The sequence below is a fragment of the Kineococcus sp. R86509 genome (assembly GCF_042466365.1).
Lineage (GTDB): Bacteria > Actinomycetota > Actinomycetes > Actinomycetales > Kineococcaceae > Kineococcus.
This window is the reverse complement of record NZ_JAXHCE010000001.1, coordinates 975,646-1,090,988: the sequence shown is the minus strand read 5'-3', so window position 1 is coordinate 1,090,988 and position 115,343 is coordinate 975,646. Positions and strand designations below refer to the sequence as shown.

94 protein-coding genes, 2 tRNA genes, 1 pseudogene and 2 riboswitches (2 of these 99 only partly in view) are annotated in these 115,343 nt (G+C 72.1%); of the genes and pseudogenes, 59 read left to right on the top strand and 38 right to left on the bottom strand.

The window, feature by feature from the left end; all coding sequences use genetic code 11:
* Window positions 1–495 carry the start of a phosphoenolpyruvate carboxykinase (GTP) gene (locus SJY07_RS05135; RefSeq protein WP_380162180.1) on the bottom strand. The gene continues 1,338 nt to the left of window position 1, outside the view, so 495 of the gene's 1,833 nt are visible here — the first part of the coding sequence; its start codon is at window positions 493–495; its stop codon lies off the left edge, out of view.
* Between the two features lie 169 nt (window positions 496–664).
* On the opposite strand from SJY07_RS05135, the gene SJY07_RS05130 reads away from it, so the two are divergent.
* From SJY07_RS05130 to egtD, 5 genes are all read left to right on the top strand, one after another.
* Window positions 665–2,179 (top strand): helix-turn-helix domain-containing protein, encoded by a 1,515-nt coding sequence (locus SJY07_RS05130; protein ID WP_380157450.1) that lies wholly within the window; start codon window positions 665–667, stop codon window positions 2,177–2,179.
* A gap of 369 nt (window positions 2,180–2,548) precedes the next feature.
* The gene (locus SJY07_RS05125) at window positions 2,549–3,802 is read left to right on the top strand and encodes a glutamate-cysteine ligase family protein (protein ID WP_380157448.1); all 1,254 of its coding nucleotides are present in this window, start codon (window positions 2,549–2,551) and stop codon (window positions 3,800–3,802) included.
* Window positions 3,799–5,106, top strand: coding sequence for an ergothioneine biosynthesis protein EgtB (gene egtB / locus SJY07_RS05120; protein WP_380157446.1), 1,308 nt, complete (start codon window positions 3,799–3,801; stop codon window positions 5,104–5,106). Before SJY07_RS05125 ends, egtB begins: the two co-directional genes overlap by 4 nt.
* Window positions 5,107–5,829, top strand: a complete 723-nt coding sequence (gene egtC / locus SJY07_RS05115) for an ergothioneine biosynthesis protein EgtC (protein WP_328295323.1) — start codon at window positions 5,107–5,109, stop codon at window positions 5,827–5,829.
* Window positions 5,826–6,812 (top strand): L-histidine N(alpha)-methyltransferase, encoded by a 987-nt coding sequence (egtD, locus tag SJY07_RS05110; protein WP_380157443.1) that lies wholly within the window; start codon window positions 5,826–5,828, stop codon window positions 6,810–6,812. Before egtC ends, egtD begins: the two co-directional genes overlap by 4 nt.
* 2 nt (window positions 6,813–6,814) lie before the next feature.
* Here the strand turns inward: egtD and SJY07_RS05105 are convergent, their stop codons facing one another.
* Window positions 6,815–7,426, bottom strand: coding sequence for a malonic semialdehyde reductase (locus SJY07_RS05105; RefSeq protein ID WP_328295325.1), 612 nt, complete (start codon window positions 7,424–7,426; stop codon window positions 6,815–6,817).
* A gap of 93 nt (window positions 7,427–7,519) precedes the next feature.
* Here SJY07_RS05105 and SJY07_RS05100 point away from each other — a divergent pair, with 93 nt between their 5' ends.
* Window positions 7,520–7,888: a helix-turn-helix domain-containing protein gene (locus tag SJY07_RS05100; RefSeq protein WP_328295326.1), complete on the top strand. Its 369-nt coding sequence runs from the start codon at window positions 7,520–7,522 to the stop codon at window positions 7,886–7,888.
* 7 nt (window positions 7,889–7,895) lie between these two features.
* On the opposite strand, the gene SJY07_RS05095 is transcribed toward SJY07_RS05100, so the two are convergent.
* From SJY07_RS05095 to SJY07_RS05080, 4 genes are all read right to left on the bottom strand, one after another.
* Entirely contained in the window at window positions 7,896–8,306 is a 411-nt protein-coding gene (locus tag SJY07_RS05095; protein WP_380162178.1) for a globin, read from the bottom strand.
* A 35-nt stretch (window positions 8,307–8,341) separates the two neighbouring features.
* Window positions 8,342–9,907 carry an SDR family oxidoreductase gene (locus tag SJY07_RS05090; RefSeq protein WP_328295328.1) on the bottom strand — a complete coding sequence of 522 codons (1,566 nt, stop codon included), beginning with the start codon at window positions 9,905–9,907 and terminating at the stop codon, window positions 8,342–8,344.
* 53 nt (window positions 9,908–9,960) lie between these two features.
* A complete protein-coding gene (locus SJY07_RS05085) occupies window positions 9,961–11,034 on the bottom strand; it encodes a mechanosensitive ion channel family protein (RefSeq protein WP_380157440.1) in 1,074 nt (357 codons plus the stop codon).
* A gap of 62 nt (window positions 11,035–11,096) precedes the next feature.
* On the bottom strand, window positions 11,097–13,238 hold the full coding sequence (locus tag SJY07_RS05080) for a prolyl oligopeptidase family serine peptidase (RefSeq protein WP_328295330.1): 2,142 nt from the start codon (window positions 13,236–13,238) through the stop codon (window positions 11,097–11,099).
* Between the two features lie 131 nt (window positions 13,239–13,369).
* Between SJY07_RS05080 and malQ the strand changes: the two genes are divergently transcribed.
* Window positions 13,370–15,523: a 4-alpha-glucanotransferase gene (malQ, locus tag SJY07_RS05075; RefSeq protein WP_328295331.1), complete on the top strand. Its 2,154-nt coding sequence runs from the start codon at window positions 13,370–13,372 to the stop codon at window positions 15,521–15,523.
* 98 nt (window positions 15,524–15,621) lie between these two features.
* Here the strand turns inward: malQ and pepN are convergent, their stop codons facing one another.
* Window positions 15,622–18,177: an aminopeptidase N gene (pepN, locus tag SJY07_RS05070; protein WP_380157437.1), complete on the bottom strand. Its 2,556-nt coding sequence runs from the start codon at window positions 18,175–18,177 to the stop codon at window positions 15,622–15,624.
* A 137-nt stretch (window positions 18,178–18,314) separates the two neighbouring features.
* On the opposite strand from pepN, the gene SJY07_RS05065 reads away from it, so the two are divergent.
* Window positions 18,315–18,953 carry a DsbA family protein gene (locus tag SJY07_RS05065; RefSeq protein ID WP_328295333.1) on the top strand — a complete coding sequence of 213 codons (639 nt, stop codon included), beginning with the start codon at window positions 18,315–18,317 and terminating at the stop codon, window positions 18,951–18,953.
* 3 nt (window positions 18,954–18,956) lie between these two features.
* On the opposite strand, the gene SJY07_RS05060 is transcribed toward SJY07_RS05065, so the two are convergent.
* Window positions 18,957–19,634, bottom strand: coding sequence for a DUF429 domain-containing protein (locus SJY07_RS05060; RefSeq protein ID WP_380157434.1), 678 nt, complete (start codon window positions 19,632–19,634; stop codon window positions 18,957–18,959).
* A 36-nt stretch (window positions 19,635–19,670) separates the two neighbouring features.
* On the opposite strand from SJY07_RS05060, the gene SJY07_RS05055 reads away from it, so the two are divergent.
* From SJY07_RS05055 to SJY07_RS05045, 3 genes are read left to right on the top strand one after another with little or no spacing between them, the layout of a single operon-like run.
* Window positions 19,671–20,159 (top strand): ribose-5-phosphate isomerase, encoded by a 489-nt coding sequence (locus tag SJY07_RS05055; protein ID WP_380157433.1) that lies wholly within the window; start codon window positions 19,671–19,673, stop codon window positions 20,157–20,159.
* A complete protein-coding gene (locus tag SJY07_RS05050; RefSeq protein ID WP_380157431.1) occupies window positions 20,159–20,983 on the top strand; it encodes an Fpg/Nei family DNA glycosylase in 825 nt (274 codons plus the stop codon). Before SJY07_RS05055 ends, SJY07_RS05050 begins: the two co-directional genes overlap by 1 nt.
* 27 nt (window positions 20,984–21,010) lie before the next feature.
* Window positions 21,011–22,135, top strand: coding sequence for a PP2C family protein-serine/threonine phosphatase (locus SJY07_RS05045; RefSeq protein ID WP_380157429.1), 1,125 nt, complete (start codon window positions 21,011–21,013; stop codon window positions 22,133–22,135).
* On the opposite strand, the gene SJY07_RS05040 is transcribed toward SJY07_RS05045, so the two are convergent.
* Window positions 22,132–23,352 carry a glycerate kinase gene (locus SJY07_RS05040; RefSeq protein ID WP_380157427.1) on the bottom strand — a complete coding sequence of 407 codons (1,221 nt, stop codon included), beginning with the start codon at window positions 23,350–23,352 and terminating at the stop codon, window positions 22,132–22,134. The two genes, SJY07_RS05045 and SJY07_RS05040, sit on opposite strands and share 4 nt — an antisense overlap.
* 75 nt (window positions 23,353–23,427) lie before the next feature.
* A tRNA-Gly gene (locus SJY07_RS05035) sits at window positions 23,428–23,501 on the bottom strand.
* A 111-nt stretch (window positions 23,502–23,612) separates the two neighbouring features.
* Here SJY07_RS05035 and SJY07_RS05030 point away from each other — a divergent pair.
* From SJY07_RS05030 to clpX, 5 genes are all read left to right on the top strand, one after another.
* Window positions 23,613–23,686 (top strand) — tRNA-Pro (locus tag SJY07_RS05030).
* 155 nt (window positions 23,687–23,841) lie between these two features.
* On the top strand, window positions 23,842–25,248 hold the full coding sequence (tig, locus tag SJY07_RS05025) for a trigger factor (RefSeq protein ID WP_328295339.1): 1,407 nt from the start codon (window positions 23,842–23,844) through the stop codon (window positions 25,246–25,248).
* A gap of 189 nt (window positions 25,249–25,437) precedes the next feature.
* Window positions 25,438–26,079 (top strand): ATP-dependent Clp protease proteolytic subunit, encoded by a 642-nt coding sequence (locus SJY07_RS05020; protein WP_380157425.1) that lies wholly within the window; start codon window positions 25,438–25,440, stop codon window positions 26,077–26,079.
* Window positions 26,072–26,749 carry an ATP-dependent Clp protease proteolytic subunit gene (locus tag SJY07_RS05015; protein ID WP_380157423.1) on the top strand — a complete coding sequence of 226 codons (678 nt, stop codon included), beginning with the start codon at window positions 26,072–26,074 and terminating at the stop codon, window positions 26,747–26,749. Before SJY07_RS05020 ends, SJY07_RS05015 begins: the two co-directional genes overlap by 8 nt.
* Before the next feature lie 202 nt (window positions 26,750–26,951).
* Entirely contained in the window at window positions 26,952–28,244 is a 1,293-nt protein-coding gene (gene clpX / locus SJY07_RS05010; protein WP_328295340.1) for an ATP-dependent Clp protease ATP-binding subunit ClpX, read from the top strand.
* 105 nt (window positions 28,245–28,349) lie between these two features.
* Here clpX and SJY07_RS05005 read toward each other — a convergent pair whose 3' ends face one another.
* The 4 genes from SJY07_RS05005 to SJY07_RS04990 form a co-directional block, all read right to left on the bottom strand.
* Window positions 28,350–29,213, bottom strand: a complete 864-nt coding sequence (locus SJY07_RS05005) for a YceI family protein (RefSeq protein WP_380157420.1) — start codon at window positions 29,211–29,213, stop codon at window positions 28,350–28,352.
* Complete coding sequence (locus SJY07_RS05000; protein ID WP_380157418.1) at window positions 29,210–31,849, bottom strand: MFS transporter; 2,640 nt, start codon at window positions 31,847–31,849, stop codon at window positions 29,210–29,212. The genes SJY07_RS05005 and SJY07_RS05000 overlap by 4 nt, the downstream gene beginning before the upstream one ends.
* The gene (locus tag SJY07_RS04995) at window positions 31,846–32,346 is read right to left on the bottom strand and encodes a MarR family winged helix-turn-helix transcriptional regulator (protein ID WP_380157416.1); all 501 of its coding nucleotides are present in this window, start codon (window positions 32,344–32,346) and stop codon (window positions 31,846–31,848) included. Before SJY07_RS04995 ends, SJY07_RS05000 begins: the two co-directional genes overlap by 4 nt.
* A 103-nt stretch (window positions 32,347–32,449) precedes the next feature.
* Entirely contained in the window at window positions 32,450–32,878 is a 429-nt protein-coding gene (locus SJY07_RS04990; protein ID WP_380157414.1) for a MarR family winged helix-turn-helix transcriptional regulator, read from the bottom strand.
* Window positions 32,879–33,015: 137 nt separating this feature from the next.
* On the opposite strand from SJY07_RS04990, the gene SJY07_RS04985 reads away from it, so the two are divergent.
* Together SJY07_RS04985 and SJY07_RS04980 are read left to right on the top strand one after the other, a co-directional pair.
* A complete protein-coding gene (locus tag SJY07_RS04985; protein ID WP_380157412.1) occupies window positions 33,016–33,588 on the top strand; it encodes a PadR family transcriptional regulator in 573 nt (190 codons plus the stop codon).
* Complete coding sequence (locus SJY07_RS04980) at window positions 33,585–34,670, top strand: inositol-3-phosphate synthase (protein ID WP_380162176.1); 1,086 nt, start codon at window positions 33,585–33,587, stop codon at window positions 34,668–34,670. The genes SJY07_RS04985 and SJY07_RS04980 overlap by 4 nt, the downstream gene beginning before the upstream one ends.
* 53 nt (window positions 34,671–34,723) lie before the next feature.
* On the opposite strand, the gene valS is transcribed toward SJY07_RS04980, so the two are convergent.
* Entirely contained in the window at window positions 34,724–37,354 is a 2,631-nt protein-coding gene (gene valS, locus SJY07_RS04975) for a valine--tRNA ligase (protein ID WP_380157410.1), read from the bottom strand.
* 95 nt (window positions 37,355–37,449) lie between these two features.
* On the opposite strand from valS, the gene SJY07_RS04970 reads away from it, so the two are divergent.
* Genes SJY07_RS04970 through SJY07_RS04960 form a run of 3 tightly spaced genes read left to right on the top strand, consistent with a single transcriptional unit; the run spans window position 37,450 to window position 41,664 of the window.
* Entirely contained in the window at window positions 37,450–38,925 is a 1,476-nt protein-coding gene (locus SJY07_RS04970; RefSeq protein WP_380157408.1) for a GGDEF domain-containing protein, read from the top strand.
* Window positions 38,926–38,977: 52 nt separating this feature from the next.
* Window positions 38,978–40,498: a long-chain fatty acid--CoA ligase gene (locus tag SJY07_RS04965; RefSeq protein ID WP_380157407.1), complete on the top strand. Its 1,521-nt coding sequence runs from the start codon at window positions 38,978–38,980 to the stop codon at window positions 40,496–40,498.
* Complete coding sequence (locus SJY07_RS04960) at window positions 40,495–41,664, top strand: acyl-CoA dehydrogenase family protein (protein WP_328295350.1); 1,170 nt, start codon at window positions 40,495–40,497, stop codon at window positions 41,662–41,664. Before SJY07_RS04965 ends, SJY07_RS04960 begins: the two co-directional genes overlap by 4 nt.
* A 6-nt stretch (window positions 41,665–41,670) precedes the next feature.
* Here the strand turns inward: SJY07_RS04960 and SJY07_RS04955 are convergent, their stop codons facing one another.
* Complete coding sequence (locus SJY07_RS04955) at window positions 41,671–43,635, bottom strand: methyl-accepting chemotaxis protein (protein WP_380157405.1); 1,965 nt, start codon at window positions 43,633–43,635, stop codon at window positions 41,671–41,673.
* Window positions 43,636–43,831: 196 nt separating this feature from the next.
* Between SJY07_RS04955 and SJY07_RS04950 the strand changes: the two genes are divergently transcribed.
* Complete coding sequence (locus SJY07_RS04950) at window positions 43,832–44,593, top strand: SDR family NAD(P)-dependent oxidoreductase (RefSeq protein WP_380157403.1); 762 nt, start codon at window positions 43,832–43,834, stop codon at window positions 44,591–44,593.
* On the opposite strand, the gene SJY07_RS04945 is transcribed toward SJY07_RS04950, so the two are convergent.
* Genes SJY07_RS04945 through SJY07_RS04930 form a run of 4 tightly spaced genes read right to left on the bottom strand, consistent with a single transcriptional unit; the run spans window position 44,590 to window position 49,336 of the window.
* Window positions 44,590–45,300: a GntR family transcriptional regulator gene (locus tag SJY07_RS04945; RefSeq protein ID WP_380157401.1), complete on the bottom strand. Its 711-nt coding sequence runs from the start codon at window positions 45,298–45,300 to the stop codon at window positions 44,590–44,592. The genes SJY07_RS04950 and SJY07_RS04945 overlap by 4 nt on opposite strands.
* 34 nt (window positions 45,301–45,334) lie before the next feature.
* Window positions 45,335–47,392, bottom strand: a complete 2,058-nt coding sequence (locus SJY07_RS04940; RefSeq protein WP_380157399.1) for a 3-hydroxyacyl-CoA dehydrogenase NAD-binding domain-containing protein — start codon at window positions 47,390–47,392, stop codon at window positions 45,335–45,337.
* Window positions 47,392–48,615, bottom strand: coding sequence for a thiolase family protein (locus SJY07_RS04935; protein WP_380157397.1), 1,224 nt, complete (start codon window positions 48,613–48,615; stop codon window positions 47,392–47,394). The genes SJY07_RS04940 and SJY07_RS04935 overlap by 1 nt, the downstream gene beginning before the upstream one ends.
* A 52-nt stretch (window positions 48,616–48,667) precedes the next feature.
* Window positions 48,668–49,336, bottom strand: a complete 669-nt coding sequence (locus SJY07_RS04930; protein WP_380157395.1) for a TetR/AcrR family transcriptional regulator — start codon at window positions 49,334–49,336, stop codon at window positions 48,668–48,670.
* A 176-nt stretch (window positions 49,337–49,512) separates the two neighbouring features.
* Between SJY07_RS04930 and SJY07_RS04925 the strand changes: the two genes are divergently transcribed.
* Both SJY07_RS04925 and lepB read left to right on the top strand, forming a co-directional pair.
* Window positions 49,513–51,012, top strand: a complete 1,500-nt coding sequence (locus SJY07_RS04925) for an MFS transporter (RefSeq protein ID WP_380162174.1) — start codon at window positions 49,513–49,515, stop codon at window positions 51,010–51,012.
* 85 nt (window positions 51,013–51,097) lie between these two features.
* Window positions 51,098–51,829, top strand: a complete 732-nt coding sequence (gene lepB / locus SJY07_RS04920) for a signal peptidase I (RefSeq protein ID WP_328295358.1) — start codon at window positions 51,098–51,100, stop codon at window positions 51,827–51,829.
* 6 nt (window positions 51,830–51,835) lie between these two features.
* Here the strand turns inward: lepB and SJY07_RS04915 are convergent, their stop codons facing one another.
* Window positions 51,836–52,282 carry a RidA family protein gene (locus SJY07_RS04915; RefSeq protein ID WP_380157393.1) on the bottom strand — a complete coding sequence of 149 codons (447 nt, stop codon included), beginning with the start codon at window positions 52,280–52,282 and terminating at the stop codon, window positions 51,836–51,838.
* Between the two features lie 6 nt (window positions 52,283–52,288).
* Here SJY07_RS04915 and SJY07_RS04910 point away from each other — a divergent pair, with 6 nt between their 5' ends.
* Window positions 52,289–52,708: a Dabb family protein gene (locus SJY07_RS04910; RefSeq protein ID WP_380157391.1), complete on the top strand. Its 420-nt coding sequence runs from the start codon at window positions 52,289–52,291 to the stop codon at window positions 52,706–52,708.
* A gap of 64 nt (window positions 52,709–52,772) precedes the next feature.
* Here the strand turns inward: SJY07_RS04910 and SJY07_RS04905 are convergent, their stop codons facing one another.
* On the bottom strand, window positions 52,773–54,266 hold the full coding sequence (locus SJY07_RS04905) for a glycosyltransferase family 2 protein (RefSeq protein WP_328295361.1): 1,494 nt from the start codon (window positions 54,264–54,266) through the stop codon (window positions 52,773–52,775).
* 540 nt (window positions 54,267–54,806) lie between these two features.
* Between SJY07_RS04905 and ileS the strand changes: the two genes are divergently transcribed.
* Genes ileS through SJY07_RS04890 form a run of 3 tightly spaced genes read left to right on the top strand, consistent with a single transcriptional unit; the run spans window position 54,807 to window position 59,940 of the window.
* Window positions 54,807–58,013: an isoleucine--tRNA ligase gene (gene ileS, locus SJY07_RS04900; RefSeq protein ID WP_380162172.1), complete on the top strand. Its 3,207-nt coding sequence runs from the start codon at window positions 54,807–54,809 to the stop codon at window positions 58,011–58,013.
* A complete protein-coding gene (locus SJY07_RS04895; protein WP_380157388.1) occupies window positions 58,013–59,578 on the top strand; it encodes a bifunctional folylpolyglutamate synthase/dihydrofolate synthase in 1,566 nt (521 codons plus the stop codon). The genes ileS and SJY07_RS04895 overlap by 1 nt, the downstream gene beginning before the upstream one ends.
* Entirely contained in the window at window positions 59,575–59,940 is a 366-nt protein-coding gene (locus tag SJY07_RS04890) for a DUF4233 domain-containing protein (protein WP_380157386.1), read from the top strand. The genes SJY07_RS04895 and SJY07_RS04890 overlap by 4 nt, the downstream gene beginning before the upstream one ends.
* Before the next feature lie 73 nt (window positions 59,941–60,013).
* Here the strand turns inward: SJY07_RS04890 and SJY07_RS04885 are convergent, their stop codons facing one another.
* Both SJY07_RS04885 and SJY07_RS04880 read right to left on the bottom strand, forming a co-directional pair.
* Window positions 60,014–61,465 (bottom strand): sugar porter family MFS transporter, encoded by a 1,452-nt coding sequence (locus SJY07_RS04885; protein WP_328295365.1) that lies wholly within the window; start codon window positions 61,463–61,465, stop codon window positions 60,014–60,016.
* 94 nt (window positions 61,466–61,559) lie between these two features.
* Entirely contained in the window at window positions 61,560–61,814 is a 255-nt protein-coding gene (locus SJY07_RS04880; protein WP_380157384.1) for a hypothetical protein, read from the bottom strand.
* 92 nt (window positions 61,815–61,906) lie between these two features.
* On the opposite strand from SJY07_RS04880, the gene SJY07_RS04875 reads away from it, so the two are divergent.
* Window positions 61,907–62,314 carry a VOC family protein gene (locus SJY07_RS04875; protein WP_380157382.1) on the top strand — a complete coding sequence of 136 codons (408 nt, stop codon included), beginning with the start codon at window positions 61,907–61,909 and terminating at the stop codon, window positions 62,312–62,314.
* Here the strand turns inward: SJY07_RS04875 and SJY07_RS04870 are convergent.
* Both SJY07_RS04870 and SJY07_RS04865 read right to left on the bottom strand, forming a co-directional pair.
* Window positions 62,254–62,988: pseudogene (locus SJY07_RS04870) on the bottom strand (helix-turn-helix domain-containing protein). The gene SJY07_RS04875 and the pseudogene SJY07_RS04870 sit on opposite strands and share 61 nt — an antisense overlap.
* A gap of 9 nt (window positions 62,989–62,997) precedes the next feature.
* Window positions 62,998–63,726, bottom strand: coding sequence for a glycosyltransferase (locus SJY07_RS04865; RefSeq protein WP_380162170.1), 729 nt, complete (start codon window positions 63,724–63,726; stop codon window positions 62,998–63,000).
* Between the two features lie 81 nt (window positions 63,727–63,807).
* Here SJY07_RS04865 and ndk point away from each other — a divergent pair, with 81 nt between their 5' ends.
* Entirely contained in the window at window positions 63,808–64,242 is a 435-nt protein-coding gene (gene ndk, locus SJY07_RS04860) for a nucleoside-diphosphate kinase (RefSeq protein ID WP_380157380.1), read from the top strand.
* An 80-nt stretch (window positions 64,243–64,322) separates the two neighbouring features.
* The gene (locus tag SJY07_RS04855) at window positions 64,323–64,742 is read left to right on the top strand and encodes a VOC family protein (RefSeq protein ID WP_380157378.1); all 420 of its coding nucleotides are present in this window, start codon (window positions 64,323–64,325) and stop codon (window positions 64,740–64,742) included.
* A gap of 58 nt (window positions 64,743–64,800) precedes the next feature.
* Here SJY07_RS04855 and acs read toward each other — a convergent pair whose 3' ends face one another.
* Window positions 64,801–66,765, bottom strand: coding sequence for an acetate--CoA ligase (gene acs / locus SJY07_RS04850; RefSeq protein ID WP_380157376.1), 1,965 nt, complete (start codon window positions 66,763–66,765; stop codon window positions 64,801–64,803).
* 300 nt (window positions 66,766–67,065) lie between these two features.
* Here acs and SJY07_RS04845 point away from each other — a divergent pair, with 300 nt between their 5' ends.
* From SJY07_RS04845 to SJY07_RS04795, 11 genes are all read left to right on the top strand, one after another.
* Complete coding sequence (locus SJY07_RS04845) at window positions 67,066–68,175, top strand: LLM class flavin-dependent oxidoreductase (RefSeq protein ID WP_380157374.1); 1,110 nt, start codon at window positions 67,066–67,068, stop codon at window positions 68,173–68,175.
* Window positions 68,172–69,551 carry an NtaA/DmoA family FMN-dependent monooxygenase gene (locus SJY07_RS04840; RefSeq protein WP_328295374.1) on the top strand — a complete coding sequence of 460 codons (1,380 nt, stop codon included), beginning with the start codon at window positions 68,172–68,174 and terminating at the stop codon, window positions 69,549–69,551. The genes SJY07_RS04845 and SJY07_RS04840 overlap by 4 nt, the downstream gene beginning before the upstream one ends.
* A 10-nt stretch (window positions 69,552–69,561) precedes the next feature.
* The gene (locus SJY07_RS04835; protein WP_380157372.1) at window positions 69,562–70,356 is read left to right on the top strand and encodes a DUF1684 domain-containing protein; all 795 of its coding nucleotides are present in this window, start codon (window positions 69,562–69,564) and stop codon (window positions 70,354–70,356) included.
* Window positions 70,353–71,684, top strand: coding sequence for a SufS family cysteine desulfurase (locus SJY07_RS04830; protein ID WP_380157370.1), 1,332 nt, complete (start codon window positions 70,353–70,355; stop codon window positions 71,682–71,684). The genes SJY07_RS04835 and SJY07_RS04830 overlap by 4 nt, the downstream gene beginning before the upstream one ends.
* Before the next feature lie 4 nt (window positions 71,685–71,688).
* Complete coding sequence (gene sufU / locus SJY07_RS04825; protein WP_380162168.1) at window positions 71,689–72,129, top strand: Fe-S cluster assembly sulfur transfer protein SufU; 441 nt, start codon at window positions 71,689–71,691, stop codon at window positions 72,127–72,129.
* 47 nt (window positions 72,130–72,176) lie between these two features.
* Complete coding sequence (locus SJY07_RS04820; RefSeq protein WP_328295378.1) at window positions 72,177–72,671, top strand: GNAT family N-acetyltransferase; 495 nt, start codon at window positions 72,177–72,179, stop codon at window positions 72,669–72,671.
* A 79-nt stretch (window positions 72,672–72,750) separates the two neighbouring features.
* Window positions 72,751–74,577 (top strand): beta-galactosidase family protein, encoded by a 1,827-nt coding sequence (locus SJY07_RS04815; protein ID WP_380157368.1) that lies wholly within the window; start codon window positions 72,751–72,753, stop codon window positions 74,575–74,577.
* Window positions 74,578–74,642: 65 nt separating this feature from the next.
* Window positions 74,643–74,741, top strand: a riboswitch (SAM riboswitch).
* A gap of 6 nt (window positions 74,742–74,747) precedes the next feature.
* Window positions 74,748–75,155 carry a rhodanese-like domain-containing protein gene (locus tag SJY07_RS04810; protein WP_328295380.1) on the top strand — a complete coding sequence of 136 codons (408 nt, stop codon included), beginning with the start codon at window positions 74,748–74,750 and terminating at the stop codon, window positions 75,153–75,155.
* Window positions 75,119–76,345, top strand: a complete 1,227-nt coding sequence (locus SJY07_RS04805) for an O-succinylhomoserine sulfhydrylase (protein ID WP_380157366.1) — start codon at window positions 75,119–75,121, stop codon at window positions 76,343–76,345. Before SJY07_RS04810 ends, SJY07_RS04805 begins: the two co-directional genes overlap by 37 nt.
* A gap of 13 nt (window positions 76,346–76,358) precedes the next feature.
* Window positions 76,359–77,579, top strand: coding sequence for a cobalamin-independent methionine synthase II family protein (locus tag SJY07_RS04800; protein WP_328295382.1), 1,221 nt, complete (start codon window positions 76,359–76,361; stop codon window positions 77,577–77,579).
* Window positions 77,545–78,399, top strand: coding sequence for a methyltransferase domain-containing protein (locus tag SJY07_RS04795; protein WP_328295383.1), 855 nt, complete (start codon window positions 77,545–77,547; stop codon window positions 78,397–78,399). The genes SJY07_RS04800 and SJY07_RS04795 overlap by 35 nt, the downstream gene beginning before the upstream one ends.
* On the opposite strand, the gene SJY07_RS04790 is transcribed toward SJY07_RS04795, so the two are convergent.
* Both SJY07_RS04790 and SJY07_RS04785 read right to left on the bottom strand, forming a co-directional pair.
* On the bottom strand, window positions 78,335–80,278 hold the full coding sequence (locus tag SJY07_RS04790) for an FAD/NAD(P)-binding protein (protein ID WP_380157363.1): 1,944 nt from the start codon (window positions 80,276–80,278) through the stop codon (window positions 78,335–78,337). The genes SJY07_RS04795 and SJY07_RS04790 overlap by 65 nt on opposite strands.
* A 202-nt stretch (window positions 80,279–80,480) precedes the next feature.
* Window positions 80,481–81,656 (bottom strand): ROK family transcriptional regulator, encoded by a 1,176-nt coding sequence (locus SJY07_RS04785; RefSeq protein WP_328295385.1) that lies wholly within the window; start codon window positions 81,654–81,656, stop codon window positions 80,481–80,483.
* Window positions 81,657–81,810: 154 nt separating this feature from the next.
* Between SJY07_RS04785 and SJY07_RS04780 the strand changes: the two genes are divergently transcribed.
* Window positions 81,811–84,012 carry an alpha-galactosidase gene (locus SJY07_RS04780; protein ID WP_380157361.1) on the top strand — a complete coding sequence of 734 codons (2,202 nt, stop codon included), beginning with the start codon at window positions 81,811–81,813 and terminating at the stop codon, window positions 84,010–84,012.
* 15 nt (window positions 84,013–84,027) lie between these two features.
* Here SJY07_RS04780 and SJY07_RS04775 read toward each other — a convergent pair whose 3' ends face one another.
* Entirely contained in the window at window positions 84,028–84,876 is an 849-nt protein-coding gene (locus SJY07_RS04775; protein ID WP_380157359.1) for a DeoR/GlpR family DNA-binding transcription regulator, read from the bottom strand.
* Window positions 84,877–85,096: 220 nt separating this feature from the next.
* Between SJY07_RS04775 and SJY07_RS04770 the strand changes: the two genes are divergently transcribed.
* The 4 genes from SJY07_RS04770 to SJY07_RS04755 are packed head-to-tail and all read left to right on the top strand — an operon-like array spanning window position 85,097 to window position 91,212.
* A complete protein-coding gene (locus SJY07_RS04770; RefSeq protein ID WP_328295388.1) occupies window positions 85,097–86,440 on the top strand; it encodes an ABC transporter substrate-binding protein in 1,344 nt (447 codons plus the stop codon).
* 10 nt (window positions 86,441–86,450) lie between these two features.
* Complete coding sequence (locus tag SJY07_RS04765) at window positions 86,451–87,416, top strand: sugar ABC transporter permease (RefSeq protein WP_328295389.1); 966 nt, start codon at window positions 86,451–86,453, stop codon at window positions 87,414–87,416.
* Window positions 87,413–88,327: a carbohydrate ABC transporter permease gene (locus SJY07_RS04760; protein WP_380157356.1), complete on the top strand. Its 915-nt coding sequence runs from the start codon at window positions 87,413–87,415 to the stop codon at window positions 88,325–88,327. Before SJY07_RS04765 ends, SJY07_RS04760 begins: the two co-directional genes overlap by 4 nt.
* Entirely contained in the window at window positions 88,324–91,212 is a 2,889-nt protein-coding gene (locus tag SJY07_RS04755) for a glycoside hydrolase family 2 TIM barrel-domain containing protein (RefSeq protein WP_380157354.1), read from the top strand. Before SJY07_RS04760 ends, SJY07_RS04755 begins: the two co-directional genes overlap by 4 nt.
* A gap of 21 nt (window positions 91,213–91,233) precedes the next feature.
* Here the strand turns inward: SJY07_RS04755 and SJY07_RS04750 are convergent, their stop codons facing one another.
* Window positions 91,234–92,403: an ROK family protein gene (locus tag SJY07_RS04750; protein WP_380157353.1), complete on the bottom strand. Its 1,170-nt coding sequence runs from the start codon at window positions 92,401–92,403 to the stop codon at window positions 91,234–91,236.
* A 259-nt stretch (window positions 92,404–92,662) separates the two neighbouring features.
* Here SJY07_RS04750 and SJY07_RS04745 point away from each other — a divergent pair, with 259 nt between their 5' ends.
* From SJY07_RS04745 to SJY07_RS04735, 3 genes are read left to right on the top strand one after another with little or no spacing between them, the layout of a single operon-like run.
* Window positions 92,663–93,613, top strand: a complete 951-nt coding sequence (locus SJY07_RS04745) for a carbohydrate ABC transporter permease (protein WP_380157352.1) — start codon at window positions 92,663–92,665, stop codon at window positions 93,611–93,613.
* A gap of 34 nt (window positions 93,614–93,647) precedes the next feature.
* The gene (locus SJY07_RS04740; RefSeq protein ID WP_380157351.1) at window positions 93,648–94,589 is read left to right on the top strand and encodes a carbohydrate ABC transporter permease; all 942 of its coding nucleotides are present in this window, start codon (window positions 93,648–93,650) and stop codon (window positions 94,587–94,589) included.
* Window positions 94,590–94,597: 8 nt separating this feature from the next.
* Complete coding sequence (locus SJY07_RS04735; RefSeq protein ID WP_380157350.1) at window positions 94,598–95,962, top strand: ABC transporter substrate-binding protein; 1,365 nt, start codon at window positions 94,598–94,600, stop codon at window positions 95,960–95,962.
* Here the strand turns inward: SJY07_RS04735 and SJY07_RS04730 are convergent.
* Complete coding sequence (locus SJY07_RS04730; protein WP_380157348.1) at window positions 95,940–96,776, bottom strand: helix-turn-helix domain-containing protein; 837 nt, start codon at window positions 96,774–96,776, stop codon at window positions 95,940–95,942. The two genes, SJY07_RS04735 and SJY07_RS04730, sit on opposite strands and share 23 nt — an antisense overlap.
* Before the next feature lie 84 nt (window positions 96,777–96,860).
* Between SJY07_RS04730 and SJY07_RS04725 the strand changes: the two genes are divergently transcribed.
* Both SJY07_RS04725 and SJY07_RS04720 read left to right on the top strand, forming a co-directional pair.
* On the top strand, window positions 96,861–98,240 hold the full coding sequence (locus SJY07_RS04725) for an alpha-glucosidase/alpha-galactosidase (RefSeq protein WP_380157346.1): 1,380 nt from the start codon (window positions 96,861–96,863) through the stop codon (window positions 98,238–98,240).
* Between the two features lie 11 nt (window positions 98,241–98,251).
* The gene (locus SJY07_RS04720) at window positions 98,252–99,496 is read left to right on the top strand and encodes an alpha-galactosidase (RefSeq protein WP_380162166.1); all 1,245 of its coding nucleotides are present in this window, start codon (window positions 98,252–98,254) and stop codon (window positions 99,494–99,496) included.
* A gap of 90 nt (window positions 99,497–99,586) precedes the next feature.
* Here SJY07_RS04720 and SJY07_RS04715 read toward each other — a convergent pair whose 3' ends face one another.
* From SJY07_RS04715 to SJY07_RS04695, 5 genes are all read right to left on the bottom strand, one after another.
* Window positions 99,587–100,750 carry an acyl-CoA dehydrogenase family protein gene (locus SJY07_RS04715; RefSeq protein WP_380157344.1) on the bottom strand — a complete coding sequence of 388 codons (1,164 nt, stop codon included), beginning with the start codon at window positions 100,748–100,750 and terminating at the stop codon, window positions 99,587–99,589.
* A 103-nt stretch (window positions 100,751–100,853) separates the two neighbouring features.
* Window positions 100,854–102,200, bottom strand: a complete 1,347-nt coding sequence (locus SJY07_RS04710) for an LLM class flavin-dependent oxidoreductase (protein ID WP_380162164.1) — start codon at window positions 102,198–102,200, stop codon at window positions 100,854–100,856.
* Between the two features lie 56 nt (window positions 102,201–102,256).
* Window positions 102,257–103,075 carry a carbohydrate ABC transporter permease gene (locus tag SJY07_RS04705; RefSeq protein ID WP_328295398.1) on the bottom strand — a complete coding sequence of 273 codons (819 nt, stop codon included), beginning with the start codon at window positions 103,073–103,075 and terminating at the stop codon, window positions 102,257–102,259.
* Window positions 103,072–104,034 carry a carbohydrate ABC transporter permease gene (locus tag SJY07_RS04700; protein WP_380157342.1) on the bottom strand — a complete coding sequence of 321 codons (963 nt, stop codon included), beginning with the start codon at window positions 104,032–104,034 and terminating at the stop codon, window positions 103,072–103,074. The genes SJY07_RS04705 and SJY07_RS04700 overlap by 4 nt, the downstream gene beginning before the upstream one ends.
* Window positions 104,031–105,407 (bottom strand): ABC transporter substrate-binding protein, encoded by a 1,377-nt coding sequence (locus SJY07_RS04695; protein ID WP_380157340.1) that lies wholly within the window; start codon window positions 105,405–105,407, stop codon window positions 104,031–104,033. The genes SJY07_RS04700 and SJY07_RS04695 overlap by 4 nt, the downstream gene beginning before the upstream one ends.
* A gap of 230 nt (window positions 105,408–105,637) precedes the next feature.
* A riboswitch (SAM riboswitch) is annotated at window positions 105,638–105,726 on the bottom strand.
* Window positions 105,727–106,108: 382 nt separating this feature from the next.
* Here SJY07_RS04695 and SJY07_RS04690 point away from each other — a divergent pair.
* The 7 genes from SJY07_RS04690 (at window position 106,109) to SJY07_RS04660 (ending at window position 114,562) form a co-directional block, all read left to right on the top strand.
* A complete protein-coding gene (locus SJY07_RS04690; protein ID WP_380157338.1) occupies window positions 106,109–109,183 on the top strand; it encodes an Rne/Rng family ribonuclease in 3,075 nt (1,024 codons plus the stop codon).
* A 148-nt stretch (window positions 109,184–109,331) separates the two neighbouring features.
* The gene (gene rplU, locus SJY07_RS04685; protein WP_380157337.1) at window positions 109,332–109,643 is read left to right on the top strand and encodes a 50S ribosomal protein L21; all 312 of its coding nucleotides are present in this window, start codon (window positions 109,332–109,334) and stop codon (window positions 109,641–109,643) included.
* 8 nt (window positions 109,644–109,651) lie between these two features.
* The gene (gene rpmA / locus SJY07_RS04680; RefSeq protein WP_328295402.1) at window positions 109,652–109,909 is read left to right on the top strand and encodes a 50S ribosomal protein L27; all 258 of its coding nucleotides are present in this window, start codon (window positions 109,652–109,654) and stop codon (window positions 109,907–109,909) included.
* Window positions 109,910–110,068: 159 nt separating this feature from the next.
* Window positions 110,069–111,610, top strand: coding sequence for a GTPase ObgE (gene obgE, locus SJY07_RS04675; RefSeq protein ID WP_380157335.1), 1,542 nt, complete (start codon window positions 110,069–110,071; stop codon window positions 111,608–111,610).
* Complete coding sequence (gene proB / locus SJY07_RS04670) at window positions 111,607–112,755, top strand: glutamate 5-kinase (protein WP_380157333.1); 1,149 nt, start codon at window positions 111,607–111,609, stop codon at window positions 112,753–112,755. Before obgE ends, proB begins: the two co-directional genes overlap by 4 nt.
* Before the next feature lie 43 nt (window positions 112,756–112,798).
* A complete protein-coding gene (locus SJY07_RS04665; protein ID WP_328295405.1) occupies window positions 112,799–113,200 on the top strand; it encodes a hypothetical protein in 402 nt (133 codons plus the stop codon).
* 63 nt (window positions 113,201–113,263) lie between these two features.
* The gene (locus SJY07_RS04660; RefSeq protein WP_380157331.1) at window positions 113,264–114,562 is read left to right on the top strand and encodes a glutamate-5-semialdehyde dehydrogenase; all 1,299 of its coding nucleotides are present in this window, start codon (window positions 113,264–113,266) and stop codon (window positions 114,560–114,562) included.
* On the opposite strand, the gene SJY07_RS04655 is transcribed toward SJY07_RS04660, so the two are convergent.
* On the bottom strand, window positions 114,547–115,343 hold the 3' portion of the coding sequence (locus tag SJY07_RS04655; RefSeq protein WP_380157329.1) for a glycosyltransferase family 2 protein. Its footprint extends 190 nt past the window's final position; the window shows 797 of its 987 coding nt (coding positions 191–987); its start codon lies beyond the right edge, outside the window; it ends in the stop codon at window positions 114,547–114,549. The two genes, SJY07_RS04660 and SJY07_RS04655, sit on opposite strands and share 16 nt — an antisense overlap.

Sequence of the window (115,343 nt, the reverse complement as noted above, 5' to 3'; positions counted from 1 at the left end):
GGTGATGGCGGCCAGGGCGGGCGACCCCATCCGCGTCATGGTGCGCATGCTGACGACGACGTAGGGGGAGTCCGTCACCTGGATCCCGAGCTGCGAGATCGGGCCACCGACGGGGCCCATCGAGAACGGGACGACGTACATCGTGCGGCCGCGCATCGACCCGCTGAACACCCCGGCGAGTTCCTCGCGCAGCGCCTCCGGCTCGCGCCAGTTGTTCGTCGGCCCCGCGTCCTCGCGACGGTGCGAGGCGATGAACGTGCGGCTCTCGACCCGGGCGACGTCCGAGGGGGCGGAGCGGGCCAGGAAGCTGCCCGGACGCAGGTCCGGGTTCAGCGGGACCAGGGTGCCGGCGGTGACCATCTGCGCGGTGAGGCGGTCGAACTCGGCCTGCGACCCGTCGCACCAGACGACCTCGTCGGGCTGGGTGAGCCGGGCGGTGGCCCGCACCCAGCCGAGCACGGCCTCGTTCGTGGTGGGGGTCCCCGAGAGACCCACGCTCCCCGGGGTCGTCCCGCTGCTGTTCTCACGCGTCACTTCGGTCGTCACGTCGGCGTGCCTCCTCGAGATGGGTGCTGGTCCGTGTTTCGACTCTGGCGGCAACCGCACGGTCGAACAACGGTCCGGGCCCGTGAAGAACGACGATTCTTCACGTACGGTGAAACGCATGCCTCGATTGCGCGTCGCCGCCCTCGAACCGCTGACCGACCCGGCGCTCGCCCCGACGGAACCCGAGACCGGGCTCGACGCCCTCACCGTGGGCCGCCGGATCCGGCACCACCGCGGGGTCAAGGGCTGGACGCTCGCCCAGCTCGGCGAAGCCGTCGGCACCGCGCAGAGCCAGCTCTCGCAGGTGGAGAACGGCAAGCGCGAACCCCGGCTCTCGCTCATCACGGCGCTCGCCCGCGCCCTCGAGGTCACCCCCGCCGAACTGCTCGACCCCTCGCCCCCGCCGACGCGACGCGCCGCGCTGGAGATCGAGCTCGACCACGCGCAACGCTCACCGCTGGCCCGCACGCTCGGCCTCCCCGAGGTCAGCGCCGGCCGGAAGCTTCCCACCGACGCCCTGGAGTCCCTCGTCCGGCTCCACCGCGAACTGGCCCGGCGCCACGACGCGTCCCACGCGACCCCGGAGGAGGCCCGACGCGCCAACACCGAGATCCGACTGCTCATGCGGCGCAGCGACAACCACCTCCCCGAGATCGAGGAGCTCGCCGAGGACCTCGTCCGCAGCGCCGGGTACACCGTCGGCGCGCTCACCCACCGCCAGGTCGCGCGGATGGCCTCCGACCTCGGGTTCAGCATCATCCACGTCGAGGACCTGCCCCACTCCACCCGCACCGTCACCGACCTCGCCCACGGCCGGATCTACCTCCCCCCGGCCTCCATCCCCGGCGGCCACGGGCTGCGATCCCTCGCGCTGCAGGCCATCGGACACCGCGTGCTCGGGCACGAACGCCCCGCCAGCTACACCCAGTTCCTGCGGCAACGGCTCGAGATCAACTACTTCGCGGCGTCCTGCCTCCTCCCGCGCGCCGCCGCCGTGCAGTTCCTGTCGGCCGCCAAAGCCGACAAGGACCTCGCCGTCGAGGACTTCCGCGACGCCTTCGGCGTCACCCACGAGGCCGCCGCGCACCGGCTCACGAACCTGCTGACCTCCCACCTCGGGATCCCCCTGCACTTCCTGCGCGTCGGCGAGGACGGGGCCCTGTACCGCGGGTACGAGAACGACGGCGTGCCCTTCCCCCAGGACGCCTCCGGCAGCATCGAAGGACAGCCGGTCTGCCGCCGCTGGACCGCACGGACGGTGTTCGACGTCCGCAACCGCACCACCGAGAACTACCAGTACACCGACACCCCCGCCGGGACGTTCTGGTGCTCCAGCCAGACCGGGAGCAGCGGGGACGGAGGGTTCTCGATCACCGTCGGCGTGCCCTACGCCCACGCCAAGTGGTTCCGCGGGCGCGACACCCGGGTGCGGACCCGGAGCACCTGCCCCGACGGGGACTGCTGCCGCCGCCCACCCCACGACCTCGTCGAACGCTGGGCCGACGCGGCGTGGCCCTCGGCGCGCCTGCACGCCCAGACCCTGGCCCCGCTGCCGTCGGGACGTTTCCCCGGAGTGGACGACCGCGAGGTGTATTCGTTCCTCGCCTCGCACGCGCCCCCTGCGGCGGGGTGAGGTCTTGTCGGGTCTCGTTCCGGGCGGTGCGGCGGTGGGGCCGGCGGATACTCCGTTCGCGCTGGTCCGCGGGTGACGTCAGGTTCGTTCACCAGCGCTCACTCCGGACATCCGCCGACCCCACCACCGCACCGCCCTTCGGCGTTTCCCGTGGCGGCCTCACCGTGCCGGGTGGGACGTGGCCGGTGGGGGTCTTGGGGGCCGGGGCCCCCGGGCACCTGACCGCGAGGGTTGGGAGGTTCGGGGGGCTCGGGGGGCTGGTGTCGGAGGGGCGTGTCAGGGTGTCGGTGAGGCCACGGGAGTGGCCCCACGCCGACCCGCGGCTCAGGTCCATCGAGCCGGTCCGGACCTGGAAGGGGCCTGTACGACATGACGACACTGACTGGCGCAGCACCCGAGGTGGACTCCTCACCGTTGGACGTCGAGGCGGTGCGGGAGCGGGTGGCGGCCGCGGCGCTGCGGCCCTCCGAGGTCGGGTCGGTGGGGCTCGAACTGGAACGCCACGTCGTGGACCTGCACGATCCGGGGAGCCGGGTCGGCTGGGACCGGCTGACCGCGCTGCTGGAGGGGTTCGCGACGCCGCGGGGGTCGAAGGTCACGCTCGAGCCGGGCGGGCAGGTCGAACTCTCGACGCTGCCCGGTGACGGGGTGGTGGCCGCGGTCGAGGCGCTGCGCGTGGACGCGGACGTCCTCGACGCGCGGTTGGCGGGGGAGCGGCTGGTCCTGCAGTCGACGGGGACGGACCCGCTGCGCGCACCGCAGCGGGTGAACCCGGCGTCGCGCTACGTCTCGATGGAACGGCACTTCGCCTCCATCGGGGACACCGCCGGTCCGGCCATGATGAGTTCGACGGCGTCGCTGCAGGTGAACCTCGACGCGGGCCCGGCGCACGGCTGGGCCGACCGCCTCGCGCACGTCCACCGGCTGCTGCCGGTGTTCGTCGCGCTCGCCGCGAGCTCGCCCGTCCAGGGCGGCACCCGGACCGGGTGGGCCTGTGCGCGGCAACGGATCTGGCAGGACCTGGAACCCGGCCGGAGCCGCGCCGGGACCGCCACCTCGGACCCGGTCGCAGCCTGGACGGAGTTCGCCCTCGCCGCGCCGGTGATGTTCCTCCGCGGCGGGGACGGGCAGTTCACCCCCGTCGAGGGGACCGTGTCGTTCGCGGCCTGGGCCGACGGCTCGGTGCGGCTCGGCGACCGGTCACCCACGGCCGCCGACGTCGACGCGCACCTCACGACGCTCTGGCCCCCGGTGCGGCTGCGCGGGTTCCTCGAACTGCGCGTGCTCGACGCCGTCCCCCGCGCGTGGTGGCCGGGGCTGGCCGCCGTCGTCGCGACCGTCGTGGACGACCCGACCGCGGCCGACCGCGCCGCCGAGGCCGCGCACCCCGTCGCGCACGCCCACCTCGAAGCCGCCCGCGACGGACTCACCGACCCGCGGATCCGGACCGCCGCGCTCGGGGTGCTCGAGGCCGCCGCCGCCCGTGTCCCGGACGGACTGGCCGCCGACGTCGAGCGTTGGCTGGAGGCCCTCGACCGCGGTCGCGGCCCGGCCGACCTCGTCCTCGACCGCTTCGAACGCTCCGGACCGACCGCCTGCCTGACCGCGGAGGAACTGCGATGACTCACACCACCCGGACCGACACGACCCTGACCGCCGACCTCGCCGTCGACGCCCTCGACCGCGCCCGCGCCACCACGACGAAGCTCACCGACGCCGCCGACGCTGAACTCACCGTCCAGCACTCGACCCTCATGAGCCCCCTGGTCTGGGACCTCGCCCACATCGGCCAGCAGGAGGAGCTCTGGCTGCTCCAGCACGACAGTCCCGACCGCACCCCGGTGTTCCACCCCACGATCGCCTGCCTCTACGACGCCGCCGAACACCCGCGGGCCACCCGGACCCGGCTCCCGCTGCTCGACCCGGCGCAGTCCCGGCGGGCCATCGCCGACGTCCGCCACCGGGTGCTCGACTCCCTCGCCCGGCTGGGACCGGAGGAGTCCGCGTTCGCGGCCGGGATGGTCGCCCAGCACGAGCACCAGCACGACGAGACGATGTTCGCCACGCACAACCTGCGCTCCGGCGACCCCCTCCTCACCGCCGCCCCCACCCCGCCGGGGCGTCTCGTCCCCGCCGACGCGGTGCTCGTGCCGGCGGGGGAGTTCCTGCTCGGTGTGGACCCGGCGCAGGAACCCTGGGCCCTGGACAACGAGTCCCCCCAGCACCGCGTGCACGTGCCCGCCTTCCGGATCGGGCGGGTGCCCGTGACCAACGGCGAGTGGGCGCAGTTCGTCGAGGCCGGCGGCTACGACGACCCCCGGCTGTGGACGTCGGTGGGCTGGGCCCACCGGCAGGCCGACGGCGTCTCGGCCCCGATGGGCTGGGCCGCCGACGGTGCCGGCGGCTGGACCCAGCGCCGGTTCGCGACCGAGCAGGCGCTCGACCCCGCGCGACCGGTGCAGCACGTCGACTTCCACGAGGCCTCCGCCTACGCCCGCTGGGCGGGGGCGCGGCTGCCCACCGAGGTCGAGTGGGAGAAGGCCTGCGCCTGGGACCCCGCCCTCGGGCGCCGGCGGCGCTGGCCGTGGGGTGACGGTCCGGCGACGCCGGAGCGGGCCAACCTCGGCGGCGGTGCCCTGGGGCCCGCGCAGGTCGGCGCCTACCCGGACGGGGCCAGCGCCTACGGCGTCGAGCAGACGATGGGTGACGTGTGGGAGTGGACGTCCTCGGCGTTCGCGCCGTGGCCGGGGTTCTCGCCGATGCTCTACGACACCTACTCCGCGCCGTACTTCGACGGCACCTACCGCGTGCTGCGCGGCGGCTCCTGGGCCAGCGACCCGGTGTCGGTGCGCCCCTCCTTCCGGAACTGGGACTTCCCCGTCCGGCGGCAGATCTTCACCGGTCTCCGACTCGCCTGGAGCGCCTGAGTGTGCCGCCACACGGCCTGGCTGGGCCGGCCCCGGAACCTGTCGGAGTTCCTGCTGGAACGACCGCACGGGTTGCTGCAGCAGAGCTGGGCGCCGCGCCGGCAACGGCACGGCACGGTCAACGCCGACGGGTGGGGCGTCAGCTGGTGGAGCCCGCCCGAGGCCTCCTCCGCCCCGGGGCCGGCGCGCTGGCGCAGTTCCGGGCCGATGTGGTCCGACGCGTCGCTGGCCTCCGTCGCCGCTCACGTCGCGGCCGGGTGCGTGGTGGCGGCGGTGCGGGACGCGACGGTCGGGATGCCCACCGACGAGAGCGCCTGCGCCCCCTTCGTCCGCCACGGGTGGTCGTTGTCGCACAACGGCGTCGTCGATCGGTCGGTGCTGCCCGCGGACGCCTGGCCGCGGGCGGAGTCGGTGTGCGACTCCGCGGTCCTCGCGTCGTACCTGCTCGCCGCACCCGAGGAACTCGGCAAGCGGATCGCCGTCGTCGGTGCCGACGACCCCGCCGCCCGGCTCAACGTCCTGCTCGGCGACGGGGAGCGGCTGCTCGCCACCGCCTGGGGCGACACCCTCAGCGTCCTGGAGACCCCCGACGGGGTCGTCCTGGCCAGCGAACCGCACGACGACGACCCCCGCTGGCGCGACGTCCCCGACCGCACCCTCGTCGAGGCGCGCCTGCACGGCGGACGCGTCGTCGTCACCGAAACCCCTCTGGAGACCGTGTGACCCCGCCCCGCCTGTCCCTGGAACGCCACCTCACCCCCGGCGACCTGTCCCTGACGCTGCGCGCCGACGTCCGGGCGGGCCTGACGGCGGACGCGAAGACGTTGCCGCCCAAGTACTTCTACGACGAGCACGGCAGTCGGTTGTTCGACGAGATCACCCGGTTGCCCGAGTACTACCCGACCCGGGCGGAACGTTCGCTGCTGGAGCTGGTGGCCGGTGAGGTCGCGCAGATCACGGCGGCCGACGTCCTCGTCGAACTCGGCAGCGGCACGAGCGAGAAGACGCGGGTGCTGCTGCACGCCCTGCGCGACGCGGGGACGCTGCGGCGCTTCGTGCCCTTCGACGTCGACGAGACCGTCCTCGCGCAGGCCGGGACGGAGATCCTGGCGGAGTTCCCCGGGCTCGACGTGCAGGCCGTCGTCGGGGACTTCGAACGCCACCTCGGGGAACTCCCGCGGGAGGGCCGACGCCTGGTGGCGTTCCTGGGCTCGACCATCGGGAACCTGGAACCCGCCCCGCGGTCGCGGTTCCTGCGCGAGCTGGCCTCCGGGATGGTACCCGGGGACCACCTGCTGCTCGGGACGGACCTGGTGAAGGACACCGGCCGGCTCCTCGCCGCCTACGACGACAGCGCGGGGGTGACGGCGGCCTTCGACAAGAACGTCCTCTCGGTGCTCAACCGGGAACTCGGTGCCGACTTCGACCTCGACGCCTTCGACCACGTCGCCGTCTGGGACGCCGGGCTCGAACGCGTCGAGATGCGGCTGCGGGCCCGCCACGCCCACGAGGTGCGGCTGCCCGGCCTCGACCTCGCGGTGCGCTTCGACGCGGGGGAGGAGGTGCGGACCGAGGTGTCCTCGAAGTTCCGCCGGGAATCGGTGGTGAGCGAACTCGCCGCCGCCGGTCTCGACCTCGTCCGCTGGTGGACCGATCCCGCGGGGGACGTGGCCCTCAGCCTCGCCGCCCCGCGGGTCGTCGGCTGAGGTCAGACGAAGCGGACGACGTCCTCGACGTCGAGGCGCGGCAGCCGGGGGCGGAACGCGTCCGGGCCCGGGTAGCCGATGTTCACGACGAGGTGCGAGCGCCAGTCGGTGCCGGCGAAGAACTCCGCGTCGACGGCGGCCTTGTCGAACCCACCCATCGGGCCGGCGGCCAGGCCGAGCGCGCGCACGGCGAGGATGAAGTAGCCGGCCTGCATCGCCGCGCTGTAGGAGCCCATGCTCTCGCGCATCGCGGCGTTCTCCTCCAGCACCGGCTGCATGCCCGCCATGAACGGGGCGACGGTCGGGATGGCGTCGTGGAAGCGGTCGTCGACGGCCAGGACGGCGGTCACGGGGGCGCTCGCGGCGCGGTCGCGGTTGGTGTCGTTGAGCAGTGGCACCAGGCGGGCCTTCGCCTCCGGGGTCCGGACGAAGAGGACGCGCATCGGCTGCAGGTTCGCGCCGGTGGGGGCCCAGCGGGCCAGTTCCCAGACCTGGGCCAGCTGCTCGTCGGTGACGGGGGTGTCGGCGAAGGTGTTCGCGGTGTGGGCGTCGCCGAAGAGGGCGGCGCGCGCGGAGTCGTGGAGCCCGAGCGGACGTTCGTCCAACGTGGTCACAGCTGTTCTCCTCAGAGTCGCTTGGCATGCAGTTGCTACTTCGAAAAAAAGAGTAGCACTGGCGAGAGGAGTGTCAACGGGTACAGTCGGGGGGTGAGCGAGCAGGTGGAGGACGTGCAGACCGAGCACACGGCGCGGTCGTGCGACGGCGCCCTGGCACGCGCGTTCGGGTTCCTCGGCAAGCGCTGGAACGGGATCCTGCTCGCGACCCTCAGCTACGGTCCCACCGGGTTCTCCGAGCTGCGCCGCAACGTGGGCGGCATCAGCGACTCGGTGCTCGCGGACCGCCTCAGCGAGCTCGCCAAGGCCGGGCTCGTCACCCGCACGGTCCACGAGGGGCCGCCCGTCGCGGTCGTCTACGAGCTGACCGCCTCCGGGCGCGCGCTGACCCCGGCCCTGCAGGAGCTCACGACGTGGGCCCGCGAGAACCTCACCGAGGACCGCTGCCGGGGCCGGGACTAGCGCCCGGCTAGTCCTCGAAGGTGTTCAGCATGCTGTGCGCGGCGCGCTCCAGGTAGTCCCACAGGACGCCCTCCTGCGCGGGCACCAGGTGCAAGGACTCGACGGCCGCACGCATGTGCAGCAGCCAGCGGTCCCGGGCGTCCGGGTTGACCTTGAACGGCGCGTGCCGCATCCGCAGCCGCGGGTGCCCGCGCTGCTCGGAGTACGTCCCCGGGCCACCCCAGTACTGCTCCAGGAACATCCGCAGACGCTCCTTGGCCGGACCGAGGTCGGCCTCCGGGTACATCGGACGGAGCACCTCGTCCTCGGCGACGCCCGCGTAGAAGGCGTCGACGAGCGTCACGAACGTCGCGTGCCCGCCGACCTCGTCGTAGAAGCTGCGGGTCCCACCGTCCGGCCCCGCCGGCGTGCGGCCGATGAGGTTCTGCGGACGGACGAACGGCAGGTCGGGGCTCACCCCACCAGTGTCGCGCCCTCGCGGACCTCGACCGCACCGGGACCCGTGGACGCCAGGCTCGTCGGACCCTCGTGACGGGCCGCGGCCTCGGCCGCGTCCTTCACGTTCTTCTGCATGCCACCGAACACGACCCCGTGGAACGGGCTGATCGCCGCCCAGTAGGCCTGGCCCGCCAGACCGCGGGGGTGGAAGAGGGCCCGCTGGTGGAAGAGCGTGCGCCCCACGGCGTCCGTCTCGACCCGCAGGTCCAGCCAGGCCAGCCCCGGCAGCTTCATCTCGGCGCGCAGCCGCAGCAGCCGGTCGGCCTGACGGTCCTCCACGCGCCACCAGTCCACGGCGTCGCCGATCATCAGGTGCTTGGGATCACGCCGACCTCGGCGCAGCCCCGGACCCCCGGAGAAGCGGTCCATCACGCCGCGGACCGCCCACGCCATCGGCCACGAGTACCAACCCTGCTCACCGCCGATCCCCTCCAGCACCTCCCACAGCACGTGCGGCGGGGCGTCGACGACGGTCGTGCGCTCGTCGACGTAGAGGCTGCCACCGGCCCAGTCCGGGTCGGAGGGCAGCGGGTCGCTGGGGGCGCCCGGCACGGACGCCGAACTCCACCGCGTCTCGACGTTGGCGTCCTGGATGCGCTGCAGGGCCAGCTCCACCGCGCGCTTGAAGGGGATGAGGCCCTCCGCCGGGTCCGGGACGTACCCGGCGATGTCGTGCTCCTGGCAGAACACCTCGTGCACCAGGCTCTCCACCAGCGGACGGGCGATGGACTTGGGGACGGGGGTCACCGTCCCGACCCAGTGGCTGGACAGCTTGGGGGACATCACCTTCACGGGGAGGACGTAGCGCTTGGGGAGGCCGGCCACCTCCGCGTACCCGCGCATCATGTCGAGGTAGGTCATGACGTCGGGGCCACCGATGTCGAAGGTGCGGTTGACGTCCGCGGGCATCGAGGCCGAGGCGACGAGGTAGCGCAGCACGTCGCGCACCGCGATCGGCTGGATCCGGTTGTGCACCCAGCGCGGGCACACCATGACGGGCAGCCGCTCGGTGAGGTAGCGCATCATCTCGAAGCTCGCCGAGCCGGAGCCGAGGATCACCGCCGCCTGCAGCACCGTCGTCGGGACGGGGGAGTCGAGCAGGATCTCGCCCACCTCCCGGCGCGACTCGAGGTGGGTGGAGAGCTCCTCGCCCTCGGGGTGCATGCCGCCGAGGTAGACGACCCGGGAGACCCCCTGCTCCGCCGCCGCCCGCGCGAAGGTCCGGGCGGTGCGGCGGTCCTTGGAGGAGAAGTGCCCGCCGCCGCTCATCGCGTGGATGAGGTAGTAGGCGACGTCGACGCCCTCCAGCGCGGCGGTGACCTGCTCGGTGTCGGAGGCGTCGGCCTGCACGACCTCGACGTCCTCGATCCAGGGCCGGTCCCGCAACGCCTCGGGGCGGCGCGCCATCGCCCGCACCCGGAAACCGGCTTCGAGCAGTTCGGGGACCAGCCGACCACCGATGTACCCGGTCACCCCGGTCACCAGCGCGAGCCGGCCCTCACCTGCTGCGATGTCGCTCATGGCCCCAGTGTCCGAGCGGAACACCGCCCCCGCGACTCGGCGGGTCCGCGACCTCAGAGACCGCGGTTGGTCGACCCCGGGTCTGCGGCCGCGGCGTCCTGGGCCGCGACGTCCGCCTCGCTCGGGGCGGGTGGCTGCGGGGTGACGGCCGCAGCGGGGTCGTTCAGGCGACGGGCCTGCGGAGCGTGGTCGTCGTGGCGCAGGAACACCGTGCGCTGGGCCAGGGGGAACTCGATCCCCTCGGCGTCGAAGACGGCCTTGATGCGGCGCAGCAGCTCGCGCTGGACGGCCCACTGCTGCATCGGACGGGTCTTCACGACGAGGCGCAGGACGATCCCGTCGGTCGTCATCTTCTCGACCCCCCACACCTCGGGTGCGTCCATGACCAGGGGCCGCCAGTCGTCCTCGGCGACCAGGTCGTCCGCGATGCGCTGCAGGACCTCCTGCACGCGGGCGAGGTTCTCCCCGTAGGCGACGGAGACGTCGAGGACGGCCCGGGCCCAGCCCTGGCTCTGGTTCCCGACCCGCACGATCTCGCCGTTGCGGACGTACCAGACGGTGCCCTTGACGTCGCGCAACCGCGTCACCCGCAGGCCGACGGCCTCCACGGTGCCCGAGGCGTCCCCGAGGTCGACGGAGTCACCCACGCCGTACTGGTCCTCGGCGAGCATGAACACCCCCGACAGGAAGTCCTTCACCAGCGCCTGCGCCCCGAAACCCAGCGCGACCCCCGCGATCCCGGCCGAGGCCAGGAACGGTGCGATGGCGATGCCGATGGTGTCGAGCACCACGAGGACGGCCAGGATCCCCAGCACGAAGGTGACGGTCGACTTGAGCACCGAGGCGAGGGTCTCGGCCCGTTGCTGACGACGTTCGTTGAGCAACGGCGAGGACTCGAGCAGCCCGTTGCGGCGGCCGCCGCCGCCGAGCTTCCCGGCCCCCGTCGCGATCCCCGTCGCGACCCGGCCGATGACCCGCATCAGCAGGAACCGCGCGATCCAGCAGATCAGCAGGACGATGACGATCTTCAGGGGCTTGTCGAGCAGGAACGTGGCGACGCTCTGGGCGCCGTCGGCGGCGTCCTCCGAGGTGACGCCGGTGAAGGCGTGGGTGATCGAGTCCAGCACGGGGTGGGACGACTCCTTCTGCGTGGTGTTCCGGCGGGTGTTCCTGCGTGGTGTTCCGGGGGTCAGCCGAGGTCGAGGCCGGTGGCCCGCGCCGCGAACGCGAGGGTGTCGCGCACGAGACCGGCGCTGCGCGAGAGCGAACGGGCACCGTGCCCCACGTCCTTCTCCCGGCGCAACAGCACCGGGCGGCTGCCCGGGTCGCTCGCGGAAGCGTGCTGCAGCGCGGCGCACAGCTTCCGGGCGTGCAACGGGTCCACCCGGGAGTCTCCGTCGAACACGGTGAACAGCACGGCCGGGTAGGCGGTCCCCGCCGCCACGCGGTGGTACGGCGAGTACGCGTGCAACCACCCGAACTCCGTCGCGTCGGCGGCGCTCCCGTACTCGTCGCTCCAGGTGGCGCCCAGACCGTGCAGTTCGTAGCGGACCATGTCCAGCAGGGGGGCGCTGCAGACGACGCCCGCGAACAGCGACGGTTCCTGGGTGGCGGCCGCTCCGACCAGCAGCCCACCGTTGGACCCGCCGTGCACGCACAACTGCTCGTGGGTCGTGAACCCCCGCGCGACGAGGAAGCGGGCCGCCGCGTGGAAGTCGTCGAACACGTTCTGCTTGTGCTCGCGCATCCCCGCGCGGTGCCAGTCCTCGCCCTCCTCGCCGCCGCCGCGCAGGTTCGCCACCGCGTACACGCCGCCCGCCTCCACCCAGGCCAGCGCGTCGGGTGCGTAGTGCGGGGACAGGCTGATGCCGAACCCCCCGTAGCCGTAGAGGATCGCGGGCACCGGGGCGGTGGGGACGCCGTCGGCGTCGAGCAGGTCGGCGCGGACCGTGACCTGCAACCGGACGATCGTGCCGTCGAGGCTCGGGTACTCCAGCAGCGTGCTGACCACCGCGGGGACCTCGACCGCACCGGGGGGCGCGGACTCCACGGAGAGTTCCCGGGTCCGGGCGTCGAAGTGCCAGACGTGCGTCGGGGTCGTCGCGTCGCTGTAGCCGAACCACAGGTCGTGACCCGGTTCCGGCCGCGCCACGAGACCGCCGATGGAGCCCGTCCCGGGCAGGTCGACGCGGCCCAGGTCACCCGGCAACCGGTCACCAGTCTCGAGGTCGTGCACGGTCACCGAGCTCACGGCGTGCTCGGTCCAGCCCACGACCAGCAGGGGACGGGCGAGTTCGGGTCCGTCGAGGACCGCGACGTCGTCGAGCAGGGCCCGGCCCTGGGGGACCAGGTCGCGCCAGTGCTCCACCTCCGGGGTGGCCGGGTCGGTGACGGCGAGGCGGCCGCGGGGGGCGTCGAGGTCGGTGAACACGTACAGCCGGCCGTCACGGCCGACCCAGGCGCTGGTCTGCGCGTCGCGACCCGCCACCACGGTCCGCAGCTGCGGCGAGCCCGGAGCGGAGGCGGAGAGGTCGGCCAGCCAGACGTCGTTGCGCGGCGCCGTCCCGTCCGAGGCGCTCACGACCAGCCAGCGGCCGTCGCGCGAGGTCCAGACGCCGTAGTAGTTCGTCATCGACAGCCCGTCGCCGAACACCTCGACGTCGCGGGCGGGATCGGTCCCCACGACGTGCAGGTAGACCCGGCGGTGGTACTGGCGCTCCTCGGCGGGCACGGCCTCGGCCGGCAACCGGCGGACGTAGTAGAACGAGCGCTCGCCGTCCGCACCGGCGGGCAACCAGGCGATGGGGGAGTAGCGGGCCCGGTCGACCGGACCGTCCACGACCTCCCCCGTCGCGACGTCGAGCACCCGCAGGACGCTCTCCTCGCTGCCGCCCTCGGAGAGCTGGTAGGCCAGCAGGTCCCCCTCGACGCTGGGTCGCCACCCGTCCAGGGTCGTCGTCCCCGACGGGTCCAGCGCGATCGGGTCGATCAGGGTCCGGGGCGCCGCACCGGGGTCCTCCACCTGCAGGACCCCGTGCTCCGCGGTCGGCTCGCGACGGGTCCGGAACACCCGTTCCCCGCGGTGGACCGGGCTGCCGACGGAACCCGTGGCCATCAGCTCCCGCACCCGTCGTTCCACGCGGTCACGGCCCGGCAGCGTCGCGGCGTGGGCCGCCCACGCCTCGTCCTGCCACCGCGACCAGGCGAGCGTCCGCTCGTCCTCGACGTCCTCGAGCCAGCGGTAGGGGTCGGGGACCGCGACCCCGTGCAGCTCGTCGACGAGGTCGAGGCGCGGGGCGGGAGCCTCGCCGGCGGAGGTCGGGGTGCTCATGGGCGTCCACCCTAGGCGCGGGGCCCGATGCGGCGCCCCGACGGGCACGGGTCCCGGATTCGAACGCGGTCACCCGGCGACGCGCACCCCGCGGACGAGCCTCCGCCGGTGTCCTCTGGCAGAGTCGCGGGGTGTCTTCTGACGTCGCCGACCCGGCCGTCCTCGCCGACCTCGCCACCGCCTGCGGGGTCGCCACGACCTTCACCGACTGGCAGGGGAAGTCGACCACCGTCCCCGCCAGCACCGTCACCGCCGTGCTCACCGCCATGGGGTTCGACGTGAGCACCACCGCCGCGGCCCGTCGCGCCCTGCACGACGTCAAGCTCGCCCCGTGGCGCCGGGTGCTGCCACCGGTCGTGGTCGCCCGCGAGGGACGGCTCCACCACGTCCCCGTGCACGTCGCCCACGGCGACCCCGTCGACGTCGTCGTGGACCTCGAGGACGACGGCGGCTGGGCCCCGCTGCGCCAGGTCGACCGCTGGATCGACCCCGTGGACGTCGACGGCCACCTCACCGGCCGCGCCACCTTCGAACTCCCCGACGACCTGCCGCTGGGCTGGCACGTCCTGCGCGCGCGCACCCCGGCGGGTGAGACCGAGTGCCCCGTCGTGGTCACCCCGGACGTGCTCGAACTGCCGCCGACGCTGCGCAGCGGCCGCAGCTGGGGGTACCAGACCCAGCTGTACTCGGTGCGCTCCTCGCGCTCCTGGGGCATCGGCGACCTCGCCGACCTCGCCGACCTCTCGGCCGTGGGGGCCTCCCAGGGGGCGGGCTGGATCCTGGTGAACCCCCTCGCCGCGGCCTCGCCCGTCCCGCCGATGGAGGCCTCGCCGTACCTGCCGACCACCCGGCGCTTCGTGAACCCCGTCTACCTGCGCGTCGAGGACGTCCACGAGGTCGCCTACCTCTCGCCCGGCGACCGGGCGCTGGTCGAACGCCTCGCCGAACGCGTCCGGCCCGCCGACCACGACGCGGGGGAGATCGACCGCGACGCCTCCTGGGCCGCGAAGCGGCAGGCGCTGGACGTCGTCTACGCGCACGGCCGGACCACCGCGCGGGAGGCCGCCTTCCGCCGCTACGTCGCCACCGAGGAGCCGGGGCTCTCCGGTTTCGCCACGTGGTGCGCGCTGGCCGAGCACTTCGGGCTGCCCGCCTCGGAGTGGCCTGCCGAGGCGGCCGACCCCGCGGCGGCCCAGGCGTCCGGGCTGGTCGACGAGCTCGCCGACCGCATCGAGTTCCACCGCTGGCTGCAGTGGCAGTGCGACGAGCAGCTGCGTACCGCCCAGGACGCCGCCACCGCGCCGGGCACCGGCCCGGGGATCGTCCACGACCTCGCCGTCGGCGTGCACCCCGACGGGGCCGACGTCTGGTCACTGGGCGACGCCCTCGCGCACGGGGTCACCGTCGGCGCCCCGCCGGACGCGTTCAACCAGCAGGGCCAGGACTGGAGCCAGCCGCCGTGGCGGCCCGACCGCCTCGCCGACCTGGCCTACCGCCCCTTCCGCGACATGGTCCGCACGATCCTGCGGCACGCCGGTGGCCTGCGGGTCGACCACGTGCTGGGGCTGTTCCGGCTGTGGTGGATCCCGCAGGACGCCCCGCCCGCGGAGGGGACCTACGTCCGCTTCGACCACGAGGCCCTCATCGGCATCCTCGCGCTGGAGGCCCAGCGCGCCGGTGCCGTCCTCGTCGGCGAGGACCTCGGGACCGTCGAGCCGTGGGTGCGCGACTACCTCGCCGACCGCGGGATCCTCGGCAGCGCCGTCCTCTGGTTCGAGTACGACGAGGCCGAGCCGAAGGCGCCCGAGGACTTCCGCGAACTCGCGCTGGCCAGCGTCACCGTGCACGACCTCCCGCCGACCGCCGGATACCTCGCCCAGGAGCACGTCGCCCTGCGCGACCGGCTCGGGCTGCTGACCCGGCCGGTCGCCGAGGAACGCGCCCGCGACGCCGCCGAGCAGGAACGCATCCTCGGTCTGGTCCGCGACCGCGGGCTGCTCGCCGCAGGCGCCGACGAGCAGGCGACCGTCGAGGCGTTGCACCGCTACCTCGCGCTGTCGCCCTCGCTGATGGTCGGGGTCTCGCTGGTCGACGCCGTGGGGGACCGCCGGACCCAGAACCAGCCGGGGACCTCGTTGGAGTACCCGAACTGGCGGATGCCCCTGACCGGGCCCGACGGCGAGGTCGTCCTGCTCGAGGACCTGGCCACCGACCCCCGGGTGCAGTCGCTGGCCCGGGCCGTCGAGCAGGCGCTCGCGGAACCGGGCGACCCCGCGCAGCGGTGAACCTGACCTGAGGCCCGACCCGCTCCTCCCCGGGGGTGGAGCTCGGCGCTCAACGCGACGGGACCGGGTGCCGCGAGGCACCCGGTCCCGTTCTCACGTCAGTGCGTGTCGCGCTCCTGGGCCCGCAGCGCGCGGGCGACGCCGTCGCGGTTCTCCAGGACCAGACGGCGCAGGGCCGGCGGTGCGTCGGGTTCGTCCTCGAGCCACCGGTCGGTGCGTTCCACGAGGGCGCTGTCCGCCAGCTCGAGCGGGTAGAGGCCCGTCACGATCTGCTGGGCCATCTCGTTGGTGCGCTCCGCCCACACCCCGCGCAGGGCGGCGAAGTACGGCTCCACGAACGGACGCAGCAGCGCCTCGTCGTGAGCCCGCCCGAAGCCGCCGATCACCGAGGCCTGCACGGCGTTCGGCAGGTCCCCCTTCGTCACGACGTCGTCCCAGGCCCGCTGCTTGGTCGCCGGCGTCGGCAGGGCCGCGCGGGAGGCGGCGGCGGAGCGCTGCCCCGTGGCCGTCGCGTCGCGCGCCAGTTCGGCGTCGATCGCGTCGGCGCCGAGGGTGCCGCCGGCGACGAGCGCCGTCAGCAGGACCCAGCGCATGTCGGCGTCGACTTCGAGACCCTCGATGACCTGCGACCCGTCGTAGAGACCGGCGACGATCGCGAGGTGGGCCTCGCTGCGGGCGAAGGAGGCGAACGACCGCACGAACTGCAGCTGGGTGTCACTGCCGGCCGGTGCGGCCCGGAGCAGTTCCAGCAGCGTGTCCGCGGTGCGGGAGCGGACCTCGTCGCGGTGGGCGGGGGCGGTGTACAGCTCCACCGTCGTGCTCAGCTGGCGCAGCAGCACCAGCGCGACCGTGGAGTCGGCCCGGGCCGCGTCCCCGGGCAGCAGCGTCGTGAGCAGCAGGTCGACGTAGTCGCGGGCGGGGGACTCCCCGTCGCGCGTCATGTCCCACAGCGCCGCCGACACCAGCGAACGCGGCAGCGAGTCGCGGAAGGCGTCGAGGTGCTGCAGCGCCGTGGTGAGCGAGGCCTCGTCGAGGCGGATCTTGGCGTAGGCGAGGTCGTCGTCGTTGACCAGCAGCAGGTCGGGACGCTTGCGGCCGACCAGTTGCGGCAGGTCGGTGCTCGCCCCCGCCGCGTCCAGCTCGATGCGGTCGGTGCGTTCGAAGGTGCCGTCGACGAGGTCGTAGCACCCGAGGGCGATCCGGTGCGCCCGCAGGTGCGGGTGCGCGGACGGGGCCTCCTGGACCAGGGCGGCCGCCGTGACGGTGCCGTCCGCGTCGGTGCTCAGCACCGGGCGCAGCGTCGCGACGCCCGCGGTCTCCAGCCACTCCCGCGACCAGGCGCCGAGGTCACGGCCGGAGGTCTTCTCCAGCTCCCGCAGCAGGTCCACGAGCTCGGTGTTGCCGAAGGCGTGGCGGGCGAAGTAGGCCCGGACCCCGGCCAGGAACTCCTCACGGCCGACGTAGGCCACGAGCTGCTTGAGGACGCTGGCGCCCTTGGCGTAGGTGATGCCGTCGAAGTTCACCTCGACGTCCTCGAGGTCGTTGATCTCGGCGACGATCGGGTGCGTCGTGGGGAGCTGGTCCTGGCGGTAGGCCCAGGACTTCTCCAGGGAGTTGAACGTCGTCCAGGAACCCCGCCACTCCGTCGCCTCGGCCGCGCAGAGCGTCGACGCGAACTCCGCGAAGGACTCGTTGAGCCACAGGTCGTTCCACCAGCGCATCGTCACCAGGTCGCCGAACCACATGTGCGCCAGCTCGTGCAGGATCGTGACGACGCGGCGTTCGACGGTGGCCTGGGGGACCTTCGAGCGGAAGACGTAGCTCTCCACGAAGGTCACCGCCCCGGCGTTCTCCATCGCCCCGGCGTTGAACTCCGGGACGAACACCTGGTCGTACTTCGCGAAGGGGTAGGCGCGGTCGAACTCGCGCTCGAAGAACTCGAACCCCGCCTTCGTCGCGGCGACGACGTTGTGCGCGTCGAGGTGCTGGGCCAGCGACTTGCGGCAGTAGACGCCCAACGGGATCGTCCGGCCGTCGGAGGAGACCAGGGAGTCCTCGGAACCCTCGTAGGGCCCGGCGATGATCGCCGTCACGTAGGACGAGAGCCGCGGGGTCGGTGCGAAGGTCGTCCGCCGGCCCGCGGCGACGTCCTCGGTGGAGGCGACGGGGGAGTTGGAGACGACGCGCCAGTGCGCCGGCGCCGTCACCACGAAGGTGAACCCGGCCTTGAGGTCGGGCTGCTCGAACACCGCGTAGACGCGTCGCGAGTCGGCGACCTCGAACTGGGAGTAGAGGTACACCTCGTCGTCGACGGGGTCGACGAAGCGGTGCAGCCCCTCACCGGTGTTCATGTAGCGGCAGTCCGCGACCACGCGCAGCTCGTTCTCGGCGGCGAGACCGTCGAGGGCGATGCGGGCCTCGTCGGCCACGACGGCGGGGTCGAGGGAGGTCCCGTTGAGGACCACCTCGTGCACGCCGGCGCTGATGAGGTCGATGAAGGTGGAGGCGCCGGCGGTCGCGGTGAAGCGCACCGTCGTCGTGGAGCGGAACGTGCTGGGGCCGGTCGTCAGGTCCAGGTCGACGTCGTAGTGCTCGACCTGCACGAGCCCCGCACGGGTCCGCGCCTCCTCGCGCGTCAGGTTCTCGCCGGGCACCGCACGTCCTCTCGTCGTTGGAGCGTCACCACGGGATGTCCCCCTGGACGACGCGAAGCACTCTGCCACGAGCCCCCGACCCGTGGCCTGTCGCACCCGGCTGTCCCGTGTCGCAGGTCGGGAGCAGGATGACCGTCATGACCGCCACGACGCTCGAGAACACCACCGACACCACGACCGCGACCGCCGACTTCTGGTTCGACCCGCTGTGCCCCTGGGCCTGGATGACCTCCCGCTGGATCCTCGAGGTCGAGCAGGTGCGCGACATCACCGTCCGCTGGCACGTCATGAGCCTCTCCGTCCTCAACGAGGGCCGGGACCTCCCGCAGGAGTACCAGGAGCTGATGGCGAAGGGCTGGGGCCCGGTCCGGGTCGTCACCGCCGCGCGCAGCCTGCACGGCGACGAGGTGGTCCTGCCGCTGTACACGGCCATGGGCACCCGGATCCACCCCGGTGGCAACAAGGACTTCGACGTCGTGATCCGCGAGGCGCTGGCCGAGGTGGGGCTGCCCGCCGACCTCGCGGCCGCCGCGCACACCGACACCTACGACGCCGAGCTGCGCGCCTCCCACCAGGAGGGGATCACCCGGGTCGGCGAGGACGTCGGGACGCCCGTCGTGGCCTTCGGCGACGTCGCCTTCTTCGGACCCGTCGTGACCCCCACCCCCAGGGGCGAGGACGCGGGTCGGCTGTGGGACGGCTGCGTCCTCGTCGCCGGGACCCCGGGGTTCTTCGAGCTCAAGCGCACCCGCACCCAGGGTCCCGTCTTCGACTGATCGTCAGGTCACGATCCGCTGGGGGAGTCCGCGCTCGTCCGGCTCCCCGCCGAGGACGTCGGCGACACCCTCGACGAACCGCAACGCCGACCACGCGCACGCGGCCGCGTCGAGGTGGTCGTCGCCCGCGGGCGCGGGCGGCCCGTCCAGCCAGCCGGCGAGGGCCGCGACGCGCGCCTCGCGCCCGGCGGGGGTCTTCTTCGACGGCAGGACCGCCCCGGTCATCGCGGCGAACGAGAGCTCGGGGTGGGTCTCCACCGCGAGCCGCCGCACCCGGTCCTGCGTCAGGGCCTCGTCGAGGGCGAGGACGGGCCCGCGCAATCCCCACGTCTGGGCCGAGAGACCCTTCCCCCGCAGGAGCTCCCGGGACACCTGCCGCGCCGCGGTGTAGTCGGGTGCCCGCAGCACCGCGCGCGGCGGGACGAGGAACACCCGGGCGTGGGCGCGACCGAGGGCCCGCTTCGCGAGCCGGTCGGCGGGGCGCCAGTCGTCGCGGGGCAGACCGATCGGGACGTCGAACCCGACGGCGAGGGCACCGGGCGCCGTCGCGAGGACCGCTTCGACCCCGGGTCCGGGCGCCGACCGCCACGCCAGCAGCCGCGCGGAGTGAGACGTGCCCTCGACGACGGCCACGGCCCAGCCCCCGCGAGCGCCGTCCACCCCGAGCACCACCGACCCCATGACGCGATCCTGGCAGGGGACTGCCAAGCTGGCTCCATGCGCGTCCACGTCGGTACCGACCACGCCGGGTTCGAGCTCAAGGAGCACCTCGTCGCCCACCTGCGCGAGCAGGGGCACGACGTCGTCGACCACGGGGCGCCGGTCTACGACTCCGTCGACGACTACCCGCCCTTCATCCTGCGCGCCGCGCTCGCCGTGTCGCAGGAGCCGGGCAGCCTCGGCATCGTCATCGGCGGCTCCGGCAACGGGGAGCAGATCGCCGCGAACGTCGTCCCCGGCATCCGGTGCGCGCTGGCGTGGTCCGTCGACACCGCCCGGCTGGCCCGCGAGCACAACGACGCCCAGTGCGTCGGCATCGGCGCCCGCATGCACAGCCTCGAGGAGGCCACGCTGCTGGCCGACACCTTCCTCGCGACGCCGTTCTCGAACGACCCGCGCCACGTCCGGCGCATCGAGATGCTCGACGACTTCGCCCGCACGGGGGAGCTGCCGACCCTGCCGGCGAGCGCCACCGACGGGTCCTGATGCCGGAGGGCCACACCGTCCACGGCAACGCCCGTGACCTCTTCGCGCGCTTCGGCCGGTCGCCGGTCTGGGTGAGCAGCCCGCAGGGGCGCTTCACCGAGGGGGCCGCGTTGCTGCACGACGCGACGCTGGTCGCCGTCGAGGCGCACGGCAAGCACCTGCTCGCGCGCTTCGACAACGGGCGCGTCCTGCACGTCCACCTCGGTCTGTACGGCAAGTGGACGGCCGGCGACGGGCAACCGGAGCCGCCGCGTGGCCAGGTCCGGGTGCGTCTGGAGGCGGAGGGCGGCTGGGCGGACCTGCGCGGCCCGACCGCCTGCGAGGTCCTGGACCCCGGGGGCGTCGAGGCGCTGCACGCCCGGCTGGGGCAGGACCCGCTGCGCTCCGACGCCGACCAGGCCGTCGCCTTCGAGCGGATCAGCCGCAGCCGGACGACCCTCGGGGCGCTGCTCATGCAGCAGGAGGTCGTCGCCGGGGTGGGAGCGGTCTACCGGGCGGAGGTGCTCTTCCGCGCGGGCGTCAACCCCTACCGCCCGGGCCGTGAGGTGACCCGGGAGGAGTGGGAGTCCGTCTGGGGCGACCTGGTGCTGCTCATGCGGGCCGGTCTGAAGGCCGGCGGGATCGTGACGACCCGCCCCGAGCACCGCGCGAAGCGGAAGGGGACGCCGACCCGGGGCGATGCGTTCTACGTCTACCGCCGGGCGGGAGAGCCGTGCCGGTTGTGCTCCACGCCGGTCGAGTACGCGCAGATGGTCAACCGGCACCTGACGTGGTGTCCGACCTGCCAGCCTCGTGAGTTGAATACCACCAGTCGCATTCCGTAGACGGAGAGTGACGACTAGAGTGCTCCCATGCAGCGGTCAACCCCGCGGCCACCCCGCAGCGTGGCGTCGCGACGGTCAGGGCTGCTCAGTGCCGCTCAGCGTGCGTCCTGGCGCCGGTTGCTCGCCCGCCCACCCCAGACGCCGGCGCTCCTCGTCCTCTCCGCGGTCGTGCTCGGCGTGGGTCTGGGCTCGGCCTTCACCCGCTGGGTGCCGTTGACGGCGTTCGTGCCCGCGATCCTGGTCGGTGCCTTCGTGCTGCGGATGTCGCGGATGCTGGCGCTCTGCCTCGTGGCGGTCCCGGCGATGTTCATCGCGATCGTCGTCCGCGCCGACGACCCCCGGCCCGTGTCACCGAGCGTTCTCGTCGTCATCGCGATCACGGCCGGGATGGCGATCGTCTTCGCCCGGGGGCGCGACCAGCTCGGACTGACCGGGTACCTCGGCGAGGCCATGCTCGTCGACCTGCGCGACCGGCTGATGTCCCAGGGGGACCTGCCGGAGCTGCCCCCGGGGTGGCACGTCGAGGGTCTGCTGCAGCCCGCGCACGGGGACGCGTTCTCGGGTGACGTCCTGCTCTCCTCCGTCTCGCCCGACCGCACCCGGTTCGAGGTGGTCCTGGTCGACGTCTCCGGGAAGGGGCAGGACGCGGGCAGTCGCGGACTGCTGCTCTCGGGGGCCTTCGGCGGGCTGCTCGGATCGGTGTCGCCGCACGAGTTCCTCCCCGCCGCCAACCGCTACGTGCTGCGGCAGGACTGGTTCGAGGGCTTCGCGACGGCCGTGCACCTGGCGGTCGACCTCACCTCGGGGAAGGTGAGCGTCTCCTCGGCCGGACACCCACCGGTCGTGCACGCGCACTTCGTCGAGAGCGCGGAGCTGCTGGACGCGGTGCACGGGCCCCTGCTCGGTGTCGTCCCCGACGCGGACTTCCCGCCCGTCACGGCGACCCTCGAACCCGGGGACGCCCTGCTCGTCTACTCCGACGGGGTCGTCGAGCAGCGCGACGTCGACCTCGGCGAGGGCATCGGTTCCCTGGTCCGCAGGCTGCTGGCCCTCACCCCCGACCAGCGGTCCGGGTCGCTGCCCCGGCTCGTCGCGGACGGGGCCGACGGCGACTCCGACGACCGCACCGCGCTGCTGCTCTGGCGCGACTAGCCCCGCGCCGGGAGCTCTCCCCGGATCCCGGCCGCGGCACGTTCGCCGTGCTCGGCGCCGAGGTCGGCGGCCAGTCGTCGCAGCAACGGGGCCGCGTCGCGCACGCAGACCCGCGGGTCGGGTTCGAGGTCCGTCAACGCCCGTGCGTCCGCGAAGCCCGCGGCCCGCCACCGCTGCTCGGGGAGGTCGCGCCGGCCGCTGAGCACGACCACCGGGACCCCCGTCCTCGCGGCCGCCGTCGCGATCCCCACCGGGGTCTTCCCGCCCAGGGACTGCTCGTCGAAGCTGCCCTCGCCGGTGATGACGAGGTCGGCGCCCGCGGTGCGGTGGTCCCAGTTCGCGAACTCCAGCACGACGTCGATGCCCGGGCGGCGGACCGCCCCGAACAGGCCGAGGGCCACCAGACCCGTCCCGCCCGCGGCCCCCGCGCCCGGGGTGTCGCGCGCGTCCACGCCGGTCGCGGCCGCCAGGACGTCGGCGAAGCGGGTCAGCGCACGCTCGAGCAGGTCGACGTCGGCGGGGGAGGCACCCTTCTGCGGTCCGAACACGGCGGCCGCCCCCCGCGGCCCCAGCAGCGGGTGGTCGACGTCGGCGGCCAGCGTCCAGCGCGCGGCGCGTGCCCTCGGATCGAGCCCGGTGAGGTCGATGCGGTCGAGGTCGAGCAGGGCCGCTCCGCCGTCGGGCAGGTCGTGGCCGTCCGCGTCCAGGAGCCGGGCGCCCAGGCCGACGAGGATCCCGGCGCCGCCGTCGGTGCTCGCACTGCCACCGACGGCCAGGACGACGTGCTCGGCGGCGAAGTCGAGGGCGGAGCGGAGCAACTGCCCGGTGCCGCGGGTCGTGGCGGTCAGCGGGGCGGGGACCCCGCCCGGCAACCGGTCCAGCCCGGAGGCCTGCGCCATCTCCACGACCGCGGTGTCGCCGTCGCGGGCGAAGGTCGCCTCCAGGGTCTCCCCGGTCGGGCCGGCGACGCGGGTCGCCACGGCCCGGAAGCCCGCCGAGCGCAGCGCCGCCTCCACCGTCCCCTCGCCCCCGTCGGCGACGGGGATCTCGGTCCAGGCGAACGTGCGACCCACGGTGTCGACGTCGCGGGTGAGCTCCCCGAAGGCGCCCTCAAAGCCCTCGCGGAAGCCGTCCGCGATCGTGCGGGCGACCTCGGCCGCGGTCAGCGAACCCTTGAACTTGTCCGGGGCCACGACGACGTGGAAGGCAGACGACATGTCGGGACCCTACAGATCACCGCGGGTGATCCCGGGGAACGACGGAGCGGCCGGCCTCGAGGGGACCGGCCGCTGTGGAGCGGGTGACGAGAATCGAACTCGCGTAGCTAGTTTGGAAGACTAGGGCTCTACCATTGAGCTACACCCGCGTGCACGGACAAGCCTGCCACAACCCTGCGGGCAGGAGCAGCGCACCGTGCGGGGACAGCGTAACGGGTCCGGAGCGGTAGCCTGCTCCAGTACCGCCTGCGTGGTGGTCGCGGGGTGTGGCGCAGCTTGGTAGCGCGTCCGCTTTGGGAGCGGAAGGCCCCCGGTTCGAATCCGGGTACCCCGACGGACACGCGGGTGTCGCCGTACGTGGCGGCGCTCGCGCACGAAAGAGCCCCGACGCGGCAGCTAGCATTCCGCGGTGCGCCGGGGCTGCCCGGCGTGCCGCACGCCTGACCACGACCTCCGCAGGACGCGGAGAGATCCCAGGAGAACCCCGCTGTGAAGAGCGACGTCGAGACCCTCAACGCGACCCGGGTGAAGTTCACCGTCGAGGTCGGCTACGACGAGCTGAAGCCCAGTCTCGACAAGGCCTACAAGACCATCGGCGGTCAGGTCCAGGTGCCGGGCTTCCGCAAGGGCAAGGTCCCCGCGCGCGTCATCGACCAGCGCGTCGGCCGCGGTGTCGTGCTCGAGGAAGCCGTCAACGACGCCCTGCCGAAGTTCTACCAGCAGGCCGTCGAGGCCTCGGACTTCCTGCCGCTGGGCCAGCCCACCGTGGACGTCACCCAGGCCCCCGACGTCAAGGACGGCGGTGACCTCAAGTTCTCCGTCGAGGTCGACGTGCGCCCGACGATCGAGCTGCCCGACCTCTCCACCATCACCGTCACGGTCGACGACCTCGAGGTCCCGGCCGAGGAGGTCGAGACCCGTCTCACCTCGCTGCGCGAGCGCTTCGGCACCCTCACCGGCGTCGACCGCGCGGCCGCCGACGGCGACTTCGTCTCCATCGACCTGCACGCCGAGATCGACGGCGAGGAGATCGAGACCGCCAAGGGCATCAGCTACCGCATCGGTCAGGGCAACATGATCGAGGGCCTGGACGAGGCGCTGACCGGCGTCGCGGCCGAGGGCACCGTGACCTTCTCCGCCCCCCTCGCCGGAGGCGAGCGCAAGGGCGAGGACGCCTCCATCACCGTGACCGTGCAGTCGGTCAAGGAGCGCGTGCTGCCCGAGGCGGACGACGACTTCGCCCAGCTGGCGAGCGAGTTCGACACGCTCGAGGAGCTCAACGCCGACCTGCTCAACCAGGTCGAGCAGGCCAAGAAGTTCGAGCAGGGTCTCCAGGCCCGCGACAAGGTCCTCGAGAAGCTCCTCGAGACCGTCGAGGTCCCGGTCCCCGAGTCCCTCGTCGAGGCAGAGATCCACGCCCACCTCGAGCGCGAGAGCCGTCTCGAGGACGCCGAGCACCGCGCCGAGATCGAGGACTCCACCCGTCAGGCGATCCGCAGCCAGCTGCTGCTGGACGCCCTCGCCGACGCCGAGGAGATCGGTGTCGACCAGGGCGAGCTGATCGAGTACCTCGTCGGCCAGGCGCAGCAGTACGGCATGGAGCCCCAGCAGTTCGTCCAGATGGTCGACGGTGCCGGCCAGGTGCCCGCCATGGTCTCCGAGGTCCGTCGCCGCAAGGCGCTGGCCGTCGCCATGGAGAAGGCCACCGTGACCGACGCCTCCGGCAACGCCGTGGACCTCGAGGAGCTCGTGGGCGGCGACGACGACGAGGACGGTGCGGAAGCCCTCGAGTCCGGCAGCGAGTCCACCGACGAGGCCGGCCAGACCGTCGACCCGACCGGTGAGGACGAGCAGGCCGCCGCCGGGGAGACCGCGGAAGAGCCCTCGAAGAGCTGATCCCCGCCGCTGTCGGCGCGCTGTTCCCGGACCCGGGATCAGTGCGCCGACAGCGAAAAGGGCCCCGCCCCGACATGGTCGTCGGGGGCTGCGCGTTAGGGTCGATCGAGATCGGCGGAGCATCCGCCGAACCCTCCCGGACCAGGTCCGGGGTGGGTGGTCGATGCCAGGAGAGGGCCAGGGAACAGCGTGAGCGAGATCTTGAGCGCACCGGGACTGGTGACGCCGCAGCAGGCTCGAACGGGTACGCCGGGAGCGGGCCTGGACGACAACGTCTACCAGCGACTCCTGCAGCAGCGGATCATCTGGCTCGGGACCGAGGTCCGGGACGACATGGCCAACGCCATCTGCGCGCAGCTGCTGCTGCTGGCCGCCGAGGACCCCGACGCGGACATCTTCATGTACATCAACTCGCCCGGCGGATCGGTCTCCGCGGGCATGTCGATCTACGACACCATGCAGTACATCAAGCCGGACGTGGCGACGATCGCGACCGGCATGGCGGCCTCGATGGGGCAGTTCCTGCTCGCCGCGGGTGCGGCCGGCAAGCGTTCCGCCCTGCCGCACGCGAAGATCATGATGCACCAGCCGCTGGGTGGCCTCGGTGGTTCCGCCAGCGACATCAAGATCCTGGCCGAGCAGATCATCGCCACGAAGAAGCAGATGGCCGAGCTCATCGCGCACCACTCGGGCCAGACCTTCGAGACGATCACCCGCGACTCCGACCGGGACCGCTGGTTCTCTGCGCAGGAGGCCAAGGACTACGGGCTCATCGACCACGTCGTCGGTCACACGAGCGAGGTCACGGGCGGTGGCGGCACCGATGCGTGAGCCTCTTCGTCCTCCGTTCGACGCCCAGATGGGAGACCGCCCGATGATGAACCCCCAAGCGCGCTACGTGCTGCCGCAGTTCGAGGAGCGCACGTCCTACGGGATGAAGCGCTCGGACCCGTACACCAAGCTCTTCGAGGACCGCATCATCTTCCTCGGCGTGCAGGTGGACGACGCCTCGGCGGACGACATCATCGCCCAGCTCATCGTCCTGGAGTCCCAGGACACCGAGCGCGACATCATCATGTACATCAACTCCCCGGGTGGGTCCTTCACGGCCCTCACGGCGATCTACGACACCATGCAGTACATCCGTCCGGACATCCAGACGTACTGCATGGGTCAGGCCGCCTCGGCCGCGGCCGTCCTGCTCGGCGCCGGTGCGCCGGGGAAGCGGTTCGCGCTGCCGAACTCGCGCATCCTCATCCACCAGCCGGCGATGGCCGGTGGCGACTACGGCCAGGCCTCCGACCTGGAGATCCAGGCCAACGAGATCCTGCGCATGCGGTCCTGGCTGGAGAGCACGCTCGCCTTCCACTCCAACCGCACCGCCGACCAGGTGCGCGAGGACATCGAGCGCGACAAGTTCCTCACCGCCAAGGAGGCCGTCGAGTACGGCCTCATCGACGAGGTGCTCCAGAGCCGCAAGGCGTCGGCCCCCTCGCTCTGAGCACGGAACGTCACTCGCGCGCAGCAATGCGCGAGTCGTAGGCGCGCACCCGGGGGGCCGGTCTGGCACCGTGTCCCCCGGAGGCGTCTAATGAGTCGGGCGAGGGGTACCCGGCAGGTAGCGTGGTCAGCACGCGACGCGTCCGGTCCGCTCGGCGGCCTCCGGGTCGTGGGTCCAGCAGCACGAGGAGAGGAAGCCGTCGGTGGCACGCATCGGTGACGGGGGCGATCTGCTGAAGTGCTCGTTCTGCGGCAAGAGCCAGAAGCAGGTCAAGAAGCTGATCGCAGGCCCTGGCGTCTACATCTGCGACGAGTGCATCGACCTCTGCAACGAGATCATCGAGGAGGAGCTCGCCGAGGCCAACGACCTGGGCCTGGTGGAGCTGCCCAAGCCGAAGGAGATCTTCGACTTCCTCGACCAGTACGTCATCGGCCAGAGCTCGGCGAAGAAGTCCCTCGCCGTGGCCGTCTACAACCACTACAAGCGCATCCAGATCGGTGAGCCCTCGGCGAAGAACCGCGACGACGCCGTCGAGATCTCCAAGTCGAACATCCTGCTGATCGGCCCCACGGGCTGCGGCAAGACGTACCTCGCGCAGACGCTCGCCAAGATGCTCAACGTCCCCTTCGCGATCGCCGACGCCACGGCGCTGACCGAGGCCGGCTACGTCGGCGAGGACGTCGAGAACATCCTGCTGAAGCTCATCCAGGCCGCTGACTACGACGTCAAGAAGGCCGAGACGGGCATCATCTACATCGACGAGGTCGACAAGATCGCCCGCAAGTCCGAGAACCCCTCGATCACGCGTGACGTGTCGGGGGAGGGGGTCCAGCAGGCGCTGCTGAAGATCCTCGAGGGGACCACGGCCAGCGTCCCGCCCCAGGGTGGACGCAAGCACCCCCACCAGGAGTTCATCCAGATCGACACGACGAACGTGCTGTTCATCGTGGGTGGGGCCTTCGCCGGCCTCGACCGGATCATCGAGGCGCGTTCCGGCAAGCAGGGGCTCGGCTTCGGCGCGCAGCTGCGCTCGACGGAGAAGAAGGCGGCCGAGCCGTCCTTCGCCGAGGTCATGCCCGAGGACCTCATGAAGTTCGGGCTGATCCCCGAGTTCATCGGTCGTCTGCCCGTCATCACCTCGGTGGAGAACCTGGACCAGGAAGCCCTGGTGCAGATCCTCACCAAACCGCGCAACGCCCTCGCCAAGCAGTACCAGCGGATGTTCGAGCTGGACGGGGTGGAGCTGGAGTTCACCGACGACGCCCTGGAGGCCGTCGCCGACCAGGCGATCCTCCGCGGGACCGGTGCGCGCGGGCTGCGCGCGATCATCGAAGAGGTCCTCCTCCCGGTGATGTTCGACGTTCCCAGTCGCGACGACATCGCCCGGGTCGTCGTGACCCGTGAGGTCGTGCTGAAGAACGTGAACCCGACGCTCGTGCCCCGTGAGGCCCCGGCCCGCAAACCCACCCGGGAGCGTCGCGAGAAGTCCGCCTGACCCCAGGACGACGAAGGCCCCGAACCTCCTTCGAGGTGCGGGGCCGTTCTCGTTCCCACCCGTGATCTCGCCTGGAGTCCCAGCGGGATCACGGGTGGGTGAGGGTCACTGCTGGAGGACGGCCTCGACGTCGATCGCGACCTTGAGCGTGGTCCCGAAGACGGCGACACCGATGCCGACGGCCTGGTTCCAGTTCATCTTGAAGTCGTCGCGGTGCAGCTCGGCCGTGGCCGAGAACGCAGCCCGGGTGCCACCCCACGGGTCGGGACCGCTGCCGGAGTAGGACAGCTGCAGCTGCACGGGCCGGGTGGTGGCCAGCAGGGTCAGGTCCCCGGCGAGGCCCCACCCGTCGGCTCCGCGCTGCAGACCCGTCGCCCGGAACGACAACGTCGGGAACTCCGTGGTGTTGAGGAAGTCCGCCGAGCGCAGGTGCTCGTCGCGCTGGGTGTTGCCGGTGTCGATCGAGGTCGCGTCGATCTCGACCTCGACGCGGGAACGGGTGACGTCCTCGGGGACGGTGATCACCCCGGAGAAGCTGGTGAAGCGTCCCGTGACCGCCGAGAGTCCCAGGTGGTAGGCGCGCGCGGAGATCGTCGAGTGCGTGACGTCGATCGCCCAGATCCCGGGCGGGGGGACGTCGCTGCCGCCCTGACGGCGCAGACGAACCTCCCCGACGTGCCAGGCCCCGTCGGCCGGGACGACGACGGTCGTGGCCCGCGGCTCGTGGGCCGGGGCCGCGACGAGCATCGTCGCGGCCCCCGCCGGGACGCCGTCGAGGGAGAAGACCCCGTCGCCGGCGGTCACGGCCCGGGCCACCTGGGCCCCGTCGGCGCCGAGCAGCGTGACCGAGGCGCCGGTGACGGGCCACCCCTCACGGGTCAGCACCTTCCCCTCGCCGGTGACGCCCGCGCCGGCCTGCGCGCCGACGTTCCGGTCGGCGCGCAGGTCGGTCTCGCGGTCGGGACTCACCGCGGGTCGCCGATCTGGGAGTTCGTCTCGAAGCGGGTCAGGTCCAGCATGGTGCCGGCCTGGCCGGAGCCCAGGGTCAGCTGGGCGGCGGAGACGGTGTCCTCCTCGATGTCGACGGCCGTGGCCACCGGAGCGAACCCGGCGGCGGTGAGCGTGTAGTGCCCGCCCGCCAGGTCCTCGAAGGAGTAGCTGCCGTCGGTGCCGGTGACGACGGAGCCGACGACCTCACCGGAGGAGTCGACGAGGGTCACGGACGCCTCGCGGACGACCCGACCGTCGCTCGCGGCGACGACGGTGCCGGTGAGGCGGCCGCCGCCGGTGAGGACGAGGTCGCAGGCCAGGGCGCCGGAGTCGGGGACCTCGACGCTGCGGGCCAGCGGACGGTGCGACTCGTTCTGCGCAGTCAGCACGTAGCTGCCGCCCATGAGCTGGTCGAAGGCGTAGCCGCCGCCACCGTCGGTGCGGGTGGAGCCGACGACCTCGCCGGTCACGTCGGTCAGGGTGACGAGCGCGCCCTGGACCCCGTGGTGGTTGCCGGAGTCGACGCCGTCGTGGATCTCGTGAGCCAGGACCCGGCCGGTGATGGCCGAGCGACCGGAGAGCACCACGTCGCGGGTGACGGAGGTGTCACCGATCCCGACGAGGGTCGCCGAGGGGGCCACGTGGGCCGCCGCGACGATCAGCAGGTAGGTCCCGCCGGTCGGCAGCGCGAGGCGGTAGGTGCCGTCCTCGCGGGTCGAGGTGCGGGCGACCTGCTGGCCGGACTGGTCGGCGAGGGTCACGACGGCACCCGGCAGCGGACGCCGGTCGTGGTGGCGGACGGAACCGGACAGCGAGAGTCCGGTGTCGGTGCGGGTGGATTGAGCGGACACGCCCGTCGTCTCCTCCCGGTCGTGGTGCGCGACACCGTTGAGCGCTGCGGCGGCACCGTTCACGGACCCGTTCACCGAGCCGTTCAACGGAGCGCCGTGCGCGGCACCGTTCACCGAGCTGTCGTGCGAACCCTCGACCGCAGCGTGCCCGGCCGGGGAGTCCTGGACCGCCGCGGGAGCGGTGGTCGCCACCTGGGCATCCTGTCCGGTCTCCTCGCCGCCGCGCAACGCCCGCTCCTTGAAGAAGAACGTGATGACGAAGGCGAAGAGGGCGAACGGGGCCGCGATGAGGAAGACCTCGGCGATCGAGGAGCCGTAGGCGGCCTGGACGATGCCGCGGACGGGCTCGGGGATCGTGGCCAGGTCCGGCACCCCGGTGCTGGAACCGAGCGAGCGAGCCGCTGCGGCGGGGTCGATGCCGGCGGAGCGCAGACCCGAGCTCAGGTGGCTGGTCACGCGGTGGCCGAGGACGGCACCGAGGGCCGAGACGCCGATGGCTCCGCCGAGGCTGCGGGCGAAGGCCACGAAGGACGACGCGGAGCCGAGGTCACGGGGTTCGACGACGTTCTGGACCGCGAGCACGAGGTTCTGCATCATCATGCCGACGCCGAGACCGACGAGGGCCATGTACGGCGCGACGACCCAGTAGTTGGTGTCGTACTCGATGGTGCCCATGAGGCCGAGACCGACGGTGAGGAGCAGGCCGCCCACGACGAGCCAGCTCTTCCAGCGTCCGGTCTTGGTGATGAACCGGCCGGCGATGGTCGAGGACAGGAAGAGCCCGATGATCATCGGGATGGTCATGATCCCGGCCCTGGTCGGGGTCTCCCCGCGGGCCAGCTGGAAGTACTGGCCGAGGAAGATCGTGGCGGCGAACAGGGCGACGCCGACGAAGAGGCTCGCGGCGGCGGAGAGGGCGATCGTCGGGTTGCGGAAGAACTTCAGCGGGACGATCGGCTCCTTGGCGCGGTGCTCGGCTAGGACCGCGAGGCCCAGGAAGATCACACCCCCGGCGACCAGGGCGACGGTCCACCAGGAGCCCCAGGCGAACTGGGTGCCGGCCAGGGAGACCCAGACGAGCAGCGCGGAGATGCCGGCGGCGAGGAGGAAGGCGCCGAGGTAGTCGATGGAGACCGCGCGCTTGGCCTGCGGCGGCAGCTTCAGCTTGAACTGGAGCACGAAGAAGGCGATGACGGCGAAGGGGACACCGACGTAGAAGCACCAGTGCCAGGACAGGTGCTGGGTGAGGACCCCGCCGATCAGCGGGCCCCCGACGGTGGCGAGGGCGAAGGTCGCGCCGAGGTAGCCGGAGTACCGGCCGCGTTCCCGGGGGCTGACCATCGACGCCAGCACGACCTGGGTGAGGGCGAGCAGACCGCCACCGCCGATGCCCTGGAAGACGCGCAGCGTGATGAGCATGCCCATGTTGGTGGACAGGCCCGCGACGACCGAGGCGATCACGTAGATGATCAGCGCCGTCTGCACGAGCAGCTTCTTGGAGAACAGGTCCGAGAGCTTGCCCCAGATGGGGGTGGAGATCGTCGTCGCGAGCAGCGCGGCGGTGACGACCCAGGTGTAGCCGGACTCCGTGCCGTGGAGGTCGTTGACGATGGTCGGGAGGGCGTTCGAGACGACCGTCGAGGACAGGATCGCCACGAACATCCCGAGGAGCAGGCCCGAGAGCGCCTCGAGCACCTCCTTGTGGGACATCTTCGGCACGGCACTGTCGGAGTGCGCCGGGTGGGTGGGGGTCGTGGTGCTCATGCGTTCGCCTGCAACTCTTTCTCCCGCTCGGGGACGAGCTCGGTGTTCTCCGGCGACGCTGCCGCTGACGTGGTGACCGCGCACTCGGTGGTGGCGGTCGTGACGAGTTTCCCGAGGAGCCGGGTGAGGTCGCCGACCTCGTGGTCGGGCCAGGCGTCGAGGCGCTCGACGAGCTTGCCGACGATGGCCCGGCGGTGGTGGCGGAGTTCCTCGACACCCTCGGCGCTGACGGTCAGCCGCTGCGAGCGGCCGTCGTCGGGATCGGGGGCGGAGTCGAGGAACCCCTTCTGCCGCAGGTGGGTCACCTGGCGGCTGACGGTGGAGAGGTCGAGCGAGAGGTGCTCGGCGACCTCGCTGATGCGCAGGGAACCCCGCTGGTGCACGACGGCCAGCGTCGCGATCGCGGGGGTGTTCAGCGTGCCGACGAGCGTGCGGCGTGCGCGGAGCAGGTCCGGGAACACGTCGACGAGCGCGGCACACGCGTGAGGTGTGGCCATGTCGACCTTCAAGCTCGGTTGGTGTGTGCAAGCAACGATATGCCCGGATGGTTGCAGCATGCAACCCCGAGGTCCCCAGAAGCCGTCGTCGGGGGAGGGAAGGTCAGATCAGGGCGTTGAGGCGGCCGAGGAGGGCGGCGAGCTCGGTCATGTCGTCCTCGGGCCAGCCCGCGAGGCGGGAGTGCAGGCGCTGCCGGCGGGCCGAGCGCGCCGCGTGCACCTTCTCCAGGCCTTCGGGGGAGAGGGTCAGCCGCACGGCGCGACCGTCCGTGGGGTCGGCTTCGCGGGTCACCAGCCCGAGGCGTTCGAGGAGCTGGACCTGGCGCGACAGGGTGGGCTTGCCGATCCCGAAGAACGTCGCGAGGTCGGAGGGGCGGGTCTCGCCGACGTCGTCGAGGCGGACGAGCAGGCTGTAGGCCTCGGGTTCGAGGTCGGGGTGCACGCTGCGCGCGGTCTCCCGGTTGATCGCGCGTGAGCGGCGCAACAGCACGGCGAGTTCGCGTTCCAGCGCTTCGGCGGGGCCCGTGACCATCCGAGGAACCTACCGGTCCGCGCGGCCCGGCACGTGCCACGCACCCGACGCGCCGGACCCGGCGGCTTGTCCGGGGGCCCCGGGCCCCGTACTGTCCCCATCGATGCATCGAACCGATGCATCGGAATGGAGAACTTGTGGTCCGCAAACGCGGCGACGTCCTGCTCCTCGCGGTGCTGGCGCTGCTGGCCGACGGCCCGCTGCACGGCTACGAGGTCCGCAAACGTCTCGACCTGCGCCTCGGGGCGTTCCGGGCGCTGTCCTACGGGACGCTCTACCCCGCGTTGCGCGCCCTGCAGGCCGGTGGCTGCATCACCGAGACGACCGAGGAACGCATCCCGGGCACCGTCAGCCCGAAGCGGGCACGCGTCGTCTACGAGATCACCCGCCACGGCAAGGACCGGCTCGGGCAGATGCTCGAGGAGTCCGGTCCCGACGCGTGGGAGGACGACGCGTTCGGCGTCCACTTCGCCCTCTTCACCCGGGTCGCCCCGCGCACGCGGTTGCGCATCCTCGAAGGCCGCCGGGCCCGTCTGCTGGAACGCCTCGAGCAGATGAACCGCTCCATCGACCGCACCCAGGCCCAGCTCGACTCCTACGCCCTCGAGGCGCAGCGGCACGGCCTGGAGACCGTCCGCAGCGAGGTCGACTGGCTCGAACGCCTCATCTCCGCAGAGCACCACCCCGAGAAACCAGAGGAGAACCCCTGATGGCAGGACCCATCCGCGTCGCGATCGTCGGCGTCGGCAACTGCGCCGCCTCGCTCGTCCAGGGCGTGCACTACTACCGCGACGCCGACCCGACGCAGAGCGTCCCCGGTCTCATGCACGTCCAGTTCGGCGACTACCACGTGCGCGACATCGAGTTCGTCGCCGCGTTCGACGTCGACGACAAGAAGGTCGGCACCGACCTCGCCGACGCCATCGGCGCCAGCGAGAACAACACCATCAAGATCTGCGACGTCCCGACCACCGGGGTGACCGTCCAGCGCGGCCCCACCCTCGACGGCCTCGGGAAGTACTACCGCGAGACCATCACCGAGTCCGACGCCGAACCCGTCGACGTCGTCGCCGCGCTGCGCGAGGCGAAGGCCGACGTCCTCGTCTGCTACTTGCCCGTCGGTTCCGAGGACGCGGCGATGTTCTACGCCCAGGCCGCGATCGACGCGCACGTCGCCTTCGTCAACGCACTGCCCGTCTTCATCGCCGGCACCCCGGAGTGGGCGCAGAAGTTCACCGACGCCGGTGTCCCGATCGTCGGCGACGACATCAAGTCCCAGGTCGGTGCGACCATCACCCACCGGGTCCTCGCGAAGCTGCTCGAGGACCGCGGCATCAAGCTGGAACGCACCTACCAGCTGAACGTCGGCGGCAACATGGACTTCAAGAACATGCTGGAACGCGACCGGCTGGAGTCGAAGAAGATCTCCAAGACCCAGGCCGTCACGTCGAACGTGCACGCCGACTTCGGCACCCGCAACGTGCACATCGGCCCCAGCGACTACGTCCAGTGGCTCGACGACCGCAAGTGGGCCTACGTCCGCCTCGAGGGCAAGGCCTTCGGTGACGTCCCGCTGAACCTGGAGTACAAGCTCGAGGTCTGGGACTCCCCGAACTCCGCCGGCGTCATCATCGACGCCGTCCGGGCCGCGAAGATCGGGCTGGACCGGGGGATCGGCGGTCCGCTGCTGTCCCCGTCGGCGTACTTCATGAAGTCCCCGCCGCAGCAGCGCGACGACGAGGCCGGCCGCCACGGCGTCGAGGCGTTCATCGCGGGCACCGTCGACCGCTGACCCCCCACCGATCCGTGATCTTGCCGGGGTTCCCAGCAAGATCACGGGTCGGGTCAGTCGGTGGGGGCGATCTCCGCCTTCGCCGTCAGGGTCTCCGCCCCCTCGACGACCTCCCAGCTGATCGAGGCCGCGCGCGAGGCGGCGAGCAGGTCACCCTCGGCGCGACGAGCGGCCTCCACGAGCGCGGCCGGACCGGACAGGGTGGCCGCGGTGAGCGGGGTCTTCTGCGAGACCTTGGCCTCGCTCTTCACCTTGCGCAGCGCCGAGAGCGCCTGCCCCGCAGCGGAAAGCACTCCGAGCGCACCGTCGTCGGTCGCCCCCAGGTCGTCCAGGACGGGCCAGGCGCTGGTGTGCACCGAGCCGTCCTGCCACCACGACCAGACCTCCTCGGCCGCGTAGGGCAGGAACGGCGCGAACAGGCGCAGCAGCGTCCGCAACGCGATCGCCGCCGTCGCCCGGGCGCTGGCCGCGGCCACCGGACCGCGGGAACCGTAGGCGCGGTCCTTGACCAGCTCCACCCAGTCGTCGCAGAAGTTCCAGAAGAACTTCTCGGTCACGTCCAGCGCACTCGCGTGGTCGTAGCGCTCGAACGCCTCGGTGGCCTGGCGCACCACGACGGACAACCCCGCGAGCACGCTCGCGTCGATCGGTTCGCTCACCGCGGCGGGCTCCGCCGCCGTGCCGCGCTCGACCCCGAGCCCGAGGACGAACTTCGAGGCGTTCAGCAGCTTCATCGCCAACCGGCGCCCGATCTTCATCTGGCCGGTGTCGAACGTCGCGTCGGTGCCCAGCCGGGAGGACGCGGCCCAGTAGCGCACGGCGTCGGAGCCGAACTCCTCCAGCAGCGCCAACGGGGTGACGACGTTGCCCTTGGACTTCGACATCTTCTTGCGGTCGGGGTCGAGGATCCAGCCCGAGAGCGCCGTCCGCGCCCAGGGCAGACCGCCGAACTCCAGGTGCGAACGCACCACGGTGGAGAACAGCCAGGTGCGGATGATGTCCTGGCCCTGCGGGCGCAGGTCCATCGGGTAGACCCGGGAGAAGAGGTCCTCGTCCCGTTCCCAGCCGCCGGCCAGCAGCGGGGTCAGCGACGACGTCGCCCAGGTGTCCATCACGTCGGGGTCGGCGGCGAAACCACCCGGCACCCCGCGCTGGTCCTCGGTGAAACCGGGAGCGGCCTCCGCCGCCGGGTCCACCGGCAGCGCCGACTCCTCGGGGACGATCGGGGAGTCGTAGACGGGTTCACCGTCGGCGTCGAGGCGGTACCAGACCGGGAACGGCACCCCGAAGAAGCGCTGACGCGAGATCAGCCAGTCCCCGTTGAGCCCCGTGACCCAGTGGTCGTAGCGGTGCTTCATGTGCTCGGGGTGCCAGGCCAGCTCCCCACCGCGGGCGAGCAGCGCCGAGCGCAGGTCGGTGTCGCGGCCCCCGTTGCGCAGGTACCACTGACGGGTCGAGACGATCTCGAGCGGGCGGTCGCCCTTCTCGTAGTACTTCACCGGGTGCGTGATCTTCTTCGGCTCCCCGACCATGTCGCCGGAGGCCTGCAGGGCCTCGACGACGGCCTTCTGCGCGCTGAACACCGTCGCGCCGGCGATGCTCTCGTAGAACCCGGCGCCGTCGGGGGTGGTCAGCCACGCGGGGGTCTCGCGCAGCAGGCGCCCGTCGCGCCCGATGACGGCGCGGTTGGGCAGCTGCAGCTCGCGCCACCAGGTGATGTCGGTCGTGTCGCCGAAGGTGCAGATCATCGCGATCCCGGACCCCTTCTCGGGGTCGGCCAGCCGGTGCGCCACGACGGGGACCTCCACGCCGAACAGCGGCGTCGTCACGGTCTTCCCGAACAGCGGCTGGTAGCGCTCGTCGTCGGGGTGGGCGACGAGGGCCACGCAGGCCGGCAGCAGCACCGGGCGGGTGGTCTCGATGTGGACGGTCTCGCCGCCGTCGGTGGGGGTGAACCCGATCCGGTGGTAGGCGCCCTCGGTGTCCTTGTCCTCCAGCTCGGCCTGCGCGACGGCCGTGCGGAACGTCGTGTCCCACAGCGTCGGTGCCTGCTGGGAGTAGGCCTCGCCGCGCGCGAGGTTGCGCAGGAAGGCGCGCTGGGCCGTGGCCCGCGAGGTCGCCGAGATCGTGGAGTAGGTGTGCGACCAGTCCACCGAGAGGCCCAGACGGCGCCAGAGCGACTCGAAGACCTGCTCGTCCTCGGCCGTCAGCCGGTCGCAGAGCTCGACGAAGTTGCGCCGCGAGATCTGGACGAAGTCGCGGTCGTTCTTCGGGGCCTTCTCCGGCGGCACGAACGAGGCGTCGTAGGGCAGCGTCGGGTCGCAGCGCACGCCGTAGTAGTTCTGCACCCGGCGTTCGGTCGGCAGGCCGTTGTCGTCCCAGCCCATCGGGTAGAAGACGGACTTGCCACGCATGCGCTGGAAGCGCGCGACGACGTCGGTGTGGGTGTAGCTGAAGACGTGCCCGACGTGCAGCGAACCGGACACCGTCGGCGGCGGGGTGTCGATGGAGTAGACGTCGGAGCGCTGGGAGGTGCGGTCGAAGGCGTAGGTGCCCTCCTCCTGCCACGTCGGGGCCCAGCGCTCCTCCAGCCCGTCCACCGTGGGACGGTCGGGTACCTCGACACCGGGCGCGACGTTCGTCTGGAACTGGGGTGCGGGCGCTGCGGGCGTGGCGTCGGACATGACCCCATCATTCCAGCCGCGACCGGGCCCCCGCTCCGGCACCCGATCCGGTGACGGGGACTGAAGCTGCGCCCGGGACGCGCCGATGCTGCGGTATGTCTCCCGCCCGCCGCCTGCTGCCCTGGCAGGCCTACGCCGCCGGTGGTGCGCTCGCCGCCGGCGTGGGTGTCGCGCTGCCGGCGGGACTGCCGAACGACGTCCTGTTCTCGGTGGTCAGCATCTCCGCCGCCGTGGCGACGGCGCTCGGGACGCGCCTGCACCGACCGCAGCGGGCCTCGGCCTGGTGGCTCCTGGCCGGCGGTCTGCTGGCCTGGGCGCTGGGTGACACCTCCTACGCCGTCTGCTACACCTGGCTGGGCTGGGACGCCTTTCCCAGCGTGCCCGACGCCTTCTACCTGCTGGCCTACCCCCTGATCGCCGTCGCGATGCTGCGGATGGCGCGCCAGGCCCGGCCCGGGGCGGACCGCGAGGGCGTCATCGACGCCGCGATCCTCGCCGTCGGCTTCGGGCTGCTGTCCTGGACCTTCCTCGTGCGCCCCGCCCTGGCCGCCCTGCCGCAGGACCTGCCCGCCGGACTCGTCTCGCTGGCCTACCCCGTGGGCGACGTCCTCCTGCTGGCGATGCTGGTGCGCGTCCTGAGCGCGGCCGGGCCCCGCTCGGCCGCGGCCGGCCTGCTGTGCGGGGCCGCGACCCTCATGCTGACGGCCGACACGCTCTGGCAGTACTCCGACGCCTACGCCACCCTGAACGACACCTGGGTCGACCTGGCCTTCACCAGCTCCTACGTGCTGTGGGGGGCGGCCGCCCTGCACCCCTCCATGCGTCGCCTCTCCGACCCCTCACCCAGCAGCCGGCACGAGTTCAGCCCGCTGCGCCTGGCCGTCCTCACCGGCGCCAGCCTCCTCGCCCCCGGCACCCTGGCCCTGCAGCTGGTCCTCGGCCTGCCGACCGAGGGCTGGGCGGTCGTCGTCGGCGCCACCACCCTGTTCCTGCTCGTGGTGGCCCGGATGTCGACCCTGCTGCGCCGGCTGCGCGAGCAGACCGACCTGCTGGGCGACCTCGCGCGCACCGACCCCCTCACCGGCCTGCTCAACCGTCGCAGCGCCGACGCCGAGCTGCAGCGGGCGCAGGAGCGGGCCCGGGGCGAGGGGGTCCCCCTCGTCGTCGCCCTGCTCGACCTCGACCACTTCAAGGCCTTCAACGACACCTACGGCCACCCCGCCGGTGACGCCCTCCTCGTGGGCGCGGCGACCGCCTGGACCACCGCGCTGACCGGGACGGGGGCGCAGCTCGCGCGGTGGGGCGGTGAGGAGTTCCTCCTCGTCATCACCGGGTGGGAGCCCGCGCGCGTCGAGCTGCTGCTGGACGAGCTGCGCGCGGTGGTGCCCGCGGGGCAGGCGTTCTCGGCGGGCCTGGCCGGCTGGGACGGGCGCGAGGAGACCGGCGTCCTCGTCGGCCGGGCTGACGAGGCCCTCTACGCTGCCAAGCACGCCGGGCGCGCCTGCAGCCGCACCGCCGTCGCACACCGCCCCGAGCCGCAACCGGGGGAGTACTCGCGCCCCAGCGCCTGAGGTGTGTGAAACTCGCAGGAACACGCGGCCGACGACGTCTGCAGGAGTTCCGATGAGCACCACGTTCAGCACCACCCTGGCCGAGCACGCCCGCAACCGGCCCGACGGCATCGCCGTCCGGCTCGACGAGCACACCCTCACGTGGCGCGGGTTCGACGACGCCACCGCCCGGGTCGCGACCCTGCTGCGCACCGAGGGCGTCCGGCCCGGCGACCGCGTCGCCCTGATCCTGCCCAACGTGCCCCAGTTCCCCGTGCTCTACCACGGCATCCTCCGCGCCGGCGCGGTCGTCGTCCCGATGAACCCGCTGCTGCGCGGCCGCGAGGTGAACCACCACTTCGCCGACTCCGGCGCCGTCCTCGCCTTCGTCTGGCACGCCGTCGCGGACGCCTCCCACGCCGGCGCCGTCGGCACCCCGACCCGGGTGGTCGTCGTCGAACCGGAGGCCACCGCCGCCCTGCTCGCCGGCGTTGACCCCGACCCCGCGGCGCACGCACCGGACCCCGACGACACCGCCGTGATCCTCTACACCTCCGGCACCACCGGCTCGCCCAAGGGTGCGGAGCTGAGCCACCGCAACCTCTTCAGCAATGCCGTCACCTCCCAGGAGAGCCTCATCCGCCTCGGCGGGGACGACGTCATCCTCGGTGCGCTGCCGCTGTTCCACGCCTTCGGCCAGACCTGCGCCATGAACACCGCCCTCATCGCCGGGCGCACCATGACGCTGCTGCCGCGCTTCAGCGCCGCCGCGGCGCTCGCCGTCGTGCAGCGCGACCGGGTGACCCACTTCGCCGGGGTGCCGACGATGTACGTCGCGATGCTCAACGAACCCGACGCCGAGTCCTACGACCTGTCCTCCTGGCGTTCCTGCGTCTCCGGTGGCGCGTCGTTGCCGGTAGAGGTCCTGCGCGGTTTCGAGGCGCGCTTCGGCGTGGAGATCCTGGAGGGCTACGGGCTGAGCGAGACCTCGCCGGTCGCCTCCTTCAACCACCCCGGCGCCGTCCGCAAACCCGGCACGATCGGGGTCCCGGTGCGCGGCTGCGAGATGGACCTGCGCGGCGCCGACGGCTCCGTCGTCACCGAAGGGGTCGGAGAGATCGTCGTCCGCGGGGAGAACGTCATGAAGGGCTACTGGCGCAACGAGACCGCGACGGCGCAGACGTTCGTCGACGGCTGGTTCCGCACCGGGGACCTCGCGACCCGCGACGAGGACGGGTACTACACGATCGTCGACCGGGCCAAGGACATGATCGACCGCGGTGGCTACAACGTGTACCCGCGCGAGGTCGAGGAGGTCCTCTACGAGCACCCCGCGGTCGAGCAGGTCGCCGTCGTCGGTTTCCCGGACCCGCTGGTGGGGGAGGAGATCGGCGCGGCCGTCGTCCTCAAGGAGGGGGTGCACGCGACGCCCGAGGAGTTGCAGCAGCACGTGAAGGACGCGCTCGCGGCGTACAAGTACCCGCGCCGGGTCTGGATCGTGGAGGAGCTGCCCAAGGGCCCCACCGGCAAGATCCTCAAACGCGAGATCCACCCGCCCGTCCGCAGCACCGAGCACGAGGAGCGCCCCGCATGACCAGCCCGACCGGAGTGGACTACTACGAGATCGCCGGCGACCTCACCGACGCCGAGCGCGAGGTCTGGGCGAACGTCCGCGCGTTCGTCGACGAGAAGGTGATCCCGGTCGCGGGCGGGTACTGGGAACGCGCCGAGATGCCGCTGGACCTCCTCAAGGAGTACGCCCAGCTGAACCTCGTGGGCGACGGTCTGCAGGGACCGGGAATCCCGGCGCTGAGCCACACCGCCGCCGGTCTGATCACGATGGAACTGTCCCGGGGCGACGGGAGCTTCGCGACGATGCTCGGCGTCCAGGCCGGTCTCGCGATGCGTTCCATCGCGTTCCTGGGCTCGGAGGAGCAGAAGGAGCGCTGGCTGCCGCCGATGGCGCGCCTGGAGGTCCTCGGGGCGTTCGGGCTCACCGAACCCGACCACGGGTCCGACGCCGTGGCGCTGGCCACGACCGCCCGCCGCGAGGGTGACGAGTACGTCCTCGACGGCGCCAAGCGCTGGATCGGGTTCGGCACGATCTGCGACGTCTGCGTCGTGTGGGCCCGCGGTGAGGACGGCGCCGTCCAGGGTTTCCTCGTCGAACGCGGGACGCCGGGGTTCAGCGCCACCGCCATCCAGGGCAAGGCGTCGTTGCGCGCCATCCACAACGCCGACATCACGCTGACCGGCGTGCGGGTGCCGGCCGCGAACCGGCTGCCCGGCGGGAACTCCTTCCGCGACACCGGCCGCGTCCTGTCCGCGACCCGGGCCGGGATCGCCTGGGGGGCGCTGGGCCACGCGACGGCCGCCTACGAGACGGCGCTCGCCTACTCCCTGGAGCGCAAGCAGTTCGGCCAGCCACTGGCCAGCTTCCAGCTCGTCCAGGACAAGCTGGTGCAGATGCTCGCCGAGGTCACCGCGATGCAGCTGTTCTGCCTGCGCGTCGGCAAGCTCGCCGACTCCGGCCGGCTCACCGACACCCAGGCCTCGCTGGCCAAGGTCAACGCCACCCGCAAGGCCCGCTTCGTGACGGCGATGGCCCGTGACCTGCTGGGCGGCAACGGGATCCTGCTGGAGCACCGCGTCGCCCGGCACATGGCCGACGTCGAGGCGCTGCACACCTACGAGGGGACGGAGTCGATCCAGACCCTCATCGTCGGCCGCCACCTCACGGGCATCTCCAGCTTCACCTGAGGAGCCTCAGACCTTGAACCGCCCGACGAGCTCGCGCATCTTCTCGGCCGTCCCGGCGACCTGACGCGCACAGGCGTCGGTCTCGGCGGCGCTGGCGGTGGTGCGTCCGGCGACCTGGGCCACCTCGCCGATCGTGCCGGCGATCGTGTGGGTGGCCGACGCCGCGCGGGCGACGCCCATCGCGAGGTCGCCCGTCACGGCGGACTGCTCCTCGACCGCGGCGGCGACGGTCGCCTGGATCTCGTCGAGGCGGTCGACGACGGTCCCGATGTGCGCGACCGAGGACGAGGCCTGGGAGACGTTGCCCTGCAGGGCGACGATCTTGCGCTCGATGTCCTCGGTGGCGCGGGCGGTCTGCAGGCTGAGTTCCTTGACCTCCCCGGCGACGACGGCGAACCCCTTGCCGGCGTCCCCGGCGCGGGCGGCCTCGATGGTGGCGTTGAGCGCGAGCAGGTTCGTCTGCGCGGCGATGGAGGTGATGGCCGCGACGATCTCGCTGATCTCCGCGGAGCTCGCGGACAGTTCCGTGATCGCTCCCTCGGTGGAGCGGGCGACGTCGACGGCCTCGGCCGCGATCCGGGCCGCCTCGGAGGTCCCGCGCGCGATCTCGGAGATGCTGGAACCCATCTCCTCCGCCGCCGCGGCGATCCCGGTCACCTCACCGCTGGCGGTCTCGGCCTGCTCGGCGACGATCCCGGAGCGCTGCGCGGTGTCGTGGACGTTCTCCCCGAGGCGCTGGCTCGTCGCGTCGAGCCGGGTCGCGGCGGTGTGCAGCTCACCGGCCTGGGTCGAGACCTCGCGCACGGTGGCGGCGATCGTCTCGGCGAAGCGGTTGAAGGCCCCGCCGAGTTCGCCGAGTTCGTCGCGGCGGGTCTCGTCGACGCGCTTGGTCAGGTCGCCGTCGCCGTCCGCGATGTCGGCCAGGCTGTCGCGCAGGCGGCGGATCGGGCGGCCGATGCCGGTCCCGATGACCCAGGTCACGGCGCCGGCGACGAGGACGGCCAGCAGGCCGAGCAGCAGGGTGGTGGTGCGCAGCGAGCGGCTCGCAGCGAGGGCGGCCGAGCGCGGGGCGCTGACGAGCAGGGTCCAGGTCTGCTCGGCGGTGACGGTCACCGGGGCGACCGCGGTGAGCGCGTCCTCGCCGAGGACGCTGTCGGTCCCGGCCCGGGTCGCGGTGGTCCGCGAGGCGGTCACCTGCGCGGCGAGGGCCTTGGTGTCGCCGGTGGCGGCGCTGCCGAGGAGCTTCGTGTCCGGACTCGTGACGACGGTGCCCTGGTCGGTGAGCAGCGAGGCGTAGCCGCTGCCGTAGGGCTTGATCTCGGCCATCGAGGAGGTGAGGCTGGTCAGCGCGAGGTCGGCGGTGACGACGCCGAGGAACGTGCCGTCGACGACGACCGGCGCGGCGGCGGTGCTCATGAGCACGTTCACGCCGTCGATCTCGTACTCGTACGGTTCGGTGAAGTAGACCTTCCCGGTCTGCTTGGGCGTCCAGAACCAGGCGCTCTTCGCCGGGTCGTCGAGGTCGGTCAGCGGGGTCACGGAGACGTCGTTCCCGCTGCGGAACCAGTAGGGGATGAAGCGCCCTGTGGCGTCGGTGGTCGCGTCGGACCCGGCGAACCGCGCGTCCTGGCCGTCGAAGGCGTTCGCCTCCCAGCCCGTGCCGGCCCCGACGAACTCGGGGTGGGTCAGCAGCGACTGGTGGACGAGTTCGGAGGCCGCCGGCCGGGTGAGGACCTCCTGCTGGTGCAGGGTGGCGAGCGCGCCGGCCAGGTCGGAGACCGTGCGCACCGCCCCGGCCAGCTGTTCCTGAACCTGGGCGGCGCTGGTCTGCGCCAGCTGCGAGGTGTAGTTCGTCGCCTGTTCCTCGCCGAAGGAGCCGCTCTTGGCGGTGACGACGACGATGAGCAGCGTCAGCGTCGTCACGACCATCGCGAGAGTGCTCGCCACCAGGCGGGTACGGATGCTGCGCACGAGGTCGTCTCCAGGGTGGTCGAGGGGCGTCCTCGACCGCATCGGCCCACCCCGGACCGCCCTTGAGGTCGTGGATGGGAGTCGCCGGGTGACGTTCCTCTCAGGTCGCCACTCCCAGGTCCCCATGAGGGGTTGACGCAGAATCCTATTGGATGTTGGATCATCGGACCGGTCGATCGAAGGAGACGAATCCGTCGTGAACGCGTTCCCCGCCCAGCGCACCGCCGTCGTCACCGGGGTCGGTGCCCCGCGCGGCATCGGTCGCGTGGTGGCCCGCCGCCTCGCCCGCGAGGGCTGGAGCCTCGCCCTCGTCGACGTCCGCGCGGACGGAGTCGCCGAGATCGCCGAGGAACTGTCCGCGTCCACCGCGGCGCTCGGTGTCGCCGTGGACATCACCGCCCAGGACGACGTCGTGGCCGCCTTCGCCCGCATCGACGACGCGCTGCCGCCCGTCGTGGGTCTCGTGAACCTCGCCGGGATCGCCTGCCCCACGCCGTTGATGGAGCTGACGGTGGCGGAGTGGAACCTCAGCTACGCGGTGAACGCGACGGGGTCCCTGCTGATGATCCAGTCCGCGGCGAAGCGGATGATGGAGGTCGGGGTCGGGCGGATCGTCAACACCTCCTCGATCACCGCGCTCGACGGGGGCGGGACGTTCTCCAAGACCGCCTACGCGGCCTCGAAGGCCGCCGTCCTCGGGCTGACCAAGGGCGCCGCGCGTGAACTCGGCCCGTTCGGCATCACGGCGAACGCGATCCTGCCCGGTCCCATCGACACCGACATCATGGGCGGGAAGCTCACCGACGAGCGCAAGGCCGACATGTCGGCCGGCATCCCCGTCGGCCGCGTCGGCCAGCCCGACGACATCGCCGCGATGGTCTCATTCCTGCTCGGTGAGGACGCGGGGTACGTGAACGGCGCGGAGTTCCAGGTCGACGGCGGGAAGCTCATCCACTAACCCGCGGGGACGGACTCGCGATCGTCGAGGGCGCGTTCGCGCACCTTCTCGAGGTGCTCGCGCACCGCGAGTTCCACCCCGTCCGGTTCCCGGCGGCCCAGGGCCTCGACGATGGCCGCGTGCTCGGCGATCGCCAACCCGGCGTCCGTGACCCCCACGCCGGGGACCAGGCGCAACCGGAACCGCTGGATCTGTCCGTTCAGCCCCTCGAACGCCTCGGCGAGGAACCGGTTCCCGCCGGCCCGGTTCAGGACGTGGTGGAACTCGTTGTCCGCCGCGTGGTACTCGCGGTACTCCGCGAAACCCGGTCCGGTGGGTGCCGCCGTCATGCGTTCCACGGTGGCCGCCAGCACGGTGAGCAGGGCGTCGTCGACGTGCGCCGCGGCCAGGGCGGCGTTGCGGCACTCCAGCAGCAACCGCGCGTCCATGAGGTCGTTCACCTCGGTCGCGCTCAGCATGTCCGCGACGAAGTACCCGCGCAGGGCCGCGCGGTGGACGAGACCGGTGGACTCGATGCGGACCAACGCCTCCCGCACCGGCGTGGGAGAGACGCCGAGATCACGCGCGAGCCCGTCGATGCTCAACGAGGAACCCGGGGCGGCGTGGCCGTCCATCAACCACGTGAGCAACGAGGTGTGGACGGCGTCGGCGAGCGAGGCCCGGGACGGGGCGGTGGGGAGGGTGGGGGCGTCGCGTACCACTGCCACCACCCTCCCGGACCGAGAACTCTCGGCCGACAGGCTATCCCGCCGGGTGGAACCGCCGTCCGGTGACGCGCTCGGAGGCCCCGACGCGGTCGAGGTACGGGGTGATCCCGCCGGTGAACAACGGGTGCCCGGTGCCCAGGACGAGGCAGACGTCGACGTCCTGCGGGCCCGCGACCACCCCCTCGTCCAGCACCCGGCGGATCTCGTCGGCGAGCGCGTCCTGCACGTTGCGCAGGACCTGCTCACCGGTGAGCGGTTCGGTGGCCACCGAGAACAACCCCTCCGCGGCCCCGGTCTCGGCGACCGGGCCCTTCGGCGTGACGAGTTCCGGTGAACCGGCCTCGACCCAGCGCCGCAGGTTGTCCGAGACGCGGTAGCGGTCGGGGAAGGCCGCGGCGAGCGTCTCGTGCACGTGCAGCATGACCGCCGGTCCCACGAACGACGCCAACCGGAACGGCGACATCGGCAGCCCGAGGGGGTCGAGGCTGCGTTCCACCTCGAGCAGCGGGGTTCCCGCGTCGAGGGCCCGGACGACCTCGTCGAACATACGCGTCGAGATGCGGTTCACCACGAACGCGGGCGCGTCCTGGACCAGGACGCACGTCTTCTTCAGCCGCTTCCCGACGGCGAACGCCGTGGCCAGGGCGGCCTCGTCGGTCGTCCCGGTGCGCACGACCTCGACGAGCGGGAGCACCGCGACGGGGTTGAAGAAGTGGAACCCGACGAACCTCTCGGGGTTCTTCAGGACCGAGGCCATCTCCGTCACCGACAGCGAACTGGTGTTGGTCGCCAGCACGGCGTCCTCACGCAGCAGGGGTTCGATCTCGCGCAGGACGTCCTGCTTGACGGAGAGTTCCTCGAACACCGCCTCGATGACGAAGTCCGCGTCGGAGAGCGCGCCCTTGTCGACCGAACCGGACACCGACGCCGTCAGACGGTTCGCGGTGTCCTGGGTGATGCGGCCCTTGCCGAGGAGTTCCTGCACCCCGGTGCGGACGAACTCGACGCCCTTCTCGACCCGTTCGGCCGAGACGTCGGTGAGCACGACCGGGACCTGCAACCGGTGCAGGAACAGCAGCGCGAGCTGGGAGGCCATCAAACCCGCCCCGACGACGCCGACGCTCGTGACCTTCCGTGCCGCCTCGGCGGGTGGTGCACCGGCGGGCTTCTTCGCGTAGCGCTGCACGAGGTCGAACGCGTACAACCCGGCCCGCAGTTCACCGGAGACGATGAGGTCGCCCAGGGCGGCCTCCTCGGCGGCGAAGTGCGTCGCCCGGTCGTTCGTGCGGGAGGCCTCGAGCAGTTCCAGGGTGCGGTAGGGCGCGGGTGCGGCACCGTGGACGCGGGTGTCGGCGACGGCCCGGCCGCGGGCGATCGCGGCGTCCCAGGTCGGCGCGTCGGCGAGTTCGCGGCGCGCCACGGTGGTCGTGCCCGCGAGCACGGACGCCGTCCAGCGCAACGACTCCACGAGGAAGTCGGCGGGTTCGAACCCGGCGTCGACGATCCCCGCCTCGAGCGCCTGCGGACCCGAGAGCGTGCGGTTGTTGGCCAGCGCGTTCTCGATCGCGACCTTCACCGCGACGTCCGGGCCGGCGATCCGGGGGAGCAGGTACGTCCCGCCCCAGCCGGGGACCAGACCGAGATGGGCCTCCGGCAACCCCAGGCCGCGGACCGAGCTCGACACCGTGCGGTAGGTGCAGTGCAGGGCCGTCTCGAGGCCGCCGCCGAGAGCGAGCCCGTTGACGTAGGCGAACGTGGGGACCGGCGCGTCGGCGAAGCGGCCCAGCGCCCGGTGGCCCGCTTCCGCCGTCGCGACAGCCTCCTCGCGGGAGGTGGTGTGCGCGACGGACTTCAGGTCGGCGCCGGCGCAGAACACCCCGTTGACCCCGGTGACGCCGATGGCGACGACACCCTCGTCGTGGGCCAGTCGTTCGGCCTCGTCGATCGCCTGCTCGAGGGCGGGCAGGGTGTCGGAACCGAGGACGAAGGGCCGCCGCGGGTCGCCGGAGTCCAGGGTCAGCAGGGCCATCCTCCCGGGACCGGCGACACCGGAGGAGGCGGGCAGGTCGAGGGTGCGGACGAAGACGGGCATCAGTTCGCTCCTCCGTCGAAGCCCTGCCAGGACGGGTTCTCCCAGACGACCGAACCGCCCTGACCCAGGCCCACGCACATGGCGGTGAGGCCGTAGCGGACCTCGGGGTGCTCGGAGAACTGCCGGGCGAGCTGGGTCATGAGCCGCACCCCGGACGCCGCGAGGGGGTGCCCGATGGCGATGGCCCCGCCGTAGGGGTTCACCCGTTCGTCGTCGTCGGCGATGCCGAAGTGGTCGAGGAAGCTGAGGACCTGCACGGCGAACGCCTCGTTGAGCTCGAACAGGCCGATGTCGTCGATGGTCAACCCGGTGCGCGCCAGGACCTTCTCGGTGGAGGGGATCGGGCCGAGGCCCATGACCTCGGGTTCCACGCCGGCGAACCCGAAACCGACGAGCCGCATCTTCGGCGTCAGGCCCAGTTCCCCGGCCACCTCCTCCGCCGCGATGAGGGACGCCGTCGCCCCGTCGGTGAGGGGGGAGGCGTTGCCGGCGGTGACCCGCCCGTGCGGCCGGAACGGGGTGCGCAGGTTCGCGAGCGCCTCCACGGTCGTCCCGGGGCGGGCCAGTTCGTCCTCGGTCGCGAGCCCCCAGCCGCGCTCGGAGCTGGCGGAGGCGACCGGGACGAGGTCGGCGCCGACCTGGCCGTTGGCGACGGCCTTGGCGAACTTTGCCTGGGAGTTCACCGCGAACTCGTCCGCCCGCTGCTTGGTGAGCTGCGGGAACCGGTCGTGCAGGGCCTCCGCGGTCTTGCCCATGTCCAGGGCGTCGGGGGAGACGATGCGTTCCACCAGGAACCGCGGGTTGGGGTCCATGCCCTGCCCGAGCGGGTGGTGGCCCATGTGCTCGACGCCGCCCGCGAGCGCCACGTCGAGGGCGCCGATCGCGATGGAGGCGGCGGTCGTCGTCACGGCCGTCATCGCGCCGGCGCACCAGCGGTCGATGGCGTAGCCGGGGGTGGTGACGGGCAGCCCCGCCAGCAGGGCCGCACTGCGGCCCAGGACGAGGCCCTGGTCGCCGGACTGGGTGGCGGCCGCGATCGCGACCTCCTCGACCCGTTCTGGGGGTAGGGACGGGTTGCGCCGCAGGAGTTCGCGCAGGCAGGCGACGACCAGGTCGTCGGCGCGGGTCTGGGCGTGCAGGCCGTCGGGACGGGCCTTGCCGAACGGGGTGCGGACGCCGTCGGCGAAGACGACGCTCCGACCCGGGGCGGGCGTGTGGACCACAGGACCTCCTCGTCACTGGTGCTGGCGGGCACCACCGTACGCGGCGTCCGGTTTATCCGGTACCGGGAGTCCCGCTTAACGCCCGGGAGGCGGACAGCGCGGCCTGCAACGCGTCCTCGCTCAGCGCGGTCCCGGGCAACGGCGTGGGGTGGCGACGGGCGGTGCAGAGGCCGTCGAGCGCGATGGCGAGCTGGCGGCGCCAGGCCTCGCCGGCGTCCAGCACGTGCACGGACTTCAGGAGCACCACCAGGTCGCTCGTCTCCACGTCGGGCCGCAACCGACCGGCGCAGCGGGCGCGCCGGACCAGCTCCTGCAACCGGGGCCCGAGCTCGGCGCGGGCCAGGGCGAGTCCGCTGCGACCGTGCTCCGCGCAGAGGACGGCGTCGCGCAGCCCGCGGTCGGCGGCCATCCGCTCGCACGCGCCGGTGAGGAAGCGCACGACGGCGTCCCAGGGGTCGACCTCCGCGGCCGCGCTGTCCGCGAGGTCGACGAGCTCGCGGATGCGTTCCTCGAAGAGCGCCTCGACCAGGGCGCCCTTGTCCGGGAAGCGGCGGTAGACCGTCCCCACCCCGAGGCCGGCGTGGCGCGCGACGTCGTCGAGGCTGGCGACCAGGCCACGGGTGGCGAACACCGCCCGGGCGGCGTCGAGCACCCGTCGGCGGTTCAGCTCGGCGTCGCGCCGCAGCGGGCGGTCCGCCGGGGCGGGGGTGGTGGTGCTCACGACCTGCCCATCGGCACGTCCGCGGACGAAGTGGAGGACGGGCCTCAACTTCGCGCGCGGCGCGGCCGAAGCAGAACGGGAGACCAGCAGACCCCCGTCACGGAAGAGAGCTCGTGAGCACCGAGGCCACCCCGGCAGACCCGCCCCGCGACCCGGTGCGTGAGACCGCGAGCGCGGTGCCGCCGCGTCCGCGCACCTCGCCCGAGAACGACGTCCCGGCACCCCCGGCCGACCGTTCGCGCTGGCTCGTCCTCGCGGTCCTGTCGCTGGCCCAGCTCATGGTGGTCCTCGACTCCACGATCGTGAACATCGCCCTGCCCACCGCGCAGGCCTCGCTCGGGTTCTCCGACGACGACCGCCAGTGGGTCGTGACCTCCTACGCCCTCGCCTTCGGCGGTCTGCTGCTGCTCGGCGGCCGCCTCTCCGACGTCGTCGGACGCAAGCCGATGTTCCTCACCGGTCTGGTGGGTTTCGCCCTCGCCTCCGCCCTCGGCGGTCTCGCGCAGGGCTTCGGGATGCTCATCGTGGCCCGCGCCCTGCAGGGTGCCTTCGGCGCGATGCTCGCCCCGGCCGCGTTGTCGCTGCTCATGACGACCTTCACCGCACCGGGTGAGCGGACCAAGGCGTTCGGCATCTTCGGGGCGGTCGCGGGCGCCGGCGGCGGCATCGGGCTGCTCCTGGGCGGGCTGCTCACCGAGCACCTGTCCTGGCGCTGGTGCCTCTACATCAACGACGTCCTCGCCGTGGTGGCCGTCGTCGCCGCGTCCCTGCTGCTCAAGCACCGGCGGTCGGCGAACCCCGCCCCGCTGGACTGGTTCGGCACCGTGACCGCCGTCCTCGGTCTCGTCGGGATCGTCTACGGCCTCGGCAACGCCGAGACCCACGGCTGGACCTCCCCGAGCACGTGGGGGTTCCTCGTCGCCGGGATCGTCCTGCTCGTGGTGTTCTGCTGGTGGCAGACCCGCGCGGCGCACCCGTTGCTGCCGCTGCGCGTGGTCCTCGACCGCAACCGCGGTGGGTCGTTGCTGGCGATGGCCGTCGTGGGGGCGGGCATGTTCGGGGTCTTCCTCTTCCTCACCTACTACCTGGCCAAGCAGCTCGGGTACACCCCGGTGCAGACCGGGCTGGCGTTCCTGCCGATGATCGGTGCCGTCTCGGTGACCGCACCGTTCGTGGGGGCCCGGCTGCTGCCGCGCGTGGGTCCCAAGCCCCTCGTCCCCACCGGCCTCGTCCTCGCCGCGCTCGGCATGGCCCTCCTGACCCGCATCGACGTCGACTCCCACTACGCCTCGGTCGTCCTGCCCGGGTTGATCGTCGAGGGCGTCGGCCTGGGCTTCATCTTCTCCGCGGCGATGGCCACGGCCACCCTGGGCGTCCAGCCCGCCGACGCCGGCGTCGCGGGCGCGATGGCCAACACCGTCCAGCAGATCGGCGGGTCCATCGGCACCGCGCTGCTCTCCGCGCTCGCCGGCAGCACCGTGACGGGCTACCTCGCCGACCACGTCGACGGCGAGCCGTCCCCGGCCGACCTCGCCCAGGCGACGTTGTCGAGCTACCACGTCGCGTTCTGGGTCTGCTCGGGGATCTTCGTGGTCGGTGCCCTCGCCACCGGTCTGCTGCTGCGTCGCGGGGCGCCGCAGTTCGACCCCGACGCGGGTCCGGTCATCGCCCACTGACCACGCGTGTGACGCTGGGGCGGGCGTGGAGTTGACTGGGCCTGCACGAATGGGGAGCACGGGGAGCACGGGTGAGGGAGAACGCATGAGCACCGAACAGGACGTCGACGCTCCGGGCTCGACGCCGCCACCGCAGCCGTCCGCGGGCGGCCGGCTCTTCGCGGCCGTGCGCGAGGTCGTCCTCGTCGTGGCGGTGGCCCTCGTCGTCTCCCTCGTCGTGAAGACGTTCCTCCTCCAGGCCTTCTTCATCCCCTCGGAGTCGATGGAGCAGACCCTCGACGTCGGCGACCGGGTCATCGTCAGCAAGCTGACGCCGGGCCCCTTCGACCTCGCCCGCGGCGACGTCGTCGTCTTCCAGGACCCGGGGGGCTGGCTGCCCCCGGGCAGCACGGTCCAGCGCGGTGCGGTGGCGACGGCCGTCTCCGACGTCCTGACCTTCGTCGGTCTGCTCCCCGAGGACTCCGACGACCACCTCATCAAGCGCGTCATCGGCCTCCCCGGCGACCACGTCGTCGGCACCGACGACGGCAGCGAGATCACCGTGAACGGCACGCCCGTCGACGAGTCGTCCTACCTCGCCACCGGCGCCGAACCCACCGAGGTCGACTTCGACGTGACCGTCCCCGCCGGGGAGCTCTGGGTCATGGGCGACAACCGGCAGAACTCCCGCGACTCCCGCTACAACGCCGGGTCCACCGACGGCGGTTTCGTCCCGATCGACCTCGTCGTGGGTCGCGCCTACAGCGTCGTCTGGCCGGTCTCGCACTGGTCGTGGCTGGGCACCCCCTCGGCCTTCGCCGACGTCAAGGACCGGTAGCCGCGCTCACGTCAGGACGGCGACCGCCTCCACCTCCACCAGCTGGTCCGGGTAGCCGAGCACGCTGACGCCGAGCAGCGTGCTCGGAGCGTCGTGGTCGCCGAACGCCGTCCGCACCACGTCCCAGACCGCGCCGAGGTCATCACGGTCCGCGGACGCGACGTAGACGGTGGTCTTCACCACGTCGGAGAGCTCCGCTCCCGCGGCCGCCAGTGCGGTGATCAGGTTCGCGACGACCTGACGGGTCTGCCCGACGACGTCTCCGACGGACACCGTGGCCCCGTCTGCGTCCAGCGGACACGCGCTTCCCGCTCGACTGGAGTGTTTCGCGTCCTTGAGGGCCCTTCGCGACGCGGTGCGCTCCAGTCCGTGGAGTGGAACGTTCGACGTGTTCAGAGGCACCTGTGAGCCGCCGGACGTTCCACTCGCGGCGCGCGGAGGACGTGCCAGCATGCCGTCGTGCTCGAAGAACTCAGACGTCAGCTGGCCGAGGTCGGCCCGGCCACCTTCACCGCCCGCGACTACCGTCGCGCGACCGTGCGTCACGTGGTCCTGTTCCGCTACCGCGACGACGTGACCGAGGAGCAGCAGCAGGAGGTCCTGCGCCGGTTCCGGGCGCTCGCGGACTCCGAGCGCGACGGTGAGCGCTACGTCGTCTCGATCGAGGCGGGGGAGCAGGCCAGCGGTGAGGGAGCGGCACCGTTCCGCCACGGCATCGTCGTGACGTTCGCCTCGGAGGGCGACCGCAACTACTACGTGGGCACCCCCGTCCTGGACGATCCCGCGCACCTCGACCCCGCGCACGCGCGGTTCAAGGAGTTCGTCGGGCCCCTGCTGCACCCCACCGACGGGGTGCTGGTCTTCGACGTCGTCGCCTGAGCCGAGCCCGGACGCACGAGAGCGCGGACCGGTCCGGGGACCTGTCCGCGCTCTGGGTGGTGGGTCAGGCGGTGAGCCCGCGGGTCGGGCGCAGCAGCTTGATGACGAGCAGGACGCTGGCGATGATCGTCACGGCGGCGAGGGTGCGCCAGCCGACGGTGAGCACCACGCGCTGGAACTCGACGCTGGCCTGGGTCAGCCAGTACCAGGCGCCGACGGAGGACGCGACGACGGAGCCGACGATGGTGGCGAGCAGGGCGCCCGCGCCGCTGCCGCTGCGCTTGCCGGCCTCGGCGGCGGCCTGGTCGGCCCAGAGGTCGCGTCGCTTGCCGAGCAGGTGGGTCACCCAGGACTTCGCGGTGTTCCAGCCGGAGAACCACAGCCACATCTCACCGGGCAGCCAGAGCACGGCGAAGAGGTAGTCGGCGCGGGTCCGGTGGGGGGAGAGGTGGGCCATCTTCAGCTGGTAGAGCGCCGCGAGGGCGGTCGGGGTGATCCACCACCAGGACCAGACGAACTGCGAGACCGACAGCGACGCGGCGAGCAGGGCGACGAAGGCGAGACGCATGACGACGTTGAGGCCCAGACCGATGTGCTGCAGCCAGAACGGCAGGGTGCGCTTGGACAGCGGCATGCTCGTCATGAGCGAGATGAGCCCGGCGTTCCACTTGGCGCGCTGACCCGAGAGGGCGCGGACGGTCGGCATGGCGCCGACCTGGGCGCGGGCGGTGGCCGACATGACCGTCGTCCAGCCGATCTCCTGCAGTTCGAGGCCGAGCTGCGCGTCCTCGGTGGCGGTCTCGTTCGTCCACGGCGCGGGACGGTGGTGGCGGCGGGTGACCTCGTCGATGGCGCTGAAGCGGAAGGCCGAGCACTGACCGCCGACGATCGTGGTCTTGCGGGCACGTTCGTTGGCGCGGACCTGGAACTGGGTGAAGTCCATCTTCTGGGCGCGGACCAGCTGGCGGTTGAACCAGCCGCCGGTGCCCTCGGCGAAGTGGTACTTCGCCGACACGGCGGCGGCGCTGGGGGTCTTCAGCAGCTCGGCCTCGAGGTCGGCGAGGCAGTCGGGGTCCAGCACGACGTCGGCGTCCATGCTGACCATGACGTCGAAGGCGCCGCCGGCCAGGAACTCCGCGTACCCGGTGGCGAGGGCGCCGACCTTGGCGTCGGTGTTGCCGACGGTCTCGATGACCTTGACGCCGCGGTAGCGCTTGGCGATCTTCACGGTGGCGTCGGTGCAGTTGTCCGCGACGACGACGATGAGGTCCGGGGTCCGCGACTGCGCCATGAGCGACTCCAGGCACGCCTCGATGTCCTGCTCCTCGTTGTGCGCGGGGAGCAGCACGGCCATCTTGGCGGTGCGGCGGGTGGCCGGGCGGTAGCGCAGCCGGTGGATGGTGACCTCGAGGGCACGGCGGGCGGTCACCGCGGTGTCGGCGATCCGGTCGGCGATGCTCGTCCGGGGAGCCGGCACGCTCAGGCGCGGCACGACGGTGCCTTCGACGACCCGGGGTTCGGGCTGGACCAGCAGGGGGGCGAGGTCTTGGACGGCCATGGGGGTTCCTCCGGGGGCGGGGGGAGTTCGGGGGTGCAGTGCGAGGGGCTCATCAGTGACGTTAGGTAGCCGATTGCTGCACCAACAGCTCCGTTCCGCCGCTAGAGGTAACGCTGCGGTGATGAACAGACCGCTTGGACCCCTGGTTGTCACCCGGAGTGACGTCACCTCACGCAACCCTTGACGGCTGGTGACCGGAGTCGCGACATCCGTGACTGCCGGTGCCGAACGGGGAAGACCTGGACCTCGGCGACGGTTACCATGACCGCACAGGCGTCGATCCGGCCATCACCGGTGAGCCTCCGGAAGAACGGCCGCACCACCCAGCGGGTGGGACGGCTCACTAGAACCGGACGGGTGCGGCCCGTGACAGCCGGACGAGAGGTCGTCGTCGTCGGTCCTTCGGGGCGGTCGGGGACGGCAAGCGGGGTGGTACCGCGGCACCGCCGGCCCCGGCGGGAGTCGTCCTCGTGGCTGGAAGCATCAGTCGAGGAGACGCACGTGTCGCAGGACGTCACGCCGCCGGACGAGACCACCACCGTGGCCCCCGGGGACACCAGCGAGGCCGGCAGCAGCCCCCGCTTCCCCGAGATCGAGCAGCGCATCCTCGACTCCTGGGCCGCCGACGGCACCTTCCAGGCCAGCGTCGACGCCCGCAAGGGCTCCGCTGCGGGCGAGTTCGTCTTCTACGACGGCCCACCCTTCGCCAACGGCCTGCCGCACTACGGCCACCTGCTCACGGGCTACGTGAAGGACCTCGTCCCCCGGTACAAGACCATGCGCGGGCACCAGGTCGAGCGGCGCTTCGGCTGGGACACCCACGGCCTGCCCGCCGAGGTCGAGGCCGAGAAGCAGCTCGGGATCACCCACAAGTCCGAGATCGACGAACTCGGCGTCGCCGCCTTCAACGCCGCCTGCCGCACCTCCGTGCTGAAGTACACGAAGGAGTGGGAGGAGTACGTCACCCGCCAGGCGCGCTGGGTCGACTTCGACAACGACTACAAGACCCTCGACACCGACTACATGGAGTCGGTCATGTGGGCCTTCAAGACGTTGTGGGACAAGGGCCTCGTCTACGAGGGCTTCCGCGTCCTGGCCTACTGCTGGCGCTGCGAGACCCCGCTCAGCAACTCCGAGACCCGCCTCGACGACACCTACCGCAACCGGCAGGACCCGGCCGTCACCGTCGGCTTCCGCCTGCTGGGCGACGGGTCCCACGACGCCCTCGACGGCGTCCTCGCCCTCATCTGGACCACCACCCCCTGGACCCTCCCGAGCAACCTCGCCATGGCCGTGCACCCCGACCTGCGCTACGTCGTGGTCACGGGCACCGGTGAGCACGAGGGCCGCAGGTTCCTGCTCGCCGAGGACCGCCTCTCCCACTACGCCCGCGAACTCGGCGAGGACGCCGCCGAGCGCGTCGTCGGCCGCTACCGCGGTGAGGAACTGCTGGGCCGGCGCTACGTCCCGCCCTTCGACTACTTCGCCGGCCGCGAGAACGCCCACCAGGTCCTGGCCGCCGACTACGTCACGACCGACTCCGGGACGGGGATCGTGCACATCGCCCCCGCCTTCGGCGAGGACGACAAGCTCGTCACCGACGCCGCCGGCATCGTCCCCGTCGTGCCCGTCGCCTCCAACGGCACGTTCACGGCCGAGGTCACCGACTTCGCCGGGATGCACGTCTTCGACGCCAACAAGGAGATCAACCGCGCCCTGCGCGACGGGGTCCCCAGCGGTGCCCTCCTGCTGCGGCTGGAGACCTACGACCACTCCTACCCGCACTGCTGGCGCTGCGGGAACGCACTGATCTACCGCGCCGTCTCCAGCTGGTTCGTCAAGGTCACGGCCATCCGCGACCGCATGGTCGAGCTGAACGAGGACATCACCTGGGTCCCCGAGCACGTCAAGCACGGGTCCTTCGGCAAGTGGCTGGAGGGGGCGCGCGACTGGTCGATCAGCCGCAGCCGCTACTGGGGCAGCCCGATCCCGGTGTGGATGTCGGACGACCCGACCTACCCGCGCGTCGACGTGTACGGCTCGCTGGACGACCTCGAGCGCGACTTCGGCGTGCGCCCGGCCGACCTGCACCGCCCCACCATCGACGACCTCACCCGGCCCAACCCCGACGACCCGACCGGGAAGTCGACCATGCGCCGGGTCCCGGAGGTGCTCGACTGCTGGTTCGAGTCCGGGTCGATGCCCTTCGCCCAGGTGCACTACCCCTTCGAGAACACCGAGTGGTTCGAGAGCCACTACCCGGGCGACTTCATCGTCGAGTACATCGGCCAGACCCGCGGCTGGTTCTACACGCTGCACGTGCTCGCGACCGCGCTCTTCGACCGGCCCGCGTTCCGCACCGCCGTCTCCCACGGCATCCTGCTGGGCGACGACGGCCGGAAGATGAGCAAGTCGCTGCGCAACTACCCCGACGTGTCCGAGGTCCTCGACCGCGACGGCGCCGACGCCATGCGCTGGTTCCTCATGAGTTCCCCCGTCCTGCGCGGCGGGAACCTCATCGTCACCGAGCAGGGCATCCGCGACTCCGTCCGCCAGGTCCTGCTGCCGCTGTGGAACACCTGCTCGTTCTTCCAGCTGTACTCCGGGACCTCCAGCCACACCCCCCGCTGGCGGACCTCCTCGCCCGACGTCCTCGACCGCTACGTCCTCGCGAAGCTGCACGACACCGTCGTGGCCGTCACCGCGCAACTCGACGTCTACGACATCGCGGGGGCCTGCGAGACCTCCCGGCAGTTCCTGGACTCCCTCACCAACTGGTACGTCCGGCGCTCGCGGTCGGCGTTCTGGGACGGTGAGTCCGACCGGGCCAAGGACGCCTTCGACACTCTCTACACGGTGCTGGAGACGACGACGCGGATGCTCGCGCCGCTGCTCCCGCTGTTCTCCGAGGAGATCTGGCGCTCGCTGACCGGCGGACGCTCCGTCCACCTCACCGACTGGCCGGACGCGATGGACCTGCCCAGCGACCCGGCTCTCGTCGCCGCCATGGACGAGGCCCGCGTGACCTGCTCCAACGCGCTGGCGCTGCGCAAGGCCAACGGGTTGCGGGTGCGGTTGCCGCTGAACCGCCTCGAGGTCCTCGTCGCCGATCCGGCTGCCCTGCAGCCGTTCGCCCAGCTGGTGGCTGACGAGGTCAACGTCCGCGAGGTCGCCCTCGGGCCGATCGAGAAGGCCGTCGAGTACGGCGTCGTCGCGAAGCTGACCGTCAACGCCCGCGCCGCCGGACCCCGCTTGGGCAAGCAGGTGCAGCAGGCGATCAAGGGGTCGAAGTCCGGGGAGTGGGAAGAACGTCCCGACGGGACCGTCGTCGCCGGCGGGATCGAGCTCGTCGAGGGCGAGTACGAGCTGAGCACCGTCGTGGAGGGCGTCGACTCCGGTCTCGCCACGGCGGCCCTCGCCGGTGGGGGTTTCGTGGTGCTGGACACGACCGTCACCCCGGAGCTCGCGGCCGAGGGCATCGCCCGCGACGTGATCCGGCTCGTCCAGCAGGCCCGGCGCGACGCCGGTCTGCACGTGTCGGACCGGATCCGGCTGACGGTCGCGGCGGCCGGCCCGGTCTGGGAGGCGCTGGTGACCCACCAGAACCTCGTCGTCGAGGAGACGTTGGCGCAGCAGTTCGGGTCCAGCGGTTCCGTGGCGGCCGTCCCGGCCGGCACGGCGACGCTGGTGGGGCAGGTCGAGGGGCACGAGGTGCGCATCGTGGTGCAGAAGGCAGAGACGATCTGATGAGCGAAGGACCGCTCGACCCGTTCGAGAACGAGGACGAGGATCTCGACGACCTCATGGGGCCGCTCTCGGACGACGACGAGGGTGAGGAGGGGTTCGGCACCGACGGTCTCCGCCGCGGCCGGGTCCCGCAGGACCGTCGCCCGCCGTCCCGGGAACCCGGGGCGGCGGTCGCGGCCGCGAACCCCGGACCGCCGGTGGAGGACGACCCGCGCTTCGACGAGGTCGTGGTGCAGATCCTGTCCCGCAACCCCGAGCACCGGATCCACCCGACCCTGGAGCGCGTGCGCGAGGCGTGCGCGCTGCTGGGCGATCCGCAGAACGCCTACCGCGTCGTCCACCTCGCCGGCACCAACGGCAAGACGTCGACGGCGCGGATGGTGGAACGCCTGGTCCGCGAGCACGACCTGCGCACGGGCCGGTTCACCAGCCCGCACCTCGTCGACATCACCGAGCGGATCTCCATCGACGGCGACCCCATCACCCACGCGGCGTTCGTGCGGGCCTGGGACGACGTCGAAGCGGTCGTCTCGATCGTGGACGCGAAGGCGGCCGAACGCGACGAACCGCGGCTGAGCTTCTTCGAGGTCCTGACCCTCATGGCGTTCGCGGCCTTCGCGGACGCCCCCGTGGACGTCGCCGTCATCGAGACCGGGCTGGGCGGGACGTGGGACACCACGAACGTCGTGCAACCCGACGTCGCCGTCATCACCCCGGTGTCGATGGACCACGAGACGTGGCTCGGGTCGACGCTGGAGGAGATCGCGGGCCAGAAGGCCGGGATCGTCAAGCACGGCTCGATCGTCGTCCTCGGCAAGCAGGAGGAGGAGGCCGCGGCCGTGCTCATGGCCAAGGTCGCCGCGGAACGCGTGAACGTCGTGCGGGAGGGGATGGACTTCGGGATCGAGGAACGGACCCTGGCCCACGGCGGGCAGCTCGTGTCGTTGCGCACCCGCGGCGGTACCTACACCGACGTCTTCCTCCCGCTGCACGGGGTGCACCAGGCCGAGAACGCCGTGACGGCGCTGAGCGCGGTCGAGGCCCTGCTGGCCATGCCGGGCGGGACCCTCATACCGGGTCTGGTCGAGGCCGCGTTCGCCGACGTCACCTCACCGGGGCGGATGGAGGTGCTGCGGAACTCGCCGTTGATCCTCGCCGACGCCGCGCACAACCCGGCGGGTGCGCAGGCCCTGGCCGTCGGCATCGCCGAGGCCTTCACGCTGAGCCGCCTCGTCGGGGTCATCGCGATCATGGGGGACAAGGACGTCGAGGGAGTGCTCAGCGCGCTCGAACCCGTCCTGGCCGAGGTCGTCGTGACCCGGTCGAGCTCCCCCCGCGGGCTGGAACCCGCCGAACTCGGTGAGATCGCCGAGGACGTGTTCGGCGAGGACCGGGTCCACGTCGTGGAACGCCTGGACGAGGCGATCGCGACCGCCGTCGACCTGGCCGAGTCGGAGTCGGGCGCCGGCGGTGGCATGGGCGGTTCCGGTGCCGGGATCGTCGTCGCGGGTTCGGTCGTCCTCGTCGGGGACGCCCGCGCGCTGCTGGGGAGGAGGACGCAGTGAGACGGTCCACGAAGCGGATGTTCGCCGCCACGACGTTGATCTGCGAGGCGATGCTGGTGTTCTTCGCGACCCTCGTCGCGTTCGCCCTCGAGCCGATCGGCCAGCGCCACACCAGCTACCTCGTCGTGGGCGGCGTCCTCATGCTGCTCTGCGTGCTGTGCGCGGGGATGCTCCGTTCCCGCGCCGGGTACGCGCTCGGCTGGGTGCTGCAGGCCGTGATGATCGCGGGCGGGTTCGTGGTGCCGATGATGTTCGGCATCGGGGTCGCCTTCGCCGTCATCTGGTTCTTCGCGCTGCGCATCGGTGCTCGCGTCGACCACGAGAAGGCCGAGGTGGCCCGCCGCCTGGCGGACAACCCCTGAGCACCACCCCTCCCGACCCGTGGTCCCGCTGGGAAACCCCGCAAGATCACAGATCGGGAGGGGGAGGTCGGCGTCAGCGCGCGGTGGCGGCCTCGTCCATGTCCTCGAGTTCGCGGCCCTTCGTCTCCTGCACGGCGCGGCGGACGAACACGAAGGACAGCAGGGCGATGACGGCGTAGAGGCCGTAGGCGTACTGCAGGCCGAGCTTCGCCAGCGACGGGAAACTGGTGGAGACGGCGAAGTTCGCCAGCCACTGCGCGGCCGCGGCGACGGCGAGGCCCGCGGCCCGGATCTTGTTGGGGAACATCTCCCCGAGCAGGACCCACACGACCGGACCCCACGTCGCGCCGAAGGAGATGACGTAGACGTTCGCGGCGACGATGCCGACGATGCCCCAGTGGCCCGGCAGGCTCACGTCGTCCCCGCTGCCGACCGACTGCGAGAACGTGACGGCCATGACGGCCAGGGAGACGAACATCCCCGCCGACCCGATGGTGAGCAGCGGTTTGCGCCCGATCTTGTCGACGGTCGCGATGGCGATGAACGTCACGACGACGTTGGTCACGGAGGTGATGACCGAGGTGGTGAGGGCCTGCGACTCCTCGAAGCCCACGGCCTTCCACAGCGTCGTGGAGTAGTAGAAGATCACGTTGATCCCGACGGCCTGCTGGAACACCGAGAGCAGGATGCCGACCCAGACGATGGGCAGCAGACCGAACCGCGGCCCGCGCAGGTCGCGCAGGCTGGGGTCGTCCTCGCGCTTCATCGAGTTCTTGATCTCGGCGACCTTGCGCTGCAGGGCCTCCAGGCTGCGGTTGCCGAGGACCTCGCGCAGCACCTCGGTCGCCTTCTGCGTCTCGCCCTGGGCGATGAGGTAGCGCGGCGACTCCGGCACCTGCAGGGCCAGGAACGCCCAGACCGCGGACGGGATCACGCCGACGACGAACATCCAGCGCCAGGCCTCCCAGCCCAGCCACGTCGTCTGCGACGCGTCACCGGCGGTGTTGGCGATGAAGGCGTCGGAGAGCAGGGCGGCGAAGATGCCGACGGTGATGGCCAGCTGCTGCAGGGACCCGAGGCGACCGCGGAGGTAGGCGGGGGCGACCTCGGCGATGTAGGTCGGGGCGATGACGGAGGCCACGCCGACGCCGAGACCACCGACGACGCGCCAGAGGATGAGGTCCCACACCGCGAAGGCGAAGGCCGAGCCGACGGCCCCGACGGCGAAGAGGACCCCGCCGATGACCATCACGGACTTGCGGCCGAACCGGTCGGCGATGCGGCCCGCGAACCAGGCCCCGACGGCCGCACCGAGCAGGGCGCAGGAGACGGCGAAACCGGAGAGCCACCCGGACAGGGCGAACTTCTCGGTGACCGCGTCGACGGCCCCATTGACGACGGAGGTGTCGAAACCGAAGAGGAAACCGCCGATGGCGGCCACGATCGAGATCAGCACGACCTTGGTGGTCGCGTGCTGCTGCTCCTCGCTGTCGCGGGCGGAACCGCTCGCGTCCTGCTGCGACATGGGGTGGGGGTCCTCTCAGGGTGCGCGTGGCGCCCCGGCCGGAGCCCGTCGTCGATCTTCCTGCCGCACCTGCCTCACCGCACCCCGAGAGCGGTCAGGCGTCCTCGCCGCGGGCGGTCGCGAGGTCGTGCGCGGCGATGTCCACGTCCTCCTCCGCACGGCGGGCGGCGTCGATCAGCCCGGCCAGCGCGGACCCGTCGGGGATCCGGGCGGAGCGGGCGGCGTAGGCCTTGCCGAGCGACCTCGCCTCGGCGGCGAGCTCGGCCATCACCGTCGCGGCCTCGTCGCGGGCGGCGCGCAGCGCCTCCTCCTGGGCGGTGGTGTCCTCACGGTCGTGACGCAGCGGCACAGCGGATCCCTTCCTCGCAACGGGGCCCACATCCTGGCACCGTGTCCGATCCGTTCAAGACACCCCGCGCGGCGCGCGGCAGGCTCGTCGCCATGAGCACACCGACCGTCGTCCCCCGGCTCGACCTCGTCGGCCTCGTCGTCGCCGACATGGCCCGCGCGCTGGCCTTCTACCGCCGGCTCGGTCTCGACCTGCCCGCGACGGCGGACGCCGAACCGCACGTCGAGGTCACCCTGCCGGGTGGTCTGCGGTTGGCCTGGGACACCGAGGAGGTCCTGCGGTCCTTCGACCCCGGCTTCGAGCCCGCCCGGGGTGGGAACCGCAGTGCCCTCGCCTTCGACTGCGCCAGTCCCGCGGGCGTCGACCAGGTGTTCGCGGACCTCACGGCCGCGGGGGCGCCGGCGCACCTGGTCCCCTTCGACGCGGTGTGGGGCCAGCGCTACGCCGTGGTCCTCGACCCCGACGGCGGCTCGGTCGACCTGTTCGCCGCCCTGGGCTGAAACGACCGCGGCGATGTCCCCGTGAAGGCCCGGACCTCGCGCGCGAGGTGCGCCTGGTCGGCGAACCCGGCCTCCTGCGCGACCCGGGACGCGCTGAGCCCCGAGCGCAACCCCGCCACCGCGCGCTGCAGGCGCAGGACCCGCGCGAGCACCTGGGGCGGGTAGCCGAAGGCGGTGAGACTGCGCCGGTGCAGCGTGCGCACCCCGAGGCCCAGCGCGTCGGCGACCTCGGCGACGCTGCGCCCGCCCGCCAGCAGCCGGACCGTCGCGACCGTGGCGGGGTCGCGCGGGGGAGCCTGCGCCGCGATCTCCTCGAGCGCGGCCCCCGCGTGGACGGCGCGCGCGACCCGCTCGACGAGGTCCCGTGCTCGCACGGGACCCTAGAGGTCGGCGAGGGGGACCCGCTCGTCGCGCAGCGCGTCGCCCGGCACGCCGAGGAACGACGGTGCGTGGCCGGGGGCGAAGCGCAGTCCCGTCCAGCGCACCGCCGGGTCCCCTTCCACCGTCTGGGCCCGGGTGTCCGGGCCGGCGACCAGCAGTTCGCCGTCGCCTCCCTCCGCCCGCCAGAGCAGGTCGATGCAGCCGTCGGGCAGCACGAGTCCGCTCGAACGGTCGGCGGCGCTGCTCGACCAGACCCGGGCGCCGGGGACCAGCGACGCACGTTCGCGGTACACGTCCTCAGTTCAGCGCAGACCACCGACCCGCGTCGAGCGCTCCGGGAGCCGGACCGGGCCACGTCGGCACGGCCTGGCGCGCAGTCGTGTCATCGCCGTCGTCAGCACCTCCCGGACACCGGCCGCGGTGGCGCCGCGCTCGCCGGGGACGACCACGGGGACCTCGACCAGCCGGTACCCGCCCTGGTGGGCCCGGTGGGTGGTGTCGACGCGGAAGGAGGAGCCCCGCGAGGTGAGGGCGCTGATCCCGATGCCGAGCAGGACCTCGCGGCGGAACCCGCGGAACCCCGTGGTGACGTCGCGCACCGGGAGTCGCAGGACTGCGGCGAGGCACGCGTTCCCCGCGCGGGACACCAGCGGACCCAGCCGGTGGTCGTCGGCCACGGCGAGGGTGGTGGGGGCGGCGAGGTGGCGGGAGCCGAGCACGAGGTCGGCGTCCTCCAGCGCGGCGAGCACCGCCGGGAGCCGCTCGGCGGGGTGGGCCAGGTCCATCGTCACGAGGACCTGGTAGCCGCGTTCGAGACCCCAGAGGAGTCCCTCCCGCTGGGGCGTGCCCACCCCCTTCCCGCGGCGCCGGTGCAGCAGGTGCACCTCGAGGTGGCTGCGGGCGAACTCCTCGACCAGGTCGGTGACCGCGTGGTCGTCCTCCTCGAGCACCACGAGCACCTCGACGGGGGCCGCGGCCAGGACGCGCCGGAGCGACCCGATCACGGCGCTCCGCCCGTGAGCCGGGACCACGACCAGGGTGGCCGGACAGTCCACGGTCCTGGTTCGGAGCCGTCGGCCGCCCGGATGGGTCGGTCCACTAGGGTCGTTGCCGTGGCGACTGAAACGAACCTGCAGCGGACCCTCGTCCTCGTGAAGCCCGACGGCGTGCGGCGCAACCTCTCCGGGGAGGTGCTGCGGCGCATCGAGGCCAAGGGCTACACCCTGGTCGCCGTCGAACTGCGGACCGCGACCCCGGAACTCCTCGCCGGTCACTACGAGGAGCACCAGGGCAAGCCGTTCTACGAACCGCTCGTGGAGTTCATGCTCTCCGGCCCGGTGCTCGCCGCGGTCGTCGAGGGCCACCGCGTCATCGAGGGCTTCCGCTCGCTGGCCGGCACCACCGACCCGACGACCGCCGCGCCGGGCACGATCCGCGGCGACCTGGGCCGGGACTGGGGCCTGAAGGTCCAGCAGAACCTCGTCCACGGGTCCGACGCCCAGGAGTCCGCGGCCCGCGAGATCGGCCTCTGGTTCCCGAACCTCTGACACGGCGATGAGTTCTCGGGCAGTCTGAGGTCGAAGGATCGAGAAGGCCGGACGGACGGCCTCAGACCTCGGGAGCACTCATGCGCATGGCCTTCCTCAACGTGCCGGTCGCGAGCAAGGAGGCCTCCAAGGCCTTCTTCTCGGCGCTCGGGTTCGCGCCGAACCCGCAGTTCGAGAGCGACGACACGGCCTGCATCGTGATCGAGGAGAACATCTTCGTCCTCATCCACGAGCCCTCGCGCTGGAAGGACTTCCTGCACTCGGAGTCCGCCCCCGCAGGGACGACCGAGTACATGCTCGCGCTCTCGGCCGACTCCCGCCAGGAGTGCGACGACCTCGTGGCCAAGGCGCTGGCGAACGGCGGGTCCGTCTACGGCCCGGCCACGGACCTCGGCTTCATGTACGGCACCAGCTTCCGCGACCCCGACGGTCACGTCTGGGAGGTCAGCTGGATGGACCTCGCGGCGGCTGAGGCCGGCAGCATCGGCGAACCCGCCTGACCACCCGCCCGGTCCGCGATCTCGCGGGGAAGACCTGCACGATCGCGGACCGGGAAGGTCAGGGACGGGAGCGCACGTACTGCGCCCACGCCGTCTCGACCGCGGCGAGGGCGGTCTCGTCCTGCAGCGACGTCACGTCCCCGCCGGAGCGACCGGCGGTCATGTCGGCCATCAGCCGGCGCATGATCTTCCCCGACCGGGTCTTCGGCAGGTCCGGCACGACGACGACGTCGCGGGGCTTCGCGATCGCCCCGACGGCGCGCGCGACGTGTTCCCGCAGTTCCGCGCCGACCCCGTCGGAGGGGCCCGTGCCGCGGAGGATGACGAACGCCACGATCCGTTGACCCGTCGTCTCGTCCGGCGCCCCGACGACGGCGGCCTCGGCCACCCGCGGGTGCGACACGAGGGCTGACTCGAGTTCGATGCTGGAGAGCCGGTGACCCGAGACGTTCAGGACGTCGTCGATGCGGCCGCCGATCCAGATGTAGCCGTCGGCGTCCTTGGTCGCGGCGTCCCCGGCCAGGTACCAGCCCTGGGCGGCGTAGGGCTCCCAGTAGCTCGTGACGAACCGCGCGTGGTCGCGCCACACCGTCCGGGCCATCCCGGGCCAGGGTTTCGTGATGACCAGGACGCCCTGCTCGCCGGGGGCGACCTCCTCACCCGCCTCGTCGACGACGGTCGCGGAGAACCCGGGCAGCGGGACCGTCCCGGAACCCGGTTTCAGCGGGGTGACGCCGGGCAGCGGAGCGACGACGGCCGCCCCGGTCTCGGACTGCCACCACGTGTCGACGATGGGGCAGCGTCCACCACCCACGTTGCGGTGCAACCACGTCCACGCCTCGGGGTTGATGGCCTCGCCCACGGAACCCAGCAGCCGCAACGACGACAGGTCGAAGCCCGCGGGCAGTTCCGGACCGTGCTTCATGAACGTCCGCACCAGGGTGGGGGCGGTGTAGTAGATCGTCACGCCGTACTTCTCGATGACCTCGAAGTGGCGACCGGAGTGCGGGGTCAGCGGTGAGCCCTCGTAGATGACCTGGGTGGTCCCGTTGGACAGCGGGCCGTACATCTCGTAGCTGTGCGCGGTGACCCAGGCGAGGTCCGCCTGGCACCAGTAGACGTCGTCGTCCTTGACGTCGAACACCGCCCAGTGCGACCAGGAGGTGTGGGTGAGGTACCCGCCGCTGGTGTGCACCAACCCCTTGGGTCGCCCCGTGGTCCCCGAGGTGTAGATGATGAACAGCGGGTTCTCGCTGTCGAAGCTCGGCGCGACGTGCTCGACCGGCTGGCGGTCGACGAGTTCGTGCCACCAGACGTCGCGGCCCTCCGTCCAGGGGACGTCCGGCGTCGCCTCCCCGGTGCGGCGCAGCACGAGGACGTGCTCGACGTGGTCGAGCCCCTCGACGGCCGCGTCCGCGGCTCCCTTCACCGCGACGGCGCTACCCCGCCGGAACTGCCCGTCGGTGCAGACCAGGAGCTTCGCGCCGGTGTCCTCCACCCGGAACCGCAGCGCCTCGGCGGAGAAACCCCCGAACACCAGGCTGACGACGGCGCCGATGCGCGCGCACGCCATGGTCGTGACGATCGTCTCGGGCAGCACCGGCAGGTAGAGGACGACGCGGTCGCCGTGCCCGATCCCGAGTTCCTCCAGCGCGTTCGCGAGCCGGCAGACCTCGTCCTGCAGCTGCGCGTAGCTGATGGTGCGGGAGTCCCCGGGTTCGCCCTCCCAGTGCAACGCGACCTTCTCGCCCCGGCCCGCGGTGACGTGGCGGTCGACGCAGTTCACCGCGACGTTGAGCCTGCCGCCCGTGAACCACTGCGCGGTCGGCAACGTCGAGCCGTCGAAGACGGTGTGGAACGGCTCGTCCCACTGCAGCCGCCGGGCCTGTTCGGCCCAGAACGCCTCGGGGTCCGCGGCCGCGCGCTCGTACTCGCCCGCGCCGACGTTGGCCTGGGCGCTGAACTGCGCCGACGGCGGGAAGACGAGGTCCTGCGCGGGGTCGTCCAGGGGCGTGCTCGTCATGCGGTGCGTCCTCACGGGCGGGGCGGTCGGCGGACCGGCCGTCGGCCGGCTTGGCCGCCAGGGTAGCCGCGCCGTAGGCTCGGACCGTGGAGAGCACCCGGGTGAGCGCGAGCACGCCCCCGGCGTCCGCGGTCGCCCGCCCCTTCTTCGCCGTGCAGCGTCGTCACGTCGACCTCTGCCGCACCCGCTCCTCCGCCTGTCGCTGACCCGCAGGGCACGTCGCCGGGAACACCCGGCGGCCCCCGGGTGCTCAGCCGAGCGACCCGGCCGGTCACGTCAGCAGCCCCGGAGGGGTACGCCATGTCCCGAGAGCCACTGCGCCTGGGCGTCGAACTCGACGCCGCCGGTCGCCACCCCGCCGCGTGGCGCCTGCCCGGCGCGCGCCCGGCCGAGCTCTTCACCGCCGCTCACTGGCGCCGCCTCGGCGCGCTCGTCGAGCGCGCCGACCTCGACCTGCTCGTGGTCCCCGACTCCTTCCGCCTCGGCTCCAGTGACGAGCGCGACCAGCGCGGTCGCCTCGACGCCGTCGCGATCGCCGCGCACCTCGCGCCGCTGACCCGCCGGGTCGGTCTCGTGCCGGTCGTCACGACGACCCATACCGAGCCGTTCCACACGAACAAGGCCGTCGCGACCCTCGACTTCACCAGCCTCGGCCGCGCCGGCTGGCAGGTCGAGGTCTCCACCACCGCCGAGGAGGCGGACACCTTCGGGCGGACGGGGACCGCCCCGCCGGCGGAGCTGTGGCGCGAGGCCGCGGACACCGTCGAGGTCGTCCGTCGGCTCTGGGACAGCTGGGAGGACGACGCGGTGGTCCGCGACGTCGCCAGCGGCCGGTTCGTGGACCGCGACAAGCTGCACTACGTCGACTTCGAGGGGGAGCGGTTCTCCGTCCGCGGCCCGTCGATCACCCCGCGCTCCCCGCAGGGCCAGCCGCTCGTCGTGGTGCCCGTCCGGGACGAGCACTCCCTCGCGGTGGCCGCCGCGCACGCCGACGTCGCCCGGATCGAGGCCGGCGACGAACGCACCGCGGCGCAGACCGCGGACCGGTTGCGGACCCTGGCCGGTCGCGAGCTGACCGTCCTGCTCGACGTGGAGGTCCTGCTCCGGCAGACCGCCACGGAGGCCCTCGACGTCGCCGGCCGGCTCGACGAGCTGAGCCCCGGCGCCGCGCCGCGCTCGGTGCGCCACCTCGGCACTCCCGCCACCCTCGCCGCGGCCCTGGCCGAGCTGCCCGACGGCCTCGACGGCGCCGTCCTCGCGCCGGTGGACCTGCCCGCGACGCTCGAACTCGTCGTCAGCGGGGTCGTCCCCGCGCTGACCCGGCCGCCGGTCGCGGGCAGCACGCTGCGCGAACGCTTCGGCCTGCCCCGCCCCACCAGCCGCTACGCCAGGATCGGAGGCGTCCGATGACCCGCCGTGAGACCTCCCGTGAGACCCCTCGCCAGATTCACCTCGGGGCGCACTTCCCGGGCGTCAACAACACCACGGTGTGGCGCGACCCGCGCTCCGGCAGCCAGGTGGACTTCTCCTCCTTCGAACACCTCGCCCGGACCGCGGAACGGGGGTTGATGGACTTCTTCTTCCTCGCCGAGGGGCTGCGGCTGCGCGAACAGCGCGGGAAGATCCACGACCTCGACGTCGTCGGCCGTCCCGACACCCTCACCGTCCTGAACTCGATCGCGTCGGTCACGACCCACCTCGGGCTGGCCGGGACGATCAACGCCACCTTCAACGAGGCCGCGGAACTCGCCAAGCAGTTCGCCTCCCTCGACCACCTCTCCGGTGGGCGCGCGGCCTGGAACGTCGTCACCAGTTCCGACGCGTTCACCGGGGAGAACTTCCGCCGCGGCGGGTACCTCGCGCACGCCGACCGCTACGTCCGGGCCCGTGAGGTCCTCGACGTCGCGCGGGAGTTCTGGGACTCCTGGGCCGAGGACTCCCTGGTCGCCGACCCCGAGACGGGGGTCTTCGCCCGGGGGATCTCCGAGGTCGACCACCGCGGCCCGCAGTTCCAGGTCCGGGGGACCGGTTCGCTGCCGCGCAGCCCGCAGGGTCACCCGGTGCTGCTGCAGGCCGGCGACTCCGACGACGGCCGCGAGTTCGGCGCCACGTACGCCGACGCCATCTTCACCATGCACGGCTCGCTGGAGGCGGGGCAGCGGTTCACCGCCGACATGCGCTCCCGCGCCGTCCGCAACGGCCGCTCCGGAGACGACCTGAAGATCCTCCCCGGGGTCACGTTCGTCCTCGGCGACACCCCCGGGCAGGCCCGCGAGCACGCCCGGGAGATCCGGTTCCAGCAGGTCGGGCCGGCGCAGGCGATCGCGTTCCTCGAACAGGTCTGGGGCCGCGACCTGAGCGACCACGACCCCGAGGGACCGTTGCCGGCGCAGGACCCGGAGACGACCTCGACCATCGCCCAGGGCCGGACCCGGATGACGAAGGACCCGGTGGAGACCGCGCGCACGTGGCGCGACCTCGCCGCGGCCCACGGGTGGAGCAGCCGGGAACTCGTCGTCGAGGTCACCGGCCGCCAGCAGTTCGTCGGCACCCCCGCGCAGGTCGCGGAGGAGATGGACACCTACGTCCAGGCCGACGCCTGCGACGGGTTCATCCTCGTGCCCAGCCTCACCCCGGCCGGTCTCGACGAGTTCGTCGAGAAGGTCGTCCCGCTGCTGCAGGAACGCGGCAGCTACCGCACCGGCTACACCGGTTCGACCCTGCGCGAGCACCTCGGTGTGCCGCACCCGCACCGTCTCGCCCCCGCCGTCCGCGCCACCGCCTGAGGAGTCCGCCATGACCACGACGACCAGCACCCTCGACACCGCCCGCCGGACCTGGGAGGAGTGGCGTGCCACCCGGACGGCCGACCTCAGTGCGCCGCACGGCTGGCTGAGCCTGACCGGACTGCACTGGCTCGTCGGCGAGGCCGCCCCCGTCGCGGACCTGCCCGGCACCTGGGAGTCGGTCGAGGGTGGCGTCCGACTCACAGCGACCGCGGCCGACGGGGTCGTCGTGAACGGCGCCCCGGTCGAGGGGACCGTGCGGATCGACACCGTCGAGGGGACTCCGGGGACCCTCGTCGAGATCGGGGACCGCCGGGTGGAGGTCATGCAGCGCACCGGGATGCATGCCCTGCGCGTCCGCGACCCGAAGTCCCCGACGCTCGCGGCGTTCACCGGGGTCCCCGTGTTCGGGTTCGAGGACCGCTACGTGCTCGACGCGCGGTTCGTGCCCTACGAGGAGTCCCGGGCCGTCGTCGTCGGCGCGGTCGTCGAAGGGCTGCAGCACCACCACGAGGCCGTCGGAACCGTGCGGTTCGAGCTCGACGGCCCCCAGGAACTCACGGTCTTCCGCAGTGCGAAGGGTTCGACCATCCTGTTCACCGATGCGACCAGCGGTGTGAGCACGACGGGGACGACCCGCTCGATCTCCGTCCCCGAACCCGACGCCGACGGTCACGTCGTGCTGGACTTCAACCGGGCGACGAACCTGCCGTGCGCGTTCACCGACCACGCCACCTGCCCGCTGCCGCCCGCCGAGAACCGCCTCACCGTGCCCGTCGCGGCGGGGGAGAAGGATCCCCGGTGACCACCACCGAACTGCTCGCCGCTCCGTTCGGCGACGCCGAACTGGCCGCGCTGCGGACGGACTTCCCGATCCTGGGCCGCTCGACCCGGTCGGGGAACCCGCTGGTGTACCTGGACTCCGGCGCCACGTCGCAGAAACCGCGGGCCGTCCTGGACGCCGAACGCCGGTTCTACGAGACCCACAACGCGGCCGTCCACCGCGGGGCGCACCAGCTGGCCGAGGAGGCCACCGACGACTTCGAGGCCGCCCGGACCGCCATCGCGGGTTTCGTCGGCGCCCCCGCCCACGAGGTCGTGTTCACCAAGAACGCCACCGAGTCGCTCAACCTCATCGCGCACGCGTTCAGCACCACCACGGCCTACGCCGCCCGCGGCAGCGCCCCCGACGGTCAGGCCGTCGACCCGCGGTTCGTCCTCGCCGAGGGCGACGAGATCCTCGTCACCGAGGCCGAGCACCACGCCAACCTCGTGCCCTGGCAGGAACTCTGCGCCCGGACCGGAGCCGTGCTGCGCTGGGTCCCCGTCACCGACGGGGGGTCCTTCGACCTCGACGCCCTCGACGCGCTGGTCGGGGAACGGACCAAGGTCGTCGCCTTCGCGCACGCCTCCAACGTCCTCGGCGGACTCGCCCCGATCGAGGCGTTCGTCGCCGCGGCGCGCCGGGTGGGGGCGCTCGTCGTCCTCGACGCCTGTCAGTCCGTCCCGCACCTGCCCGTCGACCTGCCGTCGCTCGGGGTCGACCTCGCGGCGTTCTCCGGGCACAAGATGCTCGGGCCGTCGGGGATCGGGGTCCTCTGGGGCCGGGCCGAGGTCCTCGGCGCGATGCCGCCGTTCCTCACCGGCGGGTCGATGATCGAACTGGTCCGGATGGAACGCTCCACCTTCGCCCCCGTCCCGCAGAAGTTCGAGGCGGGTGTCCCGATGACGGCGCAGGCCGTCGGGTTGCACGCCGCCGCCGACTACCTGCGCGGGCTCGGCCCCGACGGGTCGGGGATGGCCCGCCTCGAGGCCCACGAACGCGACCTCACCCGACGTCTGCTCGCCGAACTGGCGGAACTGCCCTGGGTCCGCGTCCTCGGCCCGCTCGACGCCGCCGAGCGGGTCGCCCTGGTCTCCTTCGTGGTGGAGGACGTCCACGCCCACGACGTCGGGCAACTGCTCGACGACGAGGGCGTCGCCGTGCGGGTCGGGCACCACTGCGCCTGGCCGCTGCACCGCCGGTTCGGGGTCGCGGCCACCACCCGGGTCAGCTTCGGGCCCTACAACCAGAGCTCCGACATCGACGCCGTCCTGCGCGGGCTGCACCGCGTCCGGGCGCTCTTCGCGTGAGAGCCTGACCGCCGTGGACCTGTACCAGCAGCTGATCATCGAGCACTCCAAACGTCCGCACGGCGAGGGTCTGCGCGACCCGTTCGCGGCGCAGGCCCACCACGTGAACCCGACGTGCGGCGACGAGATCACCCTGCGGGTGGCGCTCGCCGGCGACACGGTCGAGGACGTCTCCTACGACGCCCTCGGGTGCTCGATCAGCCGTGCCTCGGCCTCGGTGCTGCACGACCTCGTCGTCGGGCGCTCGCTCGAGGAGGTCGTCACGGTGCGGGACGCGGTGCAGCACATGCTGACCAGTCGTGGTGAGGACGAGGGTGACGAGGACGTGCTGGGCGACGCCGTCGCCCTCGCCGGTGTCGCGAAGTACCCCGCGCGGGTGAAGTGCGCCCTCCTCAGCTGGTCCGCGCTCGCCGACGCCCTGCTCCGCGCGCCCGCCACCCCCTGAGCCCCGGGACCCCTCGGCTCCCGGTGGTCGGTGGGTAGCCTGCGGACGTGGAGATCCGCGAGTTCACCGACGCCGACTGGGCGCAGATCTGGCCGTTCTTCGACGAGATCGTCGCCGAGGAGGAGACCTACGCCTACCCGCGCGGGCTGACCTCGGAGCGCGCGCGCGACCTCTGGGTCGAGTCCCCGCCGGGGGTGACGGTGGTGGCGCTGGAGGACGGGCAGGTGCTCGGCACCGCCAAGACGGGGCCGAACCGGCCGGGCCCCGGGGCCCACGTCGCCACCGCGAGCTTCATGGTCTCGCCCGCCGCGCGCGGTCGCGGCGTCGGACGCGCCCTCGGCGAGCACGTCCTCGCCCTCGCTGCGTTCCGCGGGTACCGCGCGATGCAGTTCAACGCCGTCGTCGAGACCAACACCGCGGCGGTCGCGTTGTGGCGCTCGCTGGGGATGAGCATCGTCGGCACCGTTCCCGAGGCCTTCGACCACCCCGAGCACGGTCTCGTCGGCCTGCACGTCATGCACCGCTTCCTCGTCGAGGACTGACCCCGCTCCGGCGCGGATCCCCGGGCGTTACGGTGGCCTCCCGCACCGGCGAGGGCGCCGGCCCAGCACAGGAGTCGACGTGAACCCCACCGCCCGCACCTCCGCTCTGACCCTCGGGCCGGAGGGGTTCCTCGCCGACGGGCGTCCCCACCGGTTGCTGTCCGGTGCGCTGCACTACTTCCGCGTCCACCCCGCCCAGTGGCGCGACCGGTTGCGCTCGGTGCGTCAACTGGGGCTGAACACGGTGGAGACCTACGTGCCGTGGGACCTGCACGCCCCACGGCGCGGAGAGTTCCGCACCGACGGCTCCTGCGACCTCGCGGGGTTCCTCGACGCGGCGGCCGCGGAGGACCTCGACGTGGTCGTCCGGCCGGGCCCCTACATCTGCGCCGAGTGGTCCAACGGCGGGTTGCCGGTCTGGCTCACCCGTTCCGGGGTCCGGCTGCGCATCGACGACCCGGACTACCTCGAAGCCGTCGACGAGTTCCTGACCCGGGTCTACGAGGTCGTCGCTCCCCGGCAGGCCGACCGGGGCGGACGCGTCGTCCTGGTGCAGGTCGAGAACGAGTACGGCGCCTACGAGACCGGTTCCGGCGCAGCAGACAGCGCCGCGACGGACACCGCCGCCCGGACCGCCTACCTGGAACACCTGGTGGCCACCACGCGCCGCTGCGGGATCACCGTGCCGCTGACGACCGTCGACCAGCCCACCGACGAGATGCTGGCCGCGGGGACCCTGCCCGAACTGCTGACGACCGGGTCCTTCGGCGGCCGGGCGGCCGAGCGGCTGGACACCCTGCGCCGCCACCAGCCCGAGGGACCGCTCGTCTGCTCGGAGTTCTGGGTCGGCTGGTTCGACCACTGGGGTTCCCACCACCGGACGACGCCCCCGGAGGCGGCCGTCGCCGAACTGACGACGATGCTAGAACGCGGCGCGGGAGTGAACGTCTACGTCGTGCACGGGGGCACGAACTTCGGGTTCACCAGCGGCGCCAACGACAAGGGTACTTACCAGGCGACCACGACGTCCTACGACTACGACGCGCTGCTCGACGAGGCCGGCCGGCCCACGCCGAAGTACTGGGCCTTCCGCGAGGTCCTCGGCGGGTACGCCGAACTCGGTGCCGACGTCCCGCCGCCGGCGCGGCCGGCGCCGGTCCTGCGGGCTCCGCTCGTCGGTGCGCTCCCGCTGATCGAGGCCGTGGACGGTCTCGAGCCGGTGGCGGGGGAGGAGGTCCCGTTCCTCGACGACCTGGCGACGGAGAGCGGGGTACCCGCCCCCTTCGCGTGGGTCAGCGCCACCTCGCCCGGGTCCCCGGGTCCGACCGTCCTGCACGTGGCCGAGGTGCGCGACCGCCTCACCGTGCTGCTCGACGGAGTGCGGCTGGGCACCCTGTTCCGGGAAGACCACGACACCACGCTCGCCCTCCCGCCGCACCCCGCCGGCACCCGGCTCGACCTGCTCCTCGAGGACGCGGGCCGGGTGAACTACGGTCCGCGCCTCGGCGAGCCCAAGGGCGTCGTCGGTCCCGTCCGCGTCGGGGACGCGGCGGTGCGCGACCTCCGGGTGCAGGCGCTGGACCCGGACCGGCTGGCGACCGCCCCGGCGGGACGCTCGGGTGCGGTGACGTTCCTCGCCGGCCCGGTCCTGGCCCGCGCGGAGCTCGAGGTGGCGGAGCCCGTCGACCTCTTCCTGGACACGGCCGGCTGGGGGCGCGGGGTCGTCTGGGTCAACGGGTTCTGCCTGGGGCGCTACTGGCGGCGCGGACCGCAGCGGACGCTCTACGTCCCGGGGCCGGTCCTGCGGGCGGGGACCAACGACGTGACGGTCCTGGAACTCGACGCCGCCGCGGACCCGTGGGTCCGCACGCTGCCCGACCTGGACCTCGGCCACACCGACGAGTGACCGAGGAGTAGCCACCCACGCTGCTCCACCCGTCCTGCCCCTCGTCGCGATGCCCTACGCTGACGGGACCATCCAGAGCGGCCGAGAGACCTGGCTCGTCGACGCCGCAGCAACCCCCTCGCCCTCACCGGCGGGGAGGGTGCTCATGCCAGGACCGATGGGAGGAAAGAGTGGGTTACGCCGGCGACCTCACACCGCGTGAGGCCTTCGACCTGGTCCGGGACACCCCGGACGCGGTCCTCGTGGACGTCCGCACCGACGCCGAATGGCGTTTCGTCGGGGTCCCCGACACCAGCGGGACCGGCCGGGAGCCGGTCCTCGTGTCCTGGCTCCCGGTCGACCCGCCGCGGTTCCTGGCCGAACTCGCCGCCGCGGGGATCACCCCGGGAGCGGGCGCCCCGGTCGTGTTCCTCTGCCGCTCCGGGCAGCGTTCCGTCGGTGCGGCCGAGGCCGCCACCGCCGCCGGGATCGCCCCCAGCTACAACGTCCTCGAAGGGTTCGAGGGTCCGCTGGACGACGCCGGTCACCGCGGTGCGGTGGGTTGGCGCGCGGCCGGTCTGCCCTGGCGACAGTCGTGAGCGAGGGCTGGCGCCCGGACACCACCGCCGTCCGCGGCGGCCTCGTCCGGTCGCAGTTCGAGGAGACCGCCGAGGCCATGTACCTCACGTCGGGGTACACCTACGCGACCGCGGCGGACGCCGAGGCCGCGTTCGCGGGCGACGTCGACCGCTACGTCTACTCCCGCTACGGGAACCCGACGGTGTCGGTGTTCACGGAACGGTTGCGGCAGCTGGAAGGGGCGCAGGCCTGCTACGGCCTCGCCAGCGGGATGTCCGCGGTGTTCTACGCGCTCGCCGCGCTCCTCGGCGCGGGTGACCGGGTGGTGGCGGCGCGGAGCCTCTTCGGTTCCTGCTTCGTGATCCTCGACGAGATCCTCCCCCGGTGGGGCGTCACGACGGAGTTCGTCGACGGCGAGGACCTGGCGCAGTGGGAACGCGCGCTCTCGACCCCGGCGCAGGCGGTGTTCTTCGAGACCCCGGCGAACCCGATGCAGACCCTCGTCGACATCGCCGCCGTGAGCGAACTCGCGCACGCCGCGGGGGCGACCGTCGTGGTCGACAACGCCTTCGCCAGTCCCGTCGGCCAGCACCCGCTGGAGTTCGGAGCCGACGTCGTCGTGTACTCCGCGACCAAGCACATCGACGGCCAGGGCCGGGTGATGGGCGGCGCGGTCCTCGGGACCTCGGAGTTCATCGACGGCAGGTTCCGCGAACTCACCCGGCACACCGGACCGACGCTCAGCCCGTTCAACGCGTGGACCCTGGCCAAGGGCCTGGAGACCATGAGCCTGCGGGTGCGGCACGCGGCGGCCACCACCCTGCGCCTCGCGGAGCACCTGGAGCAGTCGCCGGGTGTGCGCTGGGTCCGCCACCCCCTGCTGGCCAGCCACCCGCAGTTCGACCTGGCGAAGCGGCAGATGGAACTCGGCGGAACGGTCCTCACGTTCGAGCTCGACGCCCCGCGCGGGCGCGGCAAGGACCGCGCCTTCGAGGTCCTCGACGCCCTGCGGATCGTGGACATCTCCAACAACCTCGGCGACGCCAAGTCGCTCGCCACCCACCCCGCCACGACGACGCACCGTCGTCTGGGCGCCGAAGGCCGTGCCGCCATCGGCCTGACCGACGGGGTGCTGCGGTTGTCGGTGGGCCTGGAGGACCCCGACGACCTGCTGGAAGACCTCGACCGCGCGTTGCGCGCGAAACCCTGATCGGAGAACCCCTGTGACCGAGCACCAGATCCCCGTCTCCCACGCCGGGAGCCTGCCCCGCACCCCGGAACTCATCGCCGCGAACGAGGCCCGCCGCATCGGCGACGACGGTTTCACCCTCGAACGCACCCCCGAGTTCGACGCCCTGCTGACCGACGCGGTCGTGGACCTGGTGAAGCGCCAGGAGGCCCTCGGCGTCACCATCGTCGGTGACGGCGAGTACGGCAAGGCCATGTCCAGCGCCGTCGACTACGGCGCCTGGTGGTCCTACTCCTTCCAGCGGGTGTCGGGGCTCGAGGTCACCGGCGAGGACCTGTTCACCCAGCCCGTCGTGCGCTCCGAACCCGGCCACGTGCGGTTGACCAGCTTCCCCGACCGACGCGACTGGGTGACGTTCCGCGAGGCCTACCAGGACCCGGCGTCGGGGATCTCGACGGGCAAGAACGCCACCGCGTTCCCCGCGACGGTCGGGCCGTTGGCCTACACCGGTCAGGCGGCCATCGCCTCCGACATCGCCAACCTCAAGGCCGGCCTCGCCGCGGCCGGGGTCACCGAGGGGTTCATCACCTCGCTCTCCCCGGGCAGCGGGGCGCGCATCGCGAACCGCCACTACGCGACCGAGGAGGAACACATCTGGGCGTGGGCGGACGTGCTGCGCGAGGAGTACCGGGCGGTCGTCGAGGCCGGGCTCACCCTGCAGATCGACGACCCCTCCATCGCGGAGAACTTCGACCAGATCAACCCCGAACCCTCCATCGAGGACTACCGCGCGTTCACCCGCATCCGGGTCGAGGCGCTGAACCACGCCCTGCGCGGTCTGCCGACCGAGCAGATCCGCTTCCACCTCTGCTGGGGTTCCTGGCACGGCCCGCACACCACCGACGTCGAGTTCAAGCACATCGTCGACCTCATGCTCGAGATCGACGCGGGGTCCTACTCCTTCGAGGCCGCCAACGTGCGCCACGAGCACGAGTGGAAGGTCTGGAAGGACGTGGCGCTGCCCGCGGGCAAGAAGATCGTCCCCGGCATCGTGAGCCACGCGACGAACGTCGTGGAGCACCCGGAACTCGTGGCCGACCGCATCGAGCGGTTCGCCTCGGTCGTCGGCCCCGAGAACGTCGTGGCCTCCACCGACTGCGGTCTCGGTGGGCGCATCCACCCGCAGATCGCGGTCGCCAAGCTCGCGACCCTCGGCGAGGGTGCGCGACTCGCAGGCGAACGACTCTTCGGGTGAGTCCCCGGTGACCCGGGACCGGGCCTCGGGGGAGGCCGCAGCGTGGGCGTTGTGGCAGGACTCCCCGTGGGGCCGGCTGCGCTACCGCGTCGTCGCCCGGGTCCTGCAGGAGTGGTGCGCGGACCTCGGTGAGGGACCGCTGCGGGTGCTCGACGCGGGCGGGGGCGACGGTCGCGACGCCGTCCAGTTCGCCCTCGCCGGGCACTCCGTCACGGTGCTCGACCGTTCCCCGGAGATGCTCGCGCTGGCCCGCGCGGCGGCCGCCGCCGCCGGCGTGGGGGACCGCCTGCACACCGTCGCGGCCGACCTGGAGGACCTCACGGCCCTGGCCGCGCTGACCCGCCACCGCGAGGGGGGTTCGGGGTCCTTCGACGTCGTCCTCTGCCACGACGTGCTGCAGCACCGGGAGTCCCCGGGGCAGGTGCGGGCCGACGTCGCGACGCTGGTCTCCTCGGCGCGCCCCGGCGGTCTGGTGTCGTTGCTGGCCCCGAACCCCGCCGCCGACGTCGTCGCGAGCGTCCTGCGCGAGGGGCCCGCCGCGGCCTGGGTCGCGCTCGACGGGGAACGCGCCCTGGACCCGGGCACGGGTCACACCGCGCTGCGGCTGTCCCCGGAGTTCGTCGAGGACGCGCTGGCGGCGGTCGGCTGCGACGTGACGCGCCGGGCCGGGATCCTGGCGGTGACGACGTTGCTCGAGGAGTCCGACCGGGTCGACGACCGGGTGGCCGCCGACCTGGAGGAACTCGAGGTCGAACTCAGTCGACGCGAACAGTTCCGCGGTGCGGCGCGCTACTGGCTGCTCGGGGGCCGACGACGCTGACCGGTGCGTGCGGCCGGGTCGCGGTCAGCAGGGACGCCGCGATCCGGTCGTTGAGCCGGAAGAACCCGGCGTCCACGCCGGGACGGGCGAACGCCGCCGCCCAGCCACCACCCGCGACCCAGGGGCCGACGGCGTAGCGGTGCGGGTGCACGGAACCGTCCGTGGCGACCAGGCGCTGGTCCGGGTCGACGACGAGCCGGCCGTTGCCGATCTCGGTCACCTCCCCGCGAGCGGCCAACCCGGCCAGCAGCGGGTCCGCGCTGTCGGCGATGCTGGGCGTGGGCAACCGCGCGTCGACCAGGACCCGCGCCGAGATCCCGGCCGGTGAGTTCCCCGACCGGGCGCTCCAGCACCGAGCGACCTCGTCCGCCCGCACCTGCACGTCACCACCGAGGAACCGGACGACCCCGGCGTCGGCCAGGGCGAGGAGTTCGCGCAGCCGCTGCGGGGGCGGGCCGGAGGCGACGTAGCTGAAGAACCCGTGCCACCACCCGTCGACCTCGAGGGTCGACTCCTCGTCGAGCAGGCCGCGGTGGGCGAGCCCGGCGACGGTGACGTAGCAGGACAGCAGCGCGAAGAACACGGCGGCGTCCATGCTGTGGGCCGGGTCGCCCCGGCGTTCCACGTCCGCGGCGACGTGCGCGCGGACCCGGTCGTGGACCTCCTGCGCCGACGTCGCCCGCCACCCGTCCAGCGGCCGGTCGAGGCGGCCCAGGTCGAGGCGGTCCGCGGGGTCGGGCACCGCGGTCGCCACCAGGTCGCCGAGTTCCGCGCTGCCCCAGGGGGCGGTCGCGAACCGGGTCTCGAACTCCGTGCGGGCCAGCGCCGTGCGCTCCGGGTGGGCGCGGAACAGTTCGTGGTAGTGCGCCCCCGCCAGTTCCTTCGCCGCGACGGGCCACAGGTCGGCCCGCAGGTTCAGCGGCCGCGTCGAGCCCAGGAACGGCTCCGCCGTGAAGAACCGGGGGAGCGGCGGACGTTCGTCGAGGACGTAGGTGATCTTCGAGCGGTACGGAACCCCGCGCCGGCTGCCCACGTGCAGCACGGGTTCACGGCCGCTGCGGTGGTAGACGAGTCCGTCGGGTCCCTCCGAGAACCGCCCACCCCGACCCTGTCCGACGAGCACCGCGAGGTCGACGAAGGCCAACCCCATCCCCGCCACGATCACGTCGGCACCCGGGGGCAACGTCACCTCGTCCTCCGTGAGACCGAGGTCGCTGGTGTACCCGGGGGCGACGTAGCCCAGCCCGTGCCGGTCCGCGAACTCCTGCGCCGTGACCTCCCGCGCGCCGGGGACGACGTCCGGGTGGCCCTGCGCGAGGACCACCGCGTCGACGTCGAGCGTCCCGCCGTCCTCGAGCACCACCTGCCGGCCGCGCAGGTCGACCGCCCGGGTGCGGTGCACGTGCACCCGCAGGTTCGCCGGCAGCCCCGCGAGCGTCCGGTCCCACGCCCAGGAGAGGTAGCGGCTGCCCAGCGCCCGGGAGACGAACGTGCCCTCCTGCACCCCCAGCACCTCGCGGTGGAGTTCCGCCTCGCCGGCGGCCTCGAACTCCGCGGCCAGGTCGTCCCGGTGCTCGTCCAGCCAGGCGAACAGCGTCGGCCCGGTGCGCACCGGGCCGGGCAGCACCGAGGAGTCGTCGGGCAGGACCGTGACGTCGGCCGCGCGGGAGTTCATCCACAGCAACGGGTGCTGGTCGGCCCGCCAGATCCGTCCCGCCCCCGGCGGGTGGGGGTCGACGACGTGCACGTCGACGACCCGGGTCGGGTCGGCGACGGCGCGGGCGGACAACCGGTCGAGGACGCCGAGGGTCCGGGGGCCGGCTCCGACCAGGCACAGGGAGAGGTCGTCGTCGGACGGGGTGCGCAGGGACAGGCTCACGTGGGCTCCAGAGGAGAGATCCGGTGGGGGACTCGTCCTCAGGAACAGGTGGCGCCGTGGGTGCGGCACAGGTCGACGTGGCGACGGCGCACCAGTCGCCCGTTCGTCGCTCCCGCGGTCCGCACGGCTCCAGGGTAGGCGTCGCGACCCCGTCCGCCCAGCCGACCTCGCTCGGCGGGGCCGCGGTCCTGCGGACGGGGGTTCAGCGACGGTGGCCGAGGACGAACGTGCGGATCGCGGTGACGGCCGCACCGCGGGCCCACTCGGTGAAGCCCGTGGGCTGGACGTCGATGTCGAGCCGGGAGGCGAAGGGACTGCGGTGCTCGCGGATCCCCGCCCACAGCGCGTCCTGCCCGACGACGGCGAGGCGGATCCCCTCACCGGACAGGATCAGCTTCTCCGGCATGGTGAGGTTCCCGATCGCCGCGACCAGCGTCCCCAGGGCGTGCGCGGAGTCGTCGACGACGCGCCGGGCCAGCGGGTCCCCGCCGTCGGCGAGGTCGAGGACCTCCTCGTAGCGGACCGGTCGGCGCAGCGCGGCCGCGGCCCGGGCCTCCACGGCGGCGACGGTGAGCAGGGCGTCGGCGCAGCCCTGGTGCCCCAGCGGGCACAGCGGCCCGCCGGGCAGCAGGGGGAAGTGGCCGAGCAACCCCACGCCCGCGTCGGGTCGGTCCACGACCTCGTCGTGGACGACCAGGCCGTACCCGAGGCCCTCACCGATCGTCAGCACCGCGAAGTGCCGGCACCGTCGCGCCGTCCCGAACCACTGCTCCGCGCGGGTGAAGGACAGCAGGTCGTTGTCGACGACGACGGGCAGTCCGAGCTGCTCCTCCAGCACCGGCCCCAGCGGGACGTCCTGCCAGCCGAGGAAGCTGGCGTTCAGCACGTGCCCGCCCTCGCCGACGAGACCGCCGAGGCTCACCCCCACGGCCCGCAGCGACGCCCGCGCCCCGTGCTCGGCCAGCAGCGACCGCACGAGCCCGACGACGGTGGCGACCACCGCCCCGGGCGAGGTGTCGCCGAGGACGGCCTCGTCACTGGCCAGCACCGTGGCCCGCAACGAGGTGAGGACGGCGTGCGCGGTGCGGGCGGTGAGCTTCACCCCGACGAAGAGGTGGGAGTGCTCGTCGACGTCCATCGGGCGGGTGGGCCGCCCGGTGACGGGGTCGTAGGCGCTGCCCGTCTCCTGCAGCAACCCGGAGTCGAGCAGGGGTTTCGACAAGCGGGTCAGGGTCCCGGCCGAGAGGTCGAGGCGGCGGGCGAGCTCGCTGCGCGGCAGGGGTCCGTCCAGCAGGACCTCGAGGGCGATGCTGTGGGCCGTCCCGGTCAGGGGCGTCCAGGACACCGTGGACGGGGTGGTGCGAGGCGGTGCGTCCACGTCCAGCCCTCTCGTCGTCGTGAGTGTTGGAGTGAAACCTACCCGAGGCGGTTGGGCCGAGCAGACGCCCCGCTGGACGGGTGATTGACGCCGTGGAGCTTTCAGCGTAGAAGTGTCACCGTCCGCCACACCGACGTGCCCCGACGGAGTTCCTGTGACCTCACCGCACGACCCCCAGCGCAGCACCCCTCCCGCGACCCCGGGGGCCACTACCGCTGCGCTCGGCCGCGTCCTGCACCTGAGGACGGCGGGGGTGAGCCTCGTCGTGGATCTGCACGCCACCTCCACCCCGACGCTGGTGCACTGGGGAGCCGACCTGGGTGACCTCTCCGAGGCCGCTCTCGCCGACCTCGTCACCTCCGGACGGACCGCCCGGGCCAACAACGACCTGGACGTGCCGCAGCCCACCCGGCTGCTCCCCGAGCAGGCCTGGGGCTGGAACGGCCGTCCCGGTCTGTCCGGTCACCGCGCCGGCACGGCGTGGTCCACGCGGTTCGTCCCGACCGGGGCCCTCGTCGAGGAACGGAGCGACGGTGGCCGCCTCGTGCTCGACACCGCCGACCCGGAGGCCGGTCTGGCGTTGACCCTCGAGCTCGAACTGCTCCCGTCGGGGTTGCTGCGCCACCGGGCGACGCTGACGAACACGGGCGAGGGGGACTACGAGGTCGCCGACCTCGCCCTGGCGCTCCCCGTCCCGCCGGTCGCGACCGAGATCTTCGACCTGGCGGGTCGCTGGGCGAAGGAACGCGTCCCGCAGCGGCGTCCGCTGGTCTTCGGCGCCCACGTGCGGGAGAACCGCCGCGGTCGCACCGGTCCCGACGCGCCCCTCGTGCTCGCCGTCGGGACCCGGGGGTTCGGCTTCCGCGACGGGGAGGTCTGGGCGACCCACACCGCGTTCAGCGGGAACCACCGCAGCAGCGTGGAGAAGCTGTCCAGCGGGACGACCACGCTGGCGGCCGGTGAACTCCTGCTCCCCGGCGAGGTCCGACTGGCGCCGGGGGCGCAGTACCGCACCCCGTGGGTGTTCGGGGCCTGGTCCGCCGACGGGCTGGACGGGATGGCGGCGCGGTTCCACCAGTACCTGCGGTCGCGTCCGCACCACCCCTCGACCCCGCGACCGGTCGTCGTGAACACGTGGGAGGCCGTCTACTTCGACCTCGACCTCGAGAAGCTGCTGGCCCTGGCCCGGGCCGCCGCGGAGGTCGGCGCGGAACGCTACGTCCTCGACGACGGCTGGTTCCGCCACCGCCGCCGGGACGACGCCGGCCTCGGCGACTGGTACGTGGACGAGGGCGTCTGGCCGCAGGGCCTGCACCCGCTCGTCGACGGCGTCCGGGCGCTGGGGCTGGAGTTCGGCCTCTGGGTCGAACCCGAGATGGTGAACCCCGACTCCGACCTCGTGCGGGCCCACCCCGACTGGGTCCTGCAGACGGGCGGGCGCACCCCGCTGCCGTCGCGTCAGCAGCAGGTCCTCGACCTCGGGAACCCGGCGGCGTTCGCCCACGTCCTCGAACGTCTCGACGCGCTGCTCACCGAGTACGACATCGCCTACTTCAAGTGGGACCACAACCGGGACCTGCTCGAGGCCGGCTCCGGACCCTCCGGCGCGGCCGGCGTGCACGCCCAGACCCTCGCCGTGTACCGACTGCTCGACGAACTGCGGGCCCGGCACCCCGGGGTCGAGATCGAGTCCTGCTCCTCGGGCGGGTTGCGGGTCGACCTCGAGATCCTCGAGCACACCGACCGGGTCTGGGGCAGCGACTGCATCGATCCGCTGGAACGGCAGCAGATCCAGCGCTGGACGACCCAGCTCGTCCCGCCGGAACTCATCGGTTCCCACGTCGGCGCCTCGCCGTCGCACACCACCCACCGCAGTTCGGACCTGTCGTTCCGGGCGGGGACGGCGCTGTTCGCCTCGTTCGGCATCGAGACCGACATCACCAGGCTGGAACCCGCGGAACGGGCGGAACTCGCGAGCTGGGTCGCCCTGTACAAGGAACTCCGGGGTCTGCTGCACACCGGCACCGTGGTGCGCTGCGACGACCACGACCCGTCCTTCCAGGTGCACGGGACGGTGGCCGGTGACGGTTCCGACGCCCTCTTCGCGGTCGTGCAGCTGAGCACCCCCGACGCCTCGGTCCCGGGCCGGGTCCGGTTGCCGGGACTGCTGCCCGACGCGCAGTACGAGGTCAGCGCGCAGGCACCGGGGGACGCCCCCGCGGTGCGGAGTGAGGCCGACCTGCCCTGGTTGGCGAACGGGGTGCGCATGAACGGCCGGACGCTCGCCGCCGTCGGGGTCGCGGCTCCGGCGTTGCAACCCCAGCAGTTGGTGCTGGTGCGCACACGGCGGGTCTGAGGCAGGTGGGGCCGGTCAGCCGGCCCCACCACCGTCACCCGGGGTGAGGAGAACCTGCCCCCCGCGGTCGTTGACGGCTCTGCAGGCCGCCTGCGGCAGACCGTCGTCGCTCACCAGGACGTCCACCTCGTCCAGGCCCGCGATCGTCGCCAGACCGACTAGACCCCAGCGGTCGGAGCCGGCGACGAGCACGGTGCAGGCCGCCGCGGAGATGAGGGCACGGTTCGTCTCGCCCTCGGCGAGTTCGGAACTCGTCAGTCCTTCCGCGGCGCTGAACCCGTGCACGTCCAGGAACAGCAGGTCGACGTGGAGGGGTTCGAGACTGCGGTTCGCCACCGGTCCCACCAGCGCGCCCGCCGCGTTCCGCATCCCGCCGGTGAGGATGACGGCACGGTCGTGCCGGGAGGGTTCGTGGAGGACCTGGGCCACGGCCGGGGAGTTCGTCACGACCGTCAGACCGGGGACGCTGTGCAGGGCGGAGGCGACGTCGAGCGTCGTCGGGCCCGCCGAGAGGGCGACCGAGGAACCCGGTTGGACGAGGGACGCGGCGAGTTCTCCGATCGAACGTTCCAGGTGTCGGTTCCCGGTGTCTCGTGTCGGGAAACCGAACTCCGCGCCGAAACCCTCGGGGAGGGCCGCGCCGCCGTGGACACGGTCGGCGAGACCCAATCGAGACAGTTCCGTGATGTCCCGGCGGATCGTCACGTCCGAGACGCCGAGGCGGTCCACCAGGTCGGAGACGCGGACGCTTCCGCTGCTGCGCAACGCTTCGAGGATGAGTTTCTGTCGATTTCGAGCCAGTACCACCGGGACACCCCCACCCCACGGCGAGCGTGGTTCCGTCGACCTTGACCCGTCGAGCATGCGGCTCGGGGGGTCCTGGAGTCAACGCCGACGGGCGGTTTCGGACACCGGTTTCGACCAGACCCGAACATCAACGGGTCACAGGTTCGTTCGGTTCTGCGCGAACAGCTTGACAGCGGACGGCCCCGGGCCCAGAGTTGTTGTCGTGGTCGACCGCGTTCCCGGTCGACTCGAAGACGCGCAGAGCCGGCCCTCGCCGGACGCCGACGAAGGAGTCGCGATGAACCGCCCCACCACCGAAGCCGAGTACCTCGCAGGCCTCGTGCCCGCCTCCGCCGGCCGCCACGGTTTCAGCCGTCGCTCGATGCTGCGTGGCTCGCTGCTCGCCGCCGGCGTTCCCGCCCTGCTCGCCGCGTGCGGCGGCAACGACACCGCCGGTGGCGGTGGCGGGGGCGGTGGCGGCGACGTCACCCTCGGCTCGAACTTCTCCGACGCGGTCCCGGTCAAGGCCATGAACGCCATGGTCGCCGACGCTCAGACCAAGCAGGGCATCAAGGTCAAGCTGAACACCGTCGACCACACGACCTTCCAGAACAACATCAACAACTACCTCCAGGGCAGCCCGGACGACGTGTTCGCCTGGTTCGCCGGGTACCGCATGCAGTTCTTCGCCGCCCAGGGCCTCGCCTCGGACCTGACCGACGTCTGGAGCACCATCGGGGCGAACTACACCGACGCCTTCAAGAAGGCCTCCACGGGCGAGGACGGCAAGCAGTACTTCGTCCCGACCACCTACGGCCCGTGGGCCGTCTTCTACCGCAAGTCGCTCTGGGCGGAGAAGGGCTACACGGCCCCCGAGACCCTCGACGAGATGGTCACCCTGTCCAAGAAGATGCAGACCGACGGCCTCGTGCCGCTGGCCTTCGCGGACAAGGAGGGCTGGCCGGCCATGGGTACCTTCGACCAGCTCAACATGCGCATCAACGGCTACCAGTTCCACGTCGACCTGATGGCCGGCAAGGAGGCCTGGACCGACCAGAAGGTCAAGACGGTCTTCGACACCTGGAAGGGGCTGCTGCCCTACCACCAGACCGACTCCCTGGGTCGCACCTGGCAGGAGGCGGCCACCGGTGTCGTCAACAAGACCTCGGGCATGATGGTCATCGGTTCCTTCATCGGCCAGCAGTTCGAGGACGCCGACCAGGACGACATCGACTTCTTCAACTTCCCCGAGGTCGACTCCAACATCGGCGCGGACGCGGTCGAGGCCCCCATCGACGGCTTCATGATGTCGAAGCGGCCCCGCAACGAGGCCGGCGCCAAGAAGCTGCTCGAGTACTTCGGCTCGCCCGACGACGGTGTCGTCCAGACGACGAACGACCCTTCGGGCATCGCGGCGAACACGAAGTCCGACCAGGGCCACTACACCGAGCTGCAGAAGAAGTGCGCGCAGTTCGTGGCCAGCGCCAAGTCCATCTCGCAGTTCATGGACCGCGACACCCGTCCGGACTTCGCCTCCACGGTCATGATCCCGGAGCTGCAGAAGTTCATCTCGGACCCGAGCGACATCGACGGTCTGTGCACCGAGATCGAAAACCAGAAGAAGAGCATCTTCACCTCCTGAGGAGCGTTCCGTGTCGTCTCCCGACCTGCCGCTCGTCGCCCCGCAGACGGCGCACCCCGCGCCGACTGCGGGGTCGCACCACGGCACCGGCAAGAACCAGCGCGTCAAGCGGCTCAGCGGCTTCGACCGCATCGCCGTCATCCTCATGGTGGCGATCCCGACCCTGATCGTCGTCGGCCTGATCTGGCTCCCCGCGATCTCCTCGGTCTTCCTGTCCTTCACCAACTGGAACGGGATCGGGTCGCTCGCCGACGTCAAGATCATCGGCGTGGAGAACTACACCAACGTCTTCACGAACTACCCGCCCTTCAAGCCGGCGATCGAGCACAACCTGATCTGGCTCGTCGTGATGTTCGTGGTGGCGACCCCGCTGGGCATCCTCTTCGCGGTCCTCATCGACAAGGACCTCAAGGGCAGCCGGTTCTACCAGACCGCGCTGTACCTGCCGGTCGTGCTGTCGCTGGCGCTCGTCGGGTTCATCTGGCAGCTCATGTACTCCCGGGACCAGGGCCTCATCAACGCGGTCCTCGGGACGCAGGTCGACTTCTACGGCGACCCGAAGTGGAACCTGTGGGCAGCGCTCTTCGCGACCTGCTGGAAGCAGGTCGGCTACGTGATGCTGCTGTACTTGGCCGGCCTCAAGGGGGTCGACGCCTCGCTCAAGGAGGCGGCGCAGATGGACGGCGCCAACCAGGTCCAGACGTTCTTCCGGATCGTCTTCCCGGTCATGCGTCCCATCAACATCATCGTGCTCGTCATCACCGTCATCGAGTCCCTGCGCGCCTTCGACCTGGTGTGGGTCATCAACCAGGGCCGCAACGGACTGGAACTGATCGCCACGCTGGTCACCGCGAACATCGTCGGTGAGGCGAGCCGCATCGGCTTCGGATCGGCGCTGGCGACGATCATGCTGTTGATCTCGCTGGTCTTCATCAGCATCTACCTGGCGGTCGTCATGCGAGAGGAAGAACGATGAGCTCCACCACCGTGCCTCGGGTCCGCGGCCGGGCCGCGGACGTCCCGAAGGTGCCGCACAAGGTGCCGCCGGCCCGGATCGTGCTGTACGTCTTCCTCATCGCCGCGTCGGTGCTCTGGCTCTTCCCGCTGCTGTGGGCGGTCTTCAACTCCTTCCGCGACTACGGGTACACCCAGGCGCACGGCTACGCCTCCTTCGGCGGGTTCACGATCCAGAACTACGTGAACGCCTGGCAGCAGGGCGACTTCGGGCAGCACTTCCTGAACTCGGTCATCATCACGGTGCCCTCCGTGGTGCTGGCCCTGTTCCTGGCCTCGATGGTCGCGTTCGTGGTGGCCCGGTTCAACTTCAAGTTCAACCTGGCCCTGCTGGGGCTGTTCACCGCCGCGAACCTGCTCCCGCCGCAGGCGCTGCTGATCCCGCTGTTCCGCCTGTTCAAGGCGATCCAGGTCCCGTACTGGTTCAGCTACTCCGGGACGCTGCTGGACAGCTACTGGGCGCTGATCATCGTCAACACCGCGTTCCAGACGGGGTTCTGCGCCTTCGTGCTCAGCAACTACATGAAGACGCTGCCCTACGAGCTCTACGAAGCCGCTCAGGTCGACGGCCTGAGCGTCTTCAAGCAGTACTGGCAGATCACCCTGCCGCTGTGCCGCCCGGCGCTGGCGGCCCTCGCGGTGCTCGAGATCACCTGGATCTACAACGAGTTCTTCTGGGCGACGGTGCTGCTGCAGTCGGGGGACAAGTTCCCGATCACCAGCTCGCTGAACAACCTCAAGGGCCAGTTCTTCACCGACTACAACCTGCTGTCGGCCGGCTCGGTGCTGGTCGCGCTGCCGGTGCTCGTCGTGTTCTTCGCACTGCAGAAGCAGTTCGTCTCCGGTCTGACGCTGGGAGCCACCAAGGGATGAGCCACTGGTTCGAGGACTTCACGCCCGCGCGGGGGAACCTCCCCGCGCGGGCGTGGGTGCGTTCCGACGCACCCACGCTGTCGCTGAACGGCGGCTGGCGGTTCCGCTACGCCGAGCGCGCGGACACCCCGGCCGACCTCGCCGACCCGGCGCTGGACGACGCGGCCTGGGACGAGATCACCGTTCCCGGGCACTGGCAGCTGCAGGGCTGGGGTGAACCCGCCTACACGAACATCGTCTACCCGTTCCCCGTCGAGCCGCCCTTCGTGCCCGACGAGAACCCGACCGGGGACCACCGACGCACCTTTGTGCTGCCCGACGGGTTCACCGCCGGCGCCCCCCGCGTGGTCCTGCGCTTCGACGGGGTCGACTCCGCGTTCACCGTGTGGGTCGACGGGACCGAGGTCGGCCGCTCCGTCGGCTCCCGCCTCCCGGTGGAGTTCGACGTCACCGACGCCCTGGGCAGCTCTGACGAGCACGTCCTCGCGGTGCGGGTGCACCAGTGGTCCGCGGCGAGCTACGTCGAGGACCAGGACATGTGGTGGCTGTCGGGGATCTTCCGCGACGTCACCCTCCTGGCCCGTCCCCTCGACGGCGTCGAGGACGTCTTCGTCCACGCCGGTTACGACCACACCACGGGTGCGGGGACGCTGCGGGTCGACACCCCTTCGGCGGCGCGGCTGCTCGTGCCCGAACTGGGCGTCGACGTCGCCACGAACGAGGACGTCACCCTCGAGCGCGTCGAGCCCTGGTCCGCGGAGGTGCCCCGGCTCTACGCCGCCGAGGTCGTCTCGGCGGGGGAGCGGGTCCGGCTGCGCATCGGCTTCCGCACCGTCGCCGTGCTCGACGGCGTGTTCACGGTCAACGGCGCCCCGGTCAAGCTGCGCGGGGTGAACCGCCACGAGGTCTCCGCCGACCGCGGTCGCGCCGTCACCCCGGCCGAGATGCTGGCCGACGTCCTGCTCATGAAGCAGCACAACGTGAACGCCGTCCGTACCAGCCACTACCCGCCCCACCCCGCGTTCCTGGACCTGTGCGACGAGCACGGCCTCTGGGTCGTCGACGAGTGCGACCTGGAGACCCACGGCTTCTGGCTGCTGGACTGGCGGGACAACCCCTCCGACGACCCGCGCTGGCGCGAGGCCCTGCTGGACCGGATGCGGCGCACCGTCGAGCGGGACAAGAACCACGCGAGCATCGTGCTCTGGTCGCTGGGCAACGAGAGCGGGACCGGGCAGAACCTGGCCGCCATGTCGGCCTGGACGAAGGACCGCGACCCGTCCCGCCTCGTCCACTACGAACACGACTGGGCCGTCCCCTACGCCGACGTCTACTCCCGCATGTACGCGAGCCACGCCGAGGTCGCCGACATCGCCACCCGGAGCGAGGAGGCCCTGCCGGACGCGGCGGCGGACGCCCGGCGACGGGCCATGCCCTTCGTGCAGTGCGAGTACGCCCACGCCATGGGCAACGGTCCGGGCGGGCTCGTCGAGTACCAGGACCTCTTCGAGAGCTCCGAGCGGTGCATGGGCGGTTTCGTCTGGGAGTGGATCGACCACGGTCTGCGCCAGCAGGGCCCGGACGGCCGGGAACGCTTCGCCTACGGCGGCGACTTCGGGGAACCCCTGCACGACGGCGCCTTCGTCGCCGACGGTCTGGTCTTCCCCGACCGCACCCCGTCCCCGGGCCTGCTCGACTACGCCGCCGTCATCGCCCAGGTGCGGTTGCGACCCGAGGGGACGCGGCTGCGGTTGACCAACCACTACGACGTGGTCGACCTCGCCCACGTCCGCCTGCGGTGGAGCGTCGCCGACGAGGGGATCGAGGTCGCCGACGGTGACCTGCCCACCCCCGACCTGGCCCCGCGCGCCTCGGTGTTGCTCGACCTCCCCGCGGAGGTCCGGCAGCTCCCCCCGGCCGTGGGTGAACGCTGGTTCACCGTCGTCGCCGAGCTCGTGGACGAGACCGGCTGGGCGCCGGCGGGTCACGTGCTGGGACGGGGACAGGTGCAGCTGGTGGAGGCCGCGCTGCCGAAGAACCCGGCCGCGATCGCCCCGGTCCGCCGGGGACCGGACCTGCTGGTCGGGCCGGCCGTCCTCGACGCCCGGACCGGGACGTTGCGGGCCCTGGGCGGGCTCCCGGTGGAGACCCTCGAACTGTCGGTGTGGCGCGCCCCCACCGACAACGACCGCGGGGAGCACGGGGAACCCCTGGAACCCACCTGGCGCACCCTCGGTCTGCACCGGCTGCGGCACCGCACGGTCTCCGTCGCCGTGTTCGAGCGCGACGTCGTCGTGACCGGGCGTTCCGCTCCGGCGGGCACGGACACGGGGTTCGCGACGACCTGGCGGTGGAGCGACGTCGGGGGAGCCGTCCGGCTCGAGGTCGACGTGACCCCCGAGACCCCGGGTGGGCTGTCGGTCCCGTTGCCGCGGCTGGGAATCCGGTTGGCGCTGCCGCGCACGCTGCGGCGGTTGGACTGGTTCGGCCGTGGTCCCGGCGAGGCCTACCCGGACACCGGGTCGGCGACGTGGACCGGGAGGTTCTCGCGGTCGGTGGAGGAGTTGCAGACCCCCTACGTCCGTCCGCAGGAGAACGGCCAGCGGGCCGACGTGCGGTGGGCGGTCCTGACCGCCGCCGACGGTTCGGGTCTGCGGGTCCGCGCGGAACCCACGATCGGGGTGACGGTGCGGCCGTGGAGCACCGAGACCCTCGACGCCGCGACGCACACCTCGGCGCTGGACGACGAAGGCCGGATCTGGTTGCACCTCGACCAGGCCCAGCAGGGGATCGGGACGGGTTCCTGCGGGCCGGGTGCGCTGCCGGCCTACCGGCTCCAGGCGCAGCCGACGCGGTTCGTGCTCACCTTCGAACCGGTGGTCTGAAGGCTGCGGTCCGGACGTCCGTCAGCGGCGTGAGCCGAGGACGAACGTCCGGATCGCGGTCACGGCCGCACCCCGGGCCCACTCCGCGAAACCCGTGAGCTGCACGTCGACCACGAGGTCCGAGGCCAGCCGGCTGCGGCCCTGCGCGATCCCGTCGTGCAGGGCCGCCCGGCCGACCTCGGCGAGGCGCGCGTTCTCGCCCGAGATGACGATCCTCTCGGGCATGGTGAAGTTCCCCACCGCCGCCACCAGCACTCCCAGTGCCCTGGCCGCGTCGTCGACGACCCTGCGGGCCAACGGTTCTCCGGCGTCCGCGAGGTCGAGGAGTTCCTCGACGGTGATCTCCCGGCGCATCGCCAGTCCGGCCCTGGTCGTCAGGGCGCCGGTGGTCAGCACGGCGTCCGCGCACCCGGCGTGGCCCTCCGGGCACAACGGTCCGTGCGGGTCGAGGGGGTGGTGGCCCAGGAGCCCGACGCCGGCGTCGGGACGGTCGATCACGCGACCGCCCACGACCAGTCCGTACCCGATCCCGACCCCGACCACCACGACGGCGAAGTGGTCGCAGCGGTCGGCGGTCCCGAACCACTGCTCCGCCCGGGTCAGCGACATGACGTCGTTGTCGACGACGACGGGCAACCCGAGTTCGGCTTCCAGGGCCGCCCCGAACGGGACGTCCTCCCACCCCAGGTAGCGCGCGCTGTCGACGGTGCCGTCGGCGACGATCCGGCCGCCGAGACCGACGCCCACGGCGCGCACCTGTCCCGGGTCCGTCCGGGCGAGGTGGCGCACCAGGTCCGCGACGACCGCGACGACCGCGGCCGGCTCCCGGTCGACGAGCACCGCCTCGCGGGTCGCGACGACCCCTGCCCGCAGCGTCGTCAGGACCGCGTAGGCCGTGTCCGCCGTGAGCTTCACCCCGACGAAGCGGTGCGTCGACGCGTCGACGTCCAGGGGCCGGGTGAGCCGTCCGGACACCGGGTCGCAGACGTCGCGGCTCTCCACGAGCAGTCCCGAGTCCAGCAGGGGCTTGGAGAGGCGGGTCAGGCTGCCCGCCGACAGCTCCAGGCGTCGGGCCAGTTCGCTGCGGGTCAGCGGGCCGTCCAGCAGGACCTCGAGGGCGATGCTGTGGGCCGCGCCCGTCAGCGGGGTCCAGGCCGACTGCGGCGGGGCGACACCGGGGTCCAAGGTCACGAGACCACCTTCGCACCGGTCGGGAGAACTGGGAGGGGAACGGATGCACCGTAGTCGACTATTGCGACGGAAGGCAGGTGCTCAGGTTGCGGTGCGATCACGGTCTGAGTCTGCTCTGCACGGCTTGTTGACGGTTCGCTGACTTTTGCCGTAGAACTCGGTGCACGCTCACAGCCTGGCCCCACGACGACGTGACCACGGAGACACAGTGCATCCCACCCCGCTCGGTCCACCCGCTCCCCTCGAAGGGGTCTGACCCATGGCCACCACGAGCAGAGCCGCTCGCACCCGCAACGCGAAGCTCTCCCCGGGCGGCACCGGCCTGCGCCCCGACGTCAACGGCGGTCCCCGGGAGCGGTGGACGGCCCTCGCCTTCATCGCCCCCGCGCTGCTCGGCTTCGTCGTCTTCTACTTCTGGCCGACCCTGCGCGGCATCTACCTGAGCTTCACCCGCTTCGACGTGTTCAACGCCCCGGTGTTCGTGGGGCTGGACAACTACCGCGAGGTCTTCTCCGACGCCACGTTCTGGAACGCCATGAAGGTGACCGTCGAGTACGTCCTCATCAACATCGTCACCCAGACCGTGCTGGCCCTCCTGCTGGCGGTCCTGCTGCACCGGCTGACGCGCTCCATCCTGGTGCGCAGCATCGTCGTGCTGCCCTACCTGATCTCCAACGTCGTCGTCGCCCTCGTCTTCTACTGGATGCTCGACGCGCAGATCGGCATCACCAACCAGGTCCTCGGCTGGCTGGGCCTGGACGCCGTCCCGTTCTTCGGCGACCAGAACTGGGCCATCCCCACCATCGCCCTGGTCAACACCTGGCGCCACCTCGGCTACACCGCGCTGCTGCTCTTCGCCGGGATGCTGATGATCCCCGGCGACGTCTACGAGGCCGGCCGCGTCGACGGCGCCTCCGAGTGGAAGATGTTCTGGCGCATCACCCTGCCGCTGCTGCGCCCGATCCTCGCCCTGGTGCTGGTCATCACCGTCATCGGCTCGTTCCAGGCCTTCGACACCGTCGCGGTCACCACCTCGGGCGGACCGGCCGACGCGACGCGGGTCATCCAGTACTACATCTTCGACCTGGCCTTCCAGCGCTACCGGTTCGGCTACGCCTCGGCGGTCTCCGTCGTGCTCTTCCTCATCCTCGCCGTCGTCGCGTTCGTCCAGCTCCGGCTGATGCGCGCCGACGAGTCCGACGTCGCCTGAGCGACCCCGCAGCTACCAGGAGGCGACACCGGTCATGGCCACCACCGCAACGACGTTCGACGAGGCCCTCGCGGTCTCCCCACCCACCCCCGCCCGCCGCGGCCGGCGCAGCCCCGGGCGGATCCTCGCCTGGGTCCTGCTCGGCCTGATCATGGCGGTGACGCTCTTCCCGTTCTACTGGATGCTGCGCACCGCGTTCTCCAACGGCGCCTACCTCGCGACCGAACCCTCCAACCTGCTCCCGGTCGAGTCCACCTTCGGGGCGTTCAAGCGCGTCCTCGGGCTCGCCTCGACGGCCGAGGCGCAGGCGCAGGCCGGGTCGGGCGCGTCGGTCAACCTGGGCCGGAACCTGCTGAACTCCGTCATCGTGTCCACGTTCATCACCGCGGGGCAGGTCTTCTTCGGCGCGATGGCCGCCTACGCGTTCTCGCGGTTGAAGTGGCCGGGGCGCAACGCGGTCTTCTTCCTCTTCCTCACCGCGCTCATGGTCCCGCCGATCTTCACCCAGCTCCCGAACTTCCTGCTCATGCGCAACCTCGGCCTGCTCAACAGCTACGCGGCGATCATCCTGCCGTTCTTCTTCATGACCCCGTTCGCCATCTTCTTCCTCCGCCAGTTCTTCCTGGGGATCCCGAAGGAGGTCGAGGAGGCCGCCCGCCTCGACGGCGCCGGCGCGATCGGGCGGTTCACCCGGGTCATCCTGCCGATGGCCTCCGGGCCGCTGGTGACGCTGACGATCCTGCAGTACATCCAGGCCTGGGGTGAGTACTTCTGGCCGCTGCTGGTGGCCAGCGATCCGGCGCACCGTACCCTGCAGGTCGCCCTCGGCATCTTCAAGTCCCAGACCCCGCAGGGGGCTCCGGACTGGGCGGGTCTGATGGCCGCCACGCTGCTGGCCGCCCTGCCCGTCATCGTCCTGTTCGCCGTGTTCAGCCGGAAGGTCGTCAACTCCATCGGCTTCTCGGGCATCAAGTGAGGAACGTCGTGACTTCCACCAAGAAGATCCGCAGCGCGATCGCCTTCGCCGGTGCCGCCCTCCTGCTGTCCGCCTGTGGCAGCTACGGGGTCGATCCCGGTGCCGACGCCGAGACCGGAACGGTCAACTACTGGCTGTGGGAGTCGGCCCAGCTGCCCGCCTACCAGCAGTGCGCCGCCGACTTCCAGGCCCAGAACCCCGACATCGACATCAAGATCGAGCAGTTCGGCTGGGACGACTACTGGAACAAGCTGTTCACCGGTTTCGTGGGCAACTCCGCCCCCGACGTGTTCGCCGACCACACCTCGCGCTACGGGGAGTTCGCCGAGCGCGGGCTCATCGTGCCCATCGACGACCAGGTCGCCGCCTCGGACGTCGACCTCGGTGACTACGTCGCCGGGACGACGGACCTGTGGCTCGGTCCGGACGGCAAGCGGTACGGCCTGCCCAAGGACTTCGACACCGTCGGCATCTTCTACAACGAGGACATGACCGAGGCCGCCGGGGTCACCACGGACCAGATGAAGAACCTGACCTGGAACCCCGACGACGGGGGGACCTACGAGAAGACCATCGCCCACCTCACCGTGGACGAGAACGGGGTCCGCGGCGACGAACCCGGTTTCGACAAGTCCAAGGTCAAGACCTACGGCCTCGGCCTGGGGTCCTCCGGCGCGCCCTTCGGCCAGGTCGAGTGGTCCTACCTGGCCATGACGACCGGGTGGACGTACATGGACAAGAAGGCCTGGGGGACGAAGTTCAACTACGACGACCCCCGCTTCCAGGCCACCTACGCCTGGTGGAAGGGCCTCATCGACAAGGGCTACATGCCCCCGCTGGCCTTCACCGAGGGTGGCTCGCCCGACCAGCAGATGCAGGCCGGCAAGTACGCCATGGTGACCGAGGGGTCCTGGAACACGGCGAACTACGGCGCGCTGGAAGGTGTGCACCTGCAGCTGGCGCCCACCCCGGTCGGGCCGGACGGCAAGCGGGCGGCCATGCAGAACTCCCTCGCCGACTCGATCTCCACCTCCTCGAAGGTCAAGGGCGCGGCGTGGAAGTGGGTCCGCTACCTCGCCTCGGAGGACTGCCAGTCCGTCGTCGCGAAGGCCGGGGTCGTCATGCCGGCCATCGCCGACACCGTCGAGACCTCGACGGCCGCGCTGAGCAAGACGGGCTTCGACATCAGCGCCTTCACCGACCAGATCGACCAGGGCACGACGTTCCCGTACCCGGCCGTCCTCCAGGGCGCCGAGATCCAGAGCATCATGAGTTCGGCGATGGACAACGTCATGGCCGGGGCCGACGTGTCGAGCCTCACTGCCGCCAACACCAAGCTCGACGCGCTCTTCACGGCGAAACCGACGAAGTGACGGCGCGGGTGGCGCGGTAGGCGCCGGGGGAGCAGCCGCAGGCGCGCGCGAAGTGCGCGTACAGGCTGCTCCCCGAGCCGAAACCCGCGGCGTGCGCGACGGCGGCCGTCGTCAGGGAGGTCGTCAGCAGCAGTCGCTGCGCTTCAGCGATGCGGTGGCGCAGCAGCTGGTCGCCCAGGGTGACGCCGGTGGAGCGCCGGAACAACGTCGTCGCGTAGTTCGGGTTGAGGTTCGCCGCCCGGGCGATGTCGGCGGGGGAGATCGCCTCCCGGAAGTTCTCGGCGGTGTAGCGGGCCATCAGTGCGACGGGGCGCAGCGCGGACCGTGGCCGGTCGGCGGGGGTGGGGATCGGTTCCCGGTGTCCCAGGATCCTCAGCACCAGAGCGTTCGCCTCGAGCAGGAGCATGGCCGTGTCCGCCCCGGCGTCGAGGTCCCGCCGCCAGGTCTCGAACTGCGCCTCGACGTGCGTCCCGACGGCCGCCGTCGGCACGACGACGGTGCCGTGGGACATGACGACGGTCGAGAAGGCCTCGGGCAGTGCCCAGCGCAGGGCCGCCGCGAGCGGTAGGTGGATCCAGCAGATGTCGCTCTCCTGCGACCGATCCGCCCCGATCAACCGGTGGGGCGCCGCGGCCCAGAACAGGGCGGTGTGCCCTTCGGGGACGAGCACCCGCTCACCCCCCAGGAGGTACTCCAGCGATCCACGCAGCGCGACGTTGATCTCCAGGTCGTCGTGACGGTGGAACTCCCGCATCGGTGGTGCGGAACCGCGGTGCACCCAGAGGGCGGGTTCCTGGACGTCCGGGGTGTTCACAGACCCGAGCGTAGCTGAGGATCCTGGAACCACTGCGGTGACTTCTTGAAGGCCGTCGACCGGTCCGCGGCCTAGGATCGAGCCATGTCCTCGACGCAGAGCCCCAAGATCACCATCATCGGCGCTGGTGGTTTCGTCTTCCCCTTCCGCCTCATCGGCGACCTCGTGAGCTTCCCGGCCCTGCGTTCGGCGCAGTTGTGCCTGATGGACGTGAACCCCGACAAGCTGGCCCCCGTCGCCGACGCGGCGCGCAAGCTCGTCGCCCACCACGGGTTCGACACCGAGGTCGTCGAGACCACCGACCGCCGGACCGCCCTCGACGGTGCCGACTTCGTCATCATCACCTTCCAGGTCGGGGGCGTGGAGTCCTACGAGCACGACGTGCTCATCCCGCGCAAGTACGGCATCGACCAGACCGTCGGTGACACCGTCGGGCCCGGCGGGGTGTTCCGCTTCCTGCGTTCGGTCCCCGCCTACGCGGCGATCGCCGCCGACGCGCGCGAGGTCTGCCCGGACGCGGTGTTCATCAACTACGCGAACCCGATGGCGATGGCCACCGCCTACCTCAACGCCCAGGGCCTGAAGACCGTCGGCCTCTGCCACAGCGTCCAGGGCACGACCCGCATGCTGGCCCGCACCCTCGGCGTCCCCTACGACGAGGTGAACTTCCTCTCGGCCGGCATCAACCACCAGGCCTGGATCCTGAGGTTCCGCCACGGCACCGAGGACCTCTACCCGCGACTGCGCGAGGTGATGAACCAGAAGCACGTCGTCGGCCGGGCGGCCGCCGAACTCGCCGGCGACGACGGCGACCACAGCGAGGCCGCCGCCTCCGCCAGCACCTACGAGGGTGGCAACGAGCAGGTGCGCACGACCATCATGAACTCGTTCGGCTACTTCGAGACCGAGTCCAGCCACCACGCCTCGGAGTACCTGCCGTACTTCCGCAAGAACGCGGAGATGATCCGCGAGTACATCCCCGAGCGCTGGGACTACTACGAGATCTGCGTCAACCACGACGACCAGGGCGACATCGACACCCAGCTCGAGAAGCTCAAGGCCGACCTCGCCCCGAGCGTCGAGTACGGCGCGTCGATCGTGAACTCCGTCGTCACCGGTGTCCCCAGCGTCGTCTACGGCAACGTCCCCAACGCCACCGGCGTGATCTCGAACCTGCCCGCCGACGCGTGCGTCGAGGTCCCCTGCCTCGTCGACGAGAACGGGGTCCAGCCGACGGCCATCGGGGAACTGCCGCTGCAGCTGGCGGCGCTGAACCGGACCAACGTCAACGTGCAGACCCTCGCCGTCCGCGCCGCGCTCACCGGCGACGTCGAGAACGTCCACCACGCGGTCGCGATGGACCCGCTGACCGCGGCGCTGCTGACGCTGGAGCAGATCCGGGCCATGACCGACGAACTGCTCGCCGCGCACGCGGACCGGCTGCCGGAGGCGCTGCGCCCGTGAGCCGTCCACCGATGGGCTGGAACAGCTGGGACTGCTACGGCACGACCGTGACCGAGGAGGAGGTGCTCGCCAACGCCCGCTTCATGGCCGAGCACCTCCTGGAGTTCGGCTGGGACACCGTCGTCGTCGACATCGACTGGTCCGACCCGACGGCCCGCGCACACGGGTACAACGACGGGGCGCCGCTCTGCCTCGATGAGCTCGGCCGGCTGGTGCCGGACCCGGGCCGCTTCCCGTCCGCCGCGGGTGGGGAGGGGTTCGCTCCGCTGGCCGAGCAGGTGCACGCCCTCGGCCTGAAGTTCGGGATCCACGTCATGCGCGGGATCCCGCGCTCGGCGCCCGGGGTGGACGAGGTGGCCGACCGGACCAACGTGTGCGAGTGGAACCCCGACATGTTCGGCCTCGACCACACGAACCCGGGTGCTCAGGCCTACTACGACTCGGTCCTGAGCCTCTACGCGCAGTGGGGCGTCGACTTCCTCAAGGTCGACGACATGCTCTGGCCCTACCAGGCCGTCGACATCGAGGCCTTCGCCGCCGCCATCCGGCGCTGCGGGCGGCCGATGGAACTCAGCCTGTCGCCCGGACGTGACCTCTCCCTGTCGCGGTTGGGGCACCTGCGCGAGCACGCCACGATGTGGCGGATCTGCGACGACCTGTGGGACCGGTGGGAGGACGTCGAGGCGAACTTCGCCCGGTTCGCGCGCTGGGCTCCGCACGCGGGGCCGCAGGGGTGGCCGGACGGCGACATGCTCCCGCTCGGTCGGGTGGGGATCCGCGCCGAACGGGGGGAACCCCGGCACGACCGGTTGACGCCGGCCGAACGCAGGACCCTCATGACGTTGTGGGTGGTGGCCCGGTCCCCGTTGATGATCGGTGGTGACCTGCCGACCTCGGACCCGGCGACGATCGCGTTGTTCACCAACCCCGACGTGCTCGCCGTCCTGTCCTCCACGGGGAACCGCGAGGTGTTCCGGGAGGGACCGCTGGTGCTCTGGACGTCGCAGGGGGAGGACGTCGGCTACGTCGCCGCGTTCAACCTGGGGGCGGAGCCCCTGGAGGTCGCCCTCGACAGCCAGAACGTCGACCTGCCCGCGCGACTCGGCACCGTCGAGGAGTTGTGGACGGGGACACCCGTCCCGACGGTGCCCGTGACGGCGCAGGAGAACTCGACCCGCGGCGTCGCGCCCGGCGGCACCGCGATCCCCGTCGTGCTCGCACCGCACGGTGCCGTGCTCTTGCGCCACACCCCCTGACCCCCCACCCCGGAGGGCGGAAACAACACTTTCCGCCCTCCGGGGAGGCGTTCGAGGGCGGAAAGTGTTGTTTCCGCGGGGGGAGAGGCGTCAGGTGTAGAGCGAGAAGGCCGGGTGGGCGCCGGTGAGGAAGTGGTCGCCGACCTCGCGGGCCTTGTACTGCACGGGGTCGTGCAGGGTGTGGGTGCGGACGTTGCGCCAGAACCGGTCGAACCCGAACCGGTTCGCCGACGCCCGGGCCCCGGTCACCTCGAAGATCGCCGACGTCGCCTCCAGGGCCAGGTCGGAGGACACGACCTTGAGGGCCGCGATCTCCTCTGCGACCTCGCCGCGTTCGGCCCAGGTCAGGTCCCCGCCGCGCTCGTGCGCCTGCGACAGCGAGTCACCGACGCTGCGGCCCAGGGCCTCCGCCGCTCGCAGCCGGGCCACGAGCCGCCCGTACGTGGCGAGCACGTAGGGGTCCTCGACGGCCTTCTGCACGTCGGAGAGCAGCCACGGCCGTGACGACGTGCGGGTGTACTCCGCGGCGGCCTCCAAGGCCCCCCGGGTGACCCCGAGGTAGAAGTGCCCGAACGCGGCCTGGATCGCGGGCGTGACCAGCGACCCGAACGCCCCGCTCGTCGAGGCCGAGCCGAGGACCGCGTCGGGTTCGACGCGGACGTCGTCGAAGCGCACCGAACCCGACGCGGACAGCCGCTGACCGAGGTTGTCCCAGTCGCCCCCCTTGACGAAACCCTCGGCCTCGCGGGGGACGACGACCAGCAGGTCCTCCCCGGTGTCGGTCAGGCCACCCACCACCGTGACGTCACCGACGCTCGCGCCGGTGGAGAAGTTCTTCGTGCCCCGCAACCGGTACCCGTCCCCGTCGCGGACGAGCTGCAGGTCCGGGTCGACGGGGTTCACCGAGTCGCCCCACAACCACTGGTTCTCGGCCGTGGGCACACCCCAGCGGCGCCGGCCCGCGTCGTCGGCGACCCAGACGAGGTTGTGCGCGTTGACGTAGTGGTAGGCGAGCAGCTGCGCGATCGAGCCGTCGGCCCGGGCGATCTCGCGGACCACCTCGAGCGCGACCGACCACGGCAGGCCGGCCCCGCCGATCGTCGCGGGCAGCAGCACGTTCGGCAGGCCCGCCTTGCGCAGCAGTTCGGCCTCGGCGAACGGTTCGGCGTTCGCCCGGTCACGCTCGAGCGCGTCGAGGGCGAGGTGGTTCGCGACGTCGCGGGCGGCGTCGAGGACCTGGTTCCTGGTGGTCATGGTTCTCCTCACACCCACCCGTTCGCGGGTGGGAAGACGTCGAGCAGGGCGGAGAGGTTCGAGGACACCGACGCCGCGGCGGAGTCGGCGGCGACGGGGGCCGTCACCGCGGCACCCGGGAGACCTTGTACGACGCCGCCGGGTGGTCGTCGCGCACGTGGACCTGACCCTTGCCGTAGATCGTCTCGCGCAGCGTCTCCCCCTCGTAGTCGCTGGGGTAGACGCCACGGCGTTGCAGCTCGGGGACGATGAACTCGACGATGTCCTCGAACGTGCCCGGGGTGACGGCGTAGGCGCAGTTGAACCCGTCGACGTCACCGACCTCGATCCAGCGCTGCAGTTCGTCCGCGACGGTGGTGGGGGAGCCGACGATCACGGCCCCCATCCCCCCGATCCCCACCCAGTTCGCGATGTCGCGGGGCGTCCACTTCCGGTCCGGGTCGGCGGTGGAGAACGCCTCGACGGCGCTGCGGACGGCTTCCGTCTCGGCGTACTCCAGCGGCTCGTCCGGCGGGTAGCTCGAGAGGTCCAGCCCGCTCCAGCCGCCGTAGAGGTTCAGGGCGCCGTCGTAGCTGACGTACTGCGCGTAGTCCTCGTACTTCGCCCGCGCCTCCTCGTCGGTGGCCGCGGTGATGATCGTGACGAGCGTGAACACCTTGACGCTACGCGGGTCGCGACCGGCCTGCGCGGCCGAGGCCCGGAGCCGGTCGACCCAGGGGCACATGACCTCGGGACGCGTGGCGGTGTTGAAGATGGCCTCCCCGTGCCGGGCCGCGAACGCGATCCCCCGCGGGGAGGCACCGGCCTGGAAGATGACCGGCGTGCGCTGCGGGGACGGCGCGGTGAGCCCGATGCCGGGGACGTCGAAGAACCGGCCGTGGTGCTCGATCGGGTGGACCTTCGCCGGGTCGGTGAACACCCCCGCCTCCGCGTCGCGGACGACGGCGTCGTCCTCCCAGGAGCCCTCCCACAACTTGTAGACGACCTCCATGAACTCCTCGCCGAGCTCGTAGCGGTCGTCGTGGGTGATCTGGGTGGAGAGGCCGAGGTTCCTCGCGGCGGACTCGAGGTAGCTGGTCACGACGTTCCAGCCGACGCGACCGTTGGTGTAGTGGTCCAGCGTCGCCATCTTCCGGGCGAAGGAGTACGGCTGTTCGTAGGTCAGCGAGACGGTGACCCCGAACCCGAGGTGCTCGGTGACCGCACCCATCGCCGACACCGCGAGCAGCGGGTCGCCCACGGGGACCTGCGTCGACTCGCGCAGCGCCGTCTCGGGACCCTGCTGGTAGACGTCGTAGATCCCGAGGACGTCGGCGATGAAGAGCGAGTCGAACCTCCCGCGCTCCAGCAGCTTCGCGAGGTCGGTCCAGTAGCGGATGTCGTCGAAGCGGTGCGACTCGTCGGCCGGGTGCCTCCACAACCCGGGGGACTGGTGACCGACGCAGGTCATGTCGAAGGCGTTCAGGTGGATCCTGCGGTCGGTCACGGACGTCTCCTCGAACTCGGTCACTTGACGGCCCCGGCGGACAACCCACCGACGAGCCACTTCTGGGCCACCACCGCGAGCACGTACATCGGGATGATCCCGACGAGCGACGCCGCGGCCTGCTGGCCGAACTGCACCGTGCGGTCACCCTGGAACAGCGACAACCCGACCGGCAGGGTCTGGCTGGAGGTGCTCTGCGAGAACGACACGGCGAAGAGGAACTCGTTGTAGGACAGGAACAGGCAGATCAGCAGGGCGGCGACGAGTCCGGGCGCCAGCAGCGGCAGCACCAGGTGCCACAGCCCCCTCGTCGTGGACAGGCCGTCGACCCAGCCGGCCTCCTCGACCTCCAGCGGGATGCGCCGCACGAAACCGTCGAGCAACCACACGGCGACGGGGACGTTGGCCAGGCCGTTGACCAGGACCAGCCCGATCGCGGAGTTCGTCAGGTCCGCCTGCTTGAGCAGGTAGTACAGCGGCAGGACCGCCACGATCGGCGGGGCGCAGTAGCTGGCCAGCAGCACCGTCTGCAGACGCTCACCGCGCGCCCCGGCCCGGGCGGTCACGTAGGCGGCGGGTACCGCGACGATCGAGGTGAGCAGCGTCGCCCCGATCGCGACGACCCACGAGTTCGCGAGCATCGTCGAGAGCGGGACCGTCGCGAAGGCCTTGCTGAAGTTCGACCACACGAAGTTCGTCGGCAGCCAGCCGCCGTTGGCGATGTCGTCCACGCTGCGCAGCGACAGCGAGACCATGAACAGCATCGGCAGCAGCGCCACGAACGCGACGGCCGCCAGGATCACGCGCAGACCGCTGCGGCGCAGCACGGCGCCGGTCACCGGTCGGCCTTCACGGCACGCGAACGCACCAGCGTCACCACGGTGGTGAGGACCCCGACGACCAGGCCGAAGACCAGCGTCTCGGCGGCGGCCGTCCCGATCTCGTAGCTGCCGCGCATGCCCGTCCGGAAGATCTCGAAGCTGCTGACGATGGTGGAGACCCCCGGCCCGCCCTGGGTCACCACGGTCACCAGGTCGAAGACCTTCAACCCGATGACGAGTTCCAGCAGCAGGACCGAGAGGACGTTGGGGGCGACGACCGGCCAGACCACCGAGGTGAACGTGCGGAACGCACCGGCGCCGTCGAGGGACGCCGCCTCGCGGAGTTCCTCGGGGACCCCCAGCAGGGCCGCGAAGACCAGCAGGGTCACCAGGGGCGTCCACTGCCAGACGTGCATGACGATCAACGCGGCGAAGGCTCCCACGCTGTCGCCCAACGGGTTCGCGCCGGGGAAGCCGATCGCCGAGAACAACCCGCCGAACGCGCCCCCGACGGGGGCGAGCATGAGCTTCCAGGCCACCCCGACCATGACGGGCGGCGTGACCAGGGGCAGCAGGAGGATCGTCCCGACGGCGCCGAACCGGGTTCCCCGCGCGTGCAGCAACAGGGCGAGGAGGATCCCGAGGCCCGTCGCGACCAGGGCGGCCACGACGGCGAAGACCACGGAGCGGACCAGCGAGCCCGCGAACGCCAGCGACTCCCAGGCGTCGACGAAGTTGTCGAGACCCGTGAAGTGCTGCAGGGGTTTGCCCAGCGACGACTTCGTGAAGGCCAACGCCACGACGAACACCGTCGGGTAGACCAGCATGAGCGCCAGCCCCGCGAGGCTGGGCGCGGCCAGCCACGTCGAGACGTGCCCCGGCCGGTGGCGGCCGGGGACCGCGCGCCGGGCGGCAGGATCGCGGCGACCCCGCCGCGGCCCGGGCACGGTGCGCTGCCCGTCCAGGAGCTGGCTCATCCGAGTTCCTTCTCCCAGCTCTCAGCGGCCTTGTCGAGCGCGGCCTGCGGTTCCGTGGACCCCTGGATGGCGAGCGCCAGCTGGTCGACGAGGTCCTGCAGCGCCTTCGGCGCACCGGCCCGGCTCGGCCAGGCCAGCGGGTCACCGTCGAGACCCTCGCGGATGACGTCGGTCGCGATGCCCGCGGCCGTGGCGTAGTCGGTGGAGTCCAGGACGGTCTTGCGCGCCGGGTCGATCCCGGAACCCGCGGTGGAGGCGAGCAGCAGGTTGTTCTCCTGGTTCGTCGCCCACTTCACGAAGGCGGCGGACTTGTCGATCTGCTGGGAGGCGCTCGAGACGCCCAGGCCGAACCCGGCGTCCAGCGCGGTGCGCGCGGTCGTGTTCTTCCCGCCCACGGGGAGCGTGACCACGCCCCACTTGTCGACGATCTTCGAGCCGGCCGGGTCCTGCGCCTTCAGCCCGAGGTCGGTCCAGGTGTCGAGCATCGCGCCCTGACCGGAGAGGAAGGCGGAGTTGGCCTGGTCGAAGCCGGTCTGCAGCGGTGTCGGGAGGGCCGCGGGGGAGACGTCGATGAGGTGCTGCAGCGCGGCCAGCCCCTCCGCCCCGTGGAACGCGGCCTTGCCGTCGGAGCCGACGAGCGTGCCGCCGTAGCCGGCGAGGCGGTTGATGAAGGAGCAGCCCAGGATCATCGGGACCTGCTGACCCTCGACGATCGCGCCGTAGACGCTGCCGCCGGAGTCCTGGGTGATCTTCGCGGCGACCGCGTCGTAGTCGTCCCAGGTCGTGGGCGGTTCGACGCCGTACTTCTCGAAGACCTCGGTGTTGTAGTAGAGGACGTGGGTGTCGCCGTCGAAGGGCAGGCCGTAGCGCTTGCCGTCGATCAGGGTGTACGGGTCGTAGATCGAGGGCAGGAAGTCGTCGGTCGCGATGTCGGTGTTCGCGCCGATCCAGTCCGTGAGGTCGACCAGGGCGCCGGCGTCGACGAGCTGGCCGAGGCCGAAGTAGAAGTAGTCGAAGACGTCGAACTCCCCGTCGCCGCCCTGCACGTCCAGGATCTGCTTGCTCGTGAGCTGGTCGTAGGGGATCGCCGTGACCTCGAGCTTCCCGCCGAACTCCGCCGCGAACTTCTTGCCGAGCAGGTCCGTGAAGGCCAGCACGTGCGGCTGGTTCACCATCAGCTTGATCGTCGCCCCCTTGAGGTCGACGGCCTTCCCGGCGCTCAGGCCCGAGGAGGTGCTCTCGTCACCGCAGGCGGCCAGCGTGCCGGTGCCGGCGAGCGTGCCGAGACCGAGAGCCCCGGAGAGGACCCGCCGACGGGACGCGAGGAGTCGGGAGGTGCTGGCGGGCAGGAGGGTGCGACGGGGCGCGGACATGGGTGTGCTCCGGGGGGTAGGCGGACGGTGACCGTCCGTCGGGGTGCGCGAGGGCGCGGGGGAGGAGGTCGAGCGAGGTGCTGCGGGGATGCGGCGGCGGTGCTCAGACCGCGCGCGGCGTCCCCCGGCGCATCGGAGCGCCCTGGCGACACGCCGTGGAGGCGGCGCGCGAGAAGTCGACGTGGAAGCGCCGGGTCAGGGTCGAGCGGGTACGGCTGATCACGCTGTTTCCTCCATCGCCCTGGCGGGAGCACCTGCCGCTGCGCGGTGGTTGCTGTGGCGTCGTCGAGCCAGGTCTCTCGGCCACTCTGGATGGTGTTGATCGGAGACTAGCGGACCGCCGGCCCCCTTGGCGACGGTTGCCGCGGACGGCCCGGACCCGTCCTGGCGAGCTGTGCGACACTGACGGTGGTCGAGCGTTCCCTACACCGGGCGCCCGGCCCGCTGTCGAGACCGTCGCCCTGCGCGCGGGCTCCGGGGAGCGCCGCGGTCCAGTGGAAGGACCTCGCAGGCGCCCCGGGCCACACGCCGGACGTCGACCGCCGGCGGCACGGACGGAGCACGCGAAGAGCGCGAACCCGTCGGTGCACACAGAGGACTTCCGTCGGGTGCGGGACGACCCACCCGGCGATTCCGACCAGGACGCTCGCGCGGCCGTGGGTTCACCGGTGGAGCGGGCGCCGCGGGCGAGCGGAGCACCCGTGAGCACCACACCCGAAGAGAACGACGCAGCAGCAGCCGAGGGCGCGGCGACGACGCGGCCCCGCCGGCGCCGTGCCGCGAGTCGACCCGCCGGTCCGCCGGCCCACGTCGACGTGTCCGGCGAGACCAGCGCCGCGGCCGAGCCCGCCACCCCCGCCACCCCCGCTGTGGCGGAACCGACGCCCGATCCCGTCGTGGCGGCGGAGCCGGAGCCCGTCGTGGCCCCGGCACCCGAGCCTGTCGTGGAGACCGAGGCGCCGCCGCGTCGTCGTGCGCGTCGGGCGACCCGCAAGGTCGCGACCCCGGCCGAGGTGGCCGCCGAACCCGTTGTCGCCGAACCCGTCGTGGAGCCCGTCGTGGAACCCGTGGCGGAGGTGACCCCCCAGGTCGAGGTCACCCCGGAACCCACCCCCGAGCCCGCCGTCGAACCGGCCGCCGTGGAGACCACTGCGGAGGCCCCCGCCGAGGCCCCGGCCGCGGCCCCCGCCCGTCGTCGTCGCAGCCGCAAGACGGCCGTCGCGCCCGTGGTGCCGGCCGTCCCCGTCGAGGAGGAGCCCGTCGAGGCCGCTGCGCTCGCGCAGGACGTCCCGGTGGAGGAAGCCCCCGTCGAGGCCCCCGTCACCCCGGTGGCGGAGGACCCCGACCTCATGGACGACCCGGTCCTGCTGCGAGCCGCCGGGTTCGCCCAGGGACGACGGGCCCCCAGCGAGGGTGAGCGTGCCGCCGACGCGGCCGCCCGCGCCACCGCCCTCTTCTTCCAGGCCCCCGTCGACGAGGAGCCCGTGCGTCGCAGCCGTCGCGCCTCCGCACCCGCCGGCCCGCCCCCCGTCAGCGACCAGGACACCTTCGCCTTCGACGGCGAGGAGGACGGCGAGTCCGACGTCGAGGTGGACGACGCCCTCGACCGGACCGGTGACGAGGACGACCAGATCGATGACCAGGGTGACGCGGGCGACGACGACCACGACGACGACGACGACGGTGGTGCGCCGCGTCGGCGTCGCCGCCGCGGTGGCCGCGGTCGCCGCAGCCGCACCCCCGTCGACGGTGACGTCGAGGACGAGTCGGGCGAGACCGGCGCGGACGACGAGGACGTCGCCGAGACCGACTCCGGGGACCAGACCGAGGACCCCGAGGACGAGACCGAGCAGGACGACGACGGCGAGGAGTCGAACGGGTCCTCGCGCCGCCGTCGTCGCCGTCGCCGTCGCAGCGGTTCCGCGGAGTCCGAGGACGTCTCGCCCGACGACCCGCCGAACACCGTCACCCGGGTCCGGGAACCGCGTCGTCCCCGTGCCGCGGTCACGACCGGTGGCACCGGCGAGGACGAGATCACCGCGCTCAAGGGTTCGACGCGTCTCGAGGCGAAGAAGGTGCGCCGCCGCGAGGGCCGCGAGCAGGGCCGCAAGCGCACGATCCTCACCGAGGCCGAGTTCCTGGCCCGCCGCGAGTCCGTCGAACGCGTGATGGTCGTGCGTCAGCAGGACGACAAGACCCAGATCGGCGTCCTCGAGGACGGGATCCTCGTCGAGCACTACGGCGCGAAGTCCGCGCAGACCACGATGGTCGGCAACGTGTACCTGGGCCGCGTGCAGAACGTGCTGCCCAGCATGGAGGCCGCGTTCATCGACGTCGGCAAGGGCCGCAACGCCGTGCTGTACGCCGGTGAGGTCAACTGGGACGCCGCCGGGCTCGAGGGGCAGCCGCGCCGGATCGAGGCGGCGCTGAAGTCCGGCGACTCCGTCCTGGTCCAGGTCACCAAGGACCCGGTCGGGCACAAGGGTGCGCGACTCACCAGCCAGGTCTCGCTGCCCGGTCGCTACCTCGTCTACGTCCCCCGCGGGTCGATGACGGGCATCTCCCGCAAGCTGCCCGACACCGAGCGCGCGCGGTTGAAGAAGGTCCTCAAGCAGGTCGTCCCGGAGGGGGCCGGCGTCATCGTGCGCACGGCCGCCGAGGGTGTGGCCGAGGAGGAGCTGGCCGCGGACGTGCAGCGGTTGCAGGCCACCTGGGAGGCCATCGAGGCCAAGGCGTCCAGCAAGAACTCGCCGATCCTGCTGCACGGCGAGCCGGACCTCACCGTCCGTGTCGTGCGCGACGTCTTCAACGAGGACTTCACCCAGCTCGTCGTGTCCGGGGACGAGGCGTGGGAGACGGTGCGCGACTACGTCGACGACGTGGCCCCCGACCTCGCTGACCGGCTCGTGCGCTGGGAGGGGAGCGAGGACGTCTTCGCCCACCACCGCATCGACGAGCAGCTGCAGAAGGCGCTGGGCCGCAAGGTCTGGCTGCCCTCGGGCGGTTCCCTGGTCATCGACCCGACGGAGGCCATGCACGTGGTCGACGTCAACACCGGGAAGTTCACCGGTGTCGGCGGGACCCTCGAGGAGACCGTCACCCGCAACAACCTCGAGGCCGCGGAGGAGATCGTCCGTCAGCTCCGGCTGCGCGACATCGGCGGGATCATCGTCATCGACTTCATCGACATGGTCCTCGAGTCCAACCGCGACCTCGTGCTGCGCCGCCTCATCGAGTGCCTGGGCCGGGACCGGACCAAGCACCAGGTGGCCGAGGTGACCTCGCTCGGGCTGGTCCAGATGACGCGCAAGCGGACCGGACAGGGCCTCGCGGCGGTCCTCGAGGAGCTCGACGCCGCCGCCGACGCGAACCCCGCCCCGCAGCCGACGCCCACGGGTTCCTCGAGCTCCTCCAGCGGTTCCTCCGGCCCCTTCTCCAACGGCTCCTCCGGCGCCTCCTCGAACGGTGGGGGCAACGGCGGTTCCGGTGGCAACGGGGGCAGCACGAAGTCCCGCTCGCGCCGTGGTCGGGGCCGGGACAAGGGGGCCGAGGGGGAGACGGAGAACGGCCGTCCCGCCGGCGACGCCCCCTCGGTCGAGGGATCCTCCTCGAACGGCTCCGCCCCGCGCGGGGAGTCCGAGCAGGACGCCCCCCGGGAGCCCGCCAAGGACTCCGCGGTCCTCGCCGCGATCGCGGCCGTGGCCGCGGCCGCCCGCCACAAGGAGCGCGAGGAGCGCGAGGGGTCCGCCCCGGGCGCCTCGTCCGCGGGCGACTGAACGACTCGGCCGGCCGTTCGCGGCCAGCCGTTTTGACCCATGGGACGGCGTTCCGTACGCTTGACCCTTGGTGCGCCATCGTGCGCGAGCCACAGACCGTCCATCGGTCTGCTGGCCTTCCAGTTGTGACGAGAGAAACGGGTTCGTTGTGGTGTACGCCATCGTCCGCGCCGGCGGCCGGCAGGAGAAGGTCTCGGTCGGCGACGTGCTGACCATCGACCGTGTCCCCGTGGCCAACGGGGAGACGCTGCAACTGCAGCCCCTTCTCCTCGTCGACGGTGAGACCGTGACTCACGAGGCTTCGGCTCTCGCGGGTGTCAAGGTCGTCGCCGAGGTGGTCGAGGAGGCCAAGGGCCCCAAGATCACCATCCTGAAGTACAAGAACAAGACCGGGTACCGCAAGCGTCAGGGCCACCGCCAGCCGCTGACCCGCGTCAAGATCACCAGCATCGGGGAGTGAGCTGACTCATGGCACACAAGAAGGGCGCGAGCTCCTCGCGCAACGGTCGTGACTCCAACGCCCAGCGCCTCGGCGTCAAGCGCTTCGGCGGTCAGGTCGTCCTCGCGGGCGAGATCATCGTCCGCCAGCGCGGCACCCACTTCCACCCCGGTGCGGGTGTGGGCCGTGGCGGCGACGACACGCTGTTCGCTCTGATCCCCGGCGCCGTCGAGTTCGGCACGCGTCGTGGCCGCAAGGTCATCAACATCGTCGCAGCCGGCGTGTGACGTACCACCAGTCGTGAACGCGGAGGGGCGGACCGGAGCGATCCGGTCCGCCCCTCCGTGCGTCAGCCCCCGCAACCGTGGAGCCGGCACCCAGCGCCGGAGATCGAGCTGGGACTACCTGCAAGATCACCATCGCTGGGCTACGAGAGGCTTTCAACCATGTCCACCCACTTCGTCGACCGCGTCGTCGTCCACGCGTCCGGCGGTGACGGCGGCAACGGGTGCGCCTCGGTCCACCGCGAGAAGTTCAAGCCGCTCGGCGGCCCCGACGGCGGCAACGGCGGCAAGGGCGGGGACGTGATCCTCGAGGTCGACCCGCAGGTGACGACCCTCCTCGAGCTCCAGCGCCGGCCGCACCGCAGCGCGCCCGACGGCCGCTTCGGGATGGGCAGCCACCGCAACGGCGCCGAGGGCGACGACCTCGTCATCGGCGTCCCCGAGGGCACCATCGTGCGTTCGGCCAAGGGCGAGATCCTCGCCGACATGGTCGGCTACGGAACCCGTTTCGTGGCCGCTCCCGGTGGACGCGGTGGTCTGGGCAACGCGGCGCTGGCCTCCGCCAAGCGCAAGGCGCCCGGTTTCGCCCTCCTCGGTGAGCCCGGTGAGGTCCTCGACCTGCACCTGGAGGTCAAGACCCTCGCCGACGTCGCGCTCGTCGGGTTCCCTAGCGCCGGCAAGTCCAGCCTGGTGGCGGCGTTGTCCGCGGCCCGGCCCAAGATCGCCGACTACCCCTTCACCACGCTCGTCCCCAACCTCGGTGTCGTCGAGGCCGGTTCCACCCGCTACACCATCGCCGACGTCCCCGGGTTGATCCCCGGCGCCAGCGAGGGCCGCGGGCTGGGCCTGGACTTCCTGCGCCACGTCGAGCGCTGCGTCGCCCTGGTCCACGTCCTCGACGGCGCGAACCTCGAGAGCGACCGCGACCCGGTCAGCGACCTCGAGGCGATCGAGAAGGAGTTGGCCGCCTACCCCGTCGACGACGGCACGGTCCCGTTGCAGGACCGTCCGCGGATCATCGTGATCAACAAGGCCGACGTGCCCGACGCGCGGGACATGGCCGAGATCGTCCGCGCCGACCTCGAGCAGCGCGGCGCGCCCGTGTTCGTCGTCTCCGCGGTCGCGCACACCGGGCTCCGCGAGCTGTCCTTCGCGATGGCCGAACTCGTCGCCGCGTCGCGAGCCGCTGCGCCGGAAGCGGTCCCGACCCGGATCGTGCTCAACCCGCCCGCGATCAACGACCAGGGCTTCAAGGTCACGCGCGAGGAGTACGGCGACGTCGAGGACCGTCAGGTCCGCTTCCGCGTCCGGGGCGAGAAGCCCCGTCGCTGGGTCCGCCAGACCGACTTCACCAACGACGAGGCCGTCGGCTACCTGGCCGACCGCCTCGCCCGCCTGGGCGTCGAGGACGAGCTGTTCAAGGCCGGGGCGACCCCGGGCGCCGAGGTCATCATCGGCGACGACGCGAACGCCGTCGTCTTCGACTGGGAACCCACGATGATCGCCGGGGCCGAGGTCCTGGGCCAGCGCGGCAGCGACCTGCGCCTGGAGGACCACTCCCGTCCCACCCGTGACGAGAAGCGCGTCCAGGAACGCGAGCGTCGTGCCGCCAAGGCCGAGGCCCGCGGGGAGCTCGAGACCGAACGCCAGGCCGGTCACTGGACCAACGAGGACACCACCAGCGAGGAGTTCTCACAGCAGTGACCACCCCGTCCCCGGTCGCCCGGCGCGAGGACCTCGCGCAGGCCCGGCGCGTCGTCGTCAAGGTCGGCTCGTCGTCGCTGACGACGGCGGCCGGGGGACTGGACGCGTCGCGGTTGGACGCGCTCGTGGACGTGCTCGCGCGACGCCGGGTGGAGGGCGGGGACGTCGTCCTCGTCTCCTCCGGCGCCATCGCGGCGGGGTTGGCGCCGCTGGGCCTGCGCAAGCGTCCGCGTGACCTGGCGAGCCAGCAGGCCGCGGCCAGCGTCGGGCAGGGCCTGCTGCTGGCCGAGTACACCCGGGCCTTCGCCCGAGCCGGCCTCACCGTCGGGCAGGTGCTGCTGACGGCCGAGGACGTCGTGCGACGCACCCACTACGGCAACGCCCAGCGCACGCTGGAACGGCTGCTCGGCCTCGGGGTCGTGCCCGTGGTCAACGAGAACGACACCGTCGCGACCCACGAGATCCGCTTCGGCGACAACGACCGGCTCGCGGCGCTCGTCGCCCACCTCGTGCGCGCCGACGCGCTCGTGCTGCTCTCCGACGTCGACGCCCTCTACGATGCCCCGCCCTCGACGCCGGGCGCGCGCCGGATCGCCACGGTCCGCGGCCCCGAGGACCTCTCGGGGGTGACCGTCGGCTCCACCGGGGCCGCGGGCGTCGGGACGGGCGGGATGAGCACGAAGGTCGAGGCCGCCGCGATCGCCGTCGCCGCGGGGGTACCGACGCTGGTGACCTCCGCGACGCTCGCGCACGACGCGCTGAGCGGGGTGGACGTCGGCACCTGGTTCGCGCTGCCCACCGCTCGCCGGGCCCGCCGCAGCACGCGACAGCTCTGGCTCGCGCACGCCGCCGCACCCGCTGGCCGGCTCGTGCTCGACGACGGGGCCGTGCGCGCGGTGCGCGCCAACCGCTCCTCGCTGCTGCCCGCGGGGGTCGTCGGGGTGTCGGGACGCTTCCGCGCGGGGGACCCGGTGGACCTGGTCGACGGAAACGGCCACGCGCTGGCCCGGGGACTGGTGAACTACTCCTCGGAAGAACTGCCGGACATGCTCGGCCGGTCGACGCGCGAGCTCGCCCGGCAGTGGGGCCCGGCCTACGAGCGCGAGGTGGTCCACCGTGACCACCTGGTGCTCCTGGGGCGCTGACCGCGCCCCTGACCGCAGACAGCTTCGAACCGGGGAGCCAGGAGTGGCGCAGACGCCGTTGCCGTTGTGGTCGGTGACCTTGACGGTCGCGGGGGTCGAGACCGACCTGGAGACCCTGCGCAGCGCGCTCGACCGCCTGCTGAGCGAGCACCCGTTCCTCTCCAGCGTGCGCTACAGCAGCACGAGGGTGGAACTGCGCTACTGGGACGAGGCCCGCGACGTCGACGACGCCGCCGCGATGGCCCTGCGGTTGTGGCCCGAGCACCGCGCGAGCGCCGGGCTGCCGTGCTGGTCGGTGGTGGGTGTCGAGGTCGTCGACCGCGCGACCGTGGAGCACCGGGTCGACCAGCAGGCGGAACGCCGGCGCCACGGGGTCGGCGGCGGGGGAGTGCCCACCCGCCGCGTGCGGACCCTCGACCTGATCGGCGACATCGCTCCCTGGTGAGGTCCCTGGCCTCGCCGGCGAAGGATCGTTGAACGATCTGCGGGGCACGCGTAGGCTGCGCGCATGACGCTCGCGCCCGAGAAGGCTGCCGGAACCACCGTCGAGGACGCCGTGCTGGCGGTCTGCCGACGCGCCAAGGTGGCGTCACGACCGTTGCGCGTGGCCACCCGGGCGACCAAGGACGCCGCGCTGCACGCGATCGCGGACGCCATCGACGCCGCCACCGAGCGCATCGTAGCGGCCAACGCCGAGGACCTCGCCCGCGGCGAGGCCGACGGCACCTCCCAGCACCTGCTCGACCGCCTCCGCCTGGACCCGGTCCGGGTCGCCGCCGTCGCCGCCGCGGTCCGCGAGGTCGCGGCGCTGCCCGACCCCGTCGGCGAGGTCGTCCGCGGCTCCACCCTCCCCAACGGCATCCGGCTGCGGCAGCTGCGCGTCCCCATGGGGGTGCTCGGCGTGGTCTACGAGGCCCGACCCAACGTGACGGTCGACGTCGCGGTGCTGGCGCTCAAGAGCGGCAACGCCGTCGTCCTGCGCGGTGGCTCGGCCGCGCAGTCCAGCAACACCGTCCTCGTCGAGGTCATCCGCGCAGCCCTGGAGAGCGCCGGGCTGCCCGCCGACGCGGTCACGAGCATCGACGACTTCGGCCGGGACGGGGTCGGGGTCCTGCTGACCGCGCGCGGGCTGATCGACCTCCTCGTCCCGCGCGGCGGCGCCGACCTCATCCAGCGCGTCGTGCGGGAGGCGACCGTCCCCGTCATCGAGACCGGCGTCGGCAACTGCCACGTCTACGTCGACGCCTCCGCCGACCTCGCCCAGGCCGTCGAGATCGTCCTCAACGCCAAGACCTCGCGACCCAGCGTCTGCAACGCGGCGGAGACCGTCCTCGTCCACTCGGCGCTCGCCGCCGACTTCCTGCCGACGCTGCTCGCCGCGCTGCACGGGGCGGGTGTGCTCCTGCACGCCGACGCGACCTCGCTGCGGGCCGCGCAGGCGCAGGGGATCCCGGCCGAGCCCGTCACCGACGCGGACTGGGCGGCGGAGTTCCACGGGATGGAGATCGCCGTCGGCGTCGTCGACTCGGTGCAGGACGCCGTCGAGCACATCTCCCGGTGGACCTCCGCGCACACCGAAGCCGTGCTCGCGACCGACGTCCGGGTCACCGACTACTTCTGCGCCGCAGTCGATTCCGCGGTCGTCGCGGTGAACGCCTCGACGCGGTTCACCGACGGCGGGGAGTTCGGGCTGGGAGCCGAGGTCGGGATTTCCACCCAGAAGCTGCACGCCCGTGGCCCGATGGGGCTGGCCGAGCTGACCACCACGACGTGGCAGGTGCTCGGCGACGGTCACGTCCGCGCCTGACCCCGGTCCGCAGGGTCCTCGAGGGAGTCGCTCGCCACCAGGTACGTCGGCCGGTTCTGCAGCTGCACGTAGAGCCGCCCGACGTACTCGCCGAGCACCCCGAGGCAGAGCAGCTGCAGCGTGCCGACCCCGGCGACGACGGCCAGCGTCGACGTCCACCCCGGCACGGTCGACCCGAGCGCGAACGACACCAGCGCGTAGAGCAGCAGCAGGAACGTCAGCAGCGCCCCGCCCAGGCCGAAGAACGACGCCAGGCGCAGCGGTGCCGTCGAGGACCCGGTGATGGCGTCCAGGGAGAGTCGCAGCATCCGCCCCAGCGGGTACTTGGTGCGCCCGGCGCCGCGGGCCTCGCGGACGTAGCCGACGGTGGTGGAGGCGAAGCCGAGGTCGGGGACGACGAGGCGCAGCACCCGGTGCGCCTCGGGCAGGCCCAGGACGGTGTCCACGACGACCCGGCTCGTGAAGCGGAAGTCCCCCGCCTGCGCGGGGGCCCGACCGCCGAGCGCGGAGACCAGGCGGTAGAAGGCGGCCGCCGTCAGCCGCTTGAGGACGGAGTCGACGGAGCGGTCCTCGCGCACGGCGTAGACGACGTCGTTCCCGGCGGCGGCGGCGAGCATCCGGGGGAGGACCTCCGGCGGGTCCTGCAGGTCGGCGTCCATGGTGAGCACCCCGCCGCGCCCGCGGGCCCGGGCCAGCCCCGCCGAGAGGGCCGCCTGGTGTCCGGCGTTGGCGCGCAGACGGACCACCCGCAGCTGCGGCCAGTCCCGGCGCAACCGGGCGA

Bases quoted from the DNA above. Each gene is read 5' to 3' on its own strand.
- SJY07_RS05130 (WP_380157450.1), top strand. From the start codon at position 665: ATGCCTCGATTGCGCGTCGCCGCCCTCGAACCGCTGACCGACCCGGCG.
- SJY07_RS05125 (WP_380157448.1), top strand. From the start codon at position 2,549: ATGACGACACTGACTGGCGCAGCACCCGAGGTGGACTCCTCACCGTTG.
- egtB (WP_380157446.1), top strand. From the start codon at position 3,799: ATGACTCACACCACCCGGACCGACACGACCCTGACCGCCGACCTCGCC.
- SJY07_RS05090 (WP_328295328.1), bottom strand. From the start codon at position 9,907: ATGAGCGACATCGCAGCAGGTGAGGGCCGGCTCGCGCTGGTGACCGGG.
- SJY07_RS05080 (WP_328295330.1), bottom strand. From the start codon at position 13,238: ATGAGCACCCCGACCTCCGCCGGCGAGGCTCCCGCCCCGCGCCTCGAC.
- SJY07_RS05065 (WP_328295333.1), top strand. From the start codon at position 18,315: ATGACCGCCACGACGCTCGAGAACACCACCGACACCACGACCGCGACC.
- SJY07_RS05060 (WP_380157434.1), bottom strand. From the start codon at position 19,634: ATGGGGTCGGTGGTGCTCGGGGTGGACGGCGCTCGCGGGGGCTGGGCC.
- SJY07_RS05055 (WP_380157433.1), top strand. From the start codon at position 19,671: ATGCGCGTCCACGTCGGTACCGACCACGCCGGGTTCGAGCTCAAGGAG.
- SJY07_RS05050 (WP_380157431.1), top strand. From the start codon at position 20,159: ATGCCGGAGGGCCACACCGTCCACGGCAACGCCCGTGACCTCTTCGCG.
- SJY07_RS05045 (WP_380157429.1), top strand. From the start codon at position 21,011: ATGCAGCGGTCAACCCCGCGGCCACCCCGCAGCGTGGCGTCGCGACGG.
- SJY07_RS05040 (WP_380157427.1), bottom strand. From the start codon at position 23,352: ATGTCGTCTGCCTTCCACGTCGTCGTGGCCCCGGACAAGTTCAAGGGT.
- SJY07_RS05015 (WP_380157423.1), top strand. From the start codon at position 26,072: ATGCGTGAGCCTCTTCGTCCTCCGTTCGACGCCCAGATGGGAGACCGC.
- SJY07_RS05000 (WP_380157418.1), bottom strand. From the start codon at position 31,849: ATGAGCACCACGACCCCCACCCACCCGGCGCACTCCGACAGTGCCGTG.
- SJY07_RS04995 (WP_380157416.1), bottom strand. From the start codon at position 32,346: ATGGCCACACCTCACGCGTGTGCCGCGCTCGTCGACGTGTTCCCGGAC.
- SJY07_RS04990 (WP_380157414.1), bottom strand. From the start codon at position 32,878: ATGGTCACGGGCCCCGCCGAAGCGCTGGAACGCGAACTCGCCGTGCTG.
- valS (WP_380157410.1), bottom strand. From the start codon at position 37,354: ATGTCCGACGCCACGCCCGCAGCGCCCGCACCCCAGTTCCAGACGAAC.
- SJY07_RS04970 (WP_380157408.1), top strand. From the start codon at position 37,450: ATGTCTCCCGCCCGCCGCCTGCTGCCCTGGCAGGCCTACGCCGCCGGT.
- SJY07_RS04965 (WP_380157407.1), top strand. From the start codon at position 38,978: ATGAGCACCACGTTCAGCACCACCCTGGCCGAGCACGCCCGCAACCGG.
- SJY07_RS04960 (WP_328295350.1), top strand. From the start codon at position 40,495: ATGACCAGCCCGACCGGAGTGGACTACTACGAGATCGCCGGCGACCTC.
- SJY07_RS04940 (WP_380157399.1), bottom strand. From the start codon at position 47,392: ATGCCCGTCTTCGTCCGCACCCTCGACCTGCCCGCCTCCTCCGGTGTC.
- lepB (WP_328295358.1), top strand. From the start codon at position 51,098: ATGAGCACCGAACAGGACGTCGACGCTCCGGGCTCGACGCCGCCACCG.
- SJY07_RS04915 (WP_380157393.1), bottom strand. From the start codon at position 52,282: ATGCTGGCACGTCCTCCGCGCGCCGCGAGTGGAACGTCCGGCGGCTCA.
- SJY07_RS04905 (WP_328295361.1), bottom strand. From the start codon at position 54,266: ATGGCCGTCCAAGACCTCGCCCCCCTGCTGGTCCAGCCCGAACCCCGG.
- SJY07_RS04895 (WP_380157388.1), top strand. From the start codon at position 58,013: ATGAGCGAAGGACCGCTCGACCCGTTCGAGAACGAGGACGAGGATCTC.
- SJY07_RS04885 (WP_328295365.1), bottom strand. From the start codon at position 61,465: ATGTCGCAGCAGGACGCGAGCGGTTCCGCCCGCGACAGCGAGGAGCAG.
- SJY07_RS04875 (WP_380157382.1), top strand. From the start codon at position 61,907: ATGAGCACACCGACCGTCGTCCCCCGGCTCGACCTCGTCGGCCTCGTC.
- SJY07_RS04855 (WP_380157378.1), top strand. From the start codon at position 64,323: ATGCGCATGGCCTTCCTCAACGTGCCGGTCGCGAGCAAGGAGGCCTCC.
- acs (WP_380157376.1), bottom strand. From the start codon at position 66,765: ATGACGAGCACGCCCCTGGACGACCCCGCGCAGGACCTCGTCTTCCCG.
- SJY07_RS04845 (WP_380157374.1), top strand. From the start codon at position 67,066: ATGTCCCGAGAGCCACTGCGCCTGGGCGTCGAACTCGACGCCGCCGGT.
- SJY07_RS04840 (WP_328295374.1), top strand. From the start codon at position 68,172: ATGACCCGCCGTGAGACCTCCCGTGAGACCCCTCGCCAGATTCACCTC.
- SJY07_RS04835 (WP_380157372.1), top strand. From the start codon at position 69,562: ATGACCACGACGACCAGCACCCTCGACACCGCCCGCCGGACCTGGGAG.
- SJY07_RS04775 (WP_380157359.1), bottom strand. From the start codon at position 84,876: ATGCTCGACGGGTCAAGGTCGACGGAACCACGCTCGCCGTGGGGTGGG.
- SJY07_RS04770 (WP_328295388.1), top strand. From the start codon at position 85,097: ATGAACCGCCCCACCACCGAAGCCGAGTACCTCGCAGGCCTCGTGCCC.
- SJY07_RS04760 (WP_380157356.1), top strand. From the start codon at position 87,413: ATGAGCTCCACCACCGTGCCTCGGGTCCGCGGCCGGGCCGCGGACGTC.
- SJY07_RS04755 (WP_380157354.1), top strand. From the start codon at position 88,324: ATGAGCCACTGGTTCGAGGACTTCACGCCCGCGCGGGGGAACCTCCCC.
- SJY07_RS04745 (WP_380157352.1), top strand. From the start codon at position 92,663: ATGGCCACCACGAGCAGAGCCGCTCGCACCCGCAACGCGAAGCTCTCC.
- SJY07_RS04740 (WP_380157351.1), top strand. From the start codon at position 93,648: ATGGCCACCACCGCAACGACGTTCGACGAGGCCCTCGCGGTCTCCCCA.
- SJY07_RS04725 (WP_380157346.1), top strand. From the start codon at position 96,861: ATGTCCTCGACGCAGAGCCCCAAGATCACCATCATCGGCGCTGGTGGT.
- SJY07_RS04720 (WP_380162166.1), top strand. From the start codon at position 98,252: ATGGGCTGGAACAGCTGGGACTGCTACGGCACGACCGTGACCGAGGAG.
- SJY07_RS04715 (WP_380157344.1), bottom strand. From the start codon at position 100,750: ATGACCACCAGGAACCAGGTCCTCGACGCCGCCCGCGACGTCGCGAAC.
- SJY07_RS04710 (WP_380162164.1), bottom strand. From the start codon at position 102,200: ATGACCTGCGTCGGTCACCAGTCCCCCGGGTTGTGGAGGCACCCGGCC.
- SJY07_RS04700 (WP_380157342.1), bottom strand. From the start codon at position 104,034: ATGAGCCAGCTCCTGGACGGGCAGCGCACCGTGCCCGGGCCGCGGCGG.
- SJY07_RS04695 (WP_380157340.1), bottom strand. From the start codon at position 105,407: ATGTCCGCGCCCCGTCGCACCCTCCTGCCCGCCAGCACCTCCCGACTC.
- rpmA (WP_328295402.1), top strand. From the start codon at position 109,652: ATGGCACACAAGAAGGGCGCGAGCTCCTCGCGCAACGGTCGTGACTCC.
- obgE (WP_380157335.1), top strand. From the start codon at position 110,069: ATGTCCACCCACTTCGTCGACCGCGTCGTCGTCCACGCGTCCGGCGGT.
- SJY07_RS04660 (WP_380157331.1), top strand. From the start codon at position 113,264: ATGACGCTCGCGCCCGAGAAGGCTGCCGGAACCACCGTCGAGGACGCC.